This is a genomic window from Citrobacter sp. RHBSTW-00599 (assembly GCF_013784065.1).
GTDB lineage: Bacteria > Pseudomonadota > Gammaproteobacteria > Enterobacterales > Enterobacteriaceae > Citrobacter > Citrobacter braakii.
The window spans coordinates 346030-458421 of the sequence record NZ_CP056717.1 but is presented as its reverse complement, the minus strand read 5'-3'; the positions used below and the strand labels follow the sequence as shown (position 1 = coordinate 458421).

128 protein-coding genes, 3 tRNA genes, 4 rRNA genes and 1 pseudogene (2 of these 136 cut by a window edge) are annotated in these 112392 nt (G+C 51.7%); 53 read left to right on the top strand and 83 right to left on the bottom strand.

Annotation, left to right across the window (positions count from 1 at the left end; translation table 11 throughout):
• Window positions 1-1836, bottom strand: partial view of an RNase E specificity factor CsrD gene (gene csrD, locus HV243_RS02235; RefSeq protein ID WP_016154717.1) — the 5' portion only. Its footprint begins 105 nt before the window's first position; 1836 of the gene's 1941 nt are visible here — the first part of the coding sequence; the start codon lies at window positions 1834-1836; its stop codon lies beyond the left edge, outside the window.
• 225 nt (window positions 1837-2061) lie between these two features.
• Between csrD and HV243_RS02230 the strand changes: the two genes are divergently transcribed.
• The 13 genes from HV243_RS02230 to HV243_RS02170 all read left to right on the top strand — a co-directional run bounded on the left by HV243_RS02230 (window position 2062) and on the right by HV243_RS02170 (window position 13379).
• Window positions 2062-3036 (top strand): MDR family oxidoreductase, encoded by a 975-nt coding sequence (locus tag HV243_RS02230; protein ID WP_047413938.1) that lies wholly within the window; start codon window positions 2062-2064, stop codon window positions 3034-3036.
• Window positions 3037-3155: 119 nt separating this feature from the next.
• Entirely contained in the window at window positions 3156-4160 is a 1005-nt protein-coding gene (gene msrP / locus HV243_RS02225) for a protein-methionine-sulfoxide reductase catalytic subunit MsrP (protein ID WP_016157591.1), read from the top strand.
• The gene (msrQ, locus tag HV243_RS02220) at window positions 4161-4760 is read left to right on the top strand and encodes a protein-methionine-sulfoxide reductase heme-binding subunit MsrQ (RefSeq protein ID WP_016157592.1); all 600 of its coding nucleotides are present in this window, start codon (window positions 4161-4163) and stop codon (window positions 4758-4760) included.
• 392 nt (window positions 4761-5152) lie between these two features.
• A complete protein-coding gene (accB, locus tag HV243_RS02215) occupies window positions 5153-5623 on the top strand; it encodes an acetyl-CoA carboxylase biotin carboxyl carrier protein (protein ID WP_003025210.1) in 471 nt (156 codons plus the stop codon).
• Between the two features lie 10 nt (window positions 5624-5633).
• Window positions 5634-6983: an acetyl-CoA carboxylase biotin carboxylase subunit gene (gene accC / locus HV243_RS02210; protein ID WP_003828838.1), complete on the top strand. Its 1350-nt coding sequence runs from the start codon at window positions 5634-5636 to the stop codon at window positions 6981-6983.
• 107 nt (window positions 6984-7090) lie between these two features.
• Window positions 7091-7333 carry a YhdT family protein gene (locus tag HV243_RS02205; protein WP_016154721.1) on the top strand — a complete coding sequence of 81 codons (243 nt, stop codon included), beginning with the start codon at window positions 7091-7093 and terminating at the stop codon, window positions 7331-7333.
• Entirely contained in the window at window positions 7323-8774 is a 1452-nt protein-coding gene (gene panF / locus HV243_RS02200) for a sodium/pantothenate symporter (RefSeq protein ID WP_016157593.1), read from the top strand. The genes HV243_RS02205 and panF overlap by 11 nt, the downstream gene beginning before the upstream one ends.
• A gap of 12 nt (window positions 8775-8786) precedes the next feature.
• Complete coding sequence (gene prmA, locus HV243_RS02195; RefSeq protein ID WP_046275075.1) at window positions 8787-9668, top strand: 50S ribosomal protein L11 methyltransferase; 882 nt, start codon at window positions 8787-8789, stop codon at window positions 9666-9668.
• 128 nt (window positions 9669-9796) lie between these two features.
• Window positions 9797-10573 (top strand): carbonic anhydrase family protein, encoded by a 777-nt coding sequence (locus HV243_RS02190; protein ID WP_053389873.1) that lies wholly within the window; start codon window positions 9797-9799, stop codon window positions 10571-10573.
• A 298-nt stretch (window positions 10574-10871) separates the two neighbouring features.
• Window positions 10872-11837 carry a tRNA dihydrouridine synthase DusB gene (gene dusB, locus HV243_RS02185; RefSeq protein ID WP_003025224.1) on the top strand — a complete coding sequence of 322 codons (966 nt, stop codon included), beginning with the start codon at window positions 10872-10874 and terminating at the stop codon, window positions 11835-11837.
• 25 nt (window positions 11838-11862) lie between these two features.
• The gene (gene fis, locus HV243_RS02180) at window positions 11863-12159 is read left to right on the top strand and encodes a DNA-binding transcriptional regulator Fis (protein WP_000462905.1); all 297 of its coding nucleotides are present in this window, start codon (window positions 11863-11865) and stop codon (window positions 12157-12159) included.
• Between the two features lie 88 nt (window positions 12160-12247).
• Window positions 12248-13132 carry an adenine-specific DNA-methyltransferase gene (yhdJ, locus tag HV243_RS02175; RefSeq protein WP_016157595.1) on the top strand — a complete coding sequence of 295 codons (885 nt, stop codon included), beginning with the start codon at window positions 12248-12250 and terminating at the stop codon, window positions 13130-13132.
• Between the two features lie 82 nt (window positions 13133-13214).
• Window positions 13215-13379, top strand: coding sequence for a DUF2556 family protein (locus tag HV243_RS02170; protein WP_003025279.1), 165 nt, complete (start codon window positions 13215-13217; stop codon window positions 13377-13379).
• Window positions 13380-13425: 46 nt separating this feature from the next.
• Here the strand turns inward: HV243_RS02170 and envR are convergent, their stop codons facing one another.
• A complete protein-coding gene (gene envR / locus HV243_RS02165; protein WP_047359095.1) occupies window positions 13426-14082 on the bottom strand; it encodes an acrEF/envCD operon transcriptional regulator in 657 nt (218 codons plus the stop codon).
• 413 nt (window positions 14083-14495) lie between these two features.
• Between envR and HV243_RS02160 the strand changes: the two genes are divergently transcribed.
• The 7 genes from HV243_RS02160 to HV243_RS02130 all read left to right on the top strand — a co-directional run bounded on the left by HV243_RS02160 (window position 14496) and on the right by HV243_RS02130 (window position 23894).
• Window positions 14496-15659 (top strand): efflux RND transporter periplasmic adaptor subunit, encoded by a 1164-nt coding sequence (locus HV243_RS02160; RefSeq protein WP_046275049.1) that lies wholly within the window; start codon window positions 14496-14498, stop codon window positions 15657-15659.
• A gap of 11 nt (window positions 15660-15670) precedes the next feature.
• Window positions 15671-18784 carry an efflux RND transporter permease subunit gene (locus HV243_RS02155; RefSeq protein WP_016157598.1) on the top strand — a complete coding sequence of 1038 codons (3114 nt, stop codon included), beginning with the start codon at window positions 15671-15673 and terminating at the stop codon, window positions 18782-18784.
• Between the two features lie 272 nt (window positions 18785-19056).
• A complete protein-coding gene (locus tag HV243_RS02150; protein WP_046275048.1) occupies window positions 19057-19278 on the top strand; it encodes a lipoprotein in 222 nt (73 codons plus the stop codon).
• A 460-nt stretch (window positions 19279-19738) separates the two neighbouring features.
• Complete coding sequence (locus HV243_RS02145; protein WP_003025295.1) at window positions 19739-20764, top strand: amino acid ABC transporter substrate-binding protein; 1026 nt, start codon at window positions 19739-19741, stop codon at window positions 20762-20764.
• Between the two features lie 69 nt (window positions 20765-20833).
• Window positions 20834-22015, top strand: coding sequence for an amino acid ABC transporter permease (locus tag HV243_RS02140; protein WP_046275047.1), 1182 nt, complete (start codon window positions 20834-20836; stop codon window positions 22013-22015).
• A 9-nt stretch (window positions 22016-22024) separates the two neighbouring features.
• Window positions 22025-23128 (top strand): amino acid ABC transporter permease, encoded by a 1104-nt coding sequence (locus HV243_RS02135; protein ID WP_053390157.1) that lies wholly within the window; start codon window positions 22025-22027, stop codon window positions 23126-23128.
• 7 nt (window positions 23129-23135) lie between these two features.
• The gene (locus HV243_RS02130; RefSeq protein WP_047359099.1) at window positions 23136-23894 is read left to right on the top strand and encodes an amino acid ABC transporter ATP-binding protein; all 759 of its coding nucleotides are present in this window, start codon (window positions 23136-23138) and stop codon (window positions 23892-23894) included.
• A gap of 85 nt (window positions 23895-23979) precedes the next feature.
• On the opposite strand, the gene rrf (HV243_RS02125) is transcribed toward HV243_RS02130, so the two are convergent.
• The 7 genes from rrf (HV243_RS02125) to HV243_RS02095 form a co-directional block, all read right to left on the bottom strand.
• Window positions 23980-24095: ribosomal RNA gene (gene rrf / locus HV243_RS02125) — 5S ribosomal RNA — on the bottom strand.
• A 38-nt stretch (window positions 24096-24133) separates the two neighbouring features.
• Window positions 24134-24209, bottom strand: a tRNA-Thr gene (locus tag HV243_RS02120).
• 14 nt (window positions 24210-24223) lie between these two features.
• A 5S ribosomal RNA gene (gene rrf / locus HV243_RS02115) occupies window positions 24224-24339 on the bottom strand.
• A gap of 98 nt (window positions 24340-24437) precedes the next feature.
• A 23S ribosomal RNA gene (locus HV243_RS02110) occupies window positions 24438-27344 on the bottom strand.
• Window positions 27345-27552: 208 nt separating this feature from the next.
• A tRNA-Ala gene (locus HV243_RS02105) sits at window positions 27553-27628 on the bottom strand.
• 108 nt (window positions 27629-27736) lie between these two features.
• Window positions 27737-27813 (bottom strand) — tRNA-Ile (locus HV243_RS02100).
• Window positions 27814-27884: 71 nt separating this feature from the next.
• A 16S ribosomal RNA gene (locus tag HV243_RS02095) occupies window positions 27885-29426 on the bottom strand.
• The 16S, 23S and 5S rRNA genes sit together here with 3 tRNA genes alongside, the layout of an rRNA operon.
• Window positions 29427-29895: 469 nt before the next feature.
• Between HV243_RS02095 and HV243_RS02090 the strand changes: the two genes are divergently transcribed.
• On the top strand, window positions 29896-30450 hold the full coding sequence (locus HV243_RS02090; protein WP_016154733.1) for a gamma carbonic anhydrase family protein: 555 nt from the start codon (window positions 29896-29898) through the stop codon (window positions 30448-30450).
• On the opposite strand, the gene HV243_RS02085 is transcribed toward HV243_RS02090, so the two are convergent.
• From HV243_RS02085 to dprA, 6 genes are read right to left on the bottom strand one after another with little or no spacing between them, the layout of a single operon-like run.
• Window positions 30426-30683, bottom strand: a complete 258-nt coding sequence (locus HV243_RS02085; protein WP_019078185.1) for a DUF1488 domain-containing protein — start codon at window positions 30681-30683, stop codon at window positions 30426-30428. The genes HV243_RS02090 and HV243_RS02085 overlap by 25 nt on opposite strands.
• On the bottom strand, window positions 30680-31501 hold the full coding sequence (gene aroE / locus HV243_RS02080) for a shikimate dehydrogenase (RefSeq protein ID WP_053388934.1): 822 nt from the start codon (window positions 31499-31501) through the stop codon (window positions 30680-30682). The genes HV243_RS02085 and aroE overlap by 4 nt, the downstream gene beginning before the upstream one ends.
• 1 nt (window position 31502) lies before the next feature.
• Window positions 31503-32075 carry an L-threonylcarbamoyladenylate synthase type 1 TsaC gene (gene tsaC / locus HV243_RS02075; protein WP_019078184.1) on the bottom strand — a complete coding sequence of 191 codons (573 nt, stop codon included), beginning with the start codon at window positions 32073-32075 and terminating at the stop codon, window positions 31503-31505.
• Window positions 32076-32079: 4 nt separating this feature from the next.
• Window positions 32080-32622: a type I DNA topoisomerase gene (locus tag HV243_RS02070; protein WP_016154737.1), complete on the bottom strand. Its 543-nt coding sequence runs from the start codon at window positions 32620-32622 to the stop codon at window positions 32080-32082.
• Window positions 32623-32648: 26 nt separating this feature from the next.
• The gene (smg, locus tag HV243_RS02065; RefSeq protein WP_003031162.1) at window positions 32649-33122 is read right to left on the bottom strand and encodes a DUF494 family protein Smg; all 474 of its coding nucleotides are present in this window, start codon (window positions 33120-33122) and stop codon (window positions 32649-32651) included.
• Window positions 33094-34218 (bottom strand): DNA-protecting protein DprA, encoded by a 1125-nt coding sequence (gene dprA, locus HV243_RS02060; protein ID WP_019078182.1) that lies wholly within the window; start codon window positions 34216-34218, stop codon window positions 33094-33096. The genes smg and dprA overlap by 29 nt, the downstream gene beginning before the upstream one ends.
• A 129-nt stretch (window positions 34219-34347) precedes the next feature.
• Here dprA and def point away from each other — a divergent pair, with 129 nt between their 5' ends.
• The 5 genes from def to mscL all read left to right on the top strand — a co-directional run bounded on the left by def (window position 34348) and on the right by mscL (window position 39113).
• On the top strand, window positions 34348-34857 hold the full coding sequence (gene def / locus HV243_RS02055) for a peptide deformylase (protein ID WP_003031159.1): 510 nt from the start codon (window positions 34348-34350) through the stop codon (window positions 34855-34857).
• Between the two features lie 14 nt (window positions 34858-34871).
• The gene (gene fmt, locus HV243_RS02050; protein WP_047501513.1) at window positions 34872-35819 is read left to right on the top strand and encodes a methionyl-tRNA formyltransferase; all 948 of its coding nucleotides are present in this window, start codon (window positions 34872-34874) and stop codon (window positions 35817-35819) included.
• A gap of 51 nt (window positions 35820-35870) precedes the next feature.
• Window positions 35871-37160 carry a 16S rRNA (cytosine(967)-C(5))-methyltransferase RsmB gene (gene rsmB / locus HV243_RS02045; RefSeq protein ID WP_016154741.1) on the top strand — a complete coding sequence of 430 codons (1290 nt, stop codon included), beginning with the start codon at window positions 35871-35873 and terminating at the stop codon, window positions 37158-37160.
• 21 nt (window positions 37161-37181) lie between these two features.
• Complete coding sequence (trkA, locus tag HV243_RS02040; RefSeq protein WP_003031153.1) at window positions 37182-38558, top strand: Trk system potassium transporter TrkA; 1377 nt, start codon at window positions 37182-37184, stop codon at window positions 38556-38558.
• Between the two features lie 141 nt (window positions 38559-38699).
• Entirely contained in the window at window positions 38700-39113 is a 414-nt protein-coding gene (gene mscL / locus HV243_RS02035; RefSeq protein WP_016154742.1) for a large-conductance mechanosensitive channel protein MscL, read from the top strand.
• Here the strand turns inward: mscL and arfA are convergent.
• From arfA to HV243_RS01870, 33 genes are all read right to left on the bottom strand, one after another.
• Window positions 39110-39328: an alternative ribosome-rescue factor ArfA gene (arfA, locus tag HV243_RS02030; RefSeq protein WP_016157605.1), complete on the bottom strand. Its 219-nt coding sequence runs from the start codon at window positions 39326-39328 to the stop codon at window positions 39110-39112. The two genes, mscL and arfA, sit on opposite strands and share 4 nt — an antisense overlap.
• A 56-nt stretch (window positions 39329-39384) precedes the next feature.
• Window positions 39385-39810 carry a Zn(2+)-responsive transcriptional regulator gene (gene zntR, locus HV243_RS02025; protein ID WP_016154744.1) on the bottom strand — a complete coding sequence of 142 codons (426 nt, stop codon included), beginning with the start codon at window positions 39808-39810 and terminating at the stop codon, window positions 39385-39387.
• Window positions 39811-39820: 10 nt separating this feature from the next.
• A complete protein-coding gene (locus tag HV243_RS02020) occupies window positions 39821-40189 on the bottom strand; it encodes a DUF1992 domain-containing protein (RefSeq protein WP_047358917.1) in 369 nt (122 codons plus the stop codon).
• 106 nt (window positions 40190-40295) lie between these two features.
• A complete protein-coding gene (gene rplQ / locus HV243_RS02015; protein WP_001216370.1) occupies window positions 40296-40679 on the bottom strand; it encodes a 50S ribosomal protein L17 in 384 nt (127 codons plus the stop codon).
• A gap of 40 nt (window positions 40680-40719) precedes the next feature.
• Complete coding sequence (gene rpoA, locus HV243_RS02010; protein ID WP_003031139.1) at window positions 40720-41709, bottom strand: DNA-directed RNA polymerase subunit alpha; 990 nt, start codon at window positions 41707-41709, stop codon at window positions 40720-40722.
• 25 nt (window positions 41710-41734) lie between these two features.
• Entirely contained in the window at window positions 41735-42355 is a 621-nt protein-coding gene (gene rpsD / locus HV243_RS02005; protein WP_003031138.1) for a 30S ribosomal protein S4, read from the bottom strand.
• Window positions 42356-42388: 33 nt separating this feature from the next.
• Window positions 42389-42778, bottom strand: coding sequence for a 30S ribosomal protein S11 (gene rpsK / locus HV243_RS02000; protein WP_003031137.1), 390 nt, complete (start codon window positions 42776-42778; stop codon window positions 42389-42391).
• Window positions 42779-42794: 16 nt separating this feature from the next.
• Window positions 42795-43151: a 30S ribosomal protein S13 gene (gene rpsM / locus HV243_RS01995; protein ID WP_003031135.1), complete on the bottom strand. Its 357-nt coding sequence runs from the start codon at window positions 43149-43151 to the stop codon at window positions 42795-42797.
• A 146-nt stretch (window positions 43152-43297) separates the two neighbouring features.
• A complete protein-coding gene (gene rpmJ, locus HV243_RS01990; RefSeq protein WP_000868187.1) occupies window positions 43298-43414 on the bottom strand; it encodes a 50S ribosomal protein L36 in 117 nt (38 codons plus the stop codon).
• A 30-nt stretch (window positions 43415-43444) separates the two neighbouring features.
• On the bottom strand, window positions 43445-44776 hold the full coding sequence (gene secY / locus HV243_RS01985; protein ID WP_001118864.1) for a preprotein translocase subunit SecY: 1332 nt from the start codon (window positions 44774-44776) through the stop codon (window positions 43445-43447).
• A gap of 7 nt (window positions 44777-44783) precedes the next feature.
• Complete coding sequence (rplO, locus tag HV243_RS01980; protein WP_003031132.1) at window positions 44784-45218, bottom strand: 50S ribosomal protein L15; 435 nt, start codon at window positions 45216-45218, stop codon at window positions 44784-44786.
• A 3-nt stretch (window positions 45219-45221) separates the two neighbouring features.
• Window positions 45222-45401, bottom strand: coding sequence for a 50S ribosomal protein L30 (gene rpmD / locus HV243_RS01975; RefSeq protein ID WP_001140434.1), 180 nt, complete (start codon window positions 45399-45401; stop codon window positions 45222-45224).
• Window positions 45402-45404: 3 nt separating this feature from the next.
• Complete coding sequence (gene rpsE, locus HV243_RS01970) at window positions 45405-45908, bottom strand: 30S ribosomal protein S5 (protein ID WP_003031131.1); 504 nt, start codon at window positions 45906-45908, stop codon at window positions 45405-45407.
• Between the two features lie 14 nt (window positions 45909-45922).
• Window positions 45923-46276: a 50S ribosomal protein L18 gene (gene rplR / locus HV243_RS01965; protein ID WP_000358960.1), complete on the bottom strand. Its 354-nt coding sequence runs from the start codon at window positions 46274-46276 to the stop codon at window positions 45923-45925.
• Window positions 46277-46285: 9 nt separating this feature from the next.
• Window positions 46286-46819: a 50S ribosomal protein L6 gene (gene rplF, locus HV243_RS01960; protein ID WP_003031129.1), complete on the bottom strand. Its 534-nt coding sequence runs from the start codon at window positions 46817-46819 to the stop codon at window positions 46286-46288.
• A gap of 12 nt (window positions 46820-46831) precedes the next feature.
• Complete coding sequence (rpsH, locus tag HV243_RS01955) at window positions 46832-47224, bottom strand: 30S ribosomal protein S8 (RefSeq protein ID WP_003031127.1); 393 nt, start codon at window positions 47222-47224, stop codon at window positions 46832-46834.
• Window positions 47225-47254: 30 nt separating this feature from the next.
• Window positions 47255-47560, bottom strand: coding sequence for a 30S ribosomal protein S14 (gene rpsN, locus HV243_RS01950; RefSeq protein ID WP_003031125.1), 306 nt, complete (start codon window positions 47558-47560; stop codon window positions 47255-47257).
• Between the two features lie 14 nt (window positions 47561-47574).
• Window positions 47575-48114: a 50S ribosomal protein L5 gene (gene rplE / locus HV243_RS01945; RefSeq protein WP_003031123.1), complete on the bottom strand. Its 540-nt coding sequence runs from the start codon at window positions 48112-48114 to the stop codon at window positions 47575-47577.
• Window positions 48115-48128: 14 nt separating this feature from the next.
• Window positions 48129-48443, bottom strand: a complete 315-nt coding sequence (rplX, locus tag HV243_RS01940; protein ID WP_003031122.1) for a 50S ribosomal protein L24 — start codon at window positions 48441-48443, stop codon at window positions 48129-48131.
• 10 nt (window positions 48444-48453) lie between these two features.
• Complete coding sequence (gene rplN / locus HV243_RS01935; protein WP_000613954.1) at window positions 48454-48825, bottom strand: 50S ribosomal protein L14; 372 nt, start codon at window positions 48823-48825, stop codon at window positions 48454-48456.
• A gap of 163 nt (window positions 48826-48988) precedes the next feature.
• A complete protein-coding gene (gene rpsQ, locus HV243_RS01930; protein WP_003031120.1) occupies window positions 48989-49243 on the bottom strand; it encodes a 30S ribosomal protein S17 in 255 nt (84 codons plus the stop codon).
• The gene (gene rpmC / locus HV243_RS01925) at window positions 49243-49434 is read right to left on the bottom strand and encodes a 50S ribosomal protein L29 (protein ID WP_000644742.1); all 192 of its coding nucleotides are present in this window, start codon (window positions 49432-49434) and stop codon (window positions 49243-49245) included. Before rpmC ends, rpsQ begins: the two co-directional genes overlap by 1 nt.
• Entirely contained in the window at window positions 49434-49844 is a 411-nt protein-coding gene (gene rplP, locus HV243_RS01920) for a 50S ribosomal protein L16 (protein ID WP_000941212.1), read from the bottom strand. Before rplP ends, rpmC begins: the two co-directional genes overlap by 1 nt.
• A gap of 12 nt (window positions 49845-49856) precedes the next feature.
• A complete protein-coding gene (rpsC, locus tag HV243_RS01915) occupies window positions 49857-50558 on the bottom strand; it encodes a 30S ribosomal protein S3 (RefSeq protein ID WP_000529945.1) in 702 nt (233 codons plus the stop codon).
• Window positions 50559-50575: 17 nt separating this feature from the next.
• On the bottom strand, window positions 50576-50908 hold the full coding sequence (gene rplV, locus HV243_RS01910) for a 50S ribosomal protein L22 (RefSeq protein ID WP_000448832.1): 333 nt from the start codon (window positions 50906-50908) through the stop codon (window positions 50576-50578).
• A gap of 14 nt (window positions 50909-50922) precedes the next feature.
• Complete coding sequence (rpsS, locus tag HV243_RS01905; RefSeq protein WP_001138115.1) at window positions 50923-51201, bottom strand: 30S ribosomal protein S19; 279 nt, start codon at window positions 51199-51201, stop codon at window positions 50923-50925.
• A 16-nt stretch (window positions 51202-51217) separates the two neighbouring features.
• The gene (rplB, locus tag HV243_RS01900; RefSeq protein WP_016154746.1) at window positions 51218-52039 is read right to left on the bottom strand and encodes a 50S ribosomal protein L2; all 822 of its coding nucleotides are present in this window, start codon (window positions 52037-52039) and stop codon (window positions 51218-51220) included.
• A 17-nt stretch (window positions 52040-52056) separates the two neighbouring features.
• On the bottom strand, window positions 52057-52359 hold the full coding sequence (gene rplW, locus HV243_RS01895) for a 50S ribosomal protein L23 (RefSeq protein WP_000617546.1): 303 nt from the start codon (window positions 52357-52359) through the stop codon (window positions 52057-52059).
• Window positions 52356-52961: a 50S ribosomal protein L4 gene (gene rplD, locus HV243_RS01890; RefSeq protein WP_003031119.1), complete on the bottom strand. Its 606-nt coding sequence runs from the start codon at window positions 52959-52961 to the stop codon at window positions 52356-52358. Before rplD ends, rplW begins: the two co-directional genes overlap by 4 nt.
• A 10-nt stretch (window positions 52962-52971) precedes the next feature.
• Window positions 52972-53601 (bottom strand): 50S ribosomal protein L3, encoded by a 630-nt coding sequence (gene rplC, locus HV243_RS01885; protein WP_003031117.1) that lies wholly within the window; start codon window positions 53599-53601, stop codon window positions 52972-52974.
• A gap of 32 nt (window positions 53602-53633) precedes the next feature.
• A complete protein-coding gene (gene rpsJ / locus HV243_RS01880) occupies window positions 53634-53945 on the bottom strand; it encodes a 30S ribosomal protein S10 (RefSeq protein WP_001181005.1) in 312 nt (103 codons plus the stop codon).
• A gap of 206 nt (window positions 53946-54151) precedes the next feature.
• Window positions 54152-54535 (bottom strand): hypothetical protein, encoded by a 384-nt coding sequence (locus HV243_RS01875; RefSeq protein WP_053388935.1) that lies wholly within the window; start codon window positions 54533-54535, stop codon window positions 54152-54154.
• Window positions 54535-56049, bottom strand: a complete 1515-nt coding sequence (locus HV243_RS01870; protein ID WP_053388936.1) for a peptidoglycan-binding protein — start codon at window positions 56047-56049, stop codon at window positions 54535-54537. The genes HV243_RS01875 and HV243_RS01870 overlap by 1 nt, the downstream gene beginning before the upstream one ends.
• Window positions 56050-56215: 166 nt before the next feature.
• Between HV243_RS01870 and gspC the strand changes: the two genes are divergently transcribed.
• From gspC to HV243_RS01810, 12 genes are read left to right on the top strand one after another with little or no spacing between them, the layout of a single operon-like run.
• A complete protein-coding gene (gene gspC / locus HV243_RS01865) occupies window positions 56216-57013 on the top strand; it encodes a type II secretion system protein GspC (protein WP_053388937.1) in 798 nt (265 codons plus the stop codon).
• Between the two features lie 50 nt (window positions 57014-57063).
• On the top strand, window positions 57064-59016 hold the full coding sequence (gspD, locus tag HV243_RS01860) for a type II secretion system secretin GspD (RefSeq protein ID WP_242672054.1): 1953 nt from the start codon (window positions 57064-57066) through the stop codon (window positions 59014-59016).
• Window positions 59017-59022: 6 nt separating this feature from the next.
• Entirely contained in the window at window positions 59023-60516 is a 1494-nt protein-coding gene (gene gspE, locus HV243_RS01855) for a type II secretion system ATPase GspE (protein WP_053388939.1), read from the top strand.
• Entirely contained in the window at window positions 60513-61724 is a 1212-nt protein-coding gene (gspF, locus tag HV243_RS01850) for a type II secretion system inner membrane protein GspF (RefSeq protein ID WP_053388940.1), read from the top strand. Before gspE ends, gspF begins: the two co-directional genes overlap by 4 nt.
• A 54-nt stretch (window positions 61725-61778) precedes the next feature.
• Window positions 61779-62171, top strand: a complete 393-nt coding sequence (gspG, locus tag HV243_RS01845; RefSeq protein ID WP_047358922.1) for a type II secretion system major pseudopilin GspG — start codon at window positions 61779-61781, stop codon at window positions 62169-62171.
• Window positions 62172-62176: 5 nt separating this feature from the next.
• Window positions 62177-62668 carry a type II secretion system minor pseudopilin GspH gene (gspH, locus tag HV243_RS01840; RefSeq protein ID WP_053388941.1) on the top strand — a complete coding sequence of 164 codons (492 nt, stop codon included), beginning with the start codon at window positions 62177-62179 and terminating at the stop codon, window positions 62666-62668.
• Window positions 62665-63051, top strand: a complete 387-nt coding sequence (gene gspI, locus HV243_RS01835; RefSeq protein ID WP_181603926.1) for a type II secretion system minor pseudopilin GspI — start codon at window positions 62665-62667, stop codon at window positions 63049-63051. The genes gspH and gspI overlap by 4 nt, the downstream gene beginning before the upstream one ends.
• On the top strand, window positions 63035-63607 hold the full coding sequence (locus tag HV243_RS01830) for a type II secretion system protein GspJ (protein WP_053388942.1): 573 nt from the start codon (window positions 63035-63037) through the stop codon (window positions 63605-63607). Before gspI ends, HV243_RS01830 begins: the two co-directional genes overlap by 17 nt.
• Window positions 63604-64590, top strand: a complete 987-nt coding sequence (gene gspK, locus HV243_RS01825; RefSeq protein WP_049041703.1) for a type II secretion system minor pseudopilin GspK — start codon at window positions 63604-63606, stop codon at window positions 64588-64590. The genes HV243_RS01830 and gspK overlap by 4 nt, the downstream gene beginning before the upstream one ends.
• 10 nt (window positions 64591-64600) lie before the next feature.
• Complete coding sequence (gene gspL / locus HV243_RS01820; protein ID WP_053388943.1) at window positions 64601-65746, top strand: type II secretion system protein GspL; 1146 nt, start codon at window positions 64601-64603, stop codon at window positions 65744-65746.
• Entirely contained in the window at window positions 65743-66210 is a 468-nt protein-coding gene (locus HV243_RS01815) for a type II secretion system protein M (RefSeq protein ID WP_053388944.1), read from the top strand. Before gspL ends, HV243_RS01815 begins: the two co-directional genes overlap by 4 nt.
• Window positions 66207-66986 (top strand): A24 family peptidase, encoded by a 780-nt coding sequence (locus HV243_RS01810; protein WP_016157619.1) that lies wholly within the window; start codon window positions 66207-66209, stop codon window positions 66984-66986. Before HV243_RS01815 ends, HV243_RS01810 begins: the two co-directional genes overlap by 4 nt.
• Window positions 66987-67023: 37 nt before the next feature.
• On the opposite strand, the gene bfr is transcribed toward HV243_RS01810, so the two are convergent.
• From bfr to fkpA, 11 genes are all read right to left on the bottom strand, one after another.
• The gene (bfr, locus tag HV243_RS01805) at window positions 67024-67497 is read right to left on the bottom strand and encodes a bacterioferritin (RefSeq protein ID WP_016154761.1); all 474 of its coding nucleotides are present in this window, start codon (window positions 67495-67497) and stop codon (window positions 67024-67026) included.
• A gap of 71 nt (window positions 67498-67568) precedes the next feature.
• Window positions 67569-67763, bottom strand: coding sequence for a bacterioferritin-associated ferredoxin (bfd, locus tag HV243_RS01800; RefSeq protein WP_003031111.1), 195 nt, complete (start codon window positions 67761-67763; stop codon window positions 67569-67571).
• A 185-nt stretch (window positions 67764-67948) separates the two neighbouring features.
• Entirely contained in the window at window positions 67949-69133 is a 1185-nt protein-coding gene (gene tuf, locus HV243_RS01795) for an elongation factor Tu (RefSeq protein ID WP_003031109.1), read from the bottom strand.
• Between the two features lie 69 nt (window positions 69134-69202).
• Window positions 69203-71317 (bottom strand): elongation factor G, encoded by a 2115-nt coding sequence (gene fusA, locus HV243_RS01790; RefSeq protein WP_016154762.1) that lies wholly within the window; start codon window positions 71315-71317, stop codon window positions 69203-69205.
• 96 nt (window positions 71318-71413) lie between these two features.
• Window positions 71414-71884, bottom strand: a complete 471-nt coding sequence (rpsG, locus tag HV243_RS01785; protein ID WP_016154763.1) for a 30S ribosomal protein S7 — start codon at window positions 71882-71884, stop codon at window positions 71414-71416.
• 95 nt (window positions 71885-71979) lie between these two features.
• Window positions 71980-72354, bottom strand: a complete 375-nt coding sequence (rpsL, locus tag HV243_RS01780) for a 30S ribosomal protein S12 (protein ID WP_003023654.1) — start codon at window positions 72352-72354, stop codon at window positions 71980-71982.
• A gap of 125 nt (window positions 72355-72479) precedes the next feature.
• Entirely contained in the window at window positions 72480-72767 is a 288-nt protein-coding gene (gene tusB, locus HV243_RS01775; protein ID WP_016157620.1) for a sulfurtransferase complex subunit TusB, read from the bottom strand.
• A gap of 7 nt (window positions 72768-72774) precedes the next feature.
• Window positions 72775-73134, bottom strand: coding sequence for a sulfurtransferase complex subunit TusC (tusC, locus tag HV243_RS01770; RefSeq protein WP_047415984.1), 360 nt, complete (start codon window positions 73132-73134; stop codon window positions 72775-72777).
• Window positions 73134-73520, bottom strand: a complete 387-nt coding sequence (gene tusD, locus HV243_RS01765; RefSeq protein ID WP_016154766.1) for a sulfurtransferase complex subunit TusD — start codon at window positions 73518-73520, stop codon at window positions 73134-73136. The genes tusC and tusD overlap by 1 nt, the downstream gene beginning before the upstream one ends.
• Complete coding sequence (locus HV243_RS01760) at window positions 73520-74242, bottom strand: transcriptional regulator (protein WP_003023643.1); 723 nt, start codon at window positions 74240-74242, stop codon at window positions 73520-73522. Before HV243_RS01760 ends, tusD begins: the two co-directional genes overlap by 1 nt.
• A gap of 167 nt (window positions 74243-74409) precedes the next feature.
• Window positions 74410-75228 (bottom strand): FKBP-type peptidyl-prolyl cis-trans isomerase, encoded by an 819-nt coding sequence (gene fkpA, locus HV243_RS01755; RefSeq protein WP_016154767.1) that lies wholly within the window; start codon window positions 75226-75228, stop codon window positions 74410-74412.
• A gap of 232 nt (window positions 75229-75460) precedes the next feature.
• Between fkpA and HV243_RS01750 the strand changes: the two genes are divergently transcribed.
• A complete protein-coding gene (locus HV243_RS01750) occupies window positions 75461-75679 on the top strand; it encodes a protein SlyX (protein WP_003023639.1) in 219 nt (72 codons plus the stop codon).
• 50 nt (window positions 75680-75729) lie between these two features.
• Here HV243_RS01750 and slyD read toward each other — a convergent pair whose 3' ends face one another.
• The 4 genes from slyD to kefG form a co-directional block, all read right to left on the bottom strand.
• Window positions 75730-76335, bottom strand: coding sequence for a peptidylprolyl isomerase (slyD, locus tag HV243_RS01745; protein WP_003023634.1), 606 nt, complete (start codon window positions 76333-76335; stop codon window positions 75730-75732).
• 94 nt (window positions 76336-76429) lie between these two features.
• The gene (locus HV243_RS01740; protein ID WP_016154768.1) at window positions 76430-76630 is read right to left on the bottom strand and encodes a YheV family putative zinc ribbon protein; all 201 of its coding nucleotides are present in this window, start codon (window positions 76628-76630) and stop codon (window positions 76430-76432) included.
• Between the two features lie 8 nt (window positions 76631-76638).
• The gene (gene kefB / locus HV243_RS01735; RefSeq protein ID WP_053388945.1) at window positions 76639-78444 is read right to left on the bottom strand and encodes a glutathione-regulated potassium-efflux system protein KefB; all 1806 of its coding nucleotides are present in this window, start codon (window positions 78442-78444) and stop codon (window positions 76639-76641) included.
• Complete coding sequence (kefG, locus tag HV243_RS01730; protein WP_003023629.1) at window positions 78444-78995, bottom strand: glutathione-regulated potassium-efflux system ancillary protein KefG; 552 nt, start codon at window positions 78993-78995, stop codon at window positions 78444-78446. Before kefG ends, kefB begins: the two co-directional genes overlap by 1 nt.
• Before the next feature lie 132 nt (window positions 78996-79127).
• On the opposite strand from kefG, the gene HV243_RS01725 reads away from it, so the two are divergent.
• The 4 genes from HV243_RS01725 to HV243_RS01710 all read left to right on the top strand — a co-directional run bounded on the left by HV243_RS01725 (window position 79128) and on the right by HV243_RS01710 (window position 83340).
• Window positions 79128-81029, top strand: coding sequence for an ABC transporter ATP-binding protein (locus HV243_RS01725; protein ID WP_053388946.1), 1902 nt, complete (start codon window positions 79128-79130; stop codon window positions 81027-81029).
• 150 nt (window positions 81030-81179) lie between these two features.
• Entirely contained in the window at window positions 81180-82202 is a 1023-nt protein-coding gene (locus HV243_RS01720) for a hydrolase (protein ID WP_016154772.1), read from the top strand.
• Window positions 82199-82417 carry a YheU family protein gene (locus HV243_RS01715; RefSeq protein ID WP_003023615.1) on the top strand — a complete coding sequence of 73 codons (219 nt, stop codon included), beginning with the start codon at window positions 82199-82201 and terminating at the stop codon, window positions 82415-82417. Before HV243_RS01720 ends, HV243_RS01715 begins: the two co-directional genes overlap by 4 nt.
• A 53-nt stretch (window positions 82418-82470) precedes the next feature.
• Window positions 82471-83340, top strand: a complete 870-nt coding sequence (locus HV243_RS01710; RefSeq protein ID WP_003827751.1) for a phosphoribulokinase — start codon at window positions 82471-82473, stop codon at window positions 83338-83340.
• 93 nt (window positions 83341-83433) lie between these two features.
• Here the strand turns inward: HV243_RS01710 and HV243_RS01705 are convergent, their stop codons facing one another.
• Window positions 83434-83841, bottom strand: coding sequence for an OsmC family protein (locus HV243_RS01705; RefSeq protein WP_016154773.1), 408 nt, complete (start codon window positions 83839-83841; stop codon window positions 83434-83436).
• Window positions 83842-84149: 308 nt separating this feature from the next.
• Here HV243_RS01705 and crp point away from each other — a divergent pair, with 308 nt between their 5' ends.
• A complete protein-coding gene (gene crp, locus HV243_RS01700) occupies window positions 84150-84782 on the top strand; it encodes a cAMP-activated global transcriptional regulator CRP (protein ID WP_000242758.1) in 633 nt (210 codons plus the stop codon).
• A gap of 51 nt (window positions 84783-84833) precedes the next feature.
• Window positions 84834-86921: a YccS/YhfK family putative transporter gene (locus HV243_RS01695; RefSeq protein ID WP_016154774.1), complete on the top strand. Its 2088-nt coding sequence runs from the start codon at window positions 84834-84836 to the stop codon at window positions 86919-86921.
• A 42-nt stretch (window positions 86922-86963) separates the two neighbouring features.
• On the opposite strand, the gene HV243_RS01690 is transcribed toward HV243_RS01695, so the two are convergent.
• The 5 genes from HV243_RS01690 to ppiA form a co-directional block, all read right to left on the bottom strand.
• The gene (locus HV243_RS01690) at window positions 86964-88181 is read right to left on the bottom strand and encodes an aspartate aminotransferase family protein (RefSeq protein ID WP_053388947.1); all 1218 of its coding nucleotides are present in this window, start codon (window positions 88179-88181) and stop codon (window positions 86964-86966) included.
• 85 nt (window positions 88182-88266) lie between these two features.
• Window positions 88267-88830: an aminodeoxychorismate synthase component 2 gene (gene pabA, locus HV243_RS01685; protein WP_053388948.1), complete on the bottom strand. Its 564-nt coding sequence runs from the start codon at window positions 88828-88830 to the stop codon at window positions 88267-88269.
• Window positions 88831-88861: 31 nt separating this feature from the next.
• A complete protein-coding gene (locus HV243_RS01680) occupies window positions 88862-89464 on the bottom strand; it encodes a putative adenosine monophosphate-protein transferase Fic (RefSeq protein ID WP_053388949.1) in 603 nt (200 codons plus the stop codon).
• Complete coding sequence (locus tag HV243_RS01675; protein WP_016157626.1) at window positions 89454-89621, bottom strand: YhfG family protein; 168 nt, start codon at window positions 89619-89621, stop codon at window positions 89454-89456. The genes HV243_RS01680 and HV243_RS01675 overlap by 11 nt, the downstream gene beginning before the upstream one ends.
• 106 nt (window positions 89622-89727) lie before the next feature.
• A complete protein-coding gene (ppiA, locus tag HV243_RS01670; protein ID WP_003023595.1) occupies window positions 89728-90300 on the bottom strand; it encodes a peptidylprolyl isomerase A in 573 nt (190 codons plus the stop codon).
• Window positions 90301-90564: 264 nt separating this feature from the next.
• Here ppiA and tsgA point away from each other — a divergent pair, with 264 nt between their 5' ends.
• The 6 genes from tsgA to HV243_RS01640 all read left to right on the top strand — a co-directional run bounded on the left by tsgA (window position 90565) and on the right by HV243_RS01640 (window position 97756).
• Complete coding sequence (gene tsgA, locus HV243_RS01665; RefSeq protein ID WP_016154778.1) at window positions 90565-91746, top strand: MFS transporter TsgA; 1182 nt, start codon at window positions 90565-90567, stop codon at window positions 91744-91746.
• A 327-nt stretch (window positions 91747-92073) separates the two neighbouring features.
• Complete coding sequence (nirB, locus tag HV243_RS01660; protein ID WP_016154779.1) at window positions 92074-94617, top strand: NADPH-nitrite reductase large subunit; 2544 nt, start codon at window positions 92074-92076, stop codon at window positions 94615-94617.
• Complete coding sequence (nirD, locus tag HV243_RS01655; RefSeq protein WP_016154780.1) at window positions 94614-94940, top strand: nitrite reductase small subunit NirD; 327 nt, start codon at window positions 94614-94616, stop codon at window positions 94938-94940. Before nirB ends, nirD begins: the two co-directional genes overlap by 4 nt.
• 139 nt (window positions 94941-95079) lie before the next feature.
• The gene (gene nirC / locus HV243_RS01650; protein WP_053388950.1) at window positions 95080-95889 is read left to right on the top strand and encodes a nitrite transporter NirC; all 810 of its coding nucleotides are present in this window, start codon (window positions 95080-95082) and stop codon (window positions 95887-95889) included.
• 11 nt (window positions 95890-95900) lie between these two features.
• Window positions 95901-97274, top strand: coding sequence for a siroheme synthase CysG (gene cysG, locus HV243_RS01645; RefSeq protein ID WP_053388951.1), 1374 nt, complete (start codon window positions 95901-95903; stop codon window positions 97272-97274).
• 311 nt (window positions 97275-97585) lie between these two features.
• Entirely contained in the window at window positions 97586-97756 is a 171-nt protein-coding gene (locus tag HV243_RS01640) for a YhfL family protein (RefSeq protein ID WP_016154783.1), read from the top strand.
• A 77-nt stretch (window positions 97757-97833) separates the two neighbouring features.
• Here HV243_RS01640 and HV243_RS25450 read toward each other — a convergent pair.
• The 13 genes and pseudogenes from HV243_RS25450 to HV243_RS01580 form a co-directional block, all read right to left on the bottom strand.
• Window positions 97834-97911, bottom strand: a pseudogene (locus HV243_RS25450) (hypothetical protein); the annotation flags it as partial.
• A gap of 158 nt (window positions 97912-98069) precedes the next feature.
• The gene (gene trpS, locus HV243_RS01635) at window positions 98070-99074 is read right to left on the bottom strand and encodes a tryptophan--tRNA ligase (protein ID WP_016154784.1); all 1005 of its coding nucleotides are present in this window, start codon (window positions 99072-99074) and stop codon (window positions 98070-98072) included.
• A complete protein-coding gene (gph, locus tag HV243_RS01630; RefSeq protein ID WP_016154785.1) occupies window positions 99067-99825 on the bottom strand; it encodes a phosphoglycolate phosphatase in 759 nt (252 codons plus the stop codon). Before gph ends, trpS begins: the two co-directional genes overlap by 8 nt.
• On the bottom strand, window positions 99818-100495 hold the full coding sequence (rpe, locus tag HV243_RS01625) for a ribulose-phosphate 3-epimerase (RefSeq protein WP_181603925.1): 678 nt from the start codon (window positions 100493-100495) through the stop codon (window positions 99818-99820). Before rpe ends, gph begins: the two co-directional genes overlap by 8 nt.
• A gap of 17 nt (window positions 100496-100512) precedes the next feature.
• Window positions 100513-101349, bottom strand: coding sequence for an adenine-specific DNA-methyltransferase (dam, locus tag HV243_RS01620; protein WP_016154786.1), 837 nt, complete (start codon window positions 101347-101349; stop codon window positions 100513-100515).
• 117 nt (window positions 101350-101466) lie between these two features.
• The gene (damX, locus tag HV243_RS01615) at window positions 101467-102753 is read right to left on the bottom strand and encodes a cell division protein DamX (RefSeq protein WP_046274532.1); all 1287 of its coding nucleotides are present in this window, start codon (window positions 102751-102753) and stop codon (window positions 101467-101469) included.
• Window positions 102754-102849: 96 nt separating this feature from the next.
• The gene (aroB, locus tag HV243_RS01610; protein ID WP_016154788.1) at window positions 102850-103938 is read right to left on the bottom strand and encodes a 3-dehydroquinate synthase; all 1089 of its coding nucleotides are present in this window, start codon (window positions 103936-103938) and stop codon (window positions 102850-102852) included.
• Between the two features lie 57 nt (window positions 103939-103995).
• Window positions 103996-104517 carry a shikimate kinase AroK gene (gene aroK, locus HV243_RS01605; RefSeq protein WP_003023552.1) on the bottom strand — a complete coding sequence of 174 codons (522 nt, stop codon included), beginning with the start codon at window positions 104515-104517 and terminating at the stop codon, window positions 103996-103998.
• A 404-nt stretch (window positions 104518-104921) separates the two neighbouring features.
• The gene (gene hofQ, locus HV243_RS01600; protein WP_016157631.1) at window positions 104922-106169 is read right to left on the bottom strand and encodes a DNA uptake porin HofQ; all 1248 of its coding nucleotides are present in this window, start codon (window positions 106167-106169) and stop codon (window positions 104922-104924) included.
• Window positions 106072-106485 carry a HofP DNA utilization family protein gene (locus tag HV243_RS01595; protein ID WP_019078152.1) on the bottom strand — a complete coding sequence of 138 codons (414 nt, stop codon included), beginning with the start codon at window positions 106483-106485 and terminating at the stop codon, window positions 106072-106074. Before HV243_RS01595 ends, hofQ begins: the two co-directional genes overlap by 98 nt.
• Window positions 106475-106930: a hypothetical protein gene (locus HV243_RS01590; RefSeq protein ID WP_019078151.1), complete on the bottom strand. Its 456-nt coding sequence runs from the start codon at window positions 106928-106930 to the stop codon at window positions 106475-106477. Before HV243_RS01590 ends, HV243_RS01595 begins: the two co-directional genes overlap by 11 nt.
• Window positions 106914-107453 carry a PilN domain-containing protein gene (locus HV243_RS01585; RefSeq protein WP_049040657.1) on the bottom strand — a complete coding sequence of 180 codons (540 nt, stop codon included), beginning with the start codon at window positions 107451-107453 and terminating at the stop codon, window positions 106914-106916. Before HV243_RS01585 ends, HV243_RS01590 begins: the two co-directional genes overlap by 17 nt.
• Entirely contained in the window at window positions 107453-108232 is a 780-nt protein-coding gene (locus tag HV243_RS01580) for a hypothetical protein (RefSeq protein WP_016157634.1), read from the bottom strand. Before HV243_RS01580 ends, HV243_RS01585 begins: the two co-directional genes overlap by 1 nt.
• 120 nt (window positions 108233-108352) lie before the next feature.
• Here HV243_RS01580 and mrcA point away from each other — a divergent pair, with 120 nt between their 5' ends.
• Window positions 108353-110905 carry a peptidoglycan glycosyltransferase/peptidoglycan DD-transpeptidase MrcA gene (mrcA, locus tag HV243_RS01575; protein ID WP_016157635.1) on the top strand — a complete coding sequence of 851 codons (2553 nt, stop codon included), beginning with the start codon at window positions 108353-108355 and terminating at the stop codon, window positions 110903-110905.
• A 58-nt stretch (window positions 110906-110963) separates the two neighbouring features.
• Here mrcA and nudE read toward each other — a convergent pair whose 3' ends face one another.
• Window positions 110964-111524: an ADP compounds hydrolase NudE gene (gene nudE / locus HV243_RS01570; protein WP_016154795.1), complete on the bottom strand. Its 561-nt coding sequence runs from the start codon at window positions 111522-111524 to the stop codon at window positions 110964-110966.
• 322 nt (window positions 111525-111846) lie between these two features.
• On the opposite strand from nudE, the gene igaA reads away from it, so the two are divergent.
• Window positions 111847-112392, top strand: the start of a protein-coding gene (gene igaA / locus HV243_RS01565; RefSeq protein WP_049040650.1) for an intracellular growth attenuator protein IgaA. 1590 nt of this gene lie beyond the right edge of the window; 546 of the gene's 2136 nt are visible here — the first part of the coding sequence; its start codon is at window positions 111847-111849; its stop codon lies off the right edge, out of view.

Here is a 112392-nt window from a genome sequence, read left to right as displayed (position 1 = left end):
ATGCCACTCGCTACGCGAACGAACGCCCGTGGCGTAAACCTGCGTTGGTGTTCCAGAACAAGCCTCCACCAGGCTTTGCACCAGGAGCTGGTTTTCGGTTCGCTTATCAATATTCCTCACCAGGCTTGGATGCAGCTTCAATAACTCAACGTTAAGCTCTTTGATCCAACTGGTGCTCACCAGCGTTAAACCCGCCTGCGTAACGGCAATTCGCACACCCAGCGCATTCATCAATCTGATGACGGGCTGTAACCGGCTGATATGTTGACAGACATCTGCCTCAGCAAGTTCAATAATTATGCGTTTGCGTAATGATTTTTCGCACTGCATCAGCGTATCACGTAGCCAGCGCTGAAAACGTGGGCGAATTAGCGATTCAACCGTTGTCTGCATCGCCAGGTTTTCCTGCGGCCAGTAGCCCAACAGTAAGATCAGACGGCTGATTTGCAGACGGTCATATTCTTCTGCCAGGCCAAACTGCAGGACCATCGGCATATATTCCGCCGAAATAACCTCTTCGCTGCCATCAAAAATACGGCACATCAGCTCCCGGTGGTGCACCCGTCCTTCACGGGTTACCGCAGGCTTTTGATAAATTCTTGGTCCACCCCGGCTGAGCATCTGTTCGATCAGCGTTCGCCAGCGTACGTTACCCCGACCTTTTTCCGGTAGTGAGTCATCATAGACCGACCAACTGTTCCCACCCTGCAATACCGAGTTCCGCGTGGCGGCTTCGGCGTGATCCATCACTTGTTCCGTCGACTGGCCGCTGCGGCAAACACAAATGCCAATATGAACCATATCGGCACGGTCGATCATTTTATTAGCCGGAAGCGCATCTACCGCTTTTAATAATTGCCCGGCAATACTTTCCGCCTCTTTCAGCGTGCGGTGTGGCAACAGGATGGCAAAATCGCTACGGTGGTAGCGCGCCAGCAACGCGCCCGGATAGCGCGTCATAAAAGTCGACAACAAATTGATTAACGTTGAAATTTGTTCTTCAGCAAGGGTAATTCCCCAGCTATCGCGCAGCAGCGTAAAGTCCGGCAGGCGTACCATCATCACGACGCCATGCGATCCCACTTTTTCCTGATCTTCCAGCAGCGTTGCCAGTTGGTTATCAAAGAACAGGCGGTTGCTTAGCCCGGTTTTTGTATCCTGCGCCACATAGGAACGAATCAGCGTATCCAGTCGGCTACGTTGCTCGCGGGCACTTTGAATTTCGGTCAGCAGCATATCGAGCGCGCTACTTGTACGCGCAGGCCATTCATAAACAGTCCCCCGCACGTTCGGTCCACGTTCGCCGTTAAGAATGCGCGTTGAACGAATCTCCAGCAACTCTTGACCTGAAAGCTGACGCTGAAGCCAGCGCACAGACAAAAAGAGCATCAGTATAATGAAAGCAATCGCCAACGTGAGTGGCGCGGTAGTCATCAGCGAATGGAAATAGTTGCCCATTGGATCCTGATAAACCAGACGCAGCGACATGCCCGGGTGTTTGACCAACGGGACGGTGACATCACGATACAGATTGTTCGTCCCCGCCGGGCGGTAGCTACTGGTTCGGGAGTGGTCATACACCACGTGTTCGCCCTGTAGCAGTTCGACGCGCACGATATCAACCGAAACCATCAGTTCATCGATTTGCGGGGTTAGCGCAACGACATCGCGGGAGACAAGGTGCGTATCAATCGCTGTCGCCACCGCCTGAACACGGGTGGTGAACTTATATTGAATCGCGTTATAGAAACTCAGCGAGCAACCGATCAGAGTTACGAAGATCGTTAACCCTGTAAGCAGCGTCACAAAAGCTGAAAATTTCGTCGTTAATCGCATCCTTGTGTTAACTCCGACAGTTATGAAACAGGCATGAAAGTGATAAAGCGGCGCGAAAATGCAAAACTGAACGCAAAATCCGTCCATTTATACAAACAGTGTGGGCATACTACCAAATTAGGTATATCTGGCAATTTATTGCGCGGAATCGGCATCATGTTTTGATTAGCGAGTATAGTCTTCATTAATAATTTTCCAATCCACTATACGAATTGAGGACAGGTTATGCAGGCTTTGATCTTAGAACAGCAGGACGGAAAAACCCTCGCATCCGTTCAACCCCTCGACGAAAATCAGCTACCGGAAGGCGATGTGACGGTGGATGTCCACTGGTCAAGCCTGAACTATAAAGACGCCCTGGCTATCACCGGCAAGGGTAAAATCATTCGCAATTTTCCGATGATTCCTGGTATCGATTTCGCCGGTACCGTGCGCACAAGCGAAGATCCCCGTTTTCATGCCGGTCAGGAAGTTTTACTGACCGGCTGGGGCGTGGGTGAAAATCATTGGGGTGGACTGGCCGAACGCGCACGCGTGAAAGGCGACTGGCTGGTTGCGCTGCCACAAGGGCTGGACGGACGTAAAGCCATGGTCATCGGGACCGCTGGCTTTACCGCCATGCTGTGCGTCATGGCGCTTGAAGATGCAGGTATTCGCCCGCAAGACGGTGAGATTGTCGTCACCGGCGCCAGCGGCGGCGTGGGCAGCACGGCCGTGGCGTTACTGCATAAGCTGGGTTATCAGGTTGCGGCGGTTTCGGGTCGCGAAAGCACTCACGACTACCTGAAGAGCCTGGGCGCTGACCGTATCCTTAGCCGCGATGAATTTGCTGAATCTCGCCCGTTGGAAAAACAGCTGTGGGCTGGTGCGGTTGATACCGTTGGCGACAAAGTTCTGGCAAAAGTCCTGGCACAGATGAACTACGGTGGCTGCGTTGCCGCCTGCGGCCTGGCTGGCGGTTTCGCTCTGCCGACGACGGTGATGCCATTTATTCTGCGTAACGTTCGTTTGCAAGGGGTGGACTCGGTGATGACCCCGCCGGCACGCCGGGCAGAAGCCTGGGCGCGTCTGGTTAAGGATCTGCCGGACTCTTTCTATGCTCAGGCCGCCACGGAGATTACGCTGGCGGATGCGCCGAAGTTTGCCGATGCCATCATCAATAACCAGGTGCAAGGTCGTACGCTGGTGAAGGTGAAGTAACAAGCTCTGGCGCAGAAATTTACACTTAATTAACGAAATTTCGCGGCATATCTACAGACTCCCTGCCATATTAACTACGCGTCCCCTGTCAGTTATGACGCGTAAGCCGGGAGTCTGTTATGAAGAAATTACGTCCATTTACAGAAGCCGACGTCACTGACGAGTCGGCTTTTTTTATGCAACGCCGCCAGGTACTGAAAGCATTAGGAATCAGCGCCGCCGCGTTGTCTTTCCCCCTCTCTGCGCAGGCTGACCTTCTTAGCTGGTTTAAGGGGAATGACCGCCCGCCCGCGCCCGCGGGTAAGCCGCTTGATTTCAGTAAACCCGCCGCCTGGCAAAATTCGCTTCCTTTAACGCCGGCGGATAAAGTTTCTGGCTACAACAACTTCTATGAGTTCGGTCTCGATAAAGCGGATCCGGCAGCCAATGCCGGCAGTCTGAAAACCGATCCGTGGACGTTAAAAATCAGTGGTGAGGTGGCAAAACCACTCACCCTCGATCACGATGCGCTGACCGCCCGTTTCCCACTGGAAGAACGGATTTACCGGATGCGCTGTGTGGAAGCCTGGTCAATGGTCGTGCCGTGGATTGGTTTTCCGTTACATAAACTGCTGGCGCAGGTTGAACCCACCAGCAACGCAAAATATGTCGCCTTCGAAACGATCTACGCACCGGATGAGATGCCCGGACAAAAAGATCGCTTTATTGGCGGCGGGCTGAAGTATCCCTATGTTGAAGGACTGCGTCTGGATGAAGCAATGCATCCACTCACTCTCCTTACCGTGGGGGTTTATGGAAAAGCTCTTCCTCCGCAAAATGGCGCGCCCATTCGCTTAATTGTGCCGTGGAAATACGGATTTAAAGGCATTAAGTCGATCGTGAGTATTAAACTAACCCGCGAACGCCCCCCGACAACCTGGAATCTGGCCGCCCCCAATGAATATGGATTTTATGCCAACGTGAATCCGCATGTCGATCACCCGCGCTGGTCCCAGGCCACTGAGCGTTTTATTGGCGCAGGCGGTATTCTGGACGTTCAGCGCCAACCCACGCTGCTGTTTAATGGTTACGCCGACGAGGTCGCTTCGCTGTACCGTGGTCTTAATCTGCAGGAGAATTTTTAAGTGCGCCTGACTGCAAAGCACATTACTGGACTGAAAGTTTGCCTGCATCTTGCCGGCTTTTTACCGTTTGTCTGGCTATTTTGGGCGGTGAATCACGGTGGTCTGAGTGCAGACCCGGTCAAAGATATCCAGCACTTTACCGGTAGGACAGCTCTGAAATTCTTGCTGGCGACCTTGCTGGTCTCTCCCCTCGCGCGCTACGCTAAACAGCCATTATTGATACGCACACGGCGCCTGTTAGGGCTATGGTGTTTCGCCTGGGCAACGTTGCATTTAACCAGCTACGCACTCCTGGAACTGGGCATTCATAATCTGGCGCTGTTAGGACGGGAATTAATCACGCGACCTTATTTGATGCTGGGCATTGCCAGTTGGGGCATATTATTCGCCCTCACGTTAACCTCCACCCAGTCGGCTCAGCGAAAACTGGGCAAAAATTGGCAGTATTTGCACAACTTCGTCTATCTTGTGGCGATCCTGGCACCCATACATTATCTGTGGTCGGTAAAAATTATCTCCCCTCAACCGATTATTTATGCAGCACTCGCTGTGGTGTTGTTAGCCTGCCGTTACAAGAAGTTTCGCCAGTGGTGGCGGTAGTTTCACGTTATGTGCAGTGCGTTACAAAATGTGGACGATCCGATTTTCTTTACATGTTAACGGTTGATTATCTTCCCTGATAAGACCAGTATTTAGCTGCCAATTGCTACGAAATAGTTATAATGTGCGACTTTGCTATCCCCGGTAGCGTTTTTAGAGCGCTGAAAGGGTGACATTCGCATGTTGAAGGTATATTTTGTCTTTTACCCGAAAATGGCAGAAGATAGCCGCACAATGACTAACAAGTCTGGCAATCTCACTTAATGGCAACCGCACCCAGTGCAATGCCTGAGATGCGTGGCATCTTGTCACTCACTGTTATAAAAATGCTATACAGACGGCGGTAAAACGCTTGTCACAATCTCACTAAACAAAGAGTACGGAACCCACTCATGGATATTCGTAAGATAAAAAAACTGATCGAGCTGGTTGAAGAATCAGGCATCTCCGAACTGGAAATTTCTGAAGGCGAAGAGTCTGTACGCATCAGCCGTGCGGCGCCAGCTGCAAGTTTTCCAATGATGCAACAGGCTTATGCTGCACCAGTGATGCAGCAGCCAGCTCTGTCTAACGCTGTCGCACAAACTGCCTCTCCAAGTATGGAAGCTCCGGCAGCAGCGGAAATCAGTGGTCACATCGTACGCTCCCCAATGGTTGGTACGTTCTACCGCACCCCGAGCCCAGATGCGAAAGCGTTCATCGAAATCGGCCAGAAAGTGAATGCGGGCGATACCCTGTGCATCGTTGAAGCCATGAAAATGATGAACCAGATCGAAGCCGACAAATCCGGCGTAGTGAAAGCGATTCTGGTAGAAAGCGGTCAACCGGTAGAATTTGACGAGCCGCTGGTCGTCATCGAATAACGAGGCGAACATGTTGGATAAAATTGTTATCGCCAACCGCGGTGAGATCGCCCTGCGTATTCTGCGTGCCTGTAAAGAGCTGGGCATCAAGACTGTCGCTGTGCATTCAAGCGCGGACCGCGATTTAAAACACGTATTGCTGGCGGATGAGACGGTCTGTATTGGCCCGGCTCCGTCCGTAAAAAGCTATCTGAACATCCCGGCTATCATTAGCGCTGCTGAAATCACCGGCGCAGTGGCAATTCACCCGGGCTATGGCTTCCTCTCTGAGAATGCCAACTTTGCTGAACAGGTAGAACGTTCCGGCTTTATCTTCATCGGCCCGAAAGCCGACACCATCCGCCTGATGGGCGACAAAGTGTCCGCAATTACCGCGATGAAGAAAGCTGGCGTACCAACAGTCCCAGGCTCTGACGGCCCGCTGGGCGACGACATGGACGCTAACCGCGCTCATGCGAAGCGCATCGGTTATCCAGTTATTATCAAAGCCTCCGGCGGCGGCGGCGGTCGCGGTATGCGCGTCGTGCGCAGCGATGCCGAACTGGCACAATCCATCTCCATGACCAAAGCGGAAGCGAAAGCGGCTTTCAACAACGACATGGTTTACATGGAGAAGTACCTGGAAAACCCACGCCACATCGAAATTCAGGTGCTGGCAGACGGTCAGGGTAACGCGATTTATCTGGCAGAACGTGACTGCTCCATGCAGCGTCGTCACCAGAAAGTCGTCGAAGAAGCACCAGCACCGGGCATTACTCCGGAACTGCGTCGCTACATCGGCGAGCGTTGCGCCAAAGCGTGCGTTGATATCGGCTATCGCGGGGCAGGTACTTTCGAGTTCCTGTTCGAAAACGGCGAGTTCTACTTCATTGAAATGAACACCCGTATTCAGGTTGAACACCCGGTAACCGAAATGATCACCGGCGTTGACCTGATCAAAGAGCAGCTGCGCATCGCTGCGGGACAACCGCTGTCCATCAAGCAGGATGAAGTTGTGGTTAAAGGCCATGCGGTAGAATGCCGTATCAACGCCGAAGACCCGAACACCTTCCTGCCAAGCCCGGGTAAAATCACGCGTTTCCACGCGCCAGGTGGCTTTGGTGTGCGCTGGGAGTCTCATATTTACGCAGGCTACACCGTACCTCCGTACTATGACTCAATGATCGGTAAGCTGATCTGCTATGGCGAAAACCGCGACGTAGCAATCGCCCGTATGAAAAACGCGTTGCAGGAACTGATCATCGACGGTATCAAAACCAACGTTGATCTGCAGATCCGCATCATGAATGACGAGCATTTCCAGCACGGTGGAACCAATATCCACTATCTGGAGAAAAAACTCGGACTTCAGGAAAAGTAAGCGTGCGTTAACTGAAAAGGCCGGAAATTCCGGCCTTTTGTTTTTCTCCCCTCCCGCACGTGCCATAAGGTACAATCCCCGCTTTCTTTATCCACAAGGGACAAAAAATGGACGCTCGTTTTGTTCAGGCCCATAAAGAGGCGCGCTGGGCGCTGTGGCTGACCCTTTTATATCTTGCCACATGGTTAGTGGCCGCTTACTTACCAGATTCCACGCTCGGTTTTACCGGCTTACCACACTGGTTCGAAATGGCCTGCCTGCTAACGCCGCTGGTTTTCATCGTGCTGTGCTGGGCGATGGTGAAGTTTATCTATCGCGACATTCCGTTGGAGGATGACGATGCAGCTTGAAGTTATTTTGCCGCTGGTCGCCTATCTGTTGGTGGTCTTCGGTCTTTCCGTTTACGCCATGCGTAAGAGATCGACCGGCACTTTCCTGAATGAATATTTCCTCGGCAGCCGCTCAATGGGCGGGGTCGTATTAGCCATGACGCTAACGGCAACCTACATTAGCGCCAGCTCGTTTATTGGCGGTCCTGGCGCCGCTTACAAATACGGGCTGGGATGGGTGCTGCTGGCGATGATCCAGTTGCCCGCCGTTTGGCTTTCTCTGGGGATTCTTGGTAAGAAATTCGCGATTCTGGCGCGCCGTTATAATGCCGTTACCCTCAACGATATGCTGTTTGCCCGCTACCAGAGTCGCCTGCTTGTGTGGCTGGCAAGCCTTAGCCTGCTGGTCGCGTTTGTCGGAGCAATGACCGTACAGTTTATTGGCGGCGCACGTTTGCTTGAAACCGCTGCGGGTATACCTTACGAAACCGGTTTGCTTATTTTTGGCGTCAGTATCGCATTGTATACGGCGTTCGGCGGTTTTCGCGCCAGCGTACTGAACGACACCATGCAGGGTATGGTGATGCTGATTGGTACTATTGTTCTGCTGGTCGGCGTCGTTCATGCTGCCGGTGGCCTCAGCAATGCGGTGGTAACCCTGCAAACTATCGACCCTAAACTGGTCTCGCCGCAAGGCGCGGATGACATTCTGTCACCCACGTTCATGACCTCATTCTGGGTACTGGTGTGCTTTGGCGTAATTGGGCTGCCGCATACAGCAGTACGCTGCATCTCTTATAAAGACAGCAAAGCTGTACACCGCGGCATTATCATCGGCACCATCGTAGTGGCGATCCTGATGTTTGGTATGCATCTGGCGGGTGCGTTGGGGCGTGCGGTGATCCCTGATCTGACAGTGCCGGATCTGGTTATCCCTACGCTAATGGTCAAAGTGTTGCCGCCGGTAGCTGCTGGGATCTTCCTCGCGGCCCCCATGGCCGCGATCATGTCGACGATCAATGCCCAATTGCTGCAAAGTTCCGCTACGATCATTAAGGATCTGTACCTGAACCTGCGTCCGGAACAGCTGAAAAACGAAACCCGGCTGAAGCGCATGTCGGCAGTGATTACCCTGTTGCTCGGCGCGTTACTGCTACTGGCCGCCTGGAAACCGCCAGAAATGATTATCTGGCTTAACCTGCTGGCGTTTGGCGGGCTGGAAGCTGTCTTCCTGTGGCCGCTGGTACTGGGCCTGTACTGGGAGCGGGCAAACGCGGCGGGCGCTTTGAGCGCGATGATTATCGGCGGCGTTCTTTATGCCGTACTCGCTACATTTAACATTCAGTACCTGGGTTTCCACCCGATTGTGCCCTCGTTACTGATAAGCTTGCTGGCTTTCCTGATCGGCAACCGTTTCGGTTCTGCCGTCCCGCAAGCCGCCATATTGACTACTGATAAATAAAAGAGTTTTGCCATGCCATGGATCCAACTGAAACTGAACACGACCGGTGCCAACGCTGAAGAGTTGAGCGATGCGCTGATGGAAGCGGGCTCCGTTTCCATTACTTTCCAGGACACGCATGATACGCCGGTATTTGAGCCTCTGCCGGGCGAGACTCGCCTGTGGGGAGATACCGACGTTATCGGCTTGTTCGATGCAGAAACCGACATGAAAGAAGTGGTTGCCATCCTGGAGCAGCATCCGCTGCTGGGTGCAGGCTTCGCGCATAAAATCGAACAGCTCGAAGACAAAGACTGGGAACGCGAATGGATGGATAACTTCCACCCGATGCGCTTTGGTGAACGTTTGTGGATTTGCCCAAGCTGGCGCGATGTCCCGGATGAGAATGCCGTCAACGTGATGCTGGACCCGGGTCTGGCGTTTGGTACCGGCACTCACCCCACCACTTCCCTATGCCTGCAATGGCTGGACGGTCTCGATCTAAACGGCAAAACCGTCATCGACTTCGGCTGCGGCTCCGGCATTCTTGCCATTGCGGCACTGAAGCTGGGTGCCGCAAAAGCCATCGGCGTAGACATCGATCCACAAGCAATTCAGGCCAGCCGTGATAACGCCCAGCGTAATGGCGTTTCTGAGCGTCTGGAGCTTTATCTGCCGAAAGACCAGCCAGAGGCGATGAAAGCCGACGTGGTGGTCGCAAACATCCTCGCAGGCCCATTACGTGAACTGGCACCGTTAATCAGCGTACTGCCCGTTGAGGGCGGTTTACTGGGGCTTTCTGGCATTCTTGCCAGCCAGGCGGAAAGCGTCTGTGAGGCCTATGCCGAACTCTTTACGCTCGATCCGGTTGTCGAGAAAGAAGAGTGGTGCCGCATTACCGGTCAGAAAAAATAATCCCTTCCGGCGTGGTTGCCTGACCACGCCATTTTCAGACAATTGACCAGCATACTGAGACGTTCTCCAGCGATATAATAATTTATTGATTTTGTTAATATTTATATTGATTTTCGTTGAGTAAACGTATGCGCTTCAACCTATTTATCACAACTTTACTGACAGCATACCTGATGCCACTGACCGCGCTGGCCGCGCCATGGGGTTATAGCGGAGAATCTGGTCCCGCACAGTGGGGAGAAATCAGCAAAGAGTATGCAACGTGCCAGACCGGAATAAATCAATCACCCATTGATATCCAGACCGCCAAAACTCGTAAACTTGGACTTCCTTCACTCAACATGCAATATGTTGATGGTCCGACAAGATTTCAGAGCATTAACCATACTCTGCAGGCAACAATGAGTAGCTATACCTCAAACTCCATTGAAGTTGATGGAAAGATTTATTTTCTAAAACAATTAGATTTTCACGCCCCGAGCGAACATACCTTCAACGGTAAAACCTATCCGCTGGAGTTGCAGTTAGTCCACAAAAACCAACACGGAGACGTCACTATCGTGGCGGTCATGTTTGACGTCGGCGAACCTAACCAGGCGATTCAAAATCTGTGGGAGTCATTTCCAACCATGGAGGACAACAGTATGCCCATCTTCTCGCCAGTCGATATCAACCAACTTTTACCCGACGATAAAACCTACTGGCGCTATAGTGGTTCGCTAACTACACCTCCCTGTACTGAAGGCGTCAGCTGGACTGTCCTGAAAACGCCTGTTGCCCTTTCCGCCGAACAACTGGATAAATTTCACTACATTGTTGGGCCTGCGAACAATCGCCCACCGCAGCCAGTAAATGAACGCAAGATCATCGACAGCCATTCAGGAGATATCGAGATCCTGTACTAAAATGAGGTAGAGATCACACAATGGCGAGACAATTTGCTGATTAATTCAGCAGATTATCTTGCCAGCACCTTCTGCGGCTGAAGAAAAAATGAGAAGTTACGCAAAATTATATGTGTATATAAAATCGACACATCTTTATAATGCAATGATTTATATGATTAAATATTTTCATGCGTTCATATTTACGGCAATTCATTGATCCACCTCAGTGGATTGGTCAAAGTTTGGCCTTTCATCTCGTGCGAAAAATGCGTAATATACGCCGCCTTGCAGTCACAGTATGGTCATTTCTTAACTCATGCGCATCGGACAATACCAGCTCAGAAATCGCCTGATCGCAGCACCTATGGCTGGCATCACTGACAGACCATTCAGGACGCTGTGCTATGAGATGGGAGCAGGATTGACGGTATCCGAGATGATGTCTTCTAACCCGCAGGTTTGGGAAAGTGACAAGTCTCGTTTACGGATGGTGCACGTTGATGAGCCAGGAATTCGCACGGTGCAAATTGCCGGTAGCGACCCTGTTGAGATGGCCGATGCCGCACGTATTAACGTGGAAAGCGGCGCCCAGATTATTGATATCAATATGGGGTGTCCGGCTAAAAAAGTGAATCGCAAGCTCGCAGGTTCAGCCCTCTTGCAGTACCCGGATCTAGTGAAATCAATACTAACCGAGGTCGTCAATGCAGTGGACGTTCCTGTCACACTCAAGATTCGCACCGGCTGGGCTCCGGAACACCGTAACTGCGTAGAGATTGCCCAACTGGCTGAAGACTGTGGCATTCAGGCTCTGACCATTCATGGACGCACCCGCGCCTGTTTGTTCAATGGAGATGCTGAGTACGACAGTATTCGGGCAGTTAAGCAGAAAGTTTCCATTCCGATTATCGCGAATGGCGACATTACTGACCCGCATAAAGCCAGAGCTGTACTCGACTATACGGGGGCGGATGCCCTGATGATAGGACGTGCAGCTCAGGGAAGACCCTGGATCTTTCGGGAAATCCAGCATTATCTGGACACTGGGGAGCTGCTGCCCCCGCTGCCTCTGGCAGAGGTGAAGCGCTTGCTTTGTGCGCACGTTCGGGAACTGCACGACTTTTATGGTCAGGCAAAAGGGTACCGAATTGCGCGTAAACACGTATCCTGGTATCTCCAGGAACACGCTCCGGATGACCAGTTTCGGCGCACATTCAACGCCATTGAAGATTCCAGCGAACAGCTGGCGGCGTTGGAGGCATACTTCGAAAATTTTGCGTAAACAGAAATAAAGAGCTGACAGAACTATGTTCGAACAACGCGTAAATTCTGACGTACTGACCGTTTCTACCGTTAACTCTCAGGATCAGGTAACTCAAAAGCCCCTGCGTGACTCGGTTAAACAGGCACTGAAGAACTATTTTGCTCAATTGAATGGTCAGGATGTTAACGATCTCTATGAGCTGGTACTGGCTGAAGTAGAACAGCCCCTGTTGGACATGGTGATGCAATACACCCGCGGTAACCAGACCCGTGCTGCCCTGATGATGGGCATCAACCGTGGTACGCTGCGTAAAAAACTGAAAAAATACGGCATGAACTGATACTAATCAGCGAAATGTTTGTTTTAAAAGGCGCTACTCGGCATGGGGAAGCGCCTTTTTTATTAACGTCACACGGGAGGCTTTGGCGATGAACGCAAGATGTGAACCTGTCTATTTTGGCGATGAATCTAAAAAGATAATCCTGGGTGATGCTCTGACCGAACTGAAAAAGCTGCCGTCAGAAAGCGTCGATCTCATTTTCGCCGACCCACCTTATAACATCGGTAAAGACTTTGACGGGATGGTGGAATCCTGGGACGAAGAGGCATTTTTGGCATGGCTGTTTGAGTGCATTGACGAGTGCCATCGCATTCTCAAATCACACGGCACCATGTACATCATGAACAGTACGGAGAACATGCCGTACATCGATCTCAAATGCCGCCAGCTCTTTACCATCAAGAGCCGTATCGTGTGGTCATACGATAGCTCCGGGGTGCAGGCCAAAAATCACTTTGGTTCGATGTATGAACCGCTTCTGATGATGGTAAAAGATCAGAAAAACTACACGTTTAATCGTGATGATATTTTGGTTGAAGCCAAAACGGGCGCTAAACGTGCACTGATAGACTACAGAAAGAACCCGCCCCAACCTTACAACCAGAAAAAAGTACCAGGCAATGTCTGGGAGTTTCCACGCGTTCGTTATCTGATGGACGAATACGAAAATCACCCGACTCAAAAACCCAAAGCCCTCCTTGAACGCATCATTCTGGCTTCCTCCAGTCCAGATGACAGCGTGCTGGATCCGTTTGCCGGTAGCTTCACTACCGGTGCCACTGCCGTGGAATTAGGTCGCAAATTTGTCGGGATTGAAATCAATGCCGAGTACGTAAAAATGGGGCTCAGAAGAATGAGCATTGGTTCGCATTTTTCAGAGAATGAACTTGCAAAGGTGAAAAAGCGGAAGACAAAAAATCTGTCTAAAAAGAGTCGATTAACAGCAAAGAGCGGCGATCTTTCAGCAAAGTAAAGGCATTGTAAGTCTGCTTTTCAGCTTGCAGATTTCGTGTATATTCCCTGCACGCTTGGGCATGAATACACAGGGTTTGGTAATGATTCGCAAGTATTGGTGGCTGGTTGTTTTTGCGGTCTTCGTTTTTCTCTTTGATGCGCTGCTCATTCAGTGGATAGAGCTGATGACAACGGAGCACGATAAGTGCCGGAATATGAATTCTGTGAACCCCCTCAAGCTGGTCAACTGCGTCGACCTCGAATAGCACGACGAAAAATACGTCGACAGCCGTCAGGCCCTGGCGGCTAAAACTACCCTGGCTGATTTTCACTCTGCATTAATTGCATTACACAGCCGTCTGGGCTTAACATTTTTAATACGTTATCAACTAATACTGGCGCTTGCCCATACAAATCATAACTCACTGGATTCATTAACCAGTTTTTTATTATCCCGCTAAAGCTACCGTGCAGAATAATGATGATGACATCTAAATCCAGACTGGTAGCAATCAGATTTTCATCCACGCACTTTTGCAGTGAATCACGAATACTTTGATGACTGAGACCTATTTTATCGCGGATGGTCTGTTCTGATATCATATCGTTATGAAATTCACATTTATGATATAAAATTTGCATTAATGCCTGCTGGCGAGGATTCTGTGCAATATATTGCAATCCCACTACAAACTTTTCACGCAGTCGCTGTAAAGGATTATCCCCCCAACGACCAATAAGCTTATCCTGAATAAGATCGCGTAATGAAGGTTGTTGTAACCATAGCGCATTGAACAATTGCGTCTTATTTTCAAAATGCCAATAGAGCGCCCCCCGCGTCACGCTGGCGGCATCCGCAATGTCGTTTAACGTCGTATTGCTAACACCACGCACGGCAAACTGCATAATCGCTGTTTCTATCAGGTGCTGTCGTGTTTTGAGGGCATCAGCTTTCGTTTTTCTGGCCATGGTTTCGACTGTCTGAGGTAAGGTAGAGAATGATTAACTTTCTTATGTAATATTTGCTAAACGGAACAAATGTATCACTTAGCGTTTATTTAGACGAGTTCTAAAACAGTTAATTATGGATATTGCACACGAATAAACAAAACAAATAACAACCACCAATATATTCACCAACCAAATACTTATTTCAATATGTGTTTATGCGCATCATTGCATTACTATTAAAACCATAATGAAACAACCGAAGATTAATCATTTTTTGTTTTTACGTGCCGTGTATCGCGCCCATAAATAAGTATTGCTTACATCGCAAGCTAATAATTTGTAGGATAGCCAACCATTATTTTTACTTGTGCGCGTTATCGCCTCTGCGTTACCCGGTTAATAACGAGCGTTCGGTTTTTTAAGGAATAGAAATGACGAAAAATGCCAGGTTTTCACTCCTGCCCTCATTCATCATCATGTCCGCTGTATTACTCGCCGGTTGTAACGATCAGGGAGAAACACAAGCTCACCCCGCAGAACCACAGGTGACTGTCCATGTCGTCGAAAAGGCGCCTTTAGCCGTGACGACCGAATTACCAGGGCGCACAACAGCATTTCGTATTGCTGAAGTCCGTCCTCAGGTCAGCGGGATTGTACTTAAACGGAATTTCACCGAGGGAAGCGATGTTGAAGCCGGTCAGTCGCTTTATCAGATCGATCCTGCGACTTACCAGGCTGACTACGACAGCGCCAAAGGCGAACTGGCAAAGAGTGAAGCGGCAGCAGCTATCGCACATTTAACGGTAAAACGTTATGTCCCGCTGGTTGGCACTAAGTACATCAGCCAGCAAGAGTACGATCAGGCCATTGCTGATGCTCGCCAGGCCGATGCCTCCGTTATCGCGGCAAAAGCGGCGGTCGAAAGTGCTCGTATAAACCTGGCCTACACCAAAGTGACATCGCCCATTAGCGGACGTATCGGTAAATCTAACGTCACCGAAGGCGCATTAGTCACGAATAGCCAGGCAACTGAACTTGCTACCGTGCAACAACTTGATCCTATTTACGTCGACGTAACACAGTCCAGTAATGACTTTATGCGCCTTAAACAGTCCGTTGAGCAAGGGAGCCTGCATAAAGACAGCGCCAGCAGTACCGTCGAACTGGTGATGGAAAATGGTCAGTCGTACCCGCTGAAAGGTGCGTTGCAGTTCTCTGATGTCACCGTTGATGAAAGTACCGGATCCATCACCCTCAGGGCCGTATTCCCTAACCCACAGCACACGCTGCTGCCGGGCATGTTTGTGCGTGCTCGTATTGATGAAGGCGTCCAGCCGAATGCCATTCTCGTTCCCCAACAAGGGGTAACGCGTACGCCACGCGGCGATGCAACGGTGATGGTTGTCAATGACAAGAGTCAGGTCGAGGCTCGCACCGTCGTTGCTACTCAGGCGATAGGTGATAAGTGGTTAATCAGCGAGGGCTTACAGCCTGGCGATAAGGTTATCGTCAGCGGATTGCAGAAAGCGCGTCCCGGCGTAAAGGTTAAAGCAACCACCGATACCGAAACTCCAGCCGCAAAAACTGCGCAATAAGGTAACCGGACATGGCTAACTTTTTTATCAATCGCCCTATTTTTGCCTGGGTTCTGGCCATCATTCTGATGATGGCAGGGGCTCTGGCAATCATGCAACTGCCCGTTGCACAGTATCCGACCATTGCACCTCCTGCGGTCGCTATTTCTGCCACCTACCCAGGTGCGGATGCGCAGACGGTACAAGACACGGTTACGCAGGTTATCGAACAGAATATGAACGGTATCGATAACCTGATGTATATGTCCTCCACCAGCGATTCCTCCGGGAGCGTCACCATTACTCTGACTTTCGAGTCGGGTACTGACCCGGATATCGCACAGGTCCAGGTGCAAAACAAATTACAGTTAGCGATGCCCTTACTGCCTCAGGAAGTACAGCAGCAGGGGATCAGCGTCGAGAAATCCAGTAGCGGTTTCCTGATGGTGGCGGGTTTTGTCTCCGATAATAACAATCTGACGCAGGATGATATTTCCGACTATGTGGCGTCTAACGTTAAAGACGCAATAAGCCGAACAGCAGGTGTCGGCGATGTCCAGATGTTTGGTGCACAGTACGCAATGCGCATCTGGCTCGACAGCAACGCAATGAACAAATATCAGTTGACTCCTCTGGACGTTATCAATCAACTGAGAACGCAAAACAATCAGATTGCCGCAGGCCAACTGGGAGGCGCACCATCCGTCCAGGGTCAACAACTTAATGCCTCCATTATTGCTCAGACACGCCTGAAAACGCCGGAAGAGTTTGGCCGCATAACGCTGAAGGTGGGCCAGGATGGCTCAATGGTTCACCTCAGAGATGTAGCCCGCATCGAACTCGGCGGCGAAAACTATAACATGGTGACGAAAATTAATGGTCAGCCTGCAACAGGCCTGGGCATTAAGCTGGCGACCGGTGCAAACGCGCTGGATACTGCCGCAGGCGTCAAAGCAAAGCTGGCTGAGTTACAACCTTTCTTCCCGCAAGGTTTGCAAGTGGTTTACCCCTATGACACTACACCATTTGTAAAAATCTCGATTAACGAGGTGGTGAAAACGCTGTTTGAAGCCATCATCCTCGTCTTCCTGGTGATGTACCTGTTCCTGCAAAATCTGCGCGCCACGCTGATTCCAACTATCGCAGTGCCTGTCGTGCTGTTGGGAACATTCGCGATCCTCGCCGCATTTGGATTCTCCATCAACACGCTAACGATGTTCGGAATGGTGCTGGCCATCGGCCTGCTGGTCGATGACGCCATCGTGGTAGTAGAAAACGTCGAACGCGTCATGGCGGAAGAGAAACTGCCGCCCAAAGAGGCGACGCAGAAATCCATGGTCCAGATCCAGGGCGCACTGGTCGGGATCGCGATGGTACTCTCGGCGGTATTTATCCCCATGGCGTTCTTTGGCGGCTCGACCGGCGCCATTTACCGCCAGTTCTCTCTGACCATTGTTTCAGCGATGGCGCTTTCTGTTCTGGTCGCCCTCATTCTTACGCCAGCGCTTTGCGCAACGCTGCTAAAACCCGTTTCCGCCGGACATGTTGAAAAGAAAGGCGGTTTTTTCGGATGGTTTAACGCCCTGTTCGATAAAAGCGTCGGGCATTACAGCAATAGTATCAGCGGTATTCTGCGCAAAACCGGACGCTACTTGTTGCTATATGTTCTTATCGTCGGCGGAATGGCTGTTCTGTTTTTACGCCTCCCTACCTCCTTCTTGCCCGAAGAGGATCAGGGGGTCTTTATGACAATGGTGCAACTTCCTGCCGGTGCGACACAGACGCGCACACAGCAGGTGCTGGATCAGATTCAGAATTACTACCTGAACCAGGAAAAAGCGAACGTAAAATCGGTGTTCACCGTTAATGGCTTCAGCTTTAGCGGCCAGGGACAGAACTCCGGTATCGTCTTTATTAGCCTCAAACCATGGGAAGAGCGTTCGGGCGATGAAAACGGCGTGACGGCTATCGTCGAACGTGCGACCAGGGCGTTCAGCCAGATTAAAGATGGACTGGTGTTCCCGTTCAACATGCCTGCCATTCTTGAACTGGGTACCGCGACCGGCTTTGATTTTCAGTTAATTGATCAGGCTAACCTCGGTCATACAGAACTGACGAAAGCCCGGAACCAGTTGCTGGGTATGGTGAGAGAACATCCAGATTTGCTGGTGCGCGTGCGCCCTAACGGTCTGGAAGATACCCCACAATTTAAGCTGGATATTGATCAGGAAAAAGCCCAGGCGTTAGGCGTAAGTCTGTCGGATATAAACCAAACGATTTCCACGGCCCTTGGCGGCACCTATGTGAACGATTTTATCGATCATGGCCGAGTGAAAAAGGTATACGTTCAGGCTGACGCACCGTTCCGTATGTTACCCAATGATATCAACAATCTCTACGTACGTAGTGGGAATGGTGAAATGGTGCCATTCTCTGCGTTCAGTTCGTCGCATTGGATTTATGGTTCACCCCGCCTGGAGCGTTACAACGGTATGCCATCAATGGAAATACTGGGAGAGGCCGCGCCGGGTCGAAGCACCGGTGAAGCCATGGCGCTCATGGAAAACCTGGCAGCACAGCTGCCAACCGGTATCGGCTATGACTGGACGGGAATGTCATATCAGGAACGGCTCTCCGGCAATCAGGCACCTGCGTTATACGCTATTTCGTTAATCGTCGTCTTCCTGTGTCTCGCCGCATTGTATGAGAGCTGGTCTATTCCATTTTCAGTCATGTTGGTTGTACCGCTCGGCGTGGTCGGTGCGCTTCTGGCGGCGTCCATACGCGGTCTGAATAACGACGTTTACTTCCAGGTAGGTCTGCTGACTACCATCGGTCTTTCCGCCAAAAACGCTATCCTTATCGTGGAGTTTGCCAAAGACTTGATGGATAAAGAAGGTAAAGGGTTGATTGAAGCCACACTGGAGGCGTCACGCATGCGTCTTCGTCCAATCCTGATGACATCTCTGGCGTTTATTCTGGGGGTTATGCCTCTGGTTATCAGCCACGGAGCAGGTAGCGGGGCGCAGAATGCGGTTGGTACAGGCGTAATGGGAGGCATGCTGACCGCGACATTGTTGGCAATCTTCTTCGTCCCCGTCTTCTTCGTTGTCGTCAGACGCCGTTTTAGTCGGCGCAACGTTTAATTTGTAAAATAAAGGCGTCTTAGGACGCCTTTTTAACCCAAGATGCCCCTCTTTATTTATTAATAAGATAGCCATTTATTTCTAATAAACCCTTCCTGAAAAAATCGCCAGTCACCTTTCTTTTTATCCATTATTTTTACAATCCACATGAATTGAGATTATTCCTCATGTCAGTATTTTTTTAAGAAGTGGTAAAATAATCGCCGAGTTCGCAGATGGCTTAGCGTTTGTCTTTGCTCAATTAGCGAAACGCTTATTTTTGAGGTAACACCATGAAAAGATTAATATCCGTTGCATTGCTTACCGTATTCCTGGCCGGCTGTGCACACGATTCTCCTTGCGTACCTGTATACGACGATCAGGGGCGCCTGGTTCATACCAATACCTGTATGAAAGGCACCACGCAGGATAACTGGGAAACAGCCGGAGCCATCGCCGGTGGCGCAGCAGCCGTTGCCGGGCTGACGCTTGGGATAGTCGCCCTGACCAAATAAATCTTCTTAAAAGCGCGGTGGGTACCGCGCTTTTTGCAATAAGAATTAAATCTTCATATAAGACAAAACGTTGGTATATAGCACTCAACGTATAATGAAATTATTATAGATTTTCCTCACATATCCACGATTTGAAATTAGCATTTTTTCAGTTCTTCGTAACAGCGCGCTTTCTTTTCATTATTCTCACGTCATCAATATTAACGTACGAAATCGTTATCACGCGTCCGGTTTGATTTTTAAATTTTTTGCGCCGAAATGTGGCTTACGTTTCAATTTTGCACCACTTCAGGGCGCTGCATTTATTTTTTCCTGTCTACACTCTGGATATTGCGTCGAATAATCGTGCGCAAAAACCTGGCACTACCTTTGCTTAAAAGAGTATGGCCATAGCCACAGACAGGTAAAAGACGTTTTCAGAACGTTTTCATAACAATAATTCCTCCACACAGGATGCTCTATGAAAAAGATGATAATAGCCAGCCTGGCTGCGGCCGGCGTGCTGCTTGCGGTTGCAAATCAGGCACATGCCGGCGCAACACTTGATGCCGTAAAGAAAAAAGGTTTTGTGCAGTGTGGGATCAGTGACGGGTTGCCTGGCTTTTCTTATGCCGATGCAAGCGGTAAGTTCTCAGGAATTGATGTCGACGTATGTCGTGGCGTTGCCTCCGCCGTATTTGGCGATGATAGCAAAGTAAAATATACCCCGCTCACCGCCAAGGAACGCTTTACCGCACTACAATCAGGTGAAGTCGACATGCTCTCTCGTAATACCACCTGGACCTCCTCTCGTGACGCAGGAATGGGAATGTCTTTCACTGGCGTAACGTATTACGACGGCATTGGTTTTCTTACCCACAATAAAGCGGGTCTCAAGAGTGCTAAAGAGCTGGATGGCGCAACGGTTTGTATCCAGGCAGGAACAGATACCGAACTGAACGTGGCTGACTACTTTAAAGCCAACAACATGAAGTACACCCCTGTCACCTTTGACCGCTCGGATGAATCAGCTAAAGCTCTGGAATCTGGACGCTGCGACACGCTGGCTTCCGACCAGTCTCAGTTGTACGCCCTGCGAATCAAGCTGAGTAATCCTGCGGAGTGGATTGTCCTGCCAGAAGTTATTTCTAAAGAACCGCTGGGACCTGTCGTACGTCGTGGGGACGATGAGTGGTTCTCCATTGTTCGCTGGACGCTGTTCGCCATGCTGAATGCGGAAGAAATGGGCGTTAACTCGAAAAATGTCGATGAAAAAGCGGCTAATCCTGCAACGCCAGATATGGCGCACCTGTTAGGCAAAGAAGGGGACTATGGCAAGGATCTGAAGCTTGATAACAAATGGGCTTACAACATTATCAAGCAGGTAGGTAACTACTCGGAGATCTTTGAGCGTAACGTGGGATCGGAAAGCCCACTGAAGATCAAACGTGGACAGAACAACCTCTGGAATAACGGTGGCATTCAATATGCGCCACCGGTGCGCTAATGCGTAGTGATGTAACGGGCGCCGCGACTGCGGCGCTCAGTCCAGAGTCATAGTTACCGAGGTTTTCTTATGTTCCATCGCCGCTCAATCGTAAAAGGATCGTTATCCTTTTCTAACCCTGCGGTCCGCGCCTGGTTATTTCAAATACTTGCCGTCATTGTGGTCGTCAGTATTGCGGTCTATCTCATTCATAATACGATAAATAACCTGAACAATAGCGGTATTACCTCGGGATTCTCTTTTCTCGATCGCAGCGCCGGATTTGGTATTGTCCAGCATCTGATCGATTACGAGCAAGGCGATACGTATGGCCGTGTCTTTATCGTTGGCCTACTCAATACACTATTGGTTTCTGCACTGTGTATTGTTTTCGCATCAATTATTGGTTTCTTTCTCGGACTGGCACGCCTGTCAGATAACTGGTTATTACGAAAGCTCTCGACGATCTACATCGAAACGTTCCGCAATATACCGCCGCTGCTGCAGATCTTCTTTTGGTATTTCGCCGTATTACGTAACCTGCCCGGCCCACGTCAGGCCGTTAACGCGCTGGACTTGATGTTTCTGAGTAACCGGGGGCTCTATATTCCGGCACCGCAAATGGGAGAAGGATTTTTTGCCTTTTGCGGCGCTGTAATTATCACTATCGTCGTCACTATCGGGCTATTTCGCTACAACAGAATGCACCAGACTAAAACCGGTCAGCTACGCCGGACCTGGCCCACGGCTCTGGCGCTGATCGTGCTTTTACCGATGATCTCACAGTGGCTGTTTGGCGCAGCGCTTCACTGGGATATCCCCGCCCTTCGCGGTTTTAACTTCCGTGGCGGTATGGTGCTTATTCCCGAACTGGCTGCCCTGACGCTGGCGCTTTCAGTGTATACCTCGGCGTTTATTGCAGAAATTATTCGAGCGGGAATCCAGGCCGTTCCTTATGGCCAACATGAAGCAGCACGCTCGCTGGGTCTGCCAAATCCGGTGACACTGCGCCAGGTGATCATCCCACAGGCGCTACGCGTCATCATTCCCCCATTAACCAGCCAGTATCTGAATATCGTCAAAAACTCCTCTCTTGCGGCCGCCATTGGCTACCCGGATATGGTTTCACTGTTTGCCGGCACGGTACTCAATCAAACAGGGCAAGCCATTGAAACTATTGCTATCACGATGTCGGTGTACCTGATCATCAGCCTGAGCATTTCTCTGCTGATGAATATTTATAACCGCCGTATTGCACTGATTGAGCGCTAAGGAGCCATGATGACAAAAGCACTGCTGTCTCACCCCTCGCGTCAGAACAGTAACCCGGCAAGCCGCAGTCTACTCTGGGTGCGTAAAAACCTGTTCTCCAGTTGGTCAAATAGCCTGCTCACGCTGCTGTGCATTTGGCTGATTTGGTCATTTCTTCCGCCACTGCTGAACTGGGTATTCTTTCAGGCCAACTGGGTCGGTTCAACCCGCGCAGACTGCACCAAAGCAGGGGCTTGCTGGGTGTTCATTCATGAACGCTTTGGGCAATTCATGTATGGACTTTATCCCCACGATCAGCGCTGGCGCGTAAATCTGGCCCTGATCATTGGCCTGGCCTCTATCGTCCCTATGTTCTGGAAATCTATGCCTCACCGTGGCCGCTATATCGCCGTCTGGGCCGTCGTTTATCCCGTGGTGGTCTGGTGGTTGATGTACGGTGGTTTTTTCGGACTTGAGCGCGTAGAAACCCGACAGTGGGGCGGATTAACACTGACGCTTATCATTGCATCCGTGGGGATTGCGGGCGCGCTTCCGTGGGGTATTTTACTGGCGCTTGGACGTCGGTCTCATATGCCAGTCGTGCGGATTTTATCCGTCATTTTCATTGAGTTCTGGCGCGGTGTGCCGTTGATTACCGTCCTTTTTATGTCCTCGGTCATGCTTCCTCTGTTTATGTCCGAAGGGACCAGTATCGACAAACTTATCCGGGCGCTGGTCGGCGTGATTCTTTTCCAGTCGGCGTATGTCGCAGAAGTGGTTCGCGGAGGGTTACAGGCCCTACCAAAAGGTCAGTATGAAGCCGCTGAATCACTGGCGTTAGGGTACTGGAAAACGCAAGGGCTGGTCATTCTTCCGCAAGCCCTCAAGCTGGTTATTCCGGGTCTGGTTAACACGATTATCGCCCTGTTTAAGGATACCAGTCTGGTCATCATCATCGGCCTGTTTGATCTCTTCAGTAGCGTGCAGCAGGCAACTGTGGACCCTGCATGGTTGGGTATGTCGACGGAAGGATATGTTTTCGCTGCACTGATTTACTGGATCTTCTGTTTTAGCATGTCGCGTTACAGCCAACATCTGGAAAAACGTTTTAACACCGGGCGTACACCGCACTGAGGAATTTATGAGCCAATTATTAATGCCGTCTACCGACGCGATGATTACGCTGGAAAACGTCAACAAATGGTACGGACAGTTTCACGTCTTGAAAAACATCAACCTGAAGGTAAAGCAGGGAGAACGCATCGTATTATGCGGACCTTCCGGTTCGGGTAAATCGACAACTATCCGCTGTATCAACCATCTGGAAGAGCATCAGCAAGGACGTATTGTGGTGGATGGGATCGAACTCAATGAAGATATCCGCAATATTGAGCGCGTCAGACAAGAAGTTGGCATGGTCTTTCAGCACTTTAATCTCTTTCCTCATTTGACGGTCCTGCAAAACTGCACGCTGGCACCGATCTGGGTGCAAAAGATGCCAAAAAAAGAGGCTGAAGCTCTGGCAATGCACTACCTTGAGCGAGTTCGCATTGCTGAACATGCGTATAAGTATCCTGGGCAAATCTCTGGTGGGCAGCAACAGCGCGTGGCCATTGCACGCTCACTGTGCATGAAACCCAAAATCATGTTATTCGATGAACCCACATCAGCGTTGGATCCTGAAATGGTAAAAGAAGTGCTTGATACCATGATAGGTCTGGCACAATCAGGCATGACCATGCTGTGTGTTACCCATGAAATGGGCTTTGCCCGTACAGTGGCCGACCGGGTGATCTTTATGGATCTTGGCGAGATTGTTGAACAGGCAGCACCGGATGAGTTTTTTGCTCACCCCAAATCTGAACGCACGCGTGCGTTTTTGTCGCAGGTTATCCATTAAAGCCATGCGCCGGATACAGCACTGGCGTTTAACAGATAAAGCAAAAGGCCCAGTCGAAAGACTGGGCCTTTTGTTTTTATTTGATGTCTGGCAGTTCCCTACTCTCGCATGGGGAGACCCCACACTACCATCGGCGCTACGGCGTTTCACTTCTGAGTTCGGCATGGGGTCAGGTGGGACCACCGCGCTACAGCCGCCAGACAAATTCTTTTCTAAGTGCCAAACTTTAACCGAAAAACTGGTGCTGATACCCAGAGTCGAACTGGGGACCTCACCCTTACCAAGGGTGCGCTCTACCAACTGAGCCATATCAGCACACTAAATTTGATGCCTGGCAGTTCCCTACTCTCGCATGGGGAGACCCCACACTACCATCGGCGCTACGGCGTTTCACTTCTGAGTTCGGCATGGGGTCAGGTGGGACCACCGCGCTACAGCCGCCAGGCAAATTCTGTTTATCAACACACCTCTCGGGTCTGTCAATGTAATCTGTAATCAAGCTGAATTTCGATGTCTCATCCGCCAAAACATCTTCGGCGTTGTAAGGTTAAGCCTCACGGTTCATTAGTATCGGTTAGCTCAACGTATCGCTACGCTTACACACCCGACCTATCAACGTCGTCGTCTTCAACGTTCCTTCAGGACCCTTAAAGGGTCAGGGAGAACTCATCTCGGGGCAAGTTTCGTGCTTAGATGCTTTCAGCACTTATCTCTTCCGCATTTAGCTACCGGGCAATGCCATTGGCATGACAACCCGAACACCAGTGATGCGTCCACTCCGGTCCTCTCGTACTAGGAGCAGCCCCCCTCAATTCTCCAGCGCCCACGGCAGATAGGGACCGAACTGTCTCACGACGTTCTAAACCCAGCTCGCGTACCACTTTAAATGGCGAACAGCCATACCCTTGGGACCTACTTCAGCCCCAGGATGTGATGAGCCGACATCGAGGTGCCAAACACCGCCGTCGATATGAACTCTTGGGCGGTATCAGCCTGTTATCCCCGGAGTACCTTTTATCCGTTGAGCGATGGCCCTTCCATTCAGAACCACCGGATCACTAAGACCTGCTTTCGCACCTGCTCGAGCCGTCACTCTCGCAGTCAAGCTAGCTTATGCCTTTGCACTAACCTCCTGATGTCCGACCAGGATTAGCTAACCTTCGTGCTCCTCCGTTACTCTTTAGGAGGAGACCGCCCCAGTCAAACTACCCACCAGACACTGTCCGCAACCCGGATCACGGGTCTACGTTAGAACACCAGCCATTAAAGGGTGGTATTTCAAGGTTGGCTCCATGCAGACTGGCGTCCACACTTCAAAGCCTCCCACCTATCCTACACATCAAGGACCAGTGTTCAGTGTCAAGCTATAGTAAAGGTTCACGGGGTCTTTCCGTCTTGCCGCGGGTACACTGCATCTTCACAGCGAGTTCAATTTCACTGAGTCTCGGGTGGAGACAGCCTGGCCATCATTACGCCATTCGTGCAGGTCGGAACTTACCCGACAAGGAATTTCGCTACCTTAGGACCGTTATAGTTACGGCCGCCGTTTACCGGGGCTTCGATCAAGAGCTTCTCCTTACGGATAACCCCATCAATTAACCTTCCGGCACCGGGCAGGCGTCACACCGTATACGTCCACTTTCGTGTTTGCACAGTGCTGTGTTTTTAATAAACAGTTGCAGCCAGCTGGTATCTTCGACTGATTTCAGCTCCATGAGTAAATCACTTCACCTACATATCAGCGTGCCTTCTCCCGAAGTTACGGCACCATTTTGCCTAGTTCCTTCACCCGAGTTCTCTCAAGCGCCTTGGTATTCTCTACCTGACCACCTGTGTCGGTTTGGGGTACGATTTTGTGTTACCTGATGCTTAGAGGCTTTTCCTGGAAGCAGGGCATTTGTTACTTCAGCACCGTAGTGCCTCGTCATCACACCTCAGCGTTAACAAGACTCCGGATTTACCTGGAATCTCCGCCTACATGCTTAAACCGGGACAACCGTCGCCCGGCTAACATAGCCTTCTCCGTCCCCCCCTCGCAGTAACACCAAGTACAGGAATATTAACCTGTTTCCCATCGACTACGCCTTTCGGCCTCGCCTTAGGGGTCGACTCACCCTGCCCCGATTAACGTTGGACAGGAACCCTTGGTCTTCCGGCGTGCGGGTTTTTCACCCGCATTATCGTTACTTATGTCAGCATTCGCACTTCTGATACCTCCAGCATGCCTCACAGCACACCTTCAACGGCTTACAGAACGCTCCCCTACCCAACAACACATAGTGTCGCTGCCGCAGCTTCGGTGCATGGTTTAGCCCCGTTACATCTTCCGCGCAGGCCGACTCGACCAGTGAGCTATTACGCTTTCTTTAAATGATGGCTGCTTCTAAGCCAACATCCTGGCTGTCTGTGCCTTCCCACATCGTTTCCCACTTAACCATGACTTTGGGACCTTAGCTGGCGGTCTGGGTTGTTTCCCTCTTCACGACGGACGTTAGCACCCGCCGTGTGTCTCCCGTGATAACATTCTTCGGTATTCGCAGTTTGCATCGGGTTGGTAAGTCGGGATGACCCCCTAGCCGAAACAGTGCTCTACCCCCGAAGATGAGTTCACGAGGCGCTACCTAAATAGCTTTCGGGGAGAACCAGCTATCTCCCGGTTTGATTGGCCTTTCACCCCCAGCCACAAGTCATCCGCTAATTTTTCAACATTAGTCGGTTCGGTCCTCCAGTTAGTGTTACCCAACCTTCAACCTGCCCATGGCTAGATCACCGGGTTTCGGGTCTATACCCTGCAACTTAACGCCCAGTTAAGACTCGGTTTCCCTTCGGCTCCCCTATTCGGTTAACCTTGCTACAGAATATAAGTCGCTGACCCATTATACAAAAGGTACGCAGTCACCCCATAAAGAGGCTCCCACTGCTTGTACGTACACGGTTTCAGGTTCTTTTTCACTCCCCTCGCCGGGGTTCTTTTCGCCTTTCCCTCACGGTACTGGTTCACTATCGGTCAGTCAGGAGTATTTAGCCTTGGAGGATGGTCCCCCCATATTCAGACAGGATACCACGTGTCCCGCCCTACTCTTCGAGTTCACAACACATGCACTTTTGTGTACGGGGCTATCACCCTGTATCGCCGGACTTTCCAGACCGTTCCACTACCACACATGCTGATTCAGACTCTGGGCTGCTCCCCGTTCGCTCGCCGCTACTGGGGGAATCTCGGTTGATTTCTTTTCCTCGGGGTACTTAGATGTTTCAGTTCCCCCGGTTCGCTTCATTACGCTATGTATTCACGTAATGATAGTGTGACGAATCACACTGGGTTTCCCCATTCGGAAATCGCCGGTTATAACGGTTCATATCACCTTACCGACGCTTATCGCAGATTAGCACGTCCTTCATCGCCTCTGACTGCCAGGGCATCCACCGTGTACGCTTAGTCGCTTAACCTCACAACCCGAAGATGTTTCGTAAAACACTTCAGTGTTGCGAAAATTTGAGAGACTCGAACACACCGCTTTTCATTTCTTGTTTACGGAGAAATGAAACAGTGTGTCGTTTCAATTTTCAGCTTGATCCAGATTTTTAAAGAGCAAAACTTCGCAGTGAACCTTTTCAGGTACACTCTGAAGTTTTCTTGTTTTTTTGCAGTAAGGGATGGTGGAGCTATGCGGGATCGAACCGCAGACCTCCTGCGTGCAAGGCAGGCGCTCTCCCAGCTGAGCTATAACCCCATCGTAAATGCTAATCTCTGTACCCTAATTCGTTTCCGGGCAAGGCGCGGTGGTGCGAAGCATACTGAAGTATGCGAGCATCGCCGTAACACAGCACGGAGGCGAATTTGGTAGGCCTGAGTGGACTTGAACCACCGACCTCACCCTTATCAGGGGTGCGCTCTAACCACCTGAGCTACAAGCCTGCAGAGATTTTCTTACTGCTAATTTTCATCAGACAATCTGTGTGAGCACTACAAAGAACGTTTCTTTAAGGTAAGGAGGTGATCCAACCGCAGGTTCCCCTACGGTTACCTTGTTACGACTTCACCCCAGTCATGAATCACAAAGTGGTAAGCGCCCTCCCGAAGGTTAAGCTACCTACTTCTTTTGCAACCCACTCCCATGGTGTGACGGGCGGTGTGTACAAGGCCCGGGAACGTATTCACCGTGGCATTCTGATCCACGATTACTAGCGATTCCGACTTCATGGAGTCGAGTTGCAGACTCCAATCCGGACTACGACATACTTTATGAGGTCCGCTTGCTCTCGCGAGGTCGCTTCTCTTTGTATATGCCATTGTAGCACGTGTGTAGCCCTACTCGTAAGGGCCATGATGACTTGACGTCATCCCCACCTTCCTCCAGTTTATCACTGGCAGTCTCCTTTGAGTTCCCGGCCGGACCGCTGGCAACAAAGGATAAGGGTTGCGCTCGTTGCGGGACTTAACCCAACATTTCACAACACGAGCTGACGACAGCCATGCAGCACCTGTCTCACGGTTCCCGAAGGCACCAAGGCATCTCTGCCAAGTTCCGTGGATGTCAAGAGTAGGTAAGGTTCTTCGCGTTGCATCGAATTAAACCACATGCTCCACCGCTTGTGCGGGCCCCCGTCAATTCATTTGAGTTTTAACCTTGCGGCCGTACTCCCCAGGCGGTCGACTTAACGCGTTAGCTCCGGAAGCCACGCCTCAAGGGCACAACCTCCAAGTCGACATCGTTTACGGCGTGGACTACCAGGGTATCTAATCCTGTTTGCTCCCCACGCTTTCGCACCTGAGCGTCAGTCTTTGTCCAGGGGGCCGCCTTCGCCACCGGTATTCCTCCAGATCTCTACGCATTTCACCGCTACACCTGGAATTCTACCCCCCTCTACAAGACTCTAGCCTGCCAGTTTCGGATGCAGTTCCCAGGTTGAGCCCGGGGATTTCACATCCGACTTGACAGACCGCCTGCGTGCGCTTTACGCCCAGTAATTCCGATTAACGCTTGCACCCTCCGTATTACCGCGGCTGCTGGCACGGAGTTAGCCGGTGCTTCTTCTGCGAGTAACGTCAATTGCTGCGGTTATTAACCACAACACCTTCCTCCTCGCTGAAAGTACTTTACAACCCGAAGGCCTTCTTCATACACGCGGCATGGCTGCATCAGGCTTGCGCCCATTGTGCAATATTCCCCACTGCTGCCTCCCGTAGGAGTCTGGACCGTGTCTCAGTTCCAGTGTGGCTGGTCATCCTCTCAGACCAGCTAGGGATCGTCGCCTAGGTGAGCCGTTACCCCACCTACTAGCTAATCCCATCTGGGCACATCCGATGGCAAGAGGCCCGAAGGTCCCCCTCTTTGGTCTTGCGACGTTATGCGGTATTAGCTACCGTTTCCAGTAGTTATCCCCCTCCATCGGGCAGTTTCCCAGACATTACTCACCCGTCCGCCACTCGTCACCCAAGGAGCAAGCTCCTCTGTGCTACCGTTCGACTTGCATGTGTTAGGCCTGCCGCCAGCGTTCAATCTGAGCCATGATCAAACTCTTCAATTTAAGTTTGATGCTCGTGAATTAAACTTCGTAATGAATTACGTGTTCACTCAGAGACTTGGTATTCATTTTTCGTCTTGCGACGTTAAGAATCCGTATCTTCGAGTGCCCACACAGATTGTCTGATAAATTGTTAAAGAGCAGTTGCGACGCGCTTTAGCGCTCTGTCGCGAGGTGGCGTATATTACGCTTTCCTCTTTCAGAGTCAACCCTCATTTTCAGGTTTTTCTCTTCAACCGAACCGGCTGTTTGCGTGAAGTGATTCACATCCGCCGTGTCGATGGAGGCGCATTATAGGGATCCCATTTTTTAGCACAAGTATTTTTTGGATCTTTTTTGCTGAGTGCTTGTTTTTCACCCCTTTCGCTATATTCCTGCACAATTTGGCTGATTTTTGATAGCTAAATCACTTGCACAGTCTCGATAATCCAACCAAAGTCTTCATTACTGCTCTATTTTTGTTGAGGTAAACATGTCTGATGTATTACGTCCTTATAAGGATCTTTTCCCACAGATCGGAAAACGCGTGATGATCGACACCAGTAGCGTCGTCATTGGTGATACTCGTTTGGCTGATGACGTCGGGATTTGGCCGTTGGTTGCGATTCGTGGCGACGTCAACTATGTACAAATCGGCGCCCGTACAAACATTCAGGACGGCAGCGTTCTCCATGTCACACATAAATCCACATCTAATCCGCAAGGTAATCCATTGATCGTGGGTGAGGATGTGACGGTCGGTCATAAAGTCATGCTACACGGCTGCATCGTTGGCAACCGCGTATTGGTCGGTATGGGATCAATTTTATTGGACGGCGTAGTGGTAGAAGACGACGTTATGATTGGGGCAGGAAGCCTGGTGCCGCAAAACAAACGCCTGGAGAGTGGATATCTGTACCTGGGTAGCCCGGTTAAACAGATCCGGCCATTAAGTGACGAAGAGAAAGCAGGCTTAAAATACTCTGCTAACAACTACGTTAAATGGAAAGATGAGTATTTAAATCAGAGTAACCAAACCCAACCCTGAGAGTCTTCCTGCTGGTCCTGGATCAATGCTTCGGCCTCTTCTTCCAGGTCCCAGCGATGCTGTTGAAAGATTTCCAGCCATTGTTCAGGCGTGCAGCCGCCAAAGCGGGACGCCAACGTCTCCCCTGATATAGCGCATGTTAACTGCATACCATGGACCAACGCAGGGAAAACAACGGCGCTAATATCCGTCAGCCATTCTTCTCGATCGGGAAACTGGATCGCCTGATTCATGCCGACATTTCCTGTTGCATGCTTTTGATGACGGGCTCAATCTGTGGCAATACACCATGCCAGAGTAAAACGGCGTGCGCTGCTTGTCCCACCAGCATCCCCAGACCATCGGCATACTGTTTCGCCCCATGTTCAGCACACCAGGAAAGGAACGGTGTATTCCCTTGCTGATAAAACATGTCATAGCAATAGACAGAGGAGTGAATAAGCGATGTCGGAATGGCTGGTACCTCACCGCTAATTCCGCTAGATGTCGCATTAATAATTAAATCAAAACTGTAATTATCAAGATCGTCCATTCCCACCGCCTGCACGCTGCCGGTATGGGAGAAGATTTGTGCCAGTTCTTCTGCGCGCGAAGCAGTACGGTTAACGATGGTTACCGCACAATCCAGAGAAAGAAGAGGTAATAAAACCCCCCGGGATGCGCCACCGGCACCAATCAACAGAACTCGCGATCCGGGGCGAATGAAAGATAAACGTTCAAGATCGCTTAATAAGCCGATACCATCCGTGTTATCTCCCAGTAAACGCCCATCCTCAAGTCGTTTAAGAGTATTGACCGCTCCAGCAAGCGATGCCCGCTCCGTTAATTCATCGGCACGCGCAAACGCCTCTTCCTTAAAAGGCACAGTGACATTTGCCCCCTTCCCGCCTTCAGCAAAAAAGGCATTCAGCGTATTCACAAAATCATTGATAGGTGCCAGTACACGTCCATAGGAATGATCAATTTTCAACTGCTCTGCAAATTGCTGATGAATAAAGGGCGATTTACTGTGCGCTATCGGATTACCAAAAACAGCATAGGCTTCTTTCATATTACCCCTGTCGAAACTGTTCACCGGTCAGAGCATCACGGATCTCCGAAGGATTCAAACGCCCTCCGGTCTCCCCTTCAACTACGGGAAAGTCTGTACCAAACTGCGCGCGGACTTCCTCTACCGTTCTGCAAGGCGGTAAGCCACTCAAATTAGCACTGGTGGAGACTAACGGTTTGCCATAAGCCTGGCACAATGCAACCACCAGCGGATGATCGGTGACTCGCACGGCCAGCGAGTCAAAACGACCGGTCAACCAACGAGGCGTAGTCGCGGGCGCAGGGAAAACGAAGGTGACAGGACCAGGCCAGCGAGCGAACACAGCCTCACGTTGAGCATCTGAAAGCGTGCTATCGTCAATATAGGGCTTGAGCTGGTCAAAATTTGCCGCAATCAAAATTAAGCCTTTATCGACTGGGCGTTGTTTTAGCGCCAACAGACGGGTAACAGCCGTTTCGCTGTCGGGATCGCAGCCGACACCAAATACAGCTTCTGTTGGATAGGCGATGACTTTTTCTTGTTTCAGAACCGCTATCGCAGCAGCGATAGGGCCTGTGGGCAGGTTATTATTCACTTTTTTATTCCGCCGAGAACGGCTTTCCACATTGTTTACTGGCACAGAAATGCTTCACACCCTGCGCGGTTTTCTTTTCGATGAGTAGCGGATAATGGCACTCAGGACACTCTCCGGCTAACGGTTTGAAATTAATGACAAACTGGCACTCCGGATAGCGATCGCAGGAGTAAAACGTTTTGCCATAACGGGAACGCCGCTGGACCAGGTGGCCAGTCTGGCATTGAGGACAGACTATTGCTGTTTCATCTGGCTTGTCGATAAGTTCGGTGTGTTCACACGTTGGATAATCGCTGCATCCAATAAACATCCCGAATCTTCCCTGTCTCAGCACCAGCTCGGCGCCACATGCAGGACAAAGCTTACCCTCCAGAACTTTGACAATATGTCCGTCCGCGGAAGATTTCAACGGACGGATGTAATCGCATTCTGGATAGTGTGAACAACCGAGAAACGGACCGTGCTTCCCGGAACGAATAACCAGTTCAGCCCCGCATTGTGGGCAGGGCTCGTTTTTACGCACCGTAAACAGTGCTGATTTAGCCATAACAACTCATACTGAATAAAGATTGATTAATGCAGCATACCTTCATTCACTTCAAAGAGTAATTCTTCCATTTGCTGATAGGCATTTTCACAACCTGGAATATTGAAAAGCACCATCAGGATCACCCACTTCAGGTCTTCCAGATCGAACTCTGCCGTATCCAGCGCGAGTACGCGCTCAATGACCATTTCTCGTGTTTCGAGGTTTAGCACCTGAATCTGTTCCAGGAATAGCAGGAACCCTCTACAGCTTGCATCCAGTCGATCGCACTCTTCTGCGGTATAAATACGTATAGAAAGAGGATCAGATGCCAGCTGCATAGGTTCGGCAAGACCATCCTGATAATCAGCAAGCTTTTCCAGCCAAAGTAACGCGTTGTAGATGTCTTCACGATCAAAACCAGCGTCGGTAAGATCCCGTTCCAGTTTGTCCTGATCCACACGCAGCTCAGCTTCGTTATGGATATATGTCTCAAACAAATACATTAGTACGTCGAACATGGCATGCCCTCCTCAATCGGACATAGCCGCCGGGTACAGCTGCGATCCATCCTGCTAACTCCAGTTCGAGCAGTTGAGCCACTACCTCTGGCACAGGTTGGCCGGCACGTTCAGCGACGACGTCAACAGGTGTTACCTCATCTCCTACGTTAGCCAGGAGCTCCGGAAATGGCAATGCCACCTCTTCGTGATCTGGCGAATAAATTGATTTTTCAGGTTCATCTGGCAACCATTGCAGCCCATATTGCAAATTTTCCAGAATTTCTTCTGGGGCCGTCACAAGCGTGGCTCCCTGCTGAATAAGCCAATGTGGACCTTCACTTCCCGGACTCCCAATCGGTCCAGGCAACGCAAAAACCTCCCGCCCTTGTTCCAGTGCGCAACGCGCAGTGACCAGTGACCCGCTACGCTGAGCAGCTTCTACAACCAGGACTCCTTTACTTAGACCACTAATAATGCGATTTCGTCGGGGAAAATTGCGCGGCAAAGGAAGCGTATCTAATGGGAACTCAGACACCAGTGCGCCTCCAGCCTCAATCAGTCGTTTAGCCAGACGGACATGCTGTCGTGGATGAATGGTCTCAAGCCCATTTCCCAGCACCGCAATACTCGTGCCCTCTCGGTTTATCGCAGCATTGTGCGCCACACCATCAATCCCCCGGGCCAGGCCGCTGGTGATCGTCACGCCGCATGCTGCAAGCTTTTCACAAAACAGCCGCCCCCAGCGTTCGCCATACCAGGAGTGCTGTCGGCTACCGACGACGGCAACCTGAAACGAGCTAAGGCATATGGGATTTCCTGCCACAAAAAGCACCCCAGGATAATCCTCAATTGCACGGAGCTGTGCCGGATAATGCTCGCTGTCGGCAACCACAAAATGATGGTTGGGCTGTTCAAGCCAGCGCAGCGTTTTTTCCAGCGTCTGATCTGGAAAGGTTAAAAAGCGCCGGGCCTGGCGGGGAGAGAGTCCAGCATGATGAAGTACCACGTTGTTAATACACGGCTGAGTATTGAGCCAGTGGGCAACGCGCACCATCTCATCACCATACAGTTCATTCACTTGTGCTAAACGTAGCCAAATCTCGATTTTGGTCATCCCTGTTCCCCTGCCACAAGCAGTCCTGGCAATCTTTGCGATTGGTCACTGATGCTGTCAATCAGAGGGGGTTTTGTCTAGAATAGAGGTAATAATCTTTTCAACTCCTGAACACAACTCTGGATAACTATGTCAGTTTTGCAAGTGTTACATATTCCGGACGAGCGCCTTCGCAAAGTCGCAAAACCGGTCGAAGAAGTGAATGCAGAAATTCAGCGTATCGTTGATGATATGTTCGAAACGATGTACGCCGAAGAAGGTATCGGTCTGGCAGCAACTCAGGTCGATATTCATCAGCGCATCATTGTTATTGATGTCTCTGAAAATCGCGACGAGCAGTTGGTACTCATTAACCCAGAGCTGCTGGAAAAAGACGGCGAAACAGGTATTGAAGAAGGCTGCCTGTCTATTCCCGAACAGCGTGCGTTAGTACCGCGCGCAGAGAAAGTAAAAATTCGTGCGCTCGATCGCAACGGCAAATCTTTTGAACTGGAAGCCGATGGCCTGCTGGCTATCTGCATTCAACATGAAATGGATCACCTGGTCGGTAAACTGTTTATCGATTATCTGTCTCCGTTGAAGCAACAACGCATTCGTCAGAAAGTTGAAAAACTCGACCGCCTGAACGCCCGAGCTTAAGGACAAGAATCAACGTGTCAGACTCACTACGTATTATTTTTGCGGGTACACCTGACTTTGCAGCGCGTCATCTCGACGCGCTGTTGTCTTCTGGACATAACGTCGTTGGCGTGTTTACCCAACCGGACCGTCCGGCGGGACGCGGTAAAAAGCTGATGCCCAGCCCGGTAAAAGTGCTGGCGGAAGAAAAAGGGATACCGGTTTTCCAACCCGTCTCTCTTCGTCCTCAGGAAAACCAGCAGCTGGTTGCTGATTTACGCGCAGACGTGATGGTAGTGGTAGCATATGGCCTGATACTGCCAAAAGCCGTACTGGAAATGCCGCGTCTGGGTTGTATCAACGTTCACGGTTCCCTGCTTCCACGCTGGCGTGGCGCAGCCCCAATCCAGCGCTCACTGTGGGCAGGCGACGCCGAAACTGGTGTGACCATCATGCAGATGGATGTTGGCCTCGACACCGGTGATATGCTGCTTAAGCTGTCCTGCCCGATAACTGCAGAAGATACCAGCGGTTCGTTATACGATAAGCTGGCAGATTTAGGACCTCAGGGGCTGATTGAAACGCTAAAACAGCTGGCGGCTGGCACCATAAAACCCGTTGTACAAGATGAATCACTGGTTACGCATGCAGAAAAACTCAGCAAAGAAGAGGCCCGTATCGACTGGTCGCTTTCAGCCGCTCAGTTGGAACGCTGCATCCGCGCCTTTAACCCGTGGCCAATGAGTTGGCTTGAAATCGACGGCCAGCCAGTGAAAGTCTGGCAAGCTACGGTTATTACAGCGAACACACAGGCCGCACCAGGCACTATTCTTGAGGCGACAAAACAGGGTATCCAGGTCGCAACGGGCGACGGCATCCTGAATCTCGTCTCTTTGCAACCTGCCGGTAAAAAAGCCATGAGCGCGCAGGATCTGCTTAATTCGCGCCGGGAATGGTTTGTACCCGGTAACCGTCTGGTATGACGGTTCATCTCGTTAAGCCCGGTATCTCCGGGCATTTTTATTTTTGCGCTTATGAAAAAACATCTTAATTTACGCAGTATGGCGGCCCAGGCCGTCGAACAGGTTGTCGAAAAGGGACAATCATTAAGCAACGTGCTGCCCGCCATGCAGCAAAAAGTTGCCGATAAAGACAAAGCACTGTTGCAGGAGCTTTGCTTCGGCGTGTTGCGTACACTCTCCCAACTGGAGTGGATGATCCAGCAGTTGATGGAACGTCCAATGACGGGCAAACAGCGCACCGTTCACTATCTGATCATGGTGGGCTTCTACCAACTGCTGCATACTCGTATTCCACCGCATGCTGCTTTGGCAGAGACCGTAGAAGGTGCAGTCGTTATTAAGCGTCCGCAGCTTAAAGGGCTGATCAACGGCGTGCTGCGCCAGTTTCAGCGCCGTCAAGAAGAGCTACTGGCTGAATTCTCTCAAAGCGATTTACGTTTCTTACACCCCTCCTGGCTGGTGAAACGTATTAAGACCGCTTATCCGCAGCAGTGGGAAGCCATTCTTGAAGCCAATAACCAGCGACCGCCGATGTGGTTACGTGTCAATCGTAACCATCATACGCGCGATGCCTGGCTGGACCTGCTGACCGAAGCGGGATTAACCGGTTTCCCGCATCCAGATTACCCGGATGCAGTGCGTCTGGAAACGCCAGCTCCTGTGCACGCCCTCCCAGGTTTTGATGAAGGCTGGGTAACCGTCCAGGATGCTTCCGCTCAAGGATGCATAAACTATCTGTTGCCGGAGGACGGTGAACAGATCCTCGACCTATGCTGTGCGCCGGGGGGCAAAACCACTCACATTCTGGAAGTTGCTCCGCACGCTAACGTAATGGCTGTCGATGTTGATGAAAAACGCTTATCGCGCGTTTTCGACAATCTAAAACGTCTGGGTATGAAGGCAACCGTAAAACAGGGTGATGGCCGCTATCCACAGCAGTGGTGCGGTGAACAACAGTTTGACCGTATTTTGCTGGACGCTCCGTGTTCTGCCACCGGAGTGATCCGTCGCCATCCGGATATCAAATGGCTACGTCGCGACCGGGATATTGCTGAACTTGCCCAGTTGCAGGCTGAAATCCTGAATGCAACCTGGCCACATCTTAAACCTGGCGGCACGCTGGTTTATGCAACCTGCTCTATCCTGCCAGAAGAAAACCAACAGCAAATTGCCGCCTTCCTTGCGCGCACGCCAGATGCGGTATTAAGCGTAACCGGTACGCCGGAAAAACCTGGACGTCAGAATTTACCGAGTGCGGAAGATGGTGATGGCTTCTTTTACGCTAAGCTAATCAAAAAGTGATGAGATAACGGGTCGCGACTGATGAAAATTATCATTCTGGGCGCAGGGCAAGTTGGCGGTACGCTGGCTGAAAACCTGGTCGGAGAGAACAACGATATCACGGTAGTCGATACCAATGGTGAGCGCCTGCGTAGCCTGCAGGACAAGTTTGATCTCCGTGTCGTGCAAGGGCATGGTTCGCATCCCCGCGTTCTACGTGAAGCCGGTGCTGACGATGCCGATATGCTGGTTGCCGTAACCAGCTCAGATGAAACAAATATGGTTGCCTGCCAGGTAGCTTATTCACTGTTTAACACGCCTAATCGTATCGCTCGTATTCGTTCACCGGATTACGTTCGTGATGCGGACAAGCTATTTCAATCTGATGCGGTGCCTATCGATCACCTGATTGCGCCTGAGCAACTGGTTATCGATAGCATTTATCGCCTGATTGAATATCCGGGCGCATTGCAGGTAGTGAATTTTGCCGAAGGAAAAGTCAGCCTGGCCGTGGTGAAAGCCTATTACGGTGGGCCGCTGATTGGTAATGCGCTGTCGACAATGCGTGAGCATATGCCGCACATCGATACCCGCGTTGCGGCGATTTTCCGTCATGACCGACCGATCCGTCCGCAAGGTTCTACCATTGTTGAAGCGGGTGATGAAGTTTTCTTCATCGCGGCCTCGCAGCATATTCGCGCCGTAATGAGCGAATTACAGCGTCTGGAAAAGCCTTACAAACGCATTATGTTAGTGGGCGGTGGTAATATTGGCGCCGGGCTGGCACGGCGACTAGAAAAAGATTACAGCGTCAAACTGATTGAACGTAATCAACAGCGCGCATCCGAGCTTGCAGAGAAACTGCAAAATACGATCGTCTTTTTTGGTGATGCCTCGGATCAAGAGCTGCTGGCGGAAGAACATATCGATCAGGTTGATCTGTTCATTGCGGTAACCAACGATGATGAAGCGAATATCATGTCGGCGATGCTTGCCAAACGGATGGGCGCCAAGAAAGTGATGGTGTTGATCCAACGCAGAGCATACGTCGATCTGGTACAAGGCAGCGTGATCGATATTGCGATTTCACCGCAGCAGGCAACCATCTCTGCGCTGCTCAGTCATGTGCGTAAAGCGGATATTGTTGGTGTATCTTCACTGCGCCGTGGCGTCGCGGAAGCCATTGAAGCCGTTGCACACGGTGATGAAACGACGTCACGGGTTGTGGGTCGCTCAATTGATGAAATTAAACTTCCACCAGGAACCATTATTGGCGCCGTTGTGCGTGGTAACGATGTGATGATTGCCAATGATAACCTGCGTATTGAACAGGGCGATCACGTAATTATGTTCCTGACAGATAAAAAGTTTATTACCGACGTCGAGCGACTATTCCAGCCAAGTCCGTTCTTCCTGTAATAATTTGGGCGCTGAAACTGCGCCTAAGTTATTTCCCTTTATTTTTCATGGTTTAATAAATTTCTATTTAGGTAATACATAAATGGAAATTGCCTAAACATTTGTTAAACTTATAAACGTCAGCTGCATAGGGAGAATAAGATGAGCATTATTAAAGAATTTCGCGAATTCGCGATGCGCGGGAATGTTGTCGATTTGGCAGTGGGTGTCATTATTGGTGCGGCATTTGGGAAGATTGTTTCATCACTGGTTGCCGATATCATCATGCCGCCGCTGGGGTTGTTAATTGGTGGAATTGATTTTAAACAGTTTGCTTTAACACTACGTGATGCACAGGGAGATATCCCTGCAGTCGTTATGCATTACGGTGTATTTATTCAGAATATCTTTGATTTCGTTATTGTTGCGTTTGCTATCTTTATGGCAATCAAGCTGATCAACAAACTGAACCGTAAAAAAGCGGAAGAGCCAGCAGCACCGCCGGCGCCATCGAAAGAAGAAGTATTGCTGAGTGAAATTCGTGACCTGCTGAAAGAACAGAATAACCGCTCTTAAGCACTCACTGAAACAAGAAGGCCAGTGGTAAAAAAGTGAATGACTTTCTTGCCACTGGCCTCCCAGTTACCCCGGTTACCATGTTTACCTTTACGTAGATAACTTCCTTTCCCTTTCTTATTTTTCTCAACGCGCTGCCTGAACAGTGGGTCATGTAGAAGCGCCTCAATGGCGTTATCTTTTATCTGCCCTTTAGTGTGCTGATAACGACTCATAATACCTCCGGTTGTCGTAATTTACGCCGCGAGTCTAGACTTGACCGTTCAATAAATCAACAGCCTGATGGCGATCCACTGGCGCCTTGCTCAAGTGCTTCAAGGATAGAGCAGTACACGCTGCTGTGTGCCTTGCCACAACACGCGTCATTCAATCGCTGCAGCGACCGTTGCATCGCCTGAAGCTCAGCTATTCTCGCTTCCACTTCCTGCAATCTTTCCTGGACGATCCCTTTTGATTCCTGGCAGGTATGGTGTTCGGGATCTATGCGGATCGAAAGCAGTTCGCGGATCGATTCCAGAGTGAAACCAAGCTGACGGGCATAGCGAATAAACTTTAGACGCTGAAGATCGCTTTCCGTATAGAGACGAAACCCGCCTTCTGTACGTATTTCATGTTCCATCATCTGCTGCTTTTCATAGTAGCGGATGGTATCAGGCGTCACGTCAGCCAGTTTCGCTAATTCACCAATACGGTACATGCTATCTCCGCTATTCGTCGTTGATCTTCTGTAGCAGCTTATCTGCGTATTCACCGTGTAAAAACTCGGTGCTGAGTCCAGCTTGCCGAAGTTTCAGTTCCAGTAGTGACAGTCTTCGACTCACTTCCTGATAATGGGGATCATCTTTGCGGATCCCTGCAAGTATTTCAAGCAGCTGTATTGCCTCTCTGCGCTGCTCTAGCTCAGCAGGAAGACATCCAGCATTTTTTAATAAACGGAATCCGGCTCGAAGTTCAGGCGGAATGTGGGAATCATCGTCAAGAACCAACGGTTCTCCTGTACCAGGCAAACCATCAAACTCACCTTTAGACTGTGCATCAATAATATGGCGCTCTGCCCACTGGTCCAGTAACCACATACAACACTCCAGTGATGAACAAAAAGAGTACAGATATTGTAGGTAAGTGGGGATATGACGGATATAAAAAAACCCGCCGAGGCGGGTTTTTTTACGTTACTACAGATTACTCTGCAGCAGCTTCTGTTTTCTCTGAACGATCAACCAGCTCGATGTATGCCATCGGCGCGTTGTCGCCTGCACGGAAGCCACACTTCAGAATGCGAGTGTAACCACCGGCGCGGCTCGCGAAACGCGGGCCCAGTTCGTTAAACAGTTTTGCCACGATCTCGTTATCACGAGTACGGGCGAATGCCAGACGACGATTAGCTACGCTATCAGTCTTGGCAAGAGTAATCAGCGGCTCAACTACGCGACGCAGCTCTTTCGCTTTCGGCAGAGTCGTCTTGATGATTTCATGACGAACCAGTGAACCTGCCATATTGCGGAACATAGCCTGGCGATGGCTGCTGTTGCGGTTCAGTTGACGACCACTCTTACGATGGCGCATGACCTTATCCTTCTCAGTAAAACCTTAACCTGTGATCCGGTTACTCGTCAGCGATGCTTGCCGGTGGCCAGTTTTCCAGGCGCATGCCCAGAGACAGTCCACGGGAAGCCAGCACGTCTTTAATCTCAGTAAGAGATTTTTTACCAAGGTTAGGCGTCTTAAGAAGCTCAACCTCAGTACGCTGTACCAGATCACCGATATAGTGGATAGCTTCTGCTTTGAGGCAGTTAGCAGAGCGGACAGTCAATTCCAGATCGTCAACAGGGCGCAGCAGGATCGGATCGAATTCTGGTTTCTCTTCTTTAACTTCCGGCTGACGTACATCACGTAAGTCAACGAAAGCTTCAAGTTGTTCAGCCAGAATGGTTGCCGCACGACGAATCGCCTCTTCAGGATCGATTGTGCCGTTGGTTTCCATTTCGATGACCAGCTTGTCCAGGTCGGTACGCTGTTCTACACGCGCTGCTTCAACATTGTAGGCAATACGCTCTACAGGGCTGTAGCATGCGTCGACCAGCAGACGGCCGATTGGGCGCTCATCTTCTTCCGAATGAATTCGGGTAGAAGCCGGCACATAACCACGACCGCGCTGAACTTTGATACGCATGCTAATAGATGCATTCTCATCGGTCAGGTGGCAGATCACGTGCTGTGGCTTGACGATTTCGACATCACCATCATGGGTAATGTCGGCTGCAGTCACAGGGCCAATGCCAGATTTATTCAAGGTAAGAATAACGTCATCTTTACCCTGAACTCTCACCGCCAGCCCTTTCAGGTTGAGCAGGATTTCCAGGATATCTTCCTGAACGCCTTCTTTGGTGCTGTACTCATGTAGTACACCATCAATCTCAACCTCGGTCACCGCGCAACCCGGCATCGATGAGAGCAGAATACGGCGCAGTGCGTTACCCAAAGTATGGCCAAAGCCACGCTCTAAAGGCTCAAGGGTCACCTTGGCGTGCGTCGAACTCACTTGCTCGATATCTACCAGGCGCGGTTTTAGAAACTCTGTCACAGAACCCTGCATTGTGTCCTCTCTTTGGTACTAAGCTTTACTTGGAGTAAAGCTCGACGATCAGGTGTTCGTTAATGTCCGCAGACAGATCAGAACGCTCCGGCTTACGCTTGAACGTACCTTCCATCTTGCCAGCATCAACTTCCAGCCAGGTTGGCTTTTCACGCTGCTCAGCCAGCTCCAGAGCGGCTTTCACGCGAGACTGCTTCTTCGCTTTCTCACGAATGCTAACAACGTCATTCGGACTAACCTGATAAGAAGCGATGTTAACAACACGACCGTTTACCATAATTGCTTTATGGCTGACCAGCTGACGTGCTTCTGCACGAGTGGCACCGAAGCCCATACGGTATACAACGTTGTCCAGACGACCTTCCAGCAGACCCAACAGGTTTTCACCGGTGTTGCCTTTCAGACGTGCTGCTTCTTTGTAGTAGTTACGGAACTGACGCTCCAGCACACCGTAGATACGGCGAACTTTTTGCTTTTCACGCAACTGCACACCATAGTCAGACAGACGCGGTTTACGCGCACCGTGCTGGCCAGGAGCTTGTTCAATTTTACACTTGGTATCGATCGCGCGAACGCCAGACTTAAGGAATAAGTCAGTGCCCTCACGACGGCTCAGCTTGAGCTTAGGACCCAAATATCTTGCCATTTTCTTTCTCCAACAATCCTAGAAACGACAGCGTTATACGCGACGTTTTTTCGGCGGACGACAACCGTTATGAGGGATCGGAGTCACATCAGTAATATTAGTGATGCGGAAACCAGCGGCGTTCAGAGCACGAACAGTAGATTCGCGACCTGGACCCGGTCCTTTGACCATAACTTCCAGATTCTTGATACCGTATTCTTTTACGGCTTCAGCGCAACGCTCTGCTGCAACCTGAGCTGCAAACGGAGTGGATTTGCGAGAACCACGGAAACCGGAACCACCGGCTGTTGCCCAACCCAGTGCGTTACCCTGACGATCAGTAATGGTAACGATGGTGTTGTTAAAAGAAGCATGGATATGAGCCACGCCGTCAGAGACTTGTTTTCTTACACGTTTACGTGCACGAATTGGTGCCTTTGCCATTATTCAATCACCCCGATTATTTCTTGATCGGTTTGCGCGGACCCTTACGGGTACGTGCGTTGGTCTTGGTACGCTGACCGCGAACCGGGAGACCACGACGATGACGCAAACCGCGATAGCAACCAAGGTCCATAAGGCGCTTGATGCTCATGCTAACTTCACGGCGCAGATCACCTTCAACGACAAATTTGGCAACTTCGTCACGCAGCGTGTCGATTTGTTCTTCAGACAGCTCACTGATCTTAACATCTTCAGCGATACCCGCGGCAGCCAGAATGGCTTTAGAACGGGTCTTGCCGACGCCGTAGATCGAAGTTAATGCGATCACAGCATGTTTCTGATCAGGAATGTTAATGCCTGCTATACGGGCCACTATGCACTCCTACTATTTAATATGTACGCACCATGCTGAAAAGCCCGTTTTCAGGATACTCAAATGGAAACGCACAGACATACAAAAGATTGGCTGGCTAATCTAGCCAGCTCAACCCAACTTTGCAAGAAAAATATGCGAATAAATCAGCCTTGGCGCTGTTTATGCTTCGGCTCGGCACTGCAAATCACACGGATGACACCATCACGCTTAACGATTTTGCAGTTACGGCATAATTTCTTGACGGAAGCACGAACTTTCATTTTTACTCTCCGTAACTTCTCGGGCGACTGTTAACGGCCGTAGCCTTTCAGATTCGCCTTCTTCAATGCAGACTCGTACTGACTTGACATCATCAGAGTTTGCACTTGAGCCATAAAGTCCATAATCACGACAACAACGATAAGCAGTGAGGTCCCACCGAAGTAGAACGGTACTTTCATTGCATCACGCATGAACTCCGGGATCAGGCAGATAAAGGTAATGTAGAGCGCACCAACCAGAGTCAGGCGGGTCATTACTTTATCGATATACTTCGCCGTTTGCTCTCCCGGACGAATTCCTGGTACAAATGCACCGGACTTCTTCAGGTTATCTGCTGTTTCACGCGGGTTGAAAACCAACGCCGTGTAGAAGAAACAGAAGAATATGATTGCAGACGCATAGAGTAACACATAAAGCGGTTGCCCAGGCTGCAAATACAGCGAAATTGTTGTCAGCCAGTTCCAACCAGTCCCGCCCCCGAACCATGACGCGATGGTCGCTGGGAACAGAATAATACTGGAAGCGAAGATTGCCGGGATTACCCCCGCCATATTCACTTTCAGCGGTAAATGTGTGCTCTGTGCAGCATAGACACGACGACCTTGCTGACGTTTCGCGTAGTTTACCACAATGCGGCGTTGACCACGCTCAACAAATACAACAAAGAACGTCACTGCAAATACTAATACTGCAACCAACAGCAACACGAGGAAGTGCAGGTCGCCTTGACGCGCTTGCTCGATAGTATGGGCAATGGCTGGCGGGAGTCCCGCGACAATACCGGCGAAGATAATGATTGAGATACCGTTGCCGATACCACGTTCAGTAATCTGTTCGCCCAACCACATCAGGAACATCGTCCCTGTAACCAGACTGACAACAGCGGTGAAATAGAATGCAAAGCCTGGATTCATTACCAGGCCCTGCATACCAGGCATATTCGGCAGACCGGTAGCAATACCGATCGACTGGAATATTGCCAGCACCAGAGTACCGTAGCGGGTGTACTGGCTGATCTTACGACGACCAGACTCCCCTTCTTTCTTAATTTCTGCCAGCGTTGGATGAACCACCGTCAGCAGCTGGATAATAATCGACGCCGAAATATACGGCATGATCCCCAGAGCAAAGATAGAAGCACGGCTGAGAGCACCACCAGAGAACATGTTAAACATTTCAATGATGGTGCCTCGCTGTTGCTCAAGCAGTTTGGCAAGTACAGCGGCATCAATACCAGGGATCGGAATGAAAGAGCCAATACGGAACACAATCAGCGCGCCGATTACAAACAGCAGTCTGCGTTTCAGCTCGCCTAAGCCACCTTTGGCACTTTGAAAATCTAATCCCGGTTGTTTAGCCATCTGCTACTTATTCCTCGATTTTACCGCCAGCAGCTTCGATAGCAGCACGAGCGCCTTTAGTAACACGCAGGCCACGAACAGTTACCGGAGTAGTGACTTCACCAGCCAGAATCACTTTCGCGAACTCGATCTGGATACCGATAATGTTAGCTGCTTTCAGCGTGTTCAGGTCTACAACACCGCCTTCAACTTTAGCCAGATCAGACAGACGAACTTCGGCTGTAATCGCTGCTTTACGTGAAGTGAAGCCGAATTTCGGCAGACGACGGTACAGAGGCATCTGACCACCCTCGAAACCGCGACGTACGCCACCGCCAGAACGAGACTTCTGACCTTTGTGACCACGACCACCGGTTTTACCGAGGCCAGAACCGATACCACGACCCAGGCGGCGAGCCGCTTTTTTAGAGCCTTCGGCCGGAGACAGAGTATTTAAACGCATCTCTTACTCCTCAACTTTAACCATGAAGGAAACCGCGTTGACCATACCACGAACAGCAGGAGTATCCTCGCGCTCTACGGTGTGACCAATACGACGCAGACCCAGGCCAAGCAGCGTTGCCTTATGTTTCGGCAGACGACCGATTGCACTGCGGGTTTGAGTAATTTTAATAGTCTTTGCCATGGTTTATTTCCCCAGAATTTCTTCAACGGATTTACCACGCTTGGCAGCGACCATTTCCGGAGATTTCATATTTTCCAGGCCATCGATAGTTGCACGAACCACGTTAATCGGGTTAGTAGAACCATACGCTTTAGCCAGAACGTTACGAACTCCAGCGACTTCCAGAACGGCGCGCATTGCACCACCGGCGATGATACCGGTACCTTCGGAAGCCGGCTGCATGAATACACGAGAACCCGTGTGAGTACCCTTAACCGGGTGCTGCAGGGTGCCGTGGTTCAGCGCGACGTTAATCATATTGCGACGGGCTTTTTCCATCGCTTTCTGGATCGCTGCTGGAACTTCACGCGCTTTACCGTAACCAAAACCAACGCGACCGTTACCATCACCAACTACAGTCAGAGCTGTGAAGGAGAAAATACGACCACCTTTAACGGTTTTAGATACGCGGTTAACCGCGATCAGCTTTTCCTGCAGTTCGCCAGCTTGTTTTTCGATGTGAGCCATCTTACACCTCTACCTTAGAACTGAAGGCCAGCTTCACGGGCAGCATCTGCCAGTGCCTGGACACGACCATGATATTGGAACCCGGAACGGTCAAAAGAAACATCTTTGATGCCTTTTTCCAGAGCGCGTTCAGCAACAGCTTTACCTACAGCTGCAGCAGCGTCTTTGTTACCGGTGTACTTCAATTGTTCAGCGATAGCTTTTTCTACAGTAGAAGCAGCTACCAGAACTTCAGAACCGTTCGGTGCAATTACCTGTGCGTAAATATGACGCGGGGTACGATGTACCACCAGGCGAGTTGCGCCCAGCTCCTGGAGCTTGCGGCGTGCGCGGGTCGCACGACGGATACGAGCAGATTTCTTATCCATAGTGTTACCTTACTTCTTCTTAGCCTCTTTGGTACGCACGACTTCGTCGGCGTAACGAACACCCTTGCCTTTATAAGGCTCAGGACGACGGTAGGCGCGCAGATCTGCTGCAACCTGACCGATCAGCTGTTTATCAGCGCCTTTCAGCACGATTTCAGTCTGAGACGGACATTCTGCAGTAATACCCGCAGGCAGCTGATGGTCAACAGGGTGAGAGAAACCTAAAGCCAGGTTTACTACATTCCCTTTAACCGCTGCACGATAACCTACACCAACCAGCTGTAGCTTCTTAGTGAAGCCTTCGGTAACACCGACAACCATTGCATTCAGCAGGGCACGCGCGGTACCAGCCTGAGCCCATCCATCTGCGTAACCATCACGCGGACCGAAGGTCAGTGCATTATCTGCATGATTTACTGCAACAGCATCGTTGAGAGTACGAGTCAGCTCGCCGTTTTTACCTTTGATCGTAATAACCTGACCGTTGATTTTTACATCAACGCCGGCAGGAATAACGACCGGTGCTTTAGCAACACGAGACATTTTTTCCTCCGATTAGGCTACGTAGCAGATAATTTCGCCACCAAGACCAGCCTGGCGCGCTGCACGATCAGTCATAACACCTTTAGAGGTAGAAACAACTGCGATACCCATGCCAGCCATAACTTTCGGCAGCTCGTCTTTACGCTTATAAATGCGCAGACCTGGGCGACTGACACGCTGAATGCTTTCTACAACAGCTTTACCCTGGAAATACTTAAGAGTAAGTTCCAGTTCCGGCTTGGTGTCGCCTTCAACTTTAAAATCTTCAATAAAACCTTCTTCCTTCAGCACGTTGGCAATTGCCACTTTCAGCTTGGAGGAAGGCATGGTGACCGCAGCTTTATTCGCGGCCTGACCGTTACGGATACGGGTCAGCATATCCGCGATCGGATCTTGCATGCTCATCTGTCTTTACTCCCGTGATTCAATTGGTAATTACCAGCTAGCCTTTTTCAAGCCTGGTACTTCACCGCGCATAGCGGCTTCACGCAGTTTGATACGGCTCAACCCGAACTTGCCCACATAGCCATGCGGACGACCTGTTTGACGGCAGCGGTTACGCTGACGGGACGGGCTGGAATCACGCGGCAGAGACTGCAGCTTGAGAACTGCGTTCCAACGATCTTCGTCGGTCGCGTTCACATCAGAGATAATAGCTTTCAGTTCAGCGCGTTTTGCGAAGTACTTATCAGCTAAAGCTACGCGCTTTACTTCGCGTGCTTTCATTGATTGCTTAGCCATTCAGTAACCCTACCTTACTTGCGGAACGGGAAGTCAAAGGCAGCCAGCAGAGCACGGCCTTCTTCATCAGATTTCGCAGTAGTGGTAATGGTAATATCCAAACCACGCACGCGGTCGACTTTATCGTAGTCGATTTCTGGGAAGATGATCTGCTCACGGACACCCATGCTGTAGTTACCACGACCGTCGAAAGACTTAGCGGACAAGCCACGGAAGTCACGGATACGTGGAACAGCAATAGTGATCAGGCGCTCAAAGAACTCCCACATGCGTTCGCCACGCAGAGTTACTTTACAGCCGATCGGATAGCCCTGACGGATTTTGAAGCCTGCAACTGATTTGCGTGCTTTGGTGATCAGCGGTTTTTGACCGGAGATTGCTGTCAGGTCAGCTGCTGCGTTATCCAGCAGTTTCTTGTCAGCGATCGCTTCACCAACACCCATGTTCAGGGTGATCTTCTCGACCCGAGGGACTTGCATGACAGAATTGTAGTTAAACTCAGTCATGAGTTTAGCGACTACTTCGTCTTTGTAGTAATCATGCAGTTTCGCCATCGTACTACTCCAAATTACTTGATAGTTTCGCTGTTAGATTTAAAGAAACGGACTTTTTTGCCGTCTTCGAATCTAAAGCCTACACGGTCAGCCTTGCCGGTTGCCGCGTTGAAGATAGCAAGGTTAGAGATCTGAATAGCTGCTTCTTTCTCTACAATGCCGCCTGGTTGGTTCAGGGCCGGAACCGGCTTCTGATGTTTCTTAACCAGGTTGATACCTTCAACAATGACCTTGCCGGAAGACAGGACATTCTTAACTTTACCGCGTTTACCTTTATCTTTACCGGTTAACACGATAACTTCGTCATCACGACGGATCTTCGCTGCCATGATTCGCTCCTTAGAGTACTTCTGGTGCCAGAGAGATAATTTTCATGAACTTCTCGTTACGAAGTTCACGAGTTACCGGCCCAAAAATACGCGTACCGATAGGTTGCTCGCTGTTATTGTTTAAAATAACGCATGCATTACCATCGAAGCGAATGACAGAACCGTCCGGGCGACGAACACCCTTCTTGGTGCGCACCACTACCGCCTTCAGCACATCACCTTTTTTGACCTTACCACGCGGAATTGCTTCCTTGATGGTGATCTTGATGATATCGCCGACGCCTGCGTAGCGACGGTGCGAGCCACCCAGAACCTTGATACACATTACGCGACGTGCACCGGAGTTGTCGGCGACGTTCAGCATAGTCTGTTCTTGGATCATTTTAGTGCTCCGCTAATGTCAACTACTACTGAGACCCGAAAATCAGGTCGTTAAAAAAGCCCCATATCGGGGGCGCGGCATTATAACACCGCTTCAACGATATGGGTAGAAAAAATAAACGGCTCATCGCTGAGCCGTTTATTCGTTGAGAATGCCTACTGTATTACAGAACGGCTTTCTCTACAACGCGAACCAGCGTCCAGGACTTAGTCTTGGACAGCGGACGGCATTCGCGGATTTCAACCACGTCACCAGTACCGCATTCGTTGTTCTCGTCATGTACGTGCAGTTTGGTCGTACGCTTAATGAATTTACCGTAGATCGGGTGTTTCACAAAACGTTCGATAGCAACAACGATGGATTTCTCCATTTTATCGCTAACAACGCGACCTTGCAGAGTACGGATTTTATCGGTCATTACGCACCCGCCTTCTCAGTCAGTAAAGTCTTAACGCGTGCGACATCACGACGCACTTGCTTCAACAGGTGAGACTGTTGCAGCTGGCCACTTGCAGCCTGCATACGCAGGTTGAACTGCTCACGCAGCAGATTCAGCAGCTCGGTGTTCAGCTCTTCAACACTCTTCTCACGCAGCTCTTTTGCTTTCATTACATCACCGTCTTAGTTACAAAGGTGGTTTTAATCGGCAGTTTCGCTGCTGCCAGCTTGAATGCTTCACGGGCCAGCTCTTCCGGTACGCCGTCCATTTCATACAGGACTTTACCCGGCTGAATCAAGGCAACCCAATACTCCACGTTACCTTTACCTTTACCCATACGCACTGCCAGCGGCTTTTCAGTGATCGGTTTGTCCGGGAATACACGGATCCAGATCTTACCTTGACGCTTAACTGCACGGGTCATAGCACGACGTGCTGCTTCGATCTGACGGGCAGTCAGACGACCACGGCCAACAGCTTTCAGACCGAAGCTGCCGAAGCTAACATCCGTACCCTGCGCCAGACCGCGGTTACGGCCTTTGTGCATTTTACGGAATTTTGTACGCTTTGGTTGTAACATCAGCGACGCTCCTTATTTACGGCCTTTACGCTGCTGCTTTTTAGGTTGCGCAGCCGGTTTTTCCGGTTGTTCAACAGCAGCCATACCACCCAGGATCTCGCCTTTGAAGATCCACACTTTAACGCCGATTACACCGTAAGTGGTGTGCGCTTCAGAGGTGTTGTAGTCGATGTCAGCACGCAGAGTGTGCAGAGGTACGCGACCTTCGCGGTACCATTCGGTACGTGCGATTTCCGCGCCGCCCAGACGGCCGCTAACTTCAACTTTAATACCTTTAGCGCCCAGACGCATTGCGTTCTGTACAGCACGCTTCATAGCACGACGGAACATAACACGACGTTCCAGCTGAGAAGTGATGCTGTCAGCAACCAATTTTGCATCCAGTTCAGGTTTACGCACTTCGGCGATATTGATCTGAGCAGGAACGCCAGCAATATCCGCTACGACTTTGCGCAGTTTTTCTACGTCTTCACCTTTCTTACCAATAACGATACCCGGGCGAGCGGTGTGAATGGTCACACGGATGCTCTTAGCCGGACGCTCGATAACGATACGAGATACAGACGCTTTAGCCAGTTCCTTAGTCAGGTACTGACGTACTTTAAAATCGCTGTCCAGGTTGTCAGCGAATTCTTTGGTGTTCGCAAACCAGGTTGAGTTCCATGGTTTTACAATACCCAGGCGAATACCATTAGGATGTACTTTCTGACCCATTGCTAGTCTCCAGAGTCTCAGCGATCGGACACAACCACAGTAATGTGGCTGGTGCGCTTCAGGATGCGATCTGCACGACCTTTTGCACGCGGCATAATGCGCTTCATGCTCGGGCCTTCGTCTACGAAAATTTTCGTAACTTTCAGATCGTCAATGTCAGCGCCATCGTTGTGTTCAGCGTTAGCAATGGCAGATTCCAGGACTTTCTTGACCAGTACAGCCGCTTTCTTATTGGTGTAGGTCAGAATATCCAGAGCCTGCGACACTTTCTTACCGCGAATCAGGTCTGCAACAAGGCGAACCTTCTGAGCAGAAGAACGAGCATGGCGATGTTGAGCTAAAGTTTCCATCTCTTCCTCCTACCTTATTTCTTCTTCGCTTTTTTATCAGCAGCATGGCCGCGATAAGTACGAGTCGGTGCGAATTCACCCAGTTTGTGACCGACCATTTCGTCGGAAACAAATACCGGAACGTGCTGACGACCATTATGGACAGCGATGGTCAAACCGATCATGTTAGGAAAGATCGTTGAACGACGGGACCAAGTGCGCAGGGGCTTCTTGTCTCCGCTTTCCACCGCTTTCTCTACCTTCTTCAGCAAGTGCAGGTCAATAAAAGGACCTTTCTTGAGAGAACGTGGCATGGCTTATCCTCTAAAATTATTTGCTACGGCGACGTACGATGAATTTATCAGTACGCTTGTTGCTGCGGGTCTTCTTACCTTTGGTCTGAACGCCCCACGGAGTTACCGGGTGCTTACCAAAGTTACGACCTTCACCACCACCATGTGGGTGGTCGACTGGGTTCATCGCAGTACCGCGAACGGTAGGACGAACACCACGCCAGCGTGCAGCACCTGCTTTACCCAGAACGCGCAGCATATGCTCAGCATTGCCAACTTCGCCCAGAGTTGCACGGCAGTCTGCTTCGACTTTACGCATTTCACCAGAACGCAGACGCAGGGTGACATAAGCACCATCACGAGCAACGATCTGAACGTAAGTACCAGCGGAACGTGCCAGCTGACCGCCTTTACCTGGTTTCATTTCTACGTTATGAACGGTAGAACCAACCGGGATATTGCGCATCGGCAGGGTGTTACCTGCTTTGATTGCAGCATCAACGCCAGATTGAACCTGGTCGCCAGCTTTCAGGCCTTTAGGGGCCAGGATGTAACGGCGTTCACCGTCTTTGTACAGAACCAGCGCGATGTTCGCGGAGCGGTTCGGATCGTACTCAAGACGTTCAACAACTGCCGGGATACCGTCTTTGTTGCGTTTGAAGTCAACAATACGATAAGCCTGCTTGTGACCACCACCGATGTGACGAGTGGTGATGCGGCCATTGTTGTTACGACCACCGGATTTGCTGTTTTTTTCAACCAGCGGAGCAAAAGGTTTGCCCTTGTGCAGCTCTGGGTTGACCACTTTAACAACGTGGCGACGACCCGGAGATGTCGGTTTACATTTAACAACTGCCATTGTATTACTCCTCCGACTTACTCAGCGCCGCCGACGAAGTCCAGATTCTGGCCTTCCTTCAGGGTGACGTAAGCTTTTTTCCAGTCGCTACGACGACCGATACGCTGTCCGTGACGTTTAACTTTCCCTTTAACTACCAGGGTGTTAACGACTTCGACTTCGACTTCAAACAGTTTCTGCACAGCAGCTTTGATTTCTGCTTTGGTCGCGTCTTTAGCAACTTTGAGAACGATGGTGTTAGTTTTTTCCATCGCAGTAGACGCTTTTTCAGAAACGTGCGGTGCGCGCAGCACTTTCAGCAGACGTTCTTCACGAATCATGCCAGCATCTCCTCAACTTGCTTAACAGCATCAGCAGTCATTACGACTTTGTCGAAGGCGATCAGGCTAACCGGGTCGATACCAGTTGCATCGCGTACGTCAACCTTGTGCAGGTTGCGCGCAGCCAGGAACAGGTTTTCGTCCAGCTCACCGGTGATGATCAGCACATCTTCCAGAGCCATGTCTTTCAGTTTCTGTGCCAGCAGCTTAGTTTTAGGCGCTTCTACAGAGAATGATTCGACAACGATCAGACGATCCTGACGTACCAGTTCGGACAGAATGCTTTTCAGCGCGCCGCGGTACATCTTTTTGTTAACTTTTTGACTGTGGTCCTGTGGACGAGCAGCGAAGGTCACGCCACCTGAACGCCAGATCGGGCTCTTGATAGAACCTGAACGCGCACGGCCGGTACCTTTCTGGCGCCACGGCTTTTTGCCTGAACCAGTTACTTCAGCACGAGTCTTCTGAGCACGAGTACCCTGACGAGCACCAGCTGCATAAGCAACAACAACCTGGTGAACCAGCGCTTCGTTGAAATCACGACCGAAGGTAGTTTCGGAAACAGTCAGCGCGCTCTGCGCGTCTTTCAATACTAATTCCATTGCTATCCCCTTACGCCTTCACAGCTGGTTTAACGATCAGGTCGCAACCGGTCGCACCCGGAACACCACCTTTAACCAGCAGCAGGTTGCGCTCAGCGTCAACACGTACTACGTCCAGGCTCTGAACGGTTACACGTTCGTTGCCCAGCTGACCTGCCATTTTCTTGCCTTTGAACACTTTGCCCGGAGTCTGGTTCTGACCGATAGAACCCGGAACGCGGTGGGACAAGGAGTTACCGTGAGTAGCGTCCTGGGTACGGAAGTTCCAGCGCTTAACGGTACCAGCGAAACCTTTACCTTTAGAGGTACCGGTTACGTCAACTTTTTTAACGTCAGCAAACAGTTCAACGCTAATGTTCTGACCAACGGTGTATTCTTCACCATCTGCCAGACGGAACTCCCACAGGCCGCGGCCAGCTTCTACGCCAGCTTTAGCAAAGTGGCCAGCTTCCGGCTTAGTTACGCGGTTAGCTTTTTTAGCACCGGTGGTAACCTGAACAGCGCGATAGCCATCGTTAGCCAGATCTTTAACCTGAGTAACGCGGTTTGCTTCAACTTCGATAACGGTTACTGGGATAGATACGCCATCTTCAGTGAAGATGCGGGTCATACCCACTTTTTTACCGACTAAACCAATCATTGTATCAACCTCTCAATCGCTCGATGACCTGATTAACCCAGGCTGATCTGCACGTCTACACCGGCAGCCAGGTCCAGACGCATCAGAGCATCAACGGTTTTTTCAGTTGGCTCAACGATGTCAACCAGACGCTTGTGAGTACGGATCTCGTACTGATCACGCGCGTCTTTGTTGACGTGCGGGGAGATCAGAACGGTGAAACGCTCTTTGCGGGTCGGCAGCGGGATCGGACCACGAACCTGCGCACCAGTGCGCTTGGCAGTCTCGACGATTTCCGCGGTTGATTGATCGATCAGACGATGATCAAACGCTTTCAAACGGATACGGATTCTTTGGTTCTGCATGAGACCAGAGCTCCAATTATTTTATAGACGAAATAGTTACTCCTCAAACCCATTACGATTGATGGGAGAGTGTAACCGTTCTTACGTAGCCCCCTGATTGGGAGCGTTGTTGACGGTAAACCGCCACAGTTCATATCGAACTACCCGTCAGATTTGACAGGCTGGCGTATTATACGTATAGCCAGTACGGATGCAAGTGATTATGGCTATTTGCCATCGATTTCTCTCAGCGCTTGTTGCACACGTGAGCGCAATACTTCGCCATCCGGCACTTCCTGCTCGGACGCTTCATCATAGGGTATCTCTTCCAACATACTGTCACCCTCTTCGTTCTGGGTGGGTAAATCGATGCGTATCGGCAGAGGCTTCCGCTTAAAAATGTAATGCACATCCGAGAGTCGATACGCCTGAGAATCGGGCACTCCCTGCGTGGCGGTTGTCGGATGGCGCACCAACCAGACATAATGTCCGTAGTAGCCGCACATTAGCATCAGGCTGACCCACAACAGCCAGCAACAGGAACGCAGCGCCTGCCGCCAGCGGCAACTCAACACTGTTTTCGCATCAATGGGTTGATAGATGTGCATCATCACACACGCTCCTTAGATGACACATGTGTGAGCACAGGTGCCGCCTCATTGATTAATACCGGCGCGTCTCCAAGACTCTGACGTAGCCTTATCAGCGTCTCTTTTCCCGGCTTACCATCCACAGGCAAATTCTCCCGCTGCTGGAATGCTTTGACCTTTTCGATTAACCATGGCGTCCATGAGCCTGATTTATCGCCGGGAACACCCAGCGCGCGGCTCAGCATCGTATCAAACCAGATGATGGTTTCCGCCGGACTCTTTTCACCGATCTGCATTTTCCTGTCAGGCGTTAAATTGAGCATCAGGGTATAATTTCCCTGCCAGTGCTTCGCCAGCCACTCCTGACTGATGATCCAGGTTTTATTATCAATGATAAGATCCAGCTCGTTTCCTGATACACGCATCACAACACCGTAGACCGGTTGTTTATCGATATTCAAATGCGCGATCCACGGCAACCCGCGCCTGATGAGGTTATCTAAACGTTCCTTGCCGCTTTCGCACACCAACTCAGCGCGATCGGCCTTGTCACACCATGCCTCGTCATGCGCTGTGTCGAATCCCCAGACGCTGAATAATTGCTGCATGGCGTCGCGTAATCCTCCCCGTGCATCGCTAATATCCGGCAGGTTTTCCTTTTTTTGCGTCATCGCCACCGTTAACCCGGCGGGCACAGGAAGTTGAAGGGGAAAAACATCGACCGCCAGCCAGCCGAACGTCAAAGCCAGCGCAGCGTAAAGTCCGGGCAATATTCCCTTGCGCAATACGCAAGAGCGTAGAGTAAATGTTTCCAGCAACAATTTTTCCTGTTGAGCGGTTAACACATCCGCTTGCCTGTCCGTTGCCATTTTTCTCGCCGCCCGGGCGATGCGCCTCAGCAACGCCAGGTTTCCCTGCACTGCCCGAACCGCTTTGCGCACAAATTCATGACGCATCCGCACAGGCTCGCCATCCGCCTCACACAGTTGCTGTTGATGCATAAAATCAAGATATTCATCGTCCGTCGGCGCAGCGATGATCGCCGATAACGTAACACGCCGTTTAAGTCGTCGGTTACGCCTGAGCGCTTCGCCCCCCACCAGTAGCAAGCTGGCGCCAGCGTCAAATGAAGCCGCCAGATGACGGAAATTATCGACAAATACCGGAAGATGTCTGGCGAGTGCGTCAGCATTATCAATGACAATTATTATTGGTTGCGCTGCCGGACTAAGGGCAGGCATCAGCGTTGACCAGAAACGGCTAATTCTCACATCTCGCCAATCTGGCTGGAGTTTTCCGTGCGTACACGCCGTGTGTGTCAATTGACAGAAACCAGATAAACCAGTGGCGGTAAACACCACTACCCTGCCGGGAAAATTCTTACCTAACTGATAAATAATCGTCGATTTACCACACCCCTGTTTGCCGCATAATACGCCCACATCGCCCGCGCCCAGCTCATGAATAAAGATATTCTTGATAAGGGTATGTTGCGAAAAAGAGTAAATTGCATACGGTAATTCGCGTTCAGTCATCGATAAGTTCCAGTAATTGATGCGGGTATTTAACTTATTATATGCCAGGTAAATATTATCAATTTTTTATATTTGAATTAAACGACATGTTCCGACGATTAAATTGAAAACCTGAAAGTAAGCCTATATCATGCTTCTCCCGAAAAGAACAGGCATGCTATTAACAATGGATGTTATCGCAAAGCAATTTACCTTTATATTTAAGAGAAAGCGTAACGATGTGCTGTACTGCGTTATGTTTTTTGTCGGTGCCATTGTTATTATTCATTCGTTATATGCCTATAGATTATTTATTGATTCGACAAATACGAAAAACAAAACCAGTCACTCAATAACGTCCGTTGCCCTCAAGCTGCCAATGAATTTACCGAAAAACAGTAGGGAAAATGCGACTGATAATAAAGAAGATGTTTCAATTAAAAATTCGATGCTCAATCTCCAGCTAAATGGCATTATTGCGAGCACGCTAAAAACACGTTCACAGGCTATTATCACCATTAATGAGAAAGCAAAGTTTTACAGTACCGGAGATAAACTTGACGATCTCCCTGACGTAAAAATTACGGACATTGATAATAATAGCGTGACGATTGATAACAATGGCTCCCGGCAACGCATCGCTTTTATTGATGAGCCTGATATATCCTCCAGGCCACCGGCACCATCGCTGCCACATGACAGCGCGCCACATTCCCTCAGCGACATCATTATTACTAACTTTATCTATCAGCAGGAAGCGCTACAGGGCGTCAGATTAAACGCCCGTGGTCCGGTTGAACGTTTTATAGCAACCGGACTCAGGCCAGGCGATATTGCGATCAAAATGAACAACCATCCGCTAACTCAGGAAGCGTCAGCAAAAGCGGCACTACAGGAATTTGTAACCTTAAACTCTGCCCAGTTCACCGTAATACGAAACGGTCAGGAAGCGCTGGTGAATGTATCCGTTACTGAGAATGATTAACCTTAAGGACGACAAAATTGCGCAAAGGAATTAAAAAAACGGCTGCATGGATACTGGCGCTACAGTTTTGCTCCTTTCCATTTCAAACCATGTCAGCGCAATATTCGGCAAACTTCCAGGATGCGGATCTCCGGGAGTTTATTACCTCGGTCAGTAAGCAAATGGGCAAAACCATTCTGATCGATCCGTCCGTCCAGGGAAAAATCTCCGTTCGCAGCTTTGACAGTTTCAACGAGGAGGAATACTACCAGTTTTTTCTCAGCGTTCTCGATATCTACGGCTACTCGGTTATCACCCTGGATAACGGCCTGCTGAAGGTTGTTCGCTCCGCAACGCTTAAGACCGCGCCGGGAAAAGTATTGGCACAGTCGCAACCGGCGGTCGGCGATGAATTTATCACCCGCGTCGTGGCGCTGAAAAATGTCCCGGTACGCGATCTGGCTCCGCTATTACGCCAGATGATGGACAGCGGCGGCATCGGCAACGTCGTACATTATGATCCTTCTAATGCGCTGTTGATCACCGGCAAAGCCAATATAGTCAATCGCATCCTTGAGGTTGTGAAACGGGTCGATGTTATCGGTACTCAGGAACGTGAGCTTATCAAACTGCGCTACGCCTCGGCAGTTGATTTATCTGATGTAATTAACAGCCTGATTCGCGAAGAGTCAAAGGAAAACCCAACGCAGATCCTGCTGCCTAAAATTGTCGCCGACAAGCGCACCAACGCCCTTCTTATCAGCGGGCCGGACAATGTGCGCGAGCGGATGAAATCTTTAATCGCTAAACTGGATATCGAACAGACCACGCAGGGCAATACTCGCGTGTTCTATTTGAAATACGCCAAAGCCACTAAAATCGTTGAAGTGCTGACCGGCGTGTCAACCAAACTGACGGAAGACAAGCAGTCGTCTTCGCAGAGCGTGGCTACCCCTTCCCGGGATGTCTCGATTAACGCCGATGAACAAACCAACTCGGTGGTCATTACCGCAGACCAGAGCACCATGCAGGAGCTGGAAAAAGTCATCGCTCGTCTGGATATTCGCCGCGCACAGGTACTGGTTGAAGCCATCATTGTGGAAGTCCAGGATGGCAACGGCCTGAATCTTGGCGTGCAGTGGGCCAACAGCAACGTCGGCGGTCAGCAGTTTACCAAAACGGGGCTGCCGATTTTCGACGCCTCAAGAGGCGCGCGCCAGTTTGATAAAAATGGTTCGATGACCAGCGACAACCCTATTGCCAGCGCGTTAAGCAGTTTTAACGGCCTGGCGACGGGCTTCTTTGAGGGGGACTGGAGCGTCCTGCTCACCGCGATCTCCTCCGACAACAAAAACGATATTCTCGCCACCCCCAGCATTGTGACGCTGGATAACAAAGAAGCATCGTTTAATGTCGGCCAGGATGTGCCGGTGCTTTCCGGCTCGCAAACGACCTCCGGCGACAACGTCTTTAATACGGTCGAACGTAAAACCGTCGGCACCAAACTGAAGGTCACACCGCAAATCAACGAAGGCGACGCGGTGCTGATGGAGATCGAGCAGGAGGTGTCGAGCGTCGATACCGCCTCCGGTAACGCCAGCGATCTCGGTCCGACGTTCAACACCCGTACTATCCAGAATGCCGTGCTGGTCAAAAGTGGCGAAACCGTGGTGCTGGGTGGCCTGCTGGATGATTCAAGCAAAGAGCAGGTTTCCAAAGTACCGCTGCTGGGCGATATCCCTGTTCTCGGACAGCTATTCCGCTACACCTCAACGGAAAATGCGAAGCGTAATTTGATGGTCTTTATCAGGCCGACCATTATTCGCGACGACGAGGTTTATCGTTCGCTCTCAAAGGATAAGTACACCCGATTTCGTGAGTTACAGCAGCAGCGTATTGATAAGCAATCCAGTGGATTGCTTGGCGTGAAGGATGAAGAACGCCCGATGCTTAAAGAGCTGAATTTCGATGTGCCGACCGACGCGCCCAACGGCCAGCCATCGCGCAATCCCTTCCGGGAATGATCCAACATGACTGACTTATGGACGCGCATTCCTCCCCAGCATCCTCTGCCGCTTAATTACGCGCAGGGGCAAAAATTTGGTATCGCGGTCGCGGCGGATGAATTGTTCTACCGCACCGACACGCCGCTGGAAAACGTACTGGAGGCCAGCAGCGTTGCCTGCCAGCGCTTCAGCCGCCTGACGCCAGCGCAATTTGACGACCACCTGGAGCAACTTTTCCAGCACGGCGCCGGAGAGTCCCGGCAGATTGCCCAGGATATCGATCAGGAGATCGACCTGACGGCGCTGAGCGAAGAGTTACCCGACAACGCCGATCTGCTCAGTGATGAAAACGACGCACCGGTTATCCGCCTGATCAACGCGGTTCTTCATGAAGCCGTGAAGGAAGGCGCGTCGGATGTGCATATCGAAACCTTCGAAAAATCGCTGGTGGTGCGTTTTCGTATCGATGGTGTCCTCAAGCCAGTCCTTCAGCCCGCTAAAAAACTGGCGCCGCTGCTGATTTCGCGTATCAAAGTAATGGCGCGGCTGGATATTGCCGAAAAACGACTGCCGCAGGATGGGCGTATTTCCCTGCGCCTTGGACGCAAAAATATTGACGTCCGCGTTTCGACGTTGCCCTCGCAGTACGGCGAAAGAGCTGTATTGCGTCTGCTGGATAAAAACAGTCTGCGCCTGACGCTGGAGAATATGGGGCTATCGGCGGTGGATAGCCTGCGGCTGAAGGGTTTAGTACAGCAGCCACACGGCATCATTCTCGTCACCGGCCCGACAGGTTCGGGAAAAAGCACCACGCTGTATGCGATTCTCGCCGAGCTGAATTCCCCCCAGCGTAATATCCTGACCGTCGAAGATCCCATCGAGTACGAGCTGGAAGGCGTCGGACAAACCCAGGTAAACAGCCGGGTGGATATGTCTTTCGCCAGGGGACTGCGCGCCATCCTGCGCCAGGATCCGGACATCGTCATGGTCGGCGAAATTCGTGACGCCGAAACCGCGCAGATAGCAGTTCAGGCATCGCTCACCGGACATCTGGTGCTTTCCACCCTGCACACTAACAGCGCTTGCGGTGCGATCACCCGATTACGGGACATGGGCGTTGAACCTTTCCTGCTCTCATCATCGCTAAGCGGCGTTATCGCCCAACGTCTGGTGCGTCGCCTCTGTCCGGCCTGCCGCGTGCATGCTCCCATTCCTGACTCTCAGAAATCCCTCCTGCACACGCTCGATCCCACCGCTCAGACAATCTGGCAGGCTTGCGGATGCGGCGAATGTCGGGGAACAGGCTATCAGGGGCGACTGGCGATTCATGAAATTATGCTGGTGGATAAAACTATGCGCAGCATCATCCATCGCGACGCCGATGAACACGCCCTGGAACAGTGCCTGCGCCAGCAAAGCCGGAGCCTGCGGGAGAACGGCCTGCTGCGCGTGCTGGCGGGCGAGACCACCCTTGAGGAAGTCATGCGGGTCACCTCTGCGCAAGAGGATACGCGATGAAATATCAGTGGCAGGCAATGGATGACAGCGGCACGACTCACCGTGGAACGCTGGATGCCGCCAGCTGCAAAGAGGCGCGCGAGGCGCTGCGCGCCCAGGGTCTGCACCCGCTGGTGTTAAATGAGAAAAAGGTCATTTCGCTGTTTCGGACGGTAAAAAAAACGCCTCGTTTACGACTTAGCGGCAGTGAACTGGCGCTGTTCACCCGCCAGCTCGCCACACTGGCCAACGCTTCGCTACCGCTTGAAGAGGCGCTGTTCGTTATTGGGCGGCAGAACAAAAATAATAAACTGGGTCTGGTGCTACGCGACCTGCGCGAACGGATCCTCGCCGGACATACGCTTTCCGAATCGCTGGCCGCCTGGCCGCGGATCTTCGATTCCGTTTACCGCACGCTGGTTAAAGCCAGCGAAAAAAGCGGACAGCTCGGCTGTGTGCTGGAACAGCTGGCTGACTACAATGAGTTACGACAGGCAACACGCAGTAAACTCATCCAGTCACTGATTTATCCTTCCCTGCTGACCAGCGTGGCGCTCGCCGTCGTCGCTATCCTGCTCACCACCGTAGTGCCCAAAATCGTAGAGCAGTTTCTGCATATGAAAGAAGCGCTGCCGATGTCCACGCGCGTGTTGCTGGCAATCAGTGGTGCCATGCGCCACTACGGATTGTGGGTAATCGCATTGCTGCTGATTGCCTGTTTCCTGTTTCGCCACTGGCTCACCCGCCCCGGCAAACGGCATCTGCTTGACCGCTGGCTTCTTGATTTCAAACTCAGTCGCGCCCTGCTGCGCGCTATCCACTGCGCCCGTTATTTGCGCACCCTGAGCATTCTTAATATCAGCGGCGTTCCGCTGCTGGAAGGGATGACGCTGGCAACCGAAGGCATCGGTAACCGAGAAATTAGTCAGCGGCTGGGTCAGGCTGCGGAGCGCGTGCGCCAGGGTTCAGGCTTTCATCTCGCCCTGGAAAAATGCGATCTATTCCCGCCGATGATGCTCTACATGATTGCCTCCGGGGAAAAAAGCGGCCAGCTCAGCGAGCTAATGGCGCGCGCCGCCGACCAGCAGGAAACACTGCTACAAAACCGCATAGCGCTGACGCTGGCGCTGTTTGAACCCGCGCTGATTATTACGATGGCGATGATTGTGCTGTTCATCATCGTCTCGGTTCTGCAACCCATTTTGCAACTCAACTCATTGGTAAGTTAAGGACAAAACGTGAATAGTAATGCACATAAGCAGCGAGGATTTACGCTGCTGGAGATGATGGTGGTGCTGGTTATTTTGGGCATCCTCGCAAGCCTGGTCGTCCCCAGTTTAATGGGCAATAAAGACAAAGCCGATCACCAGAAAGCCGTCAGCGACATCGTGGCGCTGGAGAATGCGCTGGATATGTACAAACTGGATAACTATCGCTATCCGCTGACGGCGCAGGGGTTAAAGGCGCTGGTCGAAAAACCGACCGCCAGCCCAATCCCGGAAAATTACAACGCGAAGGGCTATATCAAGCGTCTGCCACAGGATCCATGGGGAAATGAGTATCTGCTGGTTAGCCCTGGTGAACACGGCGATTACGATATTCTCTCCGCAGGTCAGGACGGTGAACCCGGCACCGCTGACGACATTACTAACTGGGAACTGGGTAAAGCGAAATAATCGGAATGAGGCAGAAGGGATTCACGCTACTGGAAGTCATTCTGGTGCTGACGATTATCGCGCTTGGCGCCTCGCTGGTGATGATGACCTACGGGCGACAAAATGATACCGCGAAAGCGATTACCGCAGCCGAACAGCTGGCGGCACTGACTGAATATGCCGCTGACTGGTCAACCATGGAGGACCGCAGTACCGGTATTGAGATCCGCGAACAAGGCTGGCGCATCGTCACACCGATTGGCAATCGCTGGCAGACGCCAACACAGTTCTATCGCCTGGCGACCGAGGGCAAGTGGGAAAATGACTGGCAGGTGGCTCTGTTCCCGGTGTCGCTCGCCAGGCAATCCGTCGGCACGCCGCAAATTCTGATTCACCCGGACGGTGAAATTACGCCGTTTACGCTACACATCCGCAGCCGTAAAAATAACAGGCTGCTGTTCACGCTCGCCAGCACCGGCGGGCTGCCGCTGGTGCTCACCCGAGGCGAAAGCCGATGAGCCAAAGGCAATCAGGAATGACGCTTCTGGAAGTGCTGCTGGCGATATTCATTTTCGCCACCTGCTCCCTCGCGCTACTCAACAGCCTGCACGGTCAGGTTAGCGCCACCGCAAAAATGGAAGAACAGGTGCTTGCCGGTTGGGTAGCGGATAATGTGCTCAAAACCTATCAACTGGCCGGGCAGAGCCCCGCTAAAACCGCCACGGGCAGCAGCATAATGGGTAAACGCCGCTGGGCCTGGTCGTTGACAGTCTTACCCGCCGATGCTTCTGGCCTCAGCACCTGGACAGCAGACGTCGCTCTTGAGGACAAACAGCAGATCCGCCTGCAGCGCTTTATCCCCTCGCCGCAAGGAGGACCGCAAAATGTCTCCCCGCCCTGAGAAACAGCGCGGCTTTACCCTGCTGGAAGTTTTACTGGCTATTGCCCTGTTCGCCACGCTCAGCCTGCTGACGGCGCAGATGCTGACGACGACAATTGACAGTAACGAGCAGACCAAAAAGCATCAGCAGCGTTTTTCCGCCATCGTGCGTACCGTCAATTTGCTGGATAAAGATATCCGACAGCGGGTGCCGGTAACCGAATTGCAGGGCGAAAAAGAGACTCTGATGCTGACGACAGCCAGCAGTAACCGTTATCCTGGCGCCTGCTGCGCGCCCGATATCCAGCGAGTTCAGTGGTATCTGCAGGATCATACTTTATACCGCACGCTCTGGCGCTACCCGGAAGATAGAACCCCGGCCATCACTCAGCCGATGCTCAATGGTGTGAACGCCTTCACGTTGCGTTATTACAACGGTAAAGAGAAAGCGTGGACGGACACGGCGAAAATTCCATCTCCTGGCGCGATGGAAGTCACTCTCAAACTTGCTGATTCCGGCACGATAACTCGTCTGACGCTGTTGCCAGAGAACCGCCAGCCAGGAGAACAGCAATGACCCGGCAAAAGGGCGTGGCGCTGCTGGTAGTGCTGATGATCCTGGCAATTATGGCGGCGCTGGCCAGCGAAATGACCGTGCGCTACCAGATCAACCTCAAACGTACCAGCTACACCCGGATGCGGCTACAGCAAAACTGGCTGGCAGAGCTGGCTGAAAGCCAGGCCATGCGTATTCTTGAACAGGACCTGCGGGATAATGAGAAATACCTCACTCACGAGCAGCTCTGGGCGCAGCCGCAGCGTATTCAGCTCGCCAGCGGCGATGTTGTTAGCTGGCAGCTATCTGACGAGCAGGCCTGTTACAACATTAATGCGCTGATTAACGCCCCGACCGATCGAATGAAAGAGCCGCCCGCCAGCGTGAGCGTCTTTCTGGCGCTGCTGGACAACGTTGGCGTCACCAATGCCCAAGCTGAGGCGCTGGTTGATGCTATCGCCGACTACATCGATAACGACGATATCCCACGCGCCTCCGGTGCCGAAAATGAGTATTACCAGACAAGTAACGACCCCCACACCATTGGCGGACGACGTATCTGGTCAATCAGTGAGCTCAAACAAATCAAAGGGATGACGCTTTCTCTTTACCAGCAAATCTCCCCGCTACTCTGCGCGCTGCCTGATGATGAGCTAAAAATCAACATCAACACCCTGACGCGCCGAGATGCACCGTTGCTTGCGGCGATGCTCAATAATGCTGTCCCGCCACGCGAGATTGAGCGCTTTTTTGATACCCCGCGCAAAGGACGCAAAATCAGCATTGAGACGTTGTTAAAGACATTCGATAAGGATAATCCGGCTCATAAGCTGTCGCAGACCACATTCAAAAGCATTGCGGTGGCGACCAGTCGTTACTTCCGCCTTGAAACGACTATCGAACAGGGCGATAGCGCCGGGAGCACCATCAGCCAGCTGGAATACGATCCCAAAAGAAAGGCTCTGTTTATTACAGCCCGCAAAAGCGTGGCGCGCGACCATTAAAGGGAACTAAATGACGCCAGACACATTACTGCTACGTCCGCTGCCGGGAAAACTGGAATGGTGCTGCCCCAACGAGGCACAACTTCCGGTTATTGTTGAACAGGCGGATTACCTCCAGCCGAACGCGCTGACCGACCTGCCGGATGCCGGTAACGCCTGCCTGTTCCTGTCACCTGATTATTTCTGTTTTCGTCGCGTCGAATTACCGACGGAAAACTACAAAATCAGTGAACAAACGCTGGGCTGGCTGGTGGAGGACGCCGTTGTCGGTGATACAGACAGCCTGCACTGGACGGTTCTCACCAGAGAAGAAAACACGCTCCATCTCGCCGGGATCGCCAGGACCACGCTGAACGATCTATTGACGACTTTCCACACAGCTGGCGTGACGTTGACGTATATCGTTCCGGATGGTTTCTGGCTGCCGTATGTCACGGATAGCTGGAGTCTGCTAAAACAAGATGAGCGATGGTTAATCCGTTACGACACGTGGAAAACAGGCGTGCTGAGTGAGGCACTGCTCATGCATTTACTTGCCAGCCATACAGAGCAGAAAATCATCAGCGCCAGCCCGCTTCCTGTGCCTCACGCTTATGTCGAATACCTTGACTGGCAGCCACCGCTGGCGTGCGCCTGCAATAGCGATAATATTCAGGACATTAACGTATTACACGGCAGCTTCCGCCCTTTGCCTCCGACACAACCGACCCCGCGTCTGCTGAAATATGCCGCCATAGCAACATTTGCCCTGGCAATAGCGCTCTTCTCAGGGCTGAAAGGGGTGATGCTCTGGCAGCTTCATCAACAGAAACAGGCACTCTCAGCGGAAGGTGCCACCCTGTGGAACCGCTATTTCCCAGGTGATAACCGCAACAGCAATTTTAAATATTTCTTCGAATCGTCCGCGAGGGATCGCTATCCGGATGTGCTGACGTTACTGACTCAGCTTCAGACCCGATTAAGCACATTGCCGGGGCTTACCATCCGCGAGGTCAACTACCGGCTCGAACAACGCCTTTTTACCCTGACGCTCAACGTTCGCGATCCGGAACATCTTCGCCGCTTTATGGTGCAGACAAACGACGAATTTACCCTGACTCAACCGCCAGAAGGGACGACAGGTAGCGTCCGGCTGACCCTGAAGGAGCGCAAATGAATATGAATAGCTGGTGGAGCGAAAAAAACGGCAGAGAGCAACGCAGTCTGATATTCCTCGCCGTTTTCTGTCTGCTGGCGGGATTCTGGTACGGCGTGGTTCAGCCCCTGGATAACGCTATTTCACAGCAGAGGCAGGAAAATGATCGTCTCAGGAGTGAGATCCTGTGGGTAAATGAGGCGATTCAGCGTCGCGGATTAGTTGCCAGTAGACCGGGCACAAAGACCGATCCGGCACTGATACAATATAGCGCGCAGCAGGCAGGTCTGAATATCAGCGTTGTGACATCCACTCCCGATCATTTTGCGATCTCGCTTCCCGTTGTCAAAACCGAACCATTATTTGCGTGGCTTAATACCCTACAAAATGAGGGAATACAGGTTTCGCAACTCACGTTTAGCGCCCGCCCGGTCGCCGGGGAGATTGCGGTGGAAGCCCTTGAACTCTATCCGGTGGGGAAATGACGGAACTCATTAACATTGCAGCAATGGCATTTGTCGGGCTGATAGTCGGCAGCTTTATGAATGTAGTGGTTTATCGACTGCCGATCATGATTGAGCATCGGCACAGCGAAACATGGAATATCGCCTGGCCTCCGTCGCACTGTCCGCACTGCCAGCACAGGCTATCGGTGCGTAACACTATTCCACTATTCAGTTGGCTGTGGCAGCGGGGGCGTTGCCAGGCCTGCGCTAAGCCAATTTCATGGCGTTACCCACTGACTGAACTGGCGTGTTCTTGTGTTTTTGCGCTTATCGCCGCGTTTGTCCCTTCAATGTCTGATGCGATTGCCATCATGACGCTGTTCTGGTTTATTTTCGCACTGGCGCAAATTGATCTCCGGACGTACCTGCTGCCGGATGTGCTGACGCAGCCGCTGCTCTGGCTCGGTCTGATGTATCACAGCGTTTACGACAGAGAGATGTTACCCGACGCGCTGTACGGCGCTGTCGCTGGCTATCTGACGCTATGGCTGGTCTGGTGGGGATGCAAAATTCTCGCGGGAAAAGAGGGCATCGGCCTGGGTGACGCTAAGCTACTGGCGGCGATGGGTGCCTGGTGTGGATGGCCAGCGCTACCGCCCATTTTACTCGCTGCATCATTGCTGGGCATTGTCTGGTGGCTGATCCTACGCCTTACCCGAAGGACGTCGATACCGCTTATCGCGTTCGGTCCGTGGCTTGGACTGGCAGGTTGGTTGATTTTCAGCGCGCAAAGTTCAGGTGTTATCGGGTACTGAAAGGAGCGGCAGGCCTGCCGCTCTGCAAAGTTTGCGTCTACGCTTCGCGAATCTGTGCCTGAAGATAGTTCTGGAGTCCCATCTTCTGGAGCAGATCCAGTTCCGTTTCCAGCCAGTCAATGTGACCTTCTTCATCAGCAAGGATTTCGATCATCATATCCCGGCTAACGTAGTCATGGACGCTGTCGGCATAGGCAATGGCTTCACGTAAATCTTTAGCCCCATCGAGTTCGAGTCGAAGATCGGATTGCAGCATCTCTTCAACATCTTCGCCTATACCCAACTTACCAAGATCCTGTAAGTTTGGGAGCCCTTCTAAGAATAAAATACGCTCGATATATTTATCAGCGTGTTTCATCTCATCGATAGATTCATGGTACTCAACATCATTGAGGCGAGTCAGTCCCCAGTTTTTGAACATACGAGCATGGAGAAAATACTGGTTGATTGCGACAAGCTCATTTCCCAATAGTTTATTGAGATAATTTATGATTTTAACATCACCTTTCATTTTATAGTCCCTCCGCTTCCACTCTTAGAGCGTAGATGGGGCTACAGGGATGTCAAAAAAAAGAGTGTGACTTAGGCGATCTCTTTAAATTCTGGCATTTGCGTTAATTCATCCTGCATGACTTCGCGGGCAGCACGAATACACTTACCGCATTGATTTCCAACAGGAATAAATTTACGCAATTGCTGAAAGGACTGAGGATGAAACTGGCGAACAGCCTGACGTATTTTTTTATCACTTATCGCATTACACAAACAAACGTACATGATCGCTCCCGTTCAATTTCTGCGCAAAGTGTAAATGAGAATAGTTATGATTACAATAGCACAACGCTATTTACGCAGCGGGAGAATGAATGAAAAATGCGAATAAATATGACAACTGCTAAATCGCGGACAGCAAAAAGGGCGCCGAAGCGCCCTTTTTAAGCTCAAAGCTAATTAATCAATAATTAGCTCATTACTTTAGCAACAACGCCCGCACCAACAGTACGGCCGCCTTCACGGATTGCGAAACGCAGACCGTCGTCCATCGCGATTGGGTGGATCAGGGTAACAACCATTTTGATGTTGTCGCCCGGCATTACCATCTCAACGCCTTCCGGCAGTTCGATGGTACCAGTCACGTCAGTAGTACGGAAATAGAACTGCGGACGGTAGCCTTTGAAGAACGGAGTATGACGGCCGCCTTCATCTTTGGACAGAATGTACACTTCAGATTCGAACTTGGTGTGCGGCTTGATAGAGCCCGGCTTAGCCAGTACCTGACCACGTTCGATTTCTTCACGTTTGATACCACGCAGCAGAACACCAACGTTCTCACCAGCACGGCCTTCGTCCAGCAGTTTGCGGAACATTTCAACGCCAGTACAGGTAGACTTAGCAGTCTCTTTGATACCAACGATTTCAACTTCTTCACCAACTTTGATGATACCGCGCTCTACACGACCGGTAACAACGGTACCACGACCGGAGATGGAGAATACGTCTTCGATAGGCAGCAGGAACGGCTTGTCAATCGCACGCTCTGGTTCTGGGATGTAAGAATCCAGGAAGCCAGCCAGTTCGATGATTTTCGCTTCCCACTCTGCTTCGCCTTCCAGCGCTTTCAGAGCAGAACCACGAACGATCGGAGTGTCGTCGCCCGGGAAATCGTACTGAGACAGAAGTTCACGAACTTCCATTTCTACCAGTTCCAGCAGCTCTTCGTCATCAACCATGTCGCATTTGTTCAGGAACACGATGATGTACGGAACGCCTACCTGACGACCCAGCAGGATGTGCTCACGAGTCTGCGGCATCGGGCCGTCAGTCGCAGCAACAACCAGGATCGCGCCGTCCATCTGCGCAGCACCGGTGATCATGTTTTTAACATAGTCGGCGTGGCCCGGGCAGTCTACGTGTGCGTAGTGGCGAGTCGGGGTGTCATATTCAACGTGAGAAGTGTTGATGGTGATACCACGAGCTTTTTCTTCCGGCGCGTTATCGATCTGGTCGAATGCACGAGCAGCACCGCCGTAGGTTTTAGCCAGTACGGTGGTGATTGCAGCGGTCAGGGTAGTTTTACCGTGGTCAACGTGGCCGATGGTGCCGACGTTAACGTGCGGTTTTGTACGTTCAAATTTTTCTTTAGACACGGCTATATTCCTTACTATAGTGCTCTCCCCTGGGGAGAGAGCACGGGACTTAGGTTTTAATCCTGTGGCTTATTTACCACGGGCTTCAATAACGGCCTGAGCAACGTTGTTCGGCGCATCGTCGTACTTCAGGAACTCCATGGAGTAAGAAGCACGGCCTTTGGTCAGAGAACGCAGCTGGGTTGCATATCCGAACATTTCAGACAGCGGAACTTCAGCATGGATAACAACGCCAGTGACGTTGGATTCCTGACCACGAAGCATACCACGACGGCGGCTCAAGTCACCGATTACGTCACCGGTGTTCTCTTCCGGAGTCTCTACTTCAACCTTCATGATAGGCTCAAGCAGAACTGGTTTCGCTTTCTTAAAGCCATCTTTGAAGGCGATAGAAGCGGCCAGTTTAAACGCCAGCTCAGAGGAGTCAACGTCATGGTAAGAACCGAAGTGCAGACGCACGCCCAGATCAACAACCGGGTAACCAGCCAGCGGGCCAGATTTCAGCTGTTCCTGGATGCCTTTATCAACGGCCGGGATGTATTCGCCAGGAATTACACCACCTTTGATGTCGTTGATGAACTCGTAGCCTTTCGGGTTTGAACCCGGCTCCAGCGGGTACATGTCGATAACAACATGACCGTACTGACCGCGACCACCAGACTGCTTAGCGTGTTTACCTTCGATATCGGTAACTTTCGCGCGAATCGCTTCACGGTAAGCAACCTGAGGTTTACCGACGTTCGCTTCAACGTTGAATTCACGCTTCATACGGTCAACGATGATGTCGAGGTGCAGCTCACCCATACCGGCGATAATGGTCTGGTTAGATTCTTCGTCAGTCCAAACGCGGAATGACGGGTCTTCTTTAGCCAGACGGCCCAGAGCCAGACCCATTTTTTCCTGGTCAGCTTTGGTTTTCGGTTCTACCGCGATGGAGATTACCGGCTCAGGGAATTCCATACGCTCCAGAATGATCGGGTGATCCGGGTCACACAGAGTGTCACCAGTGGTCACGTCTTTCAGACCGATAGCAGCAGCGATATCGCCCGCGCGAACTTCTTTGATCTCTTCACGTTTGTTAGCGTGCATCTGTACGATACGGCCAAAACGCTCGCGTGCAGTTTTCACTGAGTTCAGGATGGTGTCACCGGAGTTAACCACACCAGAGTACACGCGGAAGAAGGTCAGGTTACCCACGAACGGGTCGGTAGCGATTTTGAATGCCAGAGCAGCAAACGGCTCTTCATCGCTAGCATGACGCTCAGCCGGAGTATCTTTACCGTCGTCCAGAATACCGTTGATCGCAGGTACGTCGACTGGGGATGGCAGGTAATCAATTACCGCATCCAGCATCGCCTGAACACCTTTGTTCTTGAACGCAGAACCACAGGTTACCAGGATGATTTCGTTGTTCAGAACGCGCTGACGCAGAGCTTTTTTGATCTCTTCTTCAGTCAGTTCTTCACCACCCAGGTATTTCTCCATCAGCTCTTCTGAAGCTTCCGCAGCGGACTCGATCAGGTTCTGGTGCCATTCTTCAGCCAGTTCCTGCATGTCAGCCGGGATATCTTCATAAGTGAAGGTTACGCCTGCATCTTCTTCGTTCCAGTTGATGGCTTTCATTTTCACCAGGTCAACAACACCGGTGAACGCTTCTTCAGCGCCAATCGCCAACTGCAGCGGAACAGGGTTCGCGCCCAGACGGGTTTTGATCTGACCAACAACTTTCAGGAAGTTCGCACCCATACGGTCCATTTTGTTAACGAACGCAATGCGTGGAACTTTATATTTGTTTGCCTGACGCCATACGGTTTCAGACTGAGGCTGAACACCACCAACTGCGCAGTAAACCATTACTGCACCATCAAGCACACGCATGGAACGTTCTACTTCGATAGTGAAGTCAACGTGCCCCGGGGTGTCGATGATGTTAACGCGATGCGGTTCATACTGCTTAGCCATACCAGACCAGAATGCAGTAGTCGCTGCGGAGGTGATAGTAATACCACGCTCCTGCTCCTGTTCCATCCAGTCCATGGTGGCTGCGCCGTCATGAACTTCACCGATTTTATGGTTTACACCGGTGTAGAACAGAATACGTTCGGTAGTAGTGGTTTTACCGGCGTCGATGTGCGCACTGATACCGATGTTACGGTAGCGCGCGATGGGTGTTGTACGAGCCATTTGATTCCTCGTTTATCTTTTAGGCGTTCAATTTAAGTAGCCCAAAGCGGGCTGCTTACTAGAAGCGCCCGCCTGGTGACTAAAACTCCGAAGGGATTACCAACGGTAGTGTGCGAACGCCTTGTTGGCTTCTGCCATACGGTGAACGTCTTCACGTTTCTTAACTGCAGTACCTTTGTTTTCTGCAGCATCAGAAAGTTCGTTCGCCAGGCGCAGAGCCATGGATTTATCACCGCGTTTACGAGCAGCTTCAACGATCCAACGCATTGCCAGGGCATTACGGCGAACCGGACGGACTTCAACTGGAACCTGATAAGTAGAACCACCAACGCGGCGAGACTTAACTTCGACAGTCGGACGCACGTTTTCAAGGGCTACTTCAAAAGCTTCCAGGCCATCTTTACCAGAACGCTGAGCCAGGGTCTCCAGCGCGCTGTATACGATGGTTTCTGCAGTAGATTTTTTACCATCTACCATCAGGATATTTACAAATTTAGCCAGCAGCTCTGATCCGAACTTAGGATCCGGCAGAATTTTACGCTGACCAATGACGCGACGACGTGGCATGGGAATACTCCGTTGTTAATTCAGGATTGTCCAAAACTCTACGAGTTTAGTTTGACATTAATATAAAACGTTTGGCCTTACTTAACGGAGAACCATTAAGCCTTAGGACGTTTCACGCCATACTTGGAGCGTGATTGCTTACGGTCTTTAACGCCGGAGCAGTCAAGCGCACCGCGAACGGTGTGGTAACGAACACCCGGGAGGTCTTTTACACGACCGCCACGGATCAGGATCACGGAGTGCTCCTGCAGGTTGTGACCTTCACCACCGATGTAGGAAGTCACTTCAAAACCGTTAGTCAAACGCACACGGCATACTTTACGCAGTGCGGAGTTTGGTTTTTTAGGAGTGGTAGTATATACACGAGTACATACGCCACGTTTCTGCGGGCATGCTTCCAGTGCAGGCACGTTGCTCTTTGCAACTTTGCGTGCGCGTGGTTTGCGTACCAGCTGGTTAACTGTTGCCATTAAATAGCTCCTGGTTGTAGCTTTCGCTTCGTAAACACGTAATAAAACGACCTCATACAATATGAGGACGCAGAATTTTAGGTCGGTGTCGAAAAGGTGTCAAGAAATATACAACGATCCCACAATTACCAGGACATCTGGCTGGGATGCTTCACCGTAAGTCTGACGAAGTCAGTATAGCTAACCCTGACGACACTGTCTGAAATTTGACCACCTAAGCCGCGAGCTTTAATGTCTTCTTCCAGTACATAGACCTTAATGGAGGCATTTTGCAGACTTTCAAGGAAACGGCTTCCTTCTATTGCCGCGGTCACGCCATCCTGAAGCAATAAAAGTTCATCGTCTTTATCAATCAGGCGAAGAAGAGAGGAGAAATCGGTAAGCCACGCGGAACGATGTAATGTGTGCAGCATGAGTATCTCAAAACCTTAAAATGACGTCATAGTTGCCTAGCTCACGGCGTAAATCTTCCGGTTCTAACGCTGTCGCATCGACCACAAAATTACCCCCCTGCTGGAGGCCCCGCTCGCGTAACGAGGCGGCACAAAGCCAACATTGATCGATATCGTACAACCCTAACAGCTTGAAGGTTGCGATATAGTCGCGAGCCAGCACGACATCCGGCTGTTGTCCCTGGAGGATTTGAAAAACGCCATCGCCGATAAAAAATACGCCGAGGTCTTCCGTTAACGCCGATGTCGCCAGTAAGGCATCTAACCCTTCGCGGCCAGACGAACTGCCATGCGGCACGGTAGAAAAGACAAAAGCAACACGTTTCATTAAAACTGCACCACGCGATCGCAGGTCAGGGATGCCTCAGCCAGCGAACCCAGCCCGCTGAGGTTAAAACCTGATTGTAAATTAGCCCCTGCCAGTCCCAGTCGCTTCGCTTCTGTTTCATCAACGACGCCGCGACGCAGCGCTGCAGCTACACAGATATTCAGCGTCACGCCATGCTGCTGGTTCAGCTGTTGCCAGGCCCGCACCAGATCATATTCATCACTGGCAGGTGAAGTCAGGAAGTTGGCGTTATACACACCTTCACGATAGAAAAAGACGCTGCAGAGCTCATGCCCTTCTTTGAGTAACGCATGAGCAAATTGCAACGCGCTGCTCGCCTGCTGCGTGCCATAAGCTGGCCCCGTCACCATAATGGCAAAACGCATTACTTGTCTTGCCCCTGGAAATCGCCGCTTTTGAACTGACGAATATAGAGGTAAACCGTGTGCTTGGAGATGTTCAGCCGATCGGCGACCTGGTTAATGGCATCTTTAATATCGAAGATACCTTTCTCATACAGATTCAGGACAATCTGGCGATTCTTGGCATTGTTGGAAACATTACGATCGGCATTCACTTCTTCAATCGTGAATTCCAACGTTTGGGTAACCAGGTCTTCCACCGAAGAAGCGAAGTTAACGGCAGAACCCACTTCCGGGGTTTCCGGTGGGATAAAGGTATTCATTATCTGCGAGAATGGAACATCAAGGTTCATGTTGATGCACAGCAGACCAATCACGCGATGCTCACGGTTGCGAATGGCAATCGTCACCGACTTCATCAAGACACCGCTTTTCGCACGTGTGAAGTAACACTTCGACACGCTGCTATCCGCACCCGTCATATCATGCAGCATACGCAACGCAAGGTCAGTAATCGGCGAGCCAATTTTGCGGCCCGTGTGTTCACCGTTAGCAATGCGGATGGCCGAGCATTTCAAATCCTGCAAAGAGTGCAATACGATTTCACAATGGGAACCAATGAGCATCGCCAACCCGTCCACAACCGCTTCGTAGGATTTGAGGATATCGAAATCGGTTTGATCGAAAGGACGTTGATCCAGTAAATCTAGCTCACTGGTTTCGTTGGTTAAAAGCGACCTGGACATGAAAAAAAGCACTCCTTTTCAGGAGCCTGTCGTTATGTTGTCAGGGCAGGCTCATCACTATTATAGGGGCATCTAAAGTAATACAGCGCACAAGGCGCTTTCCAGTATTAATTATATCCTGTCGATAATAAAAAACCGCCGCCCTGTGGGCGGCGGTATCTGGTTACTTACTTTTTGCTGCTGTCCGCAGCTTTAGCTGCCGGTGCAGCATCTGGCTGCGCATCGGCTTTCGGTGCCGGTTTGATGTCTAACAGTTCAACATCAAAGACCAGCGTAGAGTTAGCCGGAATGCCCGGTACGCCGGTTTTGCCGTAAGCCAGATCCGGCGGGATAACCAGCTGGATTTTGCCGCCTTTCTTGATGTTTTTCAGGCCTTCGGTCCAGCCTGGGATAACACCGTCAAGACGGAAAGAGAGCGGCTCACCGCGGGTATAAGAGTTATCAAACTCTTTACCGTCAATCAGCGTACCTTTGTAGTTGACTACCACGGTATCGCTATCTTTCGGTGCAGCGCCGGTACCTTCTTTCTCTACTTTATAGACCAGGCCAGTAGAAGAGGTTTTAACGCCCTTCTCTTTAGCAAATTTCTCGCGGTAAACTTTACCTTTGGCTTCATTGTCAGCCGCGTCTTTTTCCATTTTCGCCTGAGCGGAGCTCTTCACGCGTGCTTCAAACGCCTGCAGAGTTTGTTCGATTTCCTGGTCAGACAGTTTGCTCTTGTCTGCAAACGCATCCTGAACGCCAGCGATCAGCTGATCTTTATCCAGTTTGATGCCCAGTTTTTCCTGCTCTTTCAGAGAGTTTTCCATATAACGACCCAGGGACGCGCCCAGCGCGTAAGCGGCTTTTTGGTCGTCATTCTTGAATGCTGCTTTGCTGTCAGCAGTAGCGGCTGGTTTCGCAGCGTCAGCAGCGAAGGTGATCGGGGCATGCAGAGCAACAGCCATTGTGGTCGCCAGCAGCGTTACTTTAAACAGTGATTTCATCCATATCTCCAGGGCCGGGGCATCTCACCCCAAGGTTAGCTAACATAAAAATGTACTATAAAGCGTTGCAGAACAAATCAACATACGGGCACGCCCTATTATCACCACTTTTCAGACTCTTTTTGTTTAAATTAGTTTCGTGACCGAAGATTGAGTGCTGTGCAAACAGGCAAAGTTAAGTAGAATTCGCCGCAGTCCGCGATCTGCCGGAGAAAAAAGAAAGAGGTGAATCATGCAGGATACAACAATGGAAACTCGCCTGGCTGAACTGGAAAGTCGCCTGGCATTTCAGGAGATAACCATTGAAGAGCTCAACGTGACGGTGACCGCGCATGAACTGGAAATGGCAAAACTCCGCGACCATCTGCGTTTATTGACGGAGAAGCTCAAGGCAACGCAGCCGTCCCACATCGCGTCGCAGTCTGAAGAGACCCCGCCGCCACATTATTGAGACATAAAAAAAGCGGGATATTCCCGCTTTTTTTTTATGCCGTATACCGATTAGTGGCAACCGCAACCGCCGCCGTTACCTTTACCGCCACCGCCGCAGCAGCCTTCGCCACCGTGCTCGTGACCATGGTCGTGACCGTGACCACCGCAGCAACCGTCATGACCGTGGTCATGATCGTGGTCGTGACCGTGCGCACCGTGAACGTGGCCGTGAGCCAGCTCTTCTTCGGTCGCTTCGCGGATAGCGACAACTTCTACGTTGAATTTCAGGTTCTGGCCAGCCAGCATGTGGTTACCGTCAACCACAACGTGGTCGTCTTCCACTTCGGTAATTTCTACCGGTACTGGACCCTGGTCAGTTTCAGCCAGGAAACGCATGCCAACCTGCAGTTCGTCAACGCCCATGAAGACGTCTTTAGGAACGCGCTGCACCAGGTTTTCGTCGTACTGACCGTATGCGTCGTTTGCGCCAACAGCAACATCGAATTTGTCGCCAACTTCATGACCGTCCAGCGCTGTTTCCAGGCCAGAAATCAGGGAACCGTGACCATGCAGGTAGTCCAGCGGTGCACTCACCGGAGACTCATCAACCAACACACCGTCTTCTGTACGTACCTGATAGGCCAGGCTGACCACCAGGTCCTTTGCTACTTTCATGATATCTCCTGAGCATGGAAAGAATAGTGGCGCAGATTGTAGCGGAATTCTGCACCCGTGTACCCTCTAGCTTAAAAAAAGCTGCGCCATATCGCTAGTCCGGATGAAAAATCCCGATCACTTGCTCTTCTTTGCGAACGTGCTCGCGCGCCTCTTTATCGGCTTCCCGCATCTGATGACCGCACTTAACACACTCAACAATATCGATATTATTTTCGCGCCACATCGCCAGCGTATCCTGCGCCTGGCAGGACGGACATTTTGCGCCTGCGATAAAACGTTTACGAATTGCCATGGTTACCTCTACTCAAATTCATCCCAGCCATCCAGCTGACGTCGCTCTTGCTGCATCTCTCGTTGGAAAATCTCCTCAAGCTCGCGCCGGGCTTCCCTGGCTCGGGAGATTTGTACCGTATCCGTGTGCATGGGGATCAGTTCCCGCAACATGCGCATATCCAGCCGCCGAAAATGCAGCTGAGCGCGCTGAGCCTGGTGCGGATGCATCCCTAGCGTAACCAGCGTTTTTCGCCCTAACTCCAGCGCACTGGAAAATGTTTCGCGGGAAAACTGCGTCACACCAGCCTGTAATAACTCATGCGCCTCTACACGTCCGCGCGCACGCGCAAGAATATGCAAATGCGGAAAATACTGTTGGCACAGCTCCACCAGCTTCATAGTGTCTTCAGGTTCATTACAGGTAATAACAATAGACTGTGCGGCTTCTGCACCCGCGGAACGCAACAGATCCACCTGCGTGGCATCACCGTAATAGACCTTATAGCCATATTTGCGCATTAGATTCACTGCGCTGATATCTCTTTCCAGGACGGTAATACGCATTTTATTGGCCATCAACAGACGACCAATAACCTGACCAAAGCGCCCAAAACCCACCACAATCACCTGCGGTTTATCATCTTCCACCCAAGGTTTTTCATCTTCTTCATCCGTGCCGTTAAACTGGCGGGAGAGCCATTTATCAATCAACTTCATCACCAGCGGCGTGGTCATCATCGACAGCGTGACGGTCACCAACAACAGCGCCATTTGGTCACCCTGAAACAGCCGTTGGGAAGAGGCCGTTGAAAACAGCACGAAAGCGAATTCACCGCCCTGACTTAAAACCCCGGCAAACTGCATCCGTTCTGAGCTTCTCATGCCGTTAAGACGCGCCAATACATACAGCACCAGCATTTTTACGACCACCAGCACCATCACGCTCGCCGCCACCCACAAAATATGGGTATAGAGCACGCCAAGGTTAAGCGACATACCTACGGAGATAAAAAACAGGCCAAGCAACAGGCCTTTAAACGGATCGATTGCCGTTTCCAGCTCATGTCGGTATTCGCTTTCCGCCAGCAGCACACCTGCGATAAAGGTCCCCAGCGCCATCGACAGACCCAGCGCATCCATAAATAAAGCAGAACCCAGCACTAACAGCAGCGTGGCGGCGGTGAACACTTCCCGCACGCCAGAATCCGCAATAAAGCGGAAAACCGGACGCAGCAAATAGCGCCCACCTATCAGCATGCCGGCAAAGGCCAGCACCTTCATCCCCACTTTGATCCAGTCAAAATGTTCGTCAGCAGACCCCGCCAGCAGCGGAACCAGCGCCAACGCGGGGATCACCGCCAGATCCTGAAATAGCAGCACCGAAAAGCCCAGTTGTCCGGATTCACTGCGGTTCATGCCTTTTTCGCGCATCAACTGTAGCGCCATAGCGGTCGATGACATCGCCAGACCAATGCCGCCAACCACTGCTGCCTGCCAGGAGAACGCTGTAAGCATCAGTAGCCCTGCCAGCACAACCGCGCTTAGCATCACCTGCGCGGCACCGACGCCAAAAATTGAACGCCGCAATTGCCACAGTTTGGCCGGATTAAGTTCCAGCCCAATGATGAACATCAGAAAAACTACGCCCAGTTCGGAAAAGTGTAAGATTTCATCCACATCGCTGATGAACCCTAATCCCCATGGGCCGATAGCAATCCCCACCAGCAAGTAACCCAGCACCGGACCGATACCCAGTTTTGAGGCCAGAGGAACGGCAGCCACCGCCGCGAAGAGGAACAACACGCCGGCAGTCAATAAATTAGAACCTTCCATCAGCGGCCTCCCACAGGGATCGGATTCGCCAGCCAGTCACCATACGCTTTCGCATGGCTGTCCAGCTCCTGCTTCGTTTGCCGTCTGGCCCAGTAGACAATGATAGGGCTCATCCAGTGCATGCGGCACATACCGGCCGTTAGCTCAAAAGGGCGCAGTACATCGCTCATTGGATAACGGTTTAGCGCGTCATAGCGGTAGGCGCTTTCCGGCTCGCCGGTAGTGATAACGCTCCGCCAGTACTTTCCCGCCAGTTGATTCCCCCCGGGGCCGCTGGCAAATCCTCGGCTCAGTACACGGTCAAGCCACTCCTTTAACAACGCCGGGCAGCTATAGGTGTAGAGCGGATGCTGAAAAACAATCACATCATGCTCGCGCAGCAGCGCCTGCTCATGCGGAATGTCGATAAAAAAGTCAGGATAGTGCGCGTACAGGTCGTGCACGGTAACATTGCTGAGCTGCATGGCCGGTTTAAGCAGTACCCGGTTCGCGACCGAGTCCTGAGATTCCGGATGGGCATACAGCAGCAAGACTTTCGCTGGCTGGAACATCATCCCCCTCCCGGTTTTGTCTTTTGTCTATTTTCGACGTTTTGGGCTACCATTGCGCCTCGGTGCGGCAAATGGCCCACACATTACATTATCATAATGATAAATTAACATAGTCTGAACATACGGCGCCTTATGATTGTTTTCTCATCGTTACAAATTCGTCGCGGCGTGCGCGTCTTGCTGGAAAATGCCACGGCCACCATTAATCCAGGGCAGAAAGTTGGCCTGGTAGGTAAAAATGGCTGCGGTAAATCTACCCTGCTGGCATTGCTGAAAAATGAACTCAGCGCCGACGCCGGAGGATTTACCTATCCGGGAAACTGGCAGCTCGCGTGGGTTAATCAGGAAACGCCTGCGTTGCCACAGCCGGCGTTGGAGTATGTGATTGACGGCGACCGCGAGTATCGTCAACTGGAAGCACAGTTGAACGATGCCAACGAACGTAACGATGGACACGCCATTGCCACCGTCCATGGCAAGCTGGATGCCATCGACGCCTGGACTGTGCGCTCACGCGCCGCCAGCCTGCTGCATGGCCTCGGCTTCTCCAACGAACAGCTTGAACGTCCCGTCAGCGATTTCTCCGGTGGCTGGCGTATGCGTCTCAACCTGGCTCAGGCGCTGATTTGCCGTTCAGACCTGCTGCTGCTCGATGAACCAACCAACCACCTCGATCTCGACGCGGTGATCTGGCTGGAAAGATGGCTGAAAAGCTATCAGGGCACGCTGATTTTGATCTCCCACGACCGTGACTTCCTCGACCCGGTGGTGGATAAAATTATTCATATCGAACAGCAAACGATGTTCGAGTACACCGGCAACTACAGCGCGTTTGAAATCCAGCGAGCGACCCGCCTCGCACAGCAACAGGCAATGTACGAAAGCCAGCAGGAGCGCGTGGCGCATCTGCAAAGCTATATCGATCGTTTCCGCGCTAAAGCCACCAAAGCAAAGCAGGCGCAGAGCCGTATCAAAATGCTGGAACGCATGGAGCTGATTGCCCCTGCGCACGTGGACAACCCGTTCCACTTCAGCTTCCGCGAGCCGGAAAGCCTGCCGAACCCGCTGTTAAAGATGGAAAAGGTCAGCGCCGGCTACGGCGACCGCGTCATTCTCGATTCGATCAAACTGAATCTGGTGCCGGGGTCTCGCATCGGCCTGCTCGGACGCAACGGCGCGGGTAAATCTACGCTGATTAAGCTGCTGGCCGGCGAACTGGCTCCCATCAGCGGCGAGATTGGCCTGGCAAAAGGCATCAAGCTGGGTTACTTCGCACAGCACCAGCTGGAGTTTTTACGCGCCGATGAATCACCTATTCAGCACCTGGCGCGCATGGCGCCGCAGGAGCTGGAGCAGAAGCTGCGAGATTACCTCGGCGGATTCGGCTTCCAGGGCGATAAAGTCAGCGAAGAGACTCGCCGCTTCTCCGGTGGTGAAAAAGCGCGTCTGGTGCTGGCATTGATCGTCTGGCAGCGCCCGAACCTGCTGCTGCTTGATGAACCGACCAACCACCTGGATTTGGATATGCGTCAGGCGCTGACCGAAGCGCTGATCGATTTCGAAGGCGCACTGGTTGTGGTCTCGCACGACCGTCACCTGATTCGCTCTACTACCGATGACCTCTATCTGGTGCACGACAAGAAAGTCGAGCCGTTTGATGGCGATCTTGAGGATTATCAGCAGTGGCTGAGCGATGTGCAAAAACAGGAAAACCAGAGCGACGAACCGGTAAAAGAGAGCGTTAACAGCGCCCAGGCACGTAAAGACCAGAAGCGTCGCGAAGCTGAACTACGCACCCTGACGCAACCGCTACGTAAAGAGATTTCCCGCCTGGAAAAAGAGATGGAGAAACTGCACGCACAGCTGGCGCAGGCGGAAGAAAAACTCGGCGATAGCGAACTGTACGACCAAAGCCGCAAAGCCGAACTCACAGCATGCTTGCAGCAGCAGGCCAGTGCGAAATCCGGACTGGAAGAGTGCGAGATGGCCTGGCTGGAGGCTCAGGAACAGCTTGAGCAGATGCTGGCCGAGTAATCATGAGTGCCGGATAAGGCGAAGCCGCCATCCGGCACTATAGCCGATGATTGCCTGCTGACTGACTCGCGACAAAATCACATATTGGCTAACCCGCACGCGCTGTGCGCGGTATAGTTATTCTTTCCGATTATTAATTGCTCTGGTGTTATGGTTGAAATCACGTCCACAGAAATAACTCCACCTACCGACGATTCTCGAGAATTCCGTCCGATGCGCGGTATCAGTAACCGCCATCTGCAGACAATGCTGCCGCGTTTAATTCGCCGCAAGGTGAAGTTCGACGCCCACTGGCAGCGTCTGGAATTGCCCGACGGTGATTTTGTCGATCTGGCATGGAGTGAAGATCCGCAACAGGCGAAACATAAACCGCGCCTGGTGGTTTTTCACGGTCTGGAAGGCAGTCTGAACAGCCCGTACGCACATGGCTTGATTGAAGCAGCGCAAAAGCGCGGCTGGCTGGGCGTGGTGATGCATTTTCGCGGCTGCAGCGGCGAACCCAATCGTCTGAACCGTATTTATCACTCCGGTGAGACAGAAGATGGCACCTGGTTTTTACACTGGCTGGCACGTGAGTTCGGTCGCGTGCCGACCGCGGCGGTAGGCTATTCGCTCGGTGGAAACATGTTGGCCTGCCTGCTGGCAAAAGAAGGTACTGAGATTCCGATTGATGCCGCGGTTATCGTTTCCGCGCCTTTCGTGCTGGAAGCCTGTAGTTACCATATGGACAAGGGATTCTCCCGGGTCTATCAGCGCTACCTGCTAAACCTGTTGAAAGCCAATGCCTCGCGCAAGCTAGAAGCATATCCAGGCTCGCTGCCGGTGAGTCTGGGCCAGTTGAAATCTCTGCGTCGCATTCGCGATTTTGACGATCTGATCACCGCTAAAATCCATGGTTTCGCCGATGCTATAGACTATTACCGTCAGTGTAGCGCTATGCCGTTGCTCAACCAGATCGCCAAACCCACACTGATTATCCATGCCAAAGACGATCCGTTTATGGATCATCACGTGATCCCTAAACCGGAAAATCTGCCCTCACAGGTAGAGTATCAACTGACGGAACACGGCGGCCACGTCGGATTCATTGGCGGCACGGTGCGCCGTCCTGAGATGTGGCTGGAATCCAGAATCCCGGACTGGCTGACAACGTATCTGGAGGCATCATCATGATCATCCCCTGGCAAGACATCTCCCCGGACGCGCTGGACAATCTGATTGAAAGCTTTGTCTTGCGCGAAGGCACCGATTATGGTGAACATGAACGCTCGCTCGAACAAAAAGTCGCCGACGTCAAACGCCAACTACAATCTGGTGAAGCCGTGCTGGTATGGTCCGAACTGCATGAAACGGTCAACATTATGCCGAGGAAGCAGATTCACGAGTAATCCGTAGCCGACGGCCGACTATAATAAAAATTCAACCTATTCATGGAGTTGTTATGTCTGCCAAACATCCGGTGATTGCGGTAACAGGGTCCAGCGGCGCGGGGACCACCACCACCAGCCTCGCGTTTCGTAAAATTTTCGCGCAGTTAAATCTGCGCGCCGCCGAGGTGGAAGGTGACAGTTTTCATCGTTATACCCGTCCGGAAATGGACATGGCGATTCGCAAAGCGCGCGATGCCGGGCGGCATATCAGCTATTTCGGCCCCGAAGCTAATGACTTCGGTCTGCTGGAGCAAACCTTCATCGAATACGGCCAAACGGGCAAAGGTCAGTCGCGAAAATATCTGCACACCTACGATGAGGCCGTACCGTGGAATCAGGTTCCGGGTACATTTACGCCCTGGCAGCCGCTGCCTGAACCGACGGATGTCCTGTTCTATGAAGGACTGCACGGCGGCGTCGTAACCCCACAGCAAAACGTGGCCCGGCATGTCGATCTGCTGGTTGGCGTAGTGCCGATCGTGAACCTGGAATGGATTCAGAAGCTGACCCGCGATACCAGCGAGCGGGGACACTCGCGCGAAGCGGTGATGGACTCGGTGGTGCGCTCAATGGACGATTACATCAATTACATTACGCCGCAGTTTTCCCGTACGCATATTAACTTCCAGCGCGTACCGACCGTTGATACCTCCAACCCCTTTGCCGCCAAAAGTATTCCATCCCTGGATGAAAGCTTTGTCGTGATTCATTTTCGGAATCTGGAAGGGATCGACTTCCCGTGGCTACTGGCCATGCTGCAGGGATCATTCATTTCCCATATCAATACGTTGGTTGTTCCTGGCGGGAAAATGGGTCTGGCGATGGAATTGATTATGCTGCCGCTGGTCCAGCGACTGATGGAAGGCAAAAAGATAGAGTAAGGTGTTATTTTGCCGGATGGCGGCTGATGCCTTATCCGGCCTACGCGTTTATATCCTGTAGGCCTGATAAGTGAAACGCCATCAGGCATGACATCACGAAGCAGCAACCACTTCATAGGAGTGGGTAATGTTCACCGCCTTTTCCAGCATCAGCGCCACAGAGCAATATTTTTCCGCAGAGAGATCGACTGCGCGCGAAACGGACGCATCTTTCAGATCGTTACCCGTTACGATGAAATGCAGGTTAATGTGGGTAAACAGGCGCGGCGCTTCATCACGACGCTCTGAGGTCAGTTTCACTTCGCAGTTGGTCACATCCTGACGACCTTTTTGCAGGATCGAAACCACATCAATTGCGCTGCAACCGCCCGCAGCCATTAATACCATTTCCATCGGGCTCGGCGCTTTATCACCGGAGTTACCGTCCATCAAAATTTGGTGACCAGAGGCGGACTCACCGAGGAAGGTTAACCCCTCAACCCACTTTACACGCGCTTGCATATTTCGTAACTCCAATGTTTCAATTTTCCTGACAGATTACGCGTACATAACAATTCTCGCAACGGAAGGCGACCTGCGTCATGCTGAAGCGAGACACCAGGAGACACACGGCGAAAGCTATGCTAAAACAGTCAGGATGCTACAGTAATACATTGACGTACTGCATGTATGCAGAGGACATCACATTACAGGCTGCAGTTAATTTTTGACAGCCCCTTTCCCAGGTAGCGGGAAGCATATTTTTGCAAACCCAGAGGCAGCGTCGTTTTCTGGCTCTGGAGACAGCTTATAACAGAGGATAACCGCGCATGGTGCTTGGCAAACCGCAAACAGACCCGACTCTCGAATGGTTCTTGTCTCATTGCCATATTCATAAGTACCCATCGAAGAGCACGCTGATTCACCAGGGTGAAAAAGCGGAAACGTTGTATTACATCGTTAAAGGCTCAGTGGCAGTGCTGATCAAAGATGAAGAAGGGAAAGAAATGATCCTTTCTTATCTGAATCAGGGCGATTTTATTGGTGAATTAGGCCTCTTCGAAGAAGGTCAGGAACGTAGCGCCTGGGTACGTGCCAAAACCGCATGTGAAGTCGCTGAAATTTCATACAAAAAATTTCGCCAATTAATCCAGGTCAACCCGGATATTCTGATGCGCCTGTCTTCACAGATGGCTCGTCGCCTGCAGGTCACGTCTGAAAAAGTCGGCAACCTTGCCTTCCTCGACGTAACGGGTCGTATCGCGCAGACTCTGCTGAATCTGGCGAAACAGCCTGATGCGATGACCCACCCGGACGGCATGCAGATTAAAATCACCCGTCAGGAAATCGGCCAGATCGTTGGCTGCTCCCGTGAGACCGTTGGTCGTATTCTGAAGATGCTGGAAGATCAAAACCTGATCTCCGCACACGGTAAGACCATCGTCGTCTACGGCACCCGTTAACCCCATCGAAGTGGCGCGTTACTCAGTGATGCGCCACTTTTGTTTACACCGATGTGGCGAAGACTGATATACCACCCAGAGATCAACTACGCACTACGGCAGACGCTGGTGCTATGTTTACCTGTGGCTGTTGGTCTGATCATCGGTCAGCTTCATCTGGGGCTCCTCTTCTCCCTGGTCCCTGCCTGTTGCAACATTGCCGGCCTTGATACCCCGCACAAGCGCTTTTTCAAACGTTTAGCTATTGGCGCGTCTTTGTTTGCCGGTTGCAGTCTGATCATGCAGTTGCTGCTGGCACAGGCCATACCGCTGCCGCTTATCCTCACCGGACTGACGCTAATTCTTGGCGTAACCGCCGAGCTCAGCCCTCTGCATGCCCGACTGTTACCGGCCTCACTTATCGCCGCGATTTTCACGCTAAGCCTGGTCGGGAACATGCCCGTCTGGGAACCGTTGCTGATCTATGCGCTGGGCACGTTATGGTACGGCCTGTTCAACTGGTTCTGGTTCTGGATGTGGCGCGAGCAGCCGCTCCGTGAATCGCTCAGCTTGTTGTACCGTGAATTAGCCGATTACTGTGAGGCCAAGTACAGCCTGCTGACCCAGCATGCCGATCCGGAAAAAGCGCTGCCTCCCCTGCTGGTTCGCCAGCAGAAAGCGGTGGATCTGATTACCCAGTGCTACCAGCAAATGCATATGCTGTCGGCGCATCGCAACAACGATTACAAGCGCCTGCTGCGTGCCTTTCAGGAGGCACTGGACTTGCAGGAGCATATTTCCGTCAGCCTCCACCAGCCGGAAGAGGTGCAAAAGCTGGTCGAACGTAGCCACGCCGAACAGGTGATTCGCTGGAATGCGCGCACCGTCGCCGAACGCCTTCGGGTACTGGCTGATGATATTCTGTATCACCGCTTGCCGACCCGTTTCTCGATGGACAAGCAGATTGGCACGCTGGAGAAAATCGCCAACCAGCATCCGGACAATCCGGTGGGACAATTTTGCTACTGGCACTTCAGCCGTATTGCCCGCGTGCTACGCACCCAGCGACCGCTGTACGCCCGAGATTTAATGGCGGACAAGCAGCGTCGGTTGCCGCTGATCCCGGCCCTGAAAAACTATCTGTCGTTGAAATCGCCGGCGTTGCGTAATGCCGGACGCATCAGCGTTATGCTGAGTATCGCCAGCCTGATGGGCAGCGCTTTACACCTGCCAAAGCCTTACTGGATTTTGATGACGATCCTGTTCGTCACGCAAAATGGCTACGGAGCAACCCGGGTACGTATTTTACACCGTTCAGCAGGAACGCTCGTTGGACTGGTCATTGCCGGGGTCACCCTGCACTTTCATATTCAGGAAGGTTACACGCTGGCAGGCATGCTGCTGATTACCCTGGGTAGCTATCTGATCATGCGCAAAAACTACGGCTGGGCTACCGTCGGCTTTACGGTCACGGCGGTATACACCCTGCAACTGCTGACGCTGAACGGAGAACAGTTTATCGTGCCGCGGTTTGTCGATACGGTTATTGGCTGCTTAATCGCCTTTGGCGGTACACTCTGGCTGTGGCCGCAGTGGCAGAGCGGCCTGCTGCGTAAGAACGCCCATGATGCGTTAGAAGCCGATCAGGAGGCCATTCGCCTGATCCTCAGTAACGATCCGCAGGCCACGCCGCTGGCGTATCAACGCATGCGGGTCAATCAGGCGCATAACACGTTGTTCAACTCACTGAACCAGGCGATGCAGGAGCCAGGATTCAACTCGCACTACCTGGCGGACATGAAACTGTGGGTCACGCACAGCCAGTTCATCGTCGAGCACATCAACGCGATGACCACACTGGCAAGGGAACATACAATGCTGACGCCGGATTTAGCGCAGCGGTATCTGGAATCCTGTGAAATTGCGCTCCAGCGCTGTCAGCAGCGGCTGGAATATGACGGACCGGGAAGCTCAGGCGATGTGAATATTCTCGAAGCGCCAGAGATGCTGTCCCACGGTCCGTTAAGCACCCTTGAGCAGCATCTGCAACGGATACTGGGGCATCTGAACACCATGCACACCATTTCGTCGGTAGCATGGCGTCAGCGACCGCACCACGGAATCTGGCTGAGCCGCCGTCTGCGGGACATGAAAGGTTAAGATCGACTGCCGGATGCGCTGTGCTTATCCGGCAACAGGTAATCAGGCAACGACTTTCGCTACCGCTTGTGCGAAACGCTGCATCCCTTCATCGATATCCGCCTGCTCAACTACCAGCGACGGCGCGAAACGCATCACGTCCGGTCCGGCGTTGAGTACCATCACCCCTTCGTGCGCGGCGGCATACAGGAAATCGCGCGCCCGGCCTTTAAACTGCGGCTTCAGCTCGGCGCCAATCAGCAGCCCCATCCCGCGAATATCGCTAAAAATGTCGAACTGTTGATCAATTTTGTGCAAATGCTGGACAAACGTCTGACGTTTGGCCTGAATACCTTCCAACACTTCCGGCGTGTTGATGATATCAAACGCGGCCCCCGCAACTGCGCAGGCCAGCGGATTGCCACCGTAAGTGGAACCGTGCGAACCCACATGAAATGCGGAGGCAATCTCTTGGGTGGTCAGCACCGCGCTCACCGGGAAGCCGCCGCCGAGAGCCTTCGCGCTGGTGAGGATATCCGGCGTCACGCCATAGTGCATATAGGCAAACAGATCGCCGGTACGGCCCATCCCGCTCTGCACTTCATCCAATACCAATAGCGCCTGGTGTTGGTCGCAAAGTTCACGCAAACCTTGCAGGAATTCCGGCGTTGCCGCGGTGACGCCACCTTCCCCCTGAATAGGCTCAACCACCACCGCACAGGTGTGATCGTCCATCACCGCTTTGACCGCATGCAGATCGTTAAACGGTACATGGATGATATCCGCTGGTTTTGGTCCAAAACCGTCAGAGTATTTTGGCTGCCCGCCGACGGACACGGTAAACAGCGAACGACCGTGAAACGCATTGTGGAAGGCAATGATTTTGGTTTTGAACGGGCTATGGCGCACGCAGGCATAGTGGCGCGCCAGCTTAAAGGCGGTTTCGTTAGCTTCGGTACCCGAGTTCATGAACAGCACGCGCTCGGCGAAGGTCGCATCAATGATTTTACGGCCCAGGCGCAACGCCGGTTCGTTGGTGAAAACGTTGCTGGTATGCCACAGGGTTTCACCCTGGGTTTTTAACGCCTCCACCAGGACCGGATGGCAATGCCCTAGTGCAGTAACTGCAATGCCGCCCGCGAAATCAACATACTCTTTGCCCTGTTGATCCCAGACTCGACTCCCTTTTCCTTTTACCGGGATAAACTCAGCCGGTGCATAAATCGGCAGAATCACTTCATCGAATGTCGCGCGCGTAATTGCAGTTTGTTCAGTTGCCATGTCATTGCCACCCTGTTAAGCAGAAATGTTAGTGAAATTATAATCACAAAATATGAATAAAAAATCACTGAATAGCAACCACAAATCACCGGTGGAGGAAATTAGCCAGCAGTTGATGCCCCTGTTCGCTGAGAATACTCTCCGGGTGAAACTGCACCCCTTCCATATCCCACTCGCGGTGACGAATGCCCATAATCTCCTGCGTTTCACTCCAGGCCGTCACCTCAAAGCAGTCAGGAAGCGTCGCGGGGGCAACCACCAGAGAATGGTAGCGCGTCACCGTTAATGGGTTGGCGAGCCCCTGAAAAACACCCTGCCCGTTATGCGTAATTGGCGAGGTTTTACCGTGCATCACTTTAGCTGCCCGAACCACTGTCGCGCCAAAGGCCTGCGCCATAGCCTGATGTCCCAGACAAACACCCAGCAAGGGCGTCTTGCCCGCGAAATGACGAATAACATCCAATGAGATCCCAGCGTCATCCGGCGTGCAGGGGCCTGGGGATATTACGATTTTTTGCGGGCTTAGCGCGTCGATTTGCGCCAGCGTCAGTTCGTCGTTGCGCCTGACAAGGACATCAGCGCCCAGTTCGCAGAAGTATTGGTACAGGTTCCAGGTAAAAGAATCATAGTTATCGATAAGCAGGATCATGGCGGCTCCGGTACATAAGAACCGCGCTATTCTACTCAGTTTCCGGGGCTTCGCTTACCACTTTACGAAATATCGCCCGAAGCGCAGACAGGTCACCCATCGCCCCACTCTGATTAGCCAGGTTCCACTCCTCAACCGGAATGTCATCCCAGCTCAATATATACCCGGCATGAATCGCTAACTGTTCGAAAAAAATTCGCTGTGCCAGACCGCTGCCAATACGAAACGGATGCAGCATGTTGATTTCGCAATAATAGTGCGCAAGACGATCCACAAACTTATCTTCCGGTAACCCCACCAACCAGGACTCGTCTTCCAGGTCCTGCATCAGCGCATTGCCCTCTTTCTCGATATAAGCGAAATGACAAAAGCGGGTATCGCCCTGGTAAATATCCACTTCTCGCAGATGTCCCGCCCAGTCAAAAATATCCCGATACAGTTGGCGATGAATGGCGCACAGATGCGGCAAGCCCCGTTTAAGCGGGCCTAATTCGATAGTGGCCGCACGCAGCGCCGTCATTTCATACGCCGCCTGCGCCAAGCGCTGCGCCTGATGAATCCCCAGACGGTTACGCATGACATTCAGGCCCGGATACAAATAGGGATCGCGTCCATCACCGAATTTATCGCTCATAGTGCCCCCTCAACTCTTCAAGACGCGCCAGGGCGTCTTCCGTGCTCAGAGTCACCCGTGGAATATCCACGCCCTCCAGCCGCCGACTGGCCTGGAAATTGGCATTTCGCCGTTGTTCCCAGAGTCTGGACTTTTGTTTATCGGTGAGTTTTTTCACGTGACCTCCCTGAATGAGCCGACACTTGCCACAAGTATAAGCGGCAATTTCAGGTTACGCAGAGAAGGGGAAGAACGCGGACAGGAACTGCCCGCGCAAAATACGTTTACGGCAGGACTTTGGCAGACAGGATAACAATCGGTTTTGACGGGACATTCTGGTAAGGACCAACATCATGGGTCTGCACCTGAGAGATCTTATCCGCGACATCCATACCTTTCACAACTTTACCGAAGACCGCGTACCCAAAGTCGCGCTGGCCGTGATCGAGGAACGCATTGTCTGCAATGTTGATAAAGAACTGGCTGGTCGCGCTGTCTTTATCTGCTGTACGCGCCATGGCAATCGTGCCGCGGGTATTACGCAGTCCGTTATCGGCTTCATTCTTGATTGGCGGGTTAGGTTTCTTCTGCTGCATCTGCTCGGTAAAACCGCCGCCCTGCACCATGAAGCCAGGGATCACGCGGTGGAACGTGGTGTTGTTATAGAAACCGCTGTTGACATAATCGACAAAGTTTTGCACTGAAACCGGGGCTTTCTGACTGTTCAGCTCCAGCTCAATGTTACCGGCAGAGGTTGTCAGCAGGACATGCGGGTCACCTTTTGCTGCCAGTGCTGCGGGAGAAAGAGCAGAAAGAGCGAGAACAGCTGCAACAGCCGCCAGAGTCGATTTGAGCATGAGAATTCCTTAACAAGAGCAGAAATGAAGCAAGTGAATTGATTCTAAAGAGCCTTCAAGAACAAGGCCATCCCTTTACTTAATTTTACGTACTTGAAACAAATGTAACCTTATAGCCTCAAGATTCAATGCGATCTAGATCACATAAAAAAATGTAACGTAGCAAGTAATTACCAATAAACATTTAAATGCATCACTAAAGCGCCTAAAATCTGCCCGCTCACGGCGCAGTCAATGCGCCTAACACTTCTATACAGGCCAGTCATGACTAACAGCAATCGCATCAAGCTCACATGGATTAGCTTTCTCTCCTACGCCCTGACAGGCGCGTTGGTAATTGTCACCGGGATGGTGATGGGAAACATCGCAGATTACTTCCATTTGCCCGTTTCCAGTATGAGTAACACCTTCACCTTTCTGAATGCCGGCATTCTGATCTCTATTTTTCTGAATGCCTGGCTGATGGAAATTGTGCCACTGAAAACCCAGTTGCGCTTTGGCTTTATCCTGATGGTTCTGGCGGTCGCCGGACTGATGCTCAGCCATAGCCTGGCCTTGTTCTCAGCCGCCATGTTTGTACTGGGTCTGGTGAGCGGTATCACCATGTCGATTGGTACGTTCCTGGTGACTCAGATGTACGAAGGTCGCCAGCGCGGTTCCCGCCTGCTGTTTACTGACTCCTTCTTCAGCATGGCCGGCATGATTTTTCCGATGGTGGCAGCATTCCTGTTAGCGCGCAGCATCGAATGGTATTGGGTTTATGCCTGCATCGGCCTGGTATACGTCGCCATTTTCCTGCTGACCTTCGGCTGCGAATTCCCGGCGCTGGGTAAACACGCGCAGCAACCGGACGCGCCAGTGGTAAAAGAAAAATGGGGCATTGGCGTGCTGTTCCTGGCGATCGCCGCGCTGTGCTACATCCTCGGTCAGTTGGGCTTTATCTCCTGGGTGCCGGAATACGCCAAAAGTCTGGGCATGAGCCTGAACGACGCAGGTAAACTGGTCAGCGACTTCTGGATGTCTTACATGGTTGGCATGTGGGCATTTAGCTTTATCCTGCGTTTCTTCGATTTGCAGCGCATCCTGACCGTACTGGCGGGTGTGGCTACCGTCCTGATGTATCTGTTTATCACCGGTACGCCGGAGCATATGCCGTGGTTCATTCTGACGTTGGGCTTCTTCTCCAGCGCGATTTATACCACCATCATTACCCTCGGCTCCCAGCAGACGAAGGTCGCATCACCTAAACTGGTTAACTTCGTTCTGACCTGTGGCACCATCGGTACTATGCTCACCTTCGTGGTCACTGGCCCTATCGTGGCGCACAGCGGTCCGCTGGCGGCATTGCAGACGGCTAACGGCTTGTATGCGGTCGTATTCGTGATGTGCTTTATTCTTGGGTTCGTCACGCGTCATCGCCAACATAACGCACCCGCAACGCATTAATCTGAGTGCCGGATGGCGATGCTAACGCATCTTATCCGGCCTACAAGACAAGCTGTTCGTAGGCCGGATAAGGCGCAGACGCCCTCCGGCCTATTCCCGCGCCCTCTTCTTTCTCTGGTGCTGTAGGCCAATTCTTACAAAAACCCCTTAATTTGTACGCTATTTATACAAACACGAAAAGCCTGTTAATTCCGTAACTTATAAAAATGCAGTTAAATCAGCCATATACCCATTAAGGAGTATATAAAGGCGAATTTGATTTGCATCAATAAGCGGGGTTGCTGAATCGTTAAGGTAGGCAGTAATAGAAAAGAAATCGAGGCAAAAATGAGCAAAGTCAGACTCGCTATTATCGGTAATGGTATGGTCGGCCATCGCTTTATTGAGGATCTTCTTGATAAATCCGACGCTGCCAATTTTGATATTACCGTCTTCTGTGAAGAACCCCGCAAAGCGTACGACCGTGTCCACCTGTCGTCCTACTTCTCCCACCACACCGCCGAAGAACTTTCTCTGGTGCGCGAAGGATTCTACGAGAAGCATGGCGTTAAGGTGTTAGTGGGCGAGCGCGCAATCACCATCAACCGCCAGGAGAAGGTGATCCACTCCAGCGCGGGTCGTACGGTCTATTACGATAAGCTGATCATGGCGACAGGCTCTTATCCGTGGATCCCACCGATTAAAGGTTCGGAAACCCAAGACTGCTTCGTTTACCGCACCATCGAAGACCTCAACGCCATTGAGTCTTGCGCGCGCCGTAGCAAACGTGGTGCCGTCGTCGGCGGTGGCCTGCTGGGTCTGGAAGCCGCCGGTGCGCTGAAAAGCCTCGGCGTTGAAACCCACGTGATTGAATTTGCCCCGATGCTGATGGCCGAACAGCTGGATCACATGGGTGGCGAGCAGTTACGTCGCAAAATTGAAAGCATGGGCGTGCGTGTCCACACCAGCAAAAACACTAAAGAGATCGTCCAGGAAGGCACCGAAGCGCGCAAAACCATGCGTTTTGCCGACGGTAGCGAACTGGAAGTCGATTTCATCGTCTTTTCTACCGGTATTCGCCCACGCGACAAACTGGCCACCCAATGCGGCCTCGACGTTGCGCCGCGCGGTGGTATTGTGATTAACGATACCTGCCAGACTTCTGATCCGGACATTTATGCCATCGGCGAATGCGCCAGCTGGAACAACCGCGTGTATGGCCTGGTCGCTCCAGGCTACAAAATGGCGCAGGTTGCCGTTGACCATATTCTCGAAACCGAAAACGCCTTTGAAGGCGCGGATCTGAGCGCCAAGCTGAAGCTGCTTGGTGTTGACGTCGGCGGGATTGGCGACGCGCATGCGCGCACGCCGGGCGCCCGTAGCTACGTCTATCTCGACGAAAGCAAAGAAGTCTACAAACGCCTCATCGTTAGCGAAGATAACAAAACCCTGCTCGGGGCGGTTTTAGTCGGTGACACCAGCGATTACGGCAACCTGCTGCAGCTGGTGCTGAACGCCATCGAACTGCCGGAAAACCCAGACTCACTGATTCTGCCAGCTCACGCGGGCAGCGGTAAGCCGTCTATCGGTGTCGATAAACTGCCGGACAGCGCGCAGATTTGCTCCTGCTTCGACGTCACCAAAGGCATGCTGATCGCCGCTATCAACAAAGGCTGCCACACCGTTGCGGCGCTGAAAGCTGAAACCAAAGCTGGTACCGGCTGCGGCGGGTGTATCCCGTTGGTAACGCAGGTCCTGAACGCTGAACTGGCGAAACAGGGGATCGAAGTTAACAACAACCTGTGTGAACACTTCCCGTACTCGCGTCAGGAACTGTTCCATCTGATCCGTGTAGAAGGGATTAAAACCTTCGAAGAGCTGCTGGCAAAACACGGGAAAGGCTACGGCTGTGAAGTGTGTAAACCAACCGTAGGTTCCCTGTTGGCCTCCTGCTGGAATGAGTACATCCTCAAACCACAGCACACGCCGCTGCAGGACACTAACGACAACTTCCTGGCGAACATCCAGAAAGACGGTACCTACTCCGTGATCCCGCGCTCAGCGGGCGGAGAAATTACTCCTGAAGGCCTGGTGGCCGTGGGCCGTATCGCGCGTGAATTTAACCTGTATACCAAAATCACCGGTTCTCAGCGTATCGGCCTGTTCGGCGCGCAAAAAGATGACCTGCCGGAAATCTGGCGTCAGCTGATTGAAGCGGGCTTTGAAACCGGTCACGCATACGCCAAAGCCCTGCGTATGGCGAAAACCTGCGTAGGCAGTACCTGGTGCCGTTATGGCGTCGGCGATAGCGTCGGATTCGGCGTGGAGCTGGAAAACCGCTACAAGGGCATTCGTACCCCGCACAAAATGAAATTCGGCGTCTCCGGCTGTACCCGTGAATGTGCGGAAGCACAGGGCAAAGACGTGGGTATCATCGCCACTGAGAAAGGCTGGAACTTGTACGTTTGCGGTAACGGCGGGATGAAACCTCGTCATGCAGACCTGCTGGCAGCGGATATCGACCGCGAAACGCTGCTCAAATACCTTGATCGTTTCATGATGTTCTACATCCGTACTGCCGACAAACTGACCCGAACCGCACCATGGTTAGACAATCTGGAAGGCGGTATCGAATATCTGAAATCGGTCATCATCGACGACAAACTGGGGCTGAACCAGCACCTGGAAGAAGAGATGGCCCGTCTGCGTGAAGCGGTGGTCTGCGAGTGGACAGAGACGGTTAACACCCCATCCGCACAGGTTCGCTTCAAACACTTTATCAACAGCGATCAACGCGATCCGAATGTCCAGGTTGTGCCTGAACGTGAACAACATCGTCCAGCCACGCCCTATGAGCGTATCCCGGTGACTCTGGTGGAGGAAAACGCATGAGCCAGTGGAAAAACATCTGCAAAATCGATGACATTCTGCCTGCAACAGGCGTCTGCGCCCTGTTAGGTAGCGAGCAAGTTGCGATTTTCCGCCCGTATCACAGCGACCAGGTGTTTGCGATCAGCAACATCGACCCGTTCTTTGAATCCAGCGTGCTTTCTCGTGGGCTGATTGCTGAACATCAGGGCGAATTGTGGGTCGCCAGCCCGCTGAAAAAACAGCGCTTTCGCTTAAGCGATGGTCTGTGCATGGAAGACGAACAGTTCTCCGTGAAACATTACGAAGCGCGAGTGAAAGACGGCACGGTGCAACTGCGCGGTTAATAACTTTTTGGGAGGCGCAACGCCTCCCCTTTTTTGACGTATTTGTAGGTCTTTTATTTGTAGGCCTGATAAGCGTAGCGCTATCCGGCCTACGGTTACGATTTCTTTTTATTGTTTGTACTTCAAGGATAATCAACACATGTTCACAGACACTATTAATAAGTGTGCGGCTAACGCTGCGCGCATCGCACGCCTCTCGGCTAATAACCCGCTCGGATTCTGGATCAGTTCGGCAATGGCAGGAGCCTATGTGGGTCTCGGCATCATTCTTATTTTCACCCTCGGTAATCTGCTCGACCCGTCCGTACGTCCTCTGGTAATGGGTGCAACCTTTGGTATTGCCTTAACGCTGGTTATTATCGCCGGTTCTGAACTGTTCACCGGACACACGATGTTCCTGACGCTTGGCGTTAAAGCGGGCACCATCAGTCACGGTCAGATGTGGGCAATCCTGCCAAAAACCTGGCTGGGTAACCTGGTCGGATCCGTGTTTGTCGCTCTGCTTTACAGTTGGGGCGGCGGTAGCCTGCTGCCGGTCGATACCAGCATCGTCCATTCGGTGGCGTTGGCGAAAACGACCGCGCCAGCAACGGTCCTGTTCTTTAAAGGCGCGCTGTGTAACTGGTTGGTTTGTCTGGCAATCTGGATGGCAATTCGTACCGAGGGCGCAGCAAAATTCCTCGCTATCTGGTGGTGTCTACTGGCGTTTATCGCTTCCGGTTACGAGCACTCGGTTGCCAACATGACGCTGTTTGCCCTCTCCTGGTTCGGTCACCACAGCGAAGCCTATACCCTGTCAGGAATTGGTCATAACCTGTTGTGGGTGACACTCGGTAATACTTTGTCCGGTGTCGTATTCATGGGATTGGGTTATTGGTATGCTACGCCAAAATCGGAGCGTCCTGTTCCGGCAAAAATCAACCAGCCAGAGGCTACTGCCAATAATTAAGGGGTAATGTCGTGGATCATTTGCCTATATTTTGTCAACTACGTGACCGCGACTGCTTGATCGTCGGCGGTGGTGATGTCGCAGAACGCAAAGCGCGGTTACTGCTGGAAGCGGGCGCCCGTATAACGGTTAATGCGCTGGCGTTTATTCCGCAGTTCACCGTATGGGCAGATGAAGGCATGCTGACGCTGGTTGAGGGACCGTTCGACGAGTCCCTGCTCGACACCTGCTGGCTGGCTATTGCCGCCACCGATGACGATGCCGTCAACCAAAGCGTCAGCACCGCCGCAGAATCACGTCGTATTTTCTGCAACGTGGTCGATGCGCCAAAAGCAGCCAGTTTTATCATGCCCTCCATTATCGACCGCTCGCCGCTGATGGTGGCGGTCTCCTCCGGCGGTACATCGCCGGTGCTTGCCCGTCTGCTACGTGAAAGACTTGAATCTGTGCTGCCTCAGCATCTGGGCCAGGTCGCGCAATATGCAGGCAAGTTACGCGCCCGAGTGAAAGAACAGTTTGCCAGCATGGGTGAACGTCGCCGCTTCTGGGAAAAATTGTTCGTGAATGACCGCCTGGCGCAGTCGCTGGCGAACAGTGACCAGAAAGCCGTCGAGGAAACCACCGAGCAGTTGCTCAGTGAACCGTTGGACCATCGAGGCGAAGTAGTGCTGGTTGGCGCCGGTCCTGGCGATGCCGGGCTGCTGACGCTGAAAGGTCTACAGCAGATCCAGCAAGCGGATGTCGTGGTTTATGACCGTCTGGTATCCGACGACATCATGAACCTTGTACGCCGCGATGCCGACCGGGTGTTCGTCGGTAAACGCGCGGGCTACCACTGTGTACCGCAGGAAGAAATTAACCAGATCCTGCTGCGTGAAGCGCAACAGGGCAAACGCGTCGTGCGCCTGAAAGGTGGCGACCCGTTCATCTTTGGCCGTGGTGGCGAAGAGCTGGAAACCCTGTGCCATGCCGGTATTCCATTCTCCGTTGTGCCAGGTATTACCGCAGCATCCGGTTGTTCCGCCTATTCCGGCATTCCACTGACCCATCGTGATTACGCCCAGAGTGTACGTCTGGTCACCGGGCACCTGAAAACCGGCGGCGAGCTGGACTGGGAAAACCTGGCGGCAGAGAAACAGACGCTGGTGTTCTACATGGGCCTCAATCAGGCGGCGACTATCCAGGAAAAACTGATCGAATTTGGCATGCAACCCGATATGTCTGTCGCGCTGGTAGAAAACGGTACCTCCGTGAAGCAACGCGTTGTTAACGGGGTGCTTTCGCAACTCGGCGAACTGGCGCAGCAGGTTGAAAGCCCGGCGCTGATTATCGTCGGCCGCGTGGTTGGACTACGCGATAGGCTGAACTGGTTCTCGAACCATTAATTTAACGCTGAAAAATGCCCTGATGTTGGACTGCCCCCATAAAGTTGGACAGTTCATATTCAGGGCATTTATTTATCTTCCGATAGAAATAAATCAAAAACCGATACACGCTATATACTCGCCTCAGTAGCCCGACCGTCAATCATTAATTAAATGTATTTTTAAAACATTTAAATTTATTGAAAGCATATTTTATATAAAACTTGTTATATCCTAATCCGGACTACTTTAAGTTTATTTTAGTTGATATCTTAACCGCCGAGAAATGGATTTCATCCATTTAAAAATAGATATCTTACAAGGATTTTAACATGCTGAAATTTGCAAAAATCACTATCGTTGCTGGTGTTCTGGCTACGCTGACCGCGTGTACTGGTCATGTCGATAACAAAAAAGATAACTGCACCTACGATTACTTCCTGCATCCGGCAATTTCTATTTCTAAAATTATTGGTGGCTGTGGCCCGGCTGCAGATCTGTAACAGAAGCGATTGCGCAAATACAAAAAAACCGGGAAATCCCCGGTTTTTATATTTATAGGTTAAATGCTCATTCACACGTTACCGCACTTCTCGCCGAGCAGGTAGCGGGCCAGGGTTGTCAGTCCCTCCTCTCTCTTGATAAATATCCGACGCATTTTATATCTTCAGTAAATTGAATATTTATATCTTCATTAAAGTGATTGATATAAGGAAATATGCAAACGGCGAGGCGCTTCATATTTTTTGAGATTCACCAGCGAACAGGCGAAAAAAAACCGGGTAGAACCCGGTTTCTTCAGCAACGCAGAGCGCATTACGGCTTGGCGACAAAACCAATCGCTTCGTAAACCGCTTTCAGCGTAACAGACGCGCGTGCGCTGGCTTTTTCAGCGCCATCTTTCATCACCTGCTGCAGGAAAGCTTCATCGTTACGGAAACGGTGATAACGCTCCTGAAGCTCGGTCAGCATGCCGGAAACGGCCTCTGCGACTTCACCTTTCAGATGACCATACATCTTGCCTTCAAAGTGTTGTTCCAGCTCCGGAATGCTCTGGCCGGTAACGGCAGAGAGGATATCCAGCAGGTTGGAAACACCCGCTTTATTCTGCACGTCGTAGCGTACAACAGGCGGCTCTTCGGAGTCGGTCATCGCACGTTTGATTTTCTTAACCACGGATTTCGGATCTTCCAGCAGGCCGATCACGTTGTTGCGGTTGTCATCCGACTTGGACATTTTCTTCGTCGGCTCCAGTAGCGACATCACGCGCGCACCGGATTTAGGAATGAACGGCTCAGGCACTTTGAAGATGTCGCCATACAGGGCGTTGAAGCGCTGGGCGATATCGCGGCTTAGTTCCAGATGCTGTTTCTGATCTTCGCCAACCGGTACCTGGTTGGTCTGATACAGCAGGATGTCTGCCGCCATCAGCACCGGATAATCAAACAGACCGGCGTTGATGTTTTCCGCATAGCGTGCGGATTTGTCTTTGAACTGGGTCATACGGCTCAGCTCGCCGAAATAGGTGTAGCAGTTCAGCGCCCAACCTAACTGCGCGTGTTCCGGTACATGAGACTGGACGAAAATGGTGCTTTTTTCAGGATCGATACCGCATGCCAGATACAGCGCCAGCGTATCGAGCGTTGCTTTACGCAGCTGCTGAGCATCCTGACGAACGGTGATGGCATGTTGGTCAACGATGCAGTAGATGCAATGGTAGTCATCCTGCATGCTCACCCACTGACGCAGCGCACCCATATAGTTGCCAATGGTCAATTCACCTGAGGGCTGTGCGCCACTAAAAACGATGGGCTTAGTCATTTTTTGATTCCTGATTTTCGCTATGCGGAAGCCCGAGAACGGGCAGTAGTTCATTAATACGGTCGTAAATAACGTCGGGTTGGCTCAGCGCGATCGACTCGCCGTAGTTGTAGCCATAAGTCAGACCAACGGACGGACAGCCAGCAGCTTTTGCCGCCTGAATATCATTACGTGAATCCCCTACGAAGAGCAATTGCTCAGGCTTGATACCAAGCTTGCTTGCTACCAGCAGTAGCGGATCCGGATGCGGTTTTTTATTCTGCACGTCGTCACCACCGATGACCACGCTAAAGTATTTGGCGATATCTAACGCCTCAAGCAATGGCGCGACAAACGGGGTCGGTTTGTTGGTCACCAGACCCAGCGGCAATCCTTTCGCATGCATCGCGCCCAGCGTGTCGGCAACATCAGGGAACAGGAATGTCCCCTCTTCTGCGACATCGCCGTAGTATCTGTCGAACAGCTTACGCAAAATACGCACCTGTTCTTCGGCTGGGATATCATCATCAACGGGCGGTTTACCCATTGTCTTACGTAGTGTGGCGCGCTCCTGACGCGACCACGCCAACGCGCGCTCCATCAGTACATCTGCACCGTTGCCAATCCAGGTGATAACGCGTTCTTCACCAGCAATCGGCAGTTCCAGCGCATACAGCGCCATATCCACCGCTGCGGTTAATCCCGGCGCGCTGTCGACCAGCGTACCGTCGAGGTCAAATGCAACACCCCGAATATCCTGAAACTTATCCATGACTTACCTTCGCCAGTTCATTGCGCATTTTATCAATGACTTTTTTGTAGTCTGGTTGGTCGAAAATAGCAGACCCTGCGACAAACATATCTGCACCCGCCGCCGCGATTTCACCAATGTTGTTCACCTTGACGCCGCCGTCCACTTCGAGGCGGATATCGTAGCCAGATTCATCAATACGACGACGCACTTCGCGCAGCTTATCCAGCGTTTGTGGGATAAAGGACTGCCCGCCAAAGCCTGGGTTAACGGACATCAGCAGGATCACATCGAGCTTATCCATGACGTAGTCCAGATAGCTCAGCGGTGTTGCCGGGTTAAACACCAGGCCCGCTTTACAGCCATGCTCTTTGATCAGCTGTAAAGTGCGATCGACGTGCTCGGAGGCTTCCGGGTGAAAGGTAATGATGCTCGCGCCGGCGGCGGCGAAGTCCGGGACAATACGATCGACCGGTTTCACCATCAGATGAACGTCAATCGGGGCAGTAATGCCATATTTACGCAGCGATTTCAGTACCATCGGGCCGATGGTCAGGTTCGGTACGTAGTGATTGTCCATGACATCGAAGTGTACGACATCGGCACCGGCAGTCAGCGCTCTCGCGGTGTCCTCACCCAGGCGGGCAAAATCAGCCGACAGAATTGAGGGGGCGATCAAATACTGTTTCATCCGCTTCTCCTTGAGAATTATTTCTTCGCAGGCGTTACAACTCCTGGTTTATACAGTGCCAGCAGTTCGTTCACTTTTTTACGCGTGCCGCCATTGCTGCTAATGCTGCGCCGCACTTTGACCTGAAAATGTTTCGCCGATCGGTACCATTCGCGGGTATCGGGCGTGTCATGGTTCGAAATTAACACCGGGATCTGCTTACTGACCAGCTTTTCTGCCATCTCGGCCAGATGCGCCTGCTCTTTTGGGCTAAAGCTGTTGGTATGATACGCGGTGAAATTTGCCGTCGCCGAAAGCGGTGCATAAGGCGGGTCACAATAGACCACAGAGTTGCTATCCGCACGGTCCATGCACTCTTCATAGGAGAGACAATGGAACTCCGCATTCTGCGCTTTTTCAGCAAAATGGTACAACTCGGCTTCCGGGAAGTAAGGTTTTTTATAACGACCAAACGGTACATTAAACTCGCCGCGCAGGTTATAACGGCACAATCCGTTGTAACCAAAGCGGTTCAGATACAAGAACAGCACTGCACGGCGGAACGGATCCTGACTGGCATTAAATTCTTCTCTGAACCGATAGTACACCTCAGCCTGATTAGTTTCAGGCATAAACAGCTCACGCGAAGCCTGCACATACTCATCGGTACGTGTCTTCACGATGTTATAGAGACTGATAAGGTCGCTGTTGATATCGGCAAGAATATAACGAGAAAAGTCGGTGTTGAGAAACACCGACCCGGCACCCACGAAAGGTTCAATCAGGCATTCACCCTGAGGTAAATGCCGTTTGATATCATCAAGCAGGGGGTATTTTCCCCCTGCCCATTTCAAAAAAGCGCGATTTTTTTTCATGCTGACTAACTAATTACACCTTCTCCGGCTGTGGAGAAAGCTCCGACAGCATCCTGCGCTTTAGTCTTTGTCCCGCAATTGGGCGAAACAGCAAACCATTGCAGAACATATCCTATCTTACTTCAAATCGGCCTGAACCTGGTGCAGCGGTTTTGCCCACGGATTTTTCGCCTGAATATCGGCGGGTAGCGTAGACACTGCACGTTTCGCATCTTCTTTAGACGCATACACGCCTGTTACCAGAACATACCACGGTTGACCGTTACGCGTCGTCTGATACACCACGTAGTTTTTCAGGTTTTCTTTCTTCGCCCAACCGTTAAGGTTGTCGTAGTTAGAAGAACTGCTGAGCTGCAGCGTGTAATGGCTGGACGGCGCAGATTTTAACGCTCCGACATTTCCTGCACTTTTCGCTCCACCAGCAACAGGTGTTGACGTTGTTGCCGTCGCAGTTGGCGCAGGCGTTGTAGTCGCGGTTGCTTTCGGCTCAACGGTCGCCTTCGGCGTAGCGGTAACCACTGGTGCTTTGGTTGTAGTCGTCGGCGCAGTTGCAGTTGGTTTTGCCTGAGCAACAGGTTTCGGCTCTGTCTGCGTCGCTTTCACCGTAGTTTGCGGTTTGCTCTTCGGCTCAATAACGGCCTGTTTACGTTCCTGGTGTGTCGCAGCAGGGCGTTCAGTCGTTTCCGTTTTCGCAGTCTGGCGCACAGCATTACCATTACGAACTGGCGCAACGGTCGCCGGTTCGGTCGGCAGCGTAGAGTTAACCACTACATTGTTAACCTGCTCCTGGCCTTGCGGTTGCGTCAGAGCGTTGTTCAGATCGCCCTGCACTTCAACACGCTGCTGGCCTTCAGTTGCCGCAGGTGTCTGACCTTGAGTTGGGGTAGAGGAAATCGGCGGTAGGGAAACATCCTGCTGGGTATTGCCAGCGGTCTGCTCAGCGCCTGCTGCAGGCGTAGTCGTGCTCGCCTGATCCGTCGCGTTGTTGCCAGAAAGATCGATGCTCTTCTCGCCAGATCCAGCCTGCTCACTGGGAGATGATGAGGGGGCTTTCAGCGCAGAACCGATACCGATGATCAGCAGCAACAGCACCAGGACACCGACACCCATCATCATATACTGACGAGAGGCAGGCTTGCTGGCGGGTTTCTTACGCTTGCGCGGACGGCGTTCTACACGCTCTTCATCCACGTCATCGTCATCAGATTCATACTCTTCTTCAATGTCCCGTTCTTCTTCACGCTCTTTACGTGCGCGCGCAGGACGGCGATCGTCAGCATCCAGATCAACATCATCAAAATTGATTTGCGGCTCATTATCGCGTTCAGACGATTGACGAGAACGACCAGTACGACGATCGCTGGGATCGGGTTTCAGCTCGTCTTCTGGTTTGAATTCATCCATTTAACACCCCACTCAAAGGTTAATGCTTACGACTTTGCACATAACCTGAAGCTAAAAGACCTACGTTTCGCAACGCAAGCCAGACCTTTCTTGTTGTTACGCCGGCTGGCAATCAGCAATAGCGTTAAGAACCACCTCGTGCGACACTCCGCCGCGCACTTCACTCTTCCCTAATGCCAGCGGAAGCACTAAACGAATCTCTCCCGCTAACACTTTTTTATCTCGCAGCATGTGCGGCAGATAAGCCTCGCTGGACATTTCACGCGGTCCATTGACCGGCAAGCCCGCTCGCTGCAGCAGCGTAATGATGCGCTGCGTATCAGCGGAGGTAAACTGTCCAAGGCGTTCTGACGTACGAGCAGCCATTACCATACCTGCTGCAACGGCTTCACCATGTAACCAATTGCCATAACCCATTTCAGCTTCGATCGCATGGCCAAACGTGTGTCCCAGATTCAGTAAAGCACGTAAGCCCATTTCACGCTCGTCCGCTGCGACAACTTCTGCTTTCAGCTCACAACAACGACGAATACAGTACGCCATCGCCGGACCATCCAGACGCAATAACGCATCCAGATTTTCTTCCAGCCAACTGAAAAATTCACCGTCAAGGATGATGCCGTATTTGATCACTTCCGCCAGCCCCGATGCCAGCTCACGCGCAGGAAGCGTTTTCAGACAATCGAGATCCACCACCACGGACGCCGGTTGGTAAAACGCGCCAATCATGTTTTTACCGAGGGGATGGTTTACGGCGGTTTTGCCGCCAACGGAGGAGTCGACCTGCGACAACAGGGTTGTCGGGACTTGAATAAAACGAACACCACGCTGATAGCTGGCTGCCGCAAAACCGGTCAGATCGCCTATCACGCCGCCGCCAAGTGCGACTAACGTGGTATCACGACCGTGCGGTTTTTGCAGTAACGCAGTGAAAACCGTATCCAGAACCGTCAGGCTTTTATACTGCTCGCCATCGGGAAGGATAACGCTATCAACGTTAACACCCGCCTGTTCAAGTACGCCGCGAACCTTATCGAGATAAAGGGGAGCCAGGGTTTCGTTGGTCACCAACATAACCTGATCGCCCGATTTCAGCGGTAAGAATGAAGCTGGCTCATTAAACAAACCAGCCGCGATGGTGATAGGGTAACTACGTTCCCCGAGAGTGACTGTGATCCTCTCCATTACGCGACATCCACCTTAGTTACTTGTACCCGCAGACGAGTGTGTATTCAGCCAGAATTAGTTGCTTTCCAACATATGAATAATCTGGTTTGCTACGACTTTTGCGCTCTGATCGTCGGTGCGAATGGTCACGTCAGCAATCTCTTCGTACAGAGGATTGCGTTCGTCAGCCAACGCTTCCAGAACTTCACGAGGCGGCGATTCTACCTGCAGCAGCGGGCGTTTCTTGTCACGTTGAGTTCGCGCAAGTTGTTTTTCAATTGTCGTTTCAAGATAGACCACGACGCCACGCGCGGAAAGACGGTTACGTGTTTCACGTGATTTAACAGAGCCACCGCCAGTTGCCAGCACAATACCCTGTTTTTCCGTCAACTCGTTGATGACTTTTTCTTCGCGATCACGGAAGCCGTCTTCACCTTCTACATCGAAGACCCAGCCCACATCAGCTCCGGTTCGTTTCTCAATCTCTTGATCAGAATCGTAAAATTCCATATTGAGTTGTTGAGCTAACTGGCGCCCAATAGTGCTTTTTCCGGCACCCATAGGCCCAACCAGAAAGATATTGCGTTTCTCTGCCATTTTTTCGGTACTACTAAGACTATTCGTTAATGGTAAACCCGCTTCGCAGACACTCAGCGCAGCAGGACATGAACTGAAACCTCATAAGATATTGCGAGAGTCAGACTGAAAATTATCTCAATACTCAAGCGGGTTTGGCAACTGAATAAATCACCAAACCTTACGCATTTCTGGTCGTGGCAGGCATGCTACCCTGCAAACATCAGACCTGGCGACGTATCGCACAGCCAAATGACACCAAATAAGCCTATGACACACCACCAGAAAGGCAAAGCGTATTTACTGCCGCATAAGTAAAGAAAAGTACCGACACTCAAATCGGTACTCCTTGTATGCTAAATACACCCGCACGTCAAATCTCTGAAACGTGTTCAGTGCAAAAACAACGGCTTTTCATGCATAAGTTATTGCGTTGAAACCAGTCTGGGCGTAATAAAAACCACTAATTCACGCCGTTCGTCTTCTTTACCATCATGACGAAAGAGAGAGCCAAGCCAGGGGATGTCGCCCAACAGCGGCACGCTGTCGGCTGCGGATTTATTCTTATGTGAAAAAATCCCGCCCAGCGCAATCGTCTCGCCGCTTTTTACCTCGACCTGAGTTTCAATCTCCTGCTTATCAATAGCCAGAACTTCGCCATCCGCCTGCTGTAGCACCTGCCCGGGAACATTCTGGCTGATATGCAGTTTCAGTCTGATTCGTCCTTTCTGCAATACGGTGGGCGTGACTTCCATCCCTAATACAGCTTCCTTGAACTCGACGGATGTCGCGCCGCTTTCACCGCTGGAGACCTGATAAGGGATCTCACTACCCTGCTTAATACTGGCAGGTTGCAGGTGAGAAGCCAGTAAGCGTGGACTGGCGATGATGTCCAACTGCTGTTTTTGCTCCAGCGCAGACAGCTCCAGCTCGAGTAAACGACCGTTAATACGGCCAATGTTAAATCCCACACGGGATGTGGCTGTGGATACAGAAAGATCGCTGGCAAGCGTTGTGACGTTCCCCACAGCCCCCGATTGCTGTGCGTCAGCCAGCGACCACTTCACCCCCAGCTCACGCAAGCTTTTTTCATTAATCGTCACGATATGCGCCGCCAGTTCGACTTGTGCAACCGGCAGATCCATTTGCGCCACCCACGTTTCCAGTGCGTTAAGCGCAACGCTATTATCACGCAGCAGTAAGCGGTTGGTGCGTTTATCCACCGTCATGCTTCCTTTGGCGCTGAGCAGCTTTTCTCCGGCTTTTGCCAGCTCGGAGGCATCAGCATATTGCAAAATGATACTGCGATGTTCCAACGGCAGGCTGGCCTGAAGCCGTGCCTGCTCATTGTCCTGACGAGCCGCATTTTCACTCTGCCATTGAACAGAATGCACATGCAGAATGTTGCCTTCCTGACGTAATACCAGCCCGGCGCTTTTCACCACCGTTTGCAATGCCTGCTTCCAGGGCACATCCGTCAAATGCAGTGACAGCACACCGCTGACATCCGGTGAAACTACCAGGTTTTTCTTTTCCTGTTCGGCCAGCGCCTGCAATACCTGCACAACCGGCACATCATCGACCACCAGCGTCACGTTTTGTGATTTCGCCGCCAGTACGCTCTGAATCCCGACCACCAGTACGAGTACTATCCATGCCATCCATCGCTTCATTTATCGCTCCTTGTCGTTGCCACTGCCACTGCGACGGCTCGCAGTTTTTCCCTGTGTCGAGGGTTACGCTCTGGGCCGTTATCTGCGTAACCGTCCAACCGTTTTTCAGGACATCATTTCGCTCAACCCGCTGCCATTTTTTCTGGCTATCCTGAACAATGCCAATGGGTCGCGCGCGCTGGCTCAATATTCCCTGATAGCGCCATGCTGACAGCTCAGCAATTTGGCAACGGTCCTCCGGCGGCAGGAAGGGATTACGCATACCGGTGAGTATCAGTACGCTTACGCACGCCAACAGCCAGCGTTCAACCATCATTCAGGCGCTCCAGTTGTAGTGTTAACAGCAGCTCCGCACCTTCTGCGTAAAGAGAAAACCGGCTGACGTTCATCCCTTGCTCCGCTAATTGGACAAACATCGGCGGGATGGCATCCCAGCCTGGCTTCAGCGTCATTTCTCCGCCCTGTGCGGAGGGTTGCCAGTGGATAAGATGTGCAAGAGGAGTCTGAAACAGCAGTGGGGAGAACGGAATCAGCGTCTCTTCAGGCTCTTCTGGCGATGCCGCCAGCAGATATAAATTTCGCCATTGTGCCTGAATGGCCGCTCGTTGCTGATTTAGCGCCTCTTGTTGCATAACCCGTTTCTGCGCGGTGGAGCTGAGGCATAACATGACGACGATGAGCAGTCCCAGCATCCAGCCACAGCCGCAGATGAGCCGAAAGCGCGGCGACTGCGCTAACCAGCTATCACAAAGCGTTTTCATGCGCACCGCTCCGCATCAGTCGATAGTGGAATTGCCAGCGTCCCTGCGCATCCTGCTGCGTTTCGCCAGGGCTACCCAATTTAAACAGCGGCAGCTGGCGTAATTGCGCTTCCAGCGCCTTCAGCGCGGCAAAGCTCAGCGTGTTTCCCGTCAGTTCCAGTGTCTCCTGCTGCCAGGTTATTTTTGTTAACCACGCCTGCTCTGGCAGTAATTCCGCCAGCCTTTGTAAAACCCGCTGCCAGCTTCGGGTCTGCTCCCGCTGTTTGTTCCGCGCTTGAACCTGTTGCCATCGTTGCTGGCGCAGCTGCACACGCGGCTTTAGCGCCATTAAAGCCTCGGCCCGCGTCTTTTCGGCATCCGCTAACAACAATTCGACCTGGTTTTCTACGCTCAAAACGCTGTAATAGCGCAACAACACGCCGCTACTAAGCAGTAGCGAAGCGCCAAATAAAACACTCCAGAAGCGTAGGCAGGCGCGACGTCGCGTCTGGCGCCAGGGCAGAAGATTGATGGTCGCTATCATCAACATGTGCCTCCCATAGCGAGTCCCAGTGCAATGGTGAAGCGATGGCTTTGCGTTGGAATTGGCGGCTGGCGTACAGACACCACGCTTAAAGGATCGAAGCCGCTGGGATCGCATAGCGCAATGGCTGTCGTGGAAAGCGATAATGTCGCGGCAAGCTCGTCGATACAGCCAATATCGCCCGTTGATTTACGCCCCCATGCCGAACGGGTCGCCCATAGCCACTGGGTGTCATCACGCCATACCAGACACTGATGACGTTCTGGCAGGTAAGGTATAAATCGCTGTAACGCGCTGGCATCCGGCGTAATCGCCGTAACCTGCACCTTCAACGTTTGGATAAGCGTCAGAAGCGCTGAAATCTCTTTGCTTTGCGCGGCAGTGACGTTAAACGCCGGGCTTAACGTGTCTTCGCTATAATCAAAATGCAGCGCATCCGGCGCCATATCCAGTTCACGCGCCATCGAACCGGATAACCATGCTGCTTGCTCCGGCTCGCGCAACATCATTTCCGGACGAGGGTACTTTTTTTGTAACGTCCTGTTGGCAGGAAAAGAGAGATGAATATGGTGTCGGCGAGGAAGTTCCCGGCTCCACGGCAGTAGCGCTGCGACAAGCTGTTCAGGCTCGCGAATGTGGCCATCGACGATAACCTGAGGCGTCAGCGGTATACGCCACCAGCGCTGGAGAAACCAACCGGATGCGTCGTGAACTACGGCGACAGCCAGCGCTTCATGTTGCTGAATATGCAGACCAATTTTCCAAATATTGAAAGCCATTGCTGATGATCTCCTTATCACCCGTTGCTTTAACGGGTATATCAATGCGTCTGGCTTGCCTTTATACTACCGCGCGTTTGTTTATAAACTGCCCAAATGCCACTAAATGGGAAATCTCCAGTGAAGTTCGTAAAGTATTTATTAATCCTTGCAGTATGTTGCATCCTGCTGGGAGCAGGCTCGATTTATGGCCTCTACCGCTATATTGAGCCGCAATTACCTGACGTCGCGACGCTCAAAGATGTGCGTTTACAGATCCCGATGCAGGTTTACAGCGCTGATGGCGAGCTGATCGCGCAATATGGCGAGAAACGTCGAATCCCGGTCACCCTGGATCAGATGCCGCCGGTAATGGTTAAAGCCTTTATCGCTACCGAAGACAGTCGTTTTTATGAGCACCACGGGGTAGACCCGGTGGGGATATTCCGTGCTGCCAGCGTCGCGCTGTTCTCCGGCCATGCATCGCAAGGGGCCAGCACCATTACCCAACAGTTGGCGAGAAACTTCTTCCTGAGCCCGGAACGTACGCTGATGCGTAAGATCAAAGAAGTGTTCCTGGCGATCCGCATTGAACAACTGCTGAGTAAAGATGAGATCCTCGAACTGTATCTGAACAAGATTTACCTGGGGTATCGCGCTTATGGCGTAGGTGCTGCCGCGCAGGTCTATTTCGGTAAGACAGTTGATCAGCTCAGCTTAAGTGAAATTGCGGTGATTGCCGGTCTGCCAAAAGCGCCGTCAACCTTCAACCCCCTCTATTCGATGGAAAGGGCAACCGCGCGACGTAACGTCGTACTGTCGCGTATGTTGAGCGAAAACTACATCACGCAGGCCCAGTACGATCAGGCGCGCGGAGAAGCCATTGACGCCAACTACCACGCGCCGGAAATCGCCTTCTCCGCGCCGTATCTCTCTGAGATGGTGCGCCAGGAGATGTATAACCGTTATGGCGAGAAAGCCTATGAGGACGGGTATCGCATCACCACCACCATTACGCGCAAAGTACAGCAGGCGGCTCAGCAGGCAGTACGTAACAACGTGATGGATTACGACATGCGCCATGGTTACCGCGGCCCGTCGAACGTGCTGTGGAAAGTGGGCGAAAGCAGTTGGGACAGCAAGAAAATCACCGATACGCTGAAAGCGCTACCGACTTATGGTCCCCTGCTACCGGCGGTTGTTACCAGCGCCAATCCGCAGGAAGCCATTGCCGCGCTGGCGGATGGTACGTCAGTGTCATTACGGATGGATGGCATGCGCTGGGCGCGTCCTTACCGCTCGGATACCCAGCAAGGCCCGACGCCGCGCAAAGTGACTGATGTGGTGCAAACCGGGCAGCAAATCTGGGTACGCCAGGTTGGCGATGCCTGGTGGCTGGCGCAAGTACCGGACGTCAACTCCGCACTGGTCTCCATCAATCCGCAAAACGGCGCGGTGCTGGCGCTGGTCGGTGGTTTTGACTTCAACCAGAGCAAGTTTAACCGTGCAACCCAGGCGTTACGCCAGGTGGGTTCCAACATCAAACCATTCCTGTATACCGCCGCGATGGATAAAGGTCTGACGCTGGCGAGCATGCTTAACGACGTGCCGATCTCCCGCTGGGATGCCGGCGCGGGTTCCGACTGGCAGCCGAAGAACTCACCGCCGCAATACGCCGGTCCTATCCGCTTACGTCAGGGGCTGGGTCAGTCGAAAAACGTGGTGATGGTACGCGCCATGCGCGCGATGGGCGTGGATTACGCGGCAGAGTATCTGCAACGTTTCGGCTTCCCGGCACAAAACATTGTGCACACCGAGTCGCTGGCGCTGGGTTCTGCCTCATTCACGCCGTTGCAGGTGGCGCGCGGTTATGCAGTGATGTCTAACGGCGGCTTCCTGGTCGATCCGTATTTCATCAGTAAAATCGAAAGCGATATGGGCGGCGTTATCTTCGAGGCGAAGCCGAAAATTGCCTGTCCGGAATGCGATATTCCGGTGATTTATGGTGATACCCAGAAATCTAACGTGCTGGAAAACAGTAACGTCGAAGATGTCGCCGTCTCGCAGGAACAGCAGAATGCCGCCGTGCCTATGCCTCAGCTTGAGCAGGCAAACCAGGCGCTGGTCGCGCAAAGCGGCACGCAGGAGTACGCTCCACACGTGATCAACACGCCGCTGGCCTTCCTGATTAAAAGCGCCCTGAACACCAATATCTTTGGTGAGCCGGGCTGGATGGGAACCGGTTGGCGTGCAGGTCGCGATTTACAGCGCCATGATATCGGCGGGAAAACCGGGACCACCAACAGCTCTAAAGATGCATGGTTCTCCGGCTACGGGCCAGGCGTGGTGACGTCGGTATGGATCGGGTTTGATGACCATCGCCGCAATCTCGGACACACGACGGCTTCTGGGGCGATCAAAGACCAGATCTCCGGCTACGAAGGCGGCGCAAAGAGCGCACAGCCTGCCTGGGATGCCTATATGAAGTCCGTGCTGGAAGGCGTGCCTGAGCAGCCGCTGACGCCGCCGCCGGGTATCGTGACGGTCAATATCGATCGCAGCACCGGTCAACTGGCAAGCGGTGGCAACAGCCGCGCAGAATACTTCATTGAAGGCACTCAGCCGACGCAACAGGCGGTGCATGAGGTGGGGACGACCATTATCGATAATGGTGAGACGCACGAACTGTTCTGATTCCTGACCGATCAAAAAAAGGCGCTTCGGCGCCTTTTTTATTATTCGTGAAGAGAAATTAAAGCCGTCCTTGTCCTTTCAGCCATTCGCGCACGAGGAACAGCGCACTCACATTACGCGCTTCATGAAAATCAGGATCTTCCAGCAGATCCATCAAATGCGCCAGCGGCCAGCGCACCTGCGGTAATGGTTCAGGCTCATCACCTTCCAGCGATTCAGGATATAAGTCCTCCGCCACCACGATGTTCATTTTGCTGGAGAAATAGGACGGCGCCATGCTGAGTTTCTTTAAAAACGTCAGATCTTTTGCGCCAAATCCCACCTCTTCTTTCAGCTCCCGATTCGCCGCTTCGTACACGCTTTCGCCAGGATCGATTAACCCCTTGGAAAAACCCAGTTCGTAAGATTCGGTCCCGACCGCGTATTCGCGGATGAGGATCAGGTGGTCGTCCACAATCGGCACAATCATTACCGCTTCACGCGTGGACGGGCGCATACGTTCATAAACGCGGCGTACGCCATTGCTGAACTCAAGGTCCACGCTTTCGACTTTAAACAGCCGGGATTGGGCGACGGTTTCCACTTTCAAAATCGTGGGTTTCTGTAATGATTTGCTCATTGTGAGGATCTTTGCTGTGAAATCTGGGGTTATTGTGCGATATACCGCACGGTTTCGGCAATGTGAATTGCCGTTTATTTACATTTATGTAACGTACTAAAAGTTAATCCCTATTTCAAATTAAAAGTCAATAGGTTGAAATAACTCCAGGAATTTGCTGATATTCCATTTTTAGTGATTTTGCTATGATTCGCATTTACTGGGCTGTACTTAAAGATGCTCAAGTTCGACTCCACACTTGCCGATAGCCAACCACAGAATCACGAATATTGAACAGGGTGCGACTGACCACGCCTGACAGACTAAGTAAGATGGGGAAAGCATGAGCACCATTCTGATTTTTTTAGCTGCTTTGCTGGCCTGCTCATTGCTTGCAGGATGGCTACTCAGAACGAAATCCAGACGGAAAAATTTACCCTTGAGCAACGTCTTCTCAGACGCCTCGAAGCGTAAACTCACGCCTGAAGAGCGCAGTGCAGTCGAAAACTATCTCGAAAGCCTTAGTCAAATTCAGCAGGTACCTGGTCCAACGGGCGCCAGCTCCGCGCCGGTGTCATTAACGCTGAATGCCCAAAGTAATAGCGTCATCGTACTTACGCACGCGATTACACGTTACGGCATTACTACCGACGATCCTAACAAATGGCGTTACTATCTTGATTCCGTTGAGGTACATCTTCCCCCTTTCTGGGAACAATACATCAATGACGAAAACAGCGTTGAGCTAATCCACACCAATACGATACCGCTGGTTATCTCCCTGAACGGCCATACGCTGCAGGAATATATGCAGGAAGCGCGTGGCTATGCGTTACAGCACACCGCCTCTACCCAGGCGTCTATTCGCGGTGAAGAAAGCGAGCAGATT

Coding starts and splice junctions, on each gene's coding strand:
- HV243_RS02230 (WP_047413938.1), top strand. CDS start 2,062: ATGCAGGCTTTGATCTTAGAACAGCAGGACGGAAAAACCCTCGCATCC.
- msrP (WP_016157591.1), top strand. CDS start 3,156: ATGAAGAAATTACGTCCATTTACAGAAGCCGACGTCACTGACGAGTCG.
- accB (WP_003025210.1), top strand. CDS start 5,153: ATGGATATTCGTAAGATAAAAAAACTGATCGAGCTGGTTGAAGAATCA.
- accC (WP_003828838.1), top strand. CDS start 5,634: ATGTTGGATAAAATTGTTATCGCCAACCGCGGTGAGATCGCCCTGCGT.
- HV243_RS02205 (WP_016154721.1), top strand. CDS start 7,091: ATGGACGCTCGTTTTGTTCAGGCCCATAAAGAGGCGCGCTGGGCGCTG.
- panF (WP_016157593.1), top strand. CDS start 7,323: ATGCAGCTTGAAGTTATTTTGCCGCTGGTCGCCTATCTGTTGGTGGTC.
- prmA (WP_046275075.1), top strand. CDS start 8,787: ATGCCATGGATCCAACTGAAACTGAACACGACCGGTGCCAACGCTGAA.
- HV243_RS02190 (WP_053389873.1), top strand. CDS start 9,797: ATGCGCTTCAACCTATTTATCACAACTTTACTGACAGCATACCTGATG.
- dusB (WP_003025224.1), top strand. CDS start 10,872: ATGCGCATCGGACAATACCAGCTCAGAAATCGCCTGATCGCAGCACCT.
- fis (WP_000462905.1), top strand. CDS start 11,863: ATGTTCGAACAACGCGTAAATTCTGACGTACTGACCGTTTCTACCGTT.
- yhdJ (WP_016157595.1), top strand. CDS start 12,248: ATGAACGCAAGATGTGAACCTGTCTATTTTGGCGATGAATCTAAAAAG.
- HV243_RS02170 (WP_003025279.1), top strand. CDS start 13,215: ATGATTCGCAAGTATTGGTGGCTGGTTGTTTTTGCGGTCTTCGTTTTT.
- envR (WP_047359095.1), bottom strand. CDS start 14,082: ATGGCCAGAAAAACGAAAGCTGATGCCCTCAAAACACGACAGCACCTG.
- HV243_RS02160 (WP_046275049.1), top strand. CDS start 14,496: ATGACGAAAAATGCCAGGTTTTCACTCCTGCCCTCATTCATCATCATG.
- HV243_RS02155 (WP_016157598.1), top strand. CDS start 15,671: ATGGCTAACTTTTTTATCAATCGCCCTATTTTTGCCTGGGTTCTGGCC.
- HV243_RS02150 (WP_046275048.1), top strand. CDS start 19,057: ATGAAAAGATTAATATCCGTTGCATTGCTTACCGTATTCCTGGCCGGC.
- HV243_RS02145 (WP_003025295.1), top strand. CDS start 19,739: ATGAAAAAGATGATAATAGCCAGCCTGGCTGCGGCCGGCGTGCTGCTT.
- HV243_RS02140 (WP_046275047.1), top strand. CDS start 20,834: ATGTTCCATCGCCGCTCAATCGTAAAAGGATCGTTATCCTTTTCTAAC.
- HV243_RS02135 (WP_053390157.1), top strand. CDS start 22,025: ATGACAAAAGCACTGCTGTCTCACCCCTCGCGTCAGAACAGTAACCCG.
- HV243_RS02130 (WP_047359099.1), top strand. CDS start 23,136: ATGAGCCAATTATTAATGCCGTCTACCGACGCGATGATTACGCTGGAA.
- HV243_RS02090 (WP_016154733.1), top strand. CDS start 29,896: ATGTCTGATGTATTACGTCCTTATAAGGATCTTTTCCCACAGATCGGA.
- HV243_RS02085 (WP_019078185.1), bottom strand. CDS start 30,683: ATGAATCAGGCGATCCAGTTTCCCGATCGAGAAGAATGGCTGACGGAT.
- aroE (WP_053388934.1), bottom strand. CDS start 31,501: ATGAAAGAAGCCTATGCTGTTTTTGGTAATCCGATAGCGCACAGTAAA.
- HV243_RS02070 (WP_016154737.1), bottom strand. CDS start 32,622: ATGGCTAAATCAGCACTGTTTACGGTGCGTAAAAACGAGCCCTGCCCA.
- smg (WP_003031162.1), bottom strand. CDS start 33,122: ATGTTCGACGTACTAATGTATTTGTTTGAGACATATATCCATAACGAA.
- dprA (WP_019078182.1), bottom strand. CDS start 34,218: ATGACCAAAATCGAGATTTGGCTACGTTTAGCACAAGTGAATGAACTG.
- def (WP_003031159.1), top strand. CDS start 34,348: ATGTCAGTTTTGCAAGTGTTACATATTCCGGACGAGCGCCTTCGCAAA.
- rsmB (WP_016154741.1), top strand. CDS start 35,871: ATGAAAAAACATCTTAATTTACGCAGTATGGCGGCCCAGGCCGTCGAA.
- trkA (WP_003031153.1), top strand. CDS start 37,182: ATGAAAATTATCATTCTGGGCGCAGGGCAAGTTGGCGGTACGCTGGCT.
- mscL (WP_016154742.1), top strand. CDS start 38,700: ATGAGCATTATTAAAGAATTTCGCGAATTCGCGATGCGCGGGAATGTT.
- arfA (WP_016157605.1), bottom strand. CDS start 39,328: ATGAGTCGTTATCAGCACACTAAAGGGCAGATAAAAGATAACGCCATT.
- zntR (WP_016154744.1), bottom strand. CDS start 39,810: ATGTACCGTATTGGTGAATTAGCGAAACTGGCTGACGTGACGCCTGAT.
- HV243_RS02020 (WP_047358917.1), bottom strand. CDS start 40,189: ATGTGGTTACTGGACCAGTGGGCAGAGCGCCATATTATTGATGCACAG.
- rplQ (WP_001216370.1), bottom strand. CDS start 40,679: ATGCGCCATCGTAAGAGTGGTCGTCAACTGAACCGCAACAGCAGCCAT.
- rpoA (WP_003031139.1), bottom strand. CDS start 41,709: ATGCAGGGTTCTGTGACAGAGTTTCTAAAACCGCGCCTGGTAGATATC.
- rpsD (WP_003031138.1), bottom strand. CDS start 42,355: ATGGCAAGATATTTGGGTCCTAAGCTCAAGCTGAGCCGTCGTGAGGGC.
- rpsK (WP_003031137.1), bottom strand. CDS start 42,778: ATGGCAAAGGCACCAATTCGTGCACGTAAACGTGTAAGAAAACAAGTC.
- rpmJ (WP_000868187.1), bottom strand. CDS start 43,414: ATGAAAGTTCGTGCTTCCGTCAAGAAATTATGCCGTAACTGCAAAATC.
- secY (WP_001118864.1), bottom strand. CDS start 44,776: ATGGCTAAACAACCGGGATTAGATTTTCAAAGTGCCAAAGGTGGCTTA.
- rplO (WP_003031132.1), bottom strand. CDS start 45,218: ATGCGTTTAAATACTCTGTCTCCGGCCGAAGGCTCTAAAAAAGCGGCT.
- rpmD (WP_001140434.1), bottom strand. CDS start 45,401: ATGGCAAAGACTATTAAAATTACTCAAACCCGCAGTGCAATCGGTCGT.
- rpsE (WP_003031131.1), bottom strand. CDS start 45,908: ATGGCTCACATCGAAAAACAAGCTGGCGAACTGCAGGAAAAGCTGATC.
- rplR (WP_000358960.1), bottom strand. CDS start 46,276: ATGGATAAGAAATCTGCTCGTATCCGTCGTGCGACCCGCGCACGCCGC.
- rplF (WP_003031129.1), bottom strand. CDS start 46,819: ATGTCTCGTGTTGCTAAAGCACCGGTCGTTATTCCTGCCGGCGTTGAT.
- rpsH (WP_003031127.1), bottom strand. CDS start 47,224: ATGAGCATGCAAGATCCGATCGCGGATATGCTGACCCGTATCCGTAAC.
- rpsN (WP_003031125.1), bottom strand. CDS start 47,560: ATGGCTAAGCAATCAATGAAAGCACGCGAAGTAAAGCGCGTAGCTTTA.
- rplE (WP_003031123.1), bottom strand. CDS start 48,114: ATGGCGAAACTGCATGATTACTACAAAGACGAAGTAGTCGCTAAACTC.
- rplX (WP_003031122.1), bottom strand. CDS start 48,443: ATGGCAGCGAAGATCCGTCGTGATGACGAAGTTATCGTGTTAACCGGT.
- rplN (WP_000613954.1), bottom strand. CDS start 48,825: ATGATCCAAGAACAGACTATGCTGAACGTCGCCGACAACTCCGGTGCA.
- rpsQ (WP_003031120.1), bottom strand. CDS start 49,243: ATGACCGATAAAATCCGTACTCTGCAAGGTCGCGTTGTTAGCGATAAA.
- rpmC (WP_000644742.1), bottom strand. CDS start 49,434: ATGAAAGCAAAAGAGCTGCGTGAGAAGAGTGTTGAAGAGCTGAACACC.
- rplP (WP_000941212.1), bottom strand. CDS start 49,844: ATGTTACAACCAAAGCGTACAAAATTCCGTAAAATGCACAAAGGCCGT.
- rpsC (WP_000529945.1), bottom strand. CDS start 50,558: ATGGGTCAGAAAGTACATCCTAATGGTATTCGCCTGGGTATTGTAAAA.
- rplV (WP_000448832.1), bottom strand. CDS start 50,908: ATGGAAACTTTAGCTCAACATCGCCATGCTCGTTCTTCTGCTCAGAAG.
- rpsS (WP_001138115.1), bottom strand. CDS start 51,201: ATGCCACGTTCTCTCAAGAAAGGTCCTTTTATTGACCTGCACTTGCTG.
- rplB (WP_016154746.1), bottom strand. CDS start 52,039: ATGGCAGTTGTTAAATGTAAACCGACATCTCCGGGTCGTCGCCACGTT.
- rplW (WP_000617546.1), bottom strand. CDS start 52,359: ATGATTCGTGAAGAACGTCTGCTGAAAGTGCTGCGCGCACCGCACGTT.
- rplD (WP_003031119.1), bottom strand. CDS start 52,961: ATGGAATTAGTATTGAAAGACGCGCAGAGCGCGCTGACTGTTTCCGAA.
- rplC (WP_003031117.1), bottom strand. CDS start 53,601: ATGATTGGTTTAGTCGGTAAAAAAGTGGGTATGACCCGCATCTTCACT.
- rpsJ (WP_001181005.1), bottom strand. CDS start 53,945: ATGCAGAACCAAAGAATCCGTATCCGTTTGAAAGCGTTTGATCATCGT.
- HV243_RS01875 (WP_053388935.1), bottom strand. CDS start 54,535: ATGATGCACATCTATCAACCCATTGATGCGAAAACAGTGTTGAGTTGC.
- HV243_RS01870 (WP_053388936.1), bottom strand. CDS start 56,049: ATGACTGAACGCGAATTACCGTATGCAATTTACTCTTTTTCGCAACAT.
- gspC (WP_053388937.1), top strand. CDS start 56,216: ATGGATGTTATCGCAAAGCAATTTACCTTTATATTTAAGAGAAAGCGT.
- gspE (WP_053388939.1), top strand. CDS start 59,023: ATGACTGACTTATGGACGCGCATTCCTCCCCAGCATCCTCTGCCGCTT.
- gspF (WP_053388940.1), top strand. CDS start 60,513: ATGAAATATCAGTGGCAGGCAATGGATGACAGCGGCACGACTCACCGT.
- gspG (WP_047358922.1), top strand. CDS start 61,779: ATGATGGTGGTGCTGGTTATTTTGGGCATCCTCGCAAGCCTGGTCGTC.
- gspH (WP_053388941.1), top strand. CDS start 62,177: ATGAGGCAGAAGGGATTCACGCTACTGGAAGTCATTCTGGTGCTGACG.
- gspI (WP_181603926.1), top strand. CDS start 62,665: ATGAGCCAAAGGCAATCAGGAATGACGCTTCTGGAAGTGCTGCTGGCG.
- HV243_RS01830 (WP_053388942.1), top strand. CDS start 63,035: ATGTCTCCCCGCCCTGAGAAACAGCGCGGCTTTACCCTGCTGGAAGTT.
- gspK (WP_049041703.1), top strand. CDS start 63,604: ATGACCCGGCAAAAGGGCGTGGCGCTGCTGGTAGTGCTGATGATCCTG.
- gspL (WP_053388943.1), top strand. CDS start 64,601: ATGACGCCAGACACATTACTGCTACGTCCGCTGCCGGGAAAACTGGAA.
- HV243_RS01815 (WP_053388944.1), top strand. CDS start 65,743: ATGAATATGAATAGCTGGTGGAGCGAAAAAAACGGCAGAGAGCAACGC.
- HV243_RS01810 (WP_016157619.1), top strand. CDS start 66,207: ATGACGGAACTCATTAACATTGCAGCAATGGCATTTGTCGGGCTGATA.
- bfr (WP_016154761.1), bottom strand. CDS start 67,497: ATGAAAGGTGATGTTAAAATCATAAATTATCTCAATAAACTATTGGGA.
- bfd (WP_003031111.1), bottom strand. CDS start 67,763: ATGTACGTTTGTTTGTGTAATGCGATAAGTGATAAAAAAATACGTCAG.
- fusA (WP_016154762.1), bottom strand. CDS start 71,317: ATGGCTCGTACAACACCCATCGCGCGCTACCGTAACATCGGTATCAGT.
- rpsG (WP_016154763.1), bottom strand. CDS start 71,884: ATGCCACGTCGTCGCGTCATTGGTCAGCGTAAAATTCTGCCGGATCCT.
- rpsL (WP_003023654.1), bottom strand. CDS start 72,354: ATGGCAACAGTTAACCAGCTGGTACGCAAACCACGCGCACGCAAAGTT.
- tusB (WP_016157620.1), bottom strand. CDS start 72,767: ATGCTGCACACATTACATCGTTCCGCGTGGCTTACCGATTTCTCCTCT.
- tusC (WP_047415984.1), bottom strand. CDS start 73,134: ATGAAACGTGTTGCTTTTGTCTTTTCTACCGTGCCGCATGGCAGTTCG.
- tusD (WP_016154766.1), bottom strand. CDS start 73,520: ATGCGTTTTGCCATTATGGTGACGGGGCCAGCTTATGGCACGCAGCAG.
- HV243_RS01760 (WP_003023643.1), bottom strand. CDS start 74,242: ATGTCCAGGTCGCTTTTAACCAACGAAACCAGTGAGCTAGATTTACTG.
- fkpA (WP_016154767.1), bottom strand. CDS start 75,228: ATGAAATCACTGTTTAAAGTAACGCTGCTGGCGACCACAATGGCTGTT.
- HV243_RS01750 (WP_003023639.1), top strand. CDS start 75,461: ATGCAGGATACAACAATGGAAACTCGCCTGGCTGAACTGGAAAGTCGC.
- slyD (WP_003023634.1), bottom strand. CDS start 76,335: ATGAAAGTAGCAAAGGACCTGGTGGTCAGCCTGGCCTATCAGGTACGT.
- HV243_RS01740 (WP_016154768.1), bottom strand. CDS start 76,630: ATGGCAATTCGTAAACGTTTTATCGCAGGCGCAAAATGTCCGTCCTGC.
- kefB (WP_053388945.1), bottom strand. CDS start 78,444: ATGGAAGGTTCTAATTTATTGACTGCCGGCGTGTTGTTCCTCTTCGCG.
- kefG (WP_003023629.1), bottom strand. CDS start 78,995: ATGTTCCAGCCAGCGAAAGTCTTGCTGCTGTATGCCCATCCGGAATCT.
- HV243_RS01725 (WP_053388946.1), top strand. CDS start 79,128: ATGATTGTTTTCTCATCGTTACAAATTCGTCGCGGCGTGCGCGTCTTG.
- HV243_RS01720 (WP_016154772.1), top strand. CDS start 81,180: ATGGTTGAAATCACGTCCACAGAAATAACTCCACCTACCGACGATTCT.
- HV243_RS01715 (WP_003023615.1), top strand. CDS start 82,199: ATGATCATCCCCTGGCAAGACATCTCCCCGGACGCGCTGGACAATCTG.
- HV243_RS01710 (WP_003827751.1), top strand. CDS start 82,471: ATGTCTGCCAAACATCCGGTGATTGCGGTAACAGGGTCCAGCGGCGCG.
- HV243_RS01705 (WP_016154773.1), bottom strand. CDS start 83,841: ATGCAAGCGCGTGTAAAGTGGGTTGAGGGGTTAACCTTCCTCGGTGAG.
- crp (WP_000242758.1), top strand. CDS start 84,150: ATGGTGCTTGGCAAACCGCAAACAGACCCGACTCTCGAATGGTTCTTG.
- HV243_RS01695 (WP_016154774.1), top strand. CDS start 84,834: ATGTGGCGAAGACTGATATACCACCCAGAGATCAACTACGCACTACGG.
- HV243_RS01690 (WP_053388947.1), bottom strand. CDS start 88,181: ATGGCAACTGAACAAACTGCAATTACGCGCGCGACATTCGATGAAGTG.
- pabA (WP_053388948.1), bottom strand. CDS start 88,830: ATGATCCTGCTTATCGATAACTATGATTCTTTTACCTGGAACCTGTAC.
- HV243_RS01680 (WP_053388949.1), bottom strand. CDS start 89,464: ATGAGCGATAAATTCGGTGATGGACGCGATCCCTATTTGTATCCGGGC.
- ppiA (WP_003023595.1), bottom strand. CDS start 90,300: ATGCTCAAATCGACTCTGGCGGCTGTTGCAGCTGTTCTCGCTCTTTCT.
- tsgA (WP_016154778.1), top strand. CDS start 90,565: ATGACTAACAGCAATCGCATCAAGCTCACATGGATTAGCTTTCTCTCC.
- nirB (WP_016154779.1), top strand. CDS start 92,074: ATGAGCAAAGTCAGACTCGCTATTATCGGTAATGGTATGGTCGGCCAT.
- nirD (WP_016154780.1), top strand. CDS start 94,614: ATGAGCCAGTGGAAAAACATCTGCAAAATCGATGACATTCTGCCTGCA.
- nirC (WP_053388950.1), top strand. CDS start 95,080: ATGTTCACAGACACTATTAATAAGTGTGCGGCTAACGCTGCGCGCATC.
- HV243_RS01640 (WP_016154783.1), top strand. CDS start 97,586: ATGCTGAAATTTGCAAAAATCACTATCGTTGCTGGTGTTCTGGCTACG.
- trpS (WP_016154784.1), bottom strand. CDS start 99,074: ATGACTAAGCCCATCGTTTTTAGTGGCGCACAGCCCTCAGGTGAATTG.
- gph (WP_016154785.1), bottom strand. CDS start 99,825: ATGGATAAGTTTCAGGATATTCGGGGTGTTGCATTTGACCTCGACGGT.
- rpe (WP_181603925.1), bottom strand. CDS start 100,495: ATGAAACAGTATTTGATCGCCCCCTCAATTCTGTCGGCTGATTTTGCC.
- dam (WP_016154786.1), bottom strand. CDS start 101,349: ATGAAAAAAAATCGCGCTTTTTTGAAATGGGCAGGGGGAAAATACCCC.
- damX (WP_046274532.1), bottom strand. CDS start 102,753: ATGGATGAATTCAAACCAGAAGACGAGCTGAAACCCGATCCCAGCGAT.
- aroB (WP_016154788.1), bottom strand. CDS start 103,938: ATGGAGAGGATCACAGTCACTCTCGGGGAACGTAGTTACCCTATCACC.
- aroK (WP_003023552.1), bottom strand. CDS start 104,517: ATGGCAGAGAAACGCAATATCTTTCTGGTTGGGCCTATGGGTGCCGGA.
- hofQ (WP_016157631.1), bottom strand. CDS start 106,169: ATGAAGCGATGGATGGCATGGATAGTACTCGTACTGGTGGTCGGGATT.
- HV243_RS01595 (WP_019078152.1), bottom strand. CDS start 106,485: ATGATGGTTGAACGCTGGCTGTTGGCGTGCGTAAGCGTACTGATACTC.
- HV243_RS01590 (WP_019078151.1), bottom strand. CDS start 106,930: ATGAAAACGCTTTGTGATAGCTGGTTAGCGCAGTCGCCGCGCTTTCGG.
- HV243_RS01585 (WP_049040657.1), bottom strand. CDS start 107,453: ATGATAGCGACCATCAATCTTCTGCCCTGGCGCCAGACGCGACGTCGC.
- HV243_RS01580 (WP_016157634.1), bottom strand. CDS start 108,232: ATGGCTTTCAATATTTGGAAAATTGGTCTGCATATTCAGCAACATGAA.
- nudE (WP_016154795.1), bottom strand. CDS start 111,524: ATGAGCAAATCATTACAGAAACCCACGATTTTGAAAGTGGAAACCGTC.